Origin of the sequence: Rhodococcus tukisamuensis NBRC 100609 (genome assembly GCF_001894985.1) — a bacterium.
In the GTDB taxonomy this organism is placed as follows: domain Bacteria; phylum Actinomycetota; class Actinomycetes; order Mycobacteriales; family Mycobacteriaceae; genus Rhodococcus_G; species Rhodococcus_G tukisamuensis.
Genome location: NZ_BCXG01000001.1, coordinates 343,954 through 431,736 on the forward strand (window position 1 = coordinate 343,954; position 87,783 = coordinate 431,736).

Below are 87,783 nucleotides of genomic sequence, written 5' to 3' on the forward strand. Positions count from 1 at the left end.
CACCTCCACGGTCAGCAACACCGCCGGGGTGCAGGACCAGACCCGCCCGGTGCGACTGCGGATCACGGTGGACAAGACCGACGGACGGTTCAAGATGTCGGACCTGGAGTTCGTGGCATGAGGGGCGCCTCGACGCACCCGGTCCGTCGCCGGCCGTGGACGCGGATCCTGACGGCCGTCGCCGCCGTTCTCGCGATCCTCGCCGGCGCGCTGTACCTGGGCTGGTACCTGCCCGGTCAGCGGGTCGACGACCGGGCCAGGGCAGAGGCCGCGCAGGCCGCGGCCGACGGCGCCGCTGCCCTGCTGACCTACACCCCGGACAGCGTGGCGGCGGACCTGTCGGCCGCCACGGAGCGGCTCACGGGTGAGTACAAGGACTACTACGGCCGGATCGTGGACTCGGTGATCGTGCCGACGGCCCGGGACCAGAAGATCAGCTCCCACGCCACCGTCACCGGTACCGGGGTCGGTTCGCTCGACGCGGATTCGGCGCAGGTGCTGGTGTTCCTGTCCCAGACGTCCACCTCGGCGGACCGGCCGCAGCCGGTCGCGAACACCGCCGGGGCGGTCGTCGAGCTCAGCCGGGTCGACGGTGACTGGCTGATCTCCCGTTTCGACGTCGGCTGACGGTCTTCGGCCCGCCGTCCGTGGGGGCGATCGGAGGCGGTCTCCCGGCGCGCGCACTACTAGAACGTGTGTCAGTTTGGTTTACTGGTGCCCTCGTAGGTCGCGGGACAAGATCAGGCGTGAGAGGTTGAGCGGATGAGCAACGGACAAGTCGGTGCAGCGGGTGACGCTCGCGTCGTCGTGGTGGGTGCCGGACTGGCGGGTCTGCGGACCGCGGAGGAGCTTCGGCGGGCCGGGCACGAGGGCGAAGTGGTGCTCGTCGGCGCCGAGACGCACCTGCCGTACGACCGCCCGCCGCTGTCCAAGGAGGTCGTCCGCGGCGAACGCGACGACGTGACCCTGCGGCCGACGGAGTTCTTCGACGAGCAGGCCATCGAGCTGCGACTGGGCTCCGGCGCGGTCGCGCTGGACACCGCCACCCGCACCGTCGCGCTGGCCGACGGCACCTCCGTGGACTACGACCACCTGGTGATCGCCACCGGACTGCTGCCGCGGCGGATCCCCGGGCTGCCGGACCTCGACGGCGTGCACGTGCTGCGCACGCTCGAGGACTCGCTCGGCCTGCGTGCGGACCTCGTCCCCGGCCGGACCGCGCTCGTCGTCGGCGCCGGTTTCATCGGCTGCGAGCTCGCGGCCAGCATGCGCAAGTCCGGCCTCGAGGTGATCCTGGTCGAGCCGCAGCCGGCGCCGCTGGCGTCGGTGCTGGGGCCGGAGGTCGGCGCACTGGTCGGCCGGTTGCACACCGCCGAGGGCGTCGACGTGCGCACCGGCACCGGGCTGACCGCCCTGCTGGGCGAGGGCCGGGTGCGCGGCGCGGTGCTCTCGGACGGCACCGAGGTCGCCGCCGACCTGGTGGTCATCGGGATCGGCTCTGTTCCGGTCACCGACTGGCTGGCGGACTCCGGGGTGCGGCTCGCCGAGCGCACCGACGGCGGCGGGGTGCTCACGGACGAGACGGGACGCACCAGCGACCCGCAGGTGTGGGCCGTCGGCGACGTCGCCGCGTGGCTGCACCGCGACGGAAGCCGGCGGCGCGTCGAGCACTGGAGCAACGCGGGTGAACAGGCCAAGGCCGTCGCCCTCGCGTTGGTCGGCAGCGACAGCGCGGTTGCCGCGCAGGTGCCGTACTTCTGGAGCGACCAGTACGACCTCAAGGTGCAGGCGCTGGGTGAGCCGTCGGCGACGGACACCGTGCACGTGGTGCGCGACGACGGCCGCAAGTTCCTGGCCTACTACGAACGGGACGGCGCACTGGCCGCGGTGGTCGGCTGCGGCCTCGCCGGCCCGGTGATGAAGATGCGGGCGAAGATCGCCGCCGGGGTGCCGATCGCAGAGGTGCTCGAGCCCGCGGGCGTCTAACGTGAGGGGATGATGCGCGGCCGTCGGGCCCTGCCGGAGCTCACGGAACTCACCGCGGCGCATTGGACGTCGGGGGAGAGCGGGCGGCTGTCCGTGCAGCGGTGCGCGCACTGTCTCCGATGGTCGTTCCCGCCGGTGTCACACTGCCGGCACTGCTGGCGTGACGACTTCACCTACGAGCCGGTCACCGGCAAGGGCGCACTGCTGAGCTGGACCGAGGTGTTCGAGTCCGTCGCGTCTGCCCCGCAGCCGCCGTACCTCGTCGCGGTGGTGGAACTCGAGGAGGGGGTCCGGCTGTTGCTCGGCCTGACCGACGCCTCGCGGGATGCCCTGCGGGTCGGTGCGCCGACCCGGCTGGTCTTCGAGCCGATCGGCGAGGGGGTCTGGTTGCCGCTGGCCGAACTCGAGGAGTGGGAGCAGCCGGAGGACCGTCTCGAGGCGGTGTCGTGAGCGGCGTGGGCCGATGACGGGCGCCGTGGTCAGCGGGGTGGCCCGGGTGCCGGTCGCTGGCACCGACGGCGCGGTGGCCGCGGTGTTGGGTGCGCTGACCGACGCCGGACTTGCCGGTTCGGCGGTCGAGGGCGTGCTGGTGTGTGGAGTCCCGGCGGTGGAGGGACTCGACCTGGGCTTCGAATTGTCCTGGGCGGCAGCAGAACCGAATCGATTCGCGGTGGTCGCCGGGGTCGCGTCCGCGGCTGCGGTGGTGTCGGCGGGGTTGGCCGCGCACGTGGTGTGCGTGGACGCGGCCGCGCCGGTGCGATTTCTCGGCGCGGGGTCCGGCGGCGCCCCGGAGTACCGGATCGGTGGCCGTGGCACGGCGTCCGGGTGGGCGCAGTGGCATGCGCCCTACGGCGCGGACTCGGTGTTGGTCGAGGTGGCACTGGCCGCCCGGGCGTACGTCGAGCGGTTCGGCCTGACCCGCGCCGAGCTGGCGCAGGTGGCGCTCGCAGCCCACGCCCATGTGGGTGACCCGCTCGGGTTGGCCGAGTACCTGGCGGCGCCGATGCTGGCGGACCCGCTGTGCCGGTACGACCGCGCCACCCCGGTCGCGGGCGCCGCGGCGATCGTGCTCAGTGACGCGGACCTCGCGTCGGACCTGGCGGGCGAGGCCGTGGCGGTGGCGGGCCTCGGGTCGGCCAGGTCCTCGGTTCCGCTGTGGGAGCAGCAGTCCGAACCCGACGCGACCGCGATCCACCGGGCGGCCGAGCGGATGTGGCGCAGCACCGGACTCGCCCCCGCCGACGTCGACGTGGCGGTACTCGGCGACGAACTGTCCTTCCTGACGGTGCTCTGGCTGGAGGCGCTCGGCTTCTGCGGGACCGGTGAAGCCCGGTATCTTCTTGGGAGGAAACAAACTTCACGTGGCCTCGAGGTGGCGGTCAATCCGCACGGCGGCCAGCTCGGCGCCGGCGGGTCGGCCGGCCTGGACCTCGTGGTGGAGGCGGTGACACAGCTGCGCGGCGGGGCTCCCGCCACCGCGGGCGCCCAGGTACCCGCGGTGGCGGCGGTGGGACTCGGCGAGGGCACCGTGGCCGGCTGCCTGCTGCTGACGCGCTGACCGCGGTCCGCTTGTCTCGAGTTACGTTAATCTCGACAGTCGAGATAGTTCTTGGTCGAGAGAGTTGGGGTCGCCGGGTTGAACGAGGTCGGCGAACGAGGAGGGCGTGTGGTGGGCAGGCAGGCGACGGGACGGCGCGCCGCGGGCGAACGGGTGGCGGGCTCGGTGGAGTCGGACGGCGCCGATGCCGCGCTGGCGCTCGTCCGTCGGTTGCGCGGGCTGGCGTCGGACCTGGACCAGCTCGGTGCCACCTTTGCCGAGCGAAACTCGTTGCACGCCACGGATCTTCGTGCGCTGGTGTTGCTGCTGGACGCCGACCGTGCGCAACTGGCCGCGACCCCCGGATGGCTGGCCGCCCAGCTCGGACTGGGTTCGGCCGCGACGACGGCCCTGCTGGACCGGTTGGAGCGGGCCGGGCACCTGGTGCGGTCGGCCGACCCCGGCGACCGTCGCCGGGTGCTGCTACGGGTCCAGGAGCAGGCGCGGTACCTGGGGTGGTCGTTCTTCGCCCCGCTGGTGGGGCGGGTGGACGCGGCGATGGCGGACTTCGACGCCGACGAGCGTGCCACGGTCGCCCGCTTCCTGGGCGCGATGGACGGGGCGCTGGCGGCGGAGCCGGACCGCTCGGACCGGCGGGGCGGCCGCGGCGATAGGTTTGACGGGTGATTGTTGCGCTCATCGACTCGGGCCTGGGGATGCTGCCCACTTCGGCGTGGCTGCGGCGGCTTCGCCCCGACCTCGATCTGCTGCTCTGCCTCGACCCGGACGGGGCGCCCTGGGGTCCGAAGCCGCGGGAATGGGTGATCGAGCGGGCGGTCGGGGCGGCCGAGCGGGCGGTGGGCCTGGGCGCCGAGGTCGTCGTGGTGCCGTGCAACACCGCCAGTGTCACCGCGCTCGAGCACATCAGGGACCGACTCGGCCCCGGCGTCCCGGTGGTGGGGACCGTGCCCGCGATCAAGCCGGCGGCCGCGGTCTCGCGGTCCGTCGCGATCTGGGCGACGGCGGCGACCACCGTGAGTGACTACCAGGCTGACCTGATCGCCCGGTTCGGGAACGGTGCCGTCGTCACCGGGGTGGCCTGTCACGGGTTGGCCGACGCGATCGACCGCGGCGATGCCGGGCAGGTGAGCGCCGCGATCGCCGAGGCGGTCGCGCACACCCCCGCCGGCTGCGACGCCGTGGTCCTCGGCTGCACCCACTACCCGCTGGTCGAGGCGGAGATCGCCGCCCGGCTGCCGGCCGGTGTCACGCTGTTCGACAGCGCGGAGGCGGTGGCGGCGCAGACGGTGCGCCGGATCCAGGCCCTCGGCCGCGACAGCACTGGGGCCGGTGCCGTGTCGGTGCTGCTCAGCGGCAGGCCGGGTGAGCTGCCTGCGAGCGCACTGAACTACGACGCGGGCAGGGTGCTCGCGGACCCTACGCGCCTGCCCCGCTGAGCTGGGCCAGGCCCGCGACCACCAGGCGTGCGACGCCGCGCAGGTCCTCGGCGCGGTCCCGGGCCAGTTCGTCGAGGTCACGCAGGCGGTCGGCGCCGGCGGCGGCGAACATCGCGGCCACCCAGGCGGTGGCGCTGGAGTCGAGCGCCCGGGCAGACGCGGCGAACGGCGAGCTGGCCCGGAGCACCTCGATCGTCGCGTCGTGCAGGTAGCTGCGCAGCCGCCGGAGGTGTTCGCGCACCGCGGGGTGGGTGTCGGCCTCGCGCCAGATGATCACCCGCATCACCGAGGAGTGGTGATCGCGCAGGTTCAGCGCGGCGTCGAGGTTCACCAGCGTCGACTCGGGTTGTCCGGTGACCACCAGGTCGGCCACGTCGGCGAGCGGTTCGGCGGGCAGGCGCTCGGTGACCAGTGTCGTCAGCAGCGACTCCTTGGTGGGGAAGTAGTAGAAGACCAGTCCCTTGGGGACGCCGGCCTGTGCCGCGACGGCCGCAGTGGGGGTGGCGTCGAAGCCCCGTGCTGCGAAGAGTTCCTCGGCGGCGTCGAGGATCAGCTTCCTCGCGTCGCCGTCCGCTCTGGCCGTCCGGCGCCGACGCGGACCCGGCATCGTCAGGTACCTCCGAACGTGAGGGTGGGGCGAGCGGCGGCGCTCGCCCCACGGGATTGTCGTCCTTTCGCAGTGTCGTCGGCGGGGGTCAATGCGCCGCCAGTCCGCCCCGGTGACCGATGTGCATCGGGGAGCTGTCCGGGAGCGCGGCCATCGCCACCACCGCGGTCAGCACGCCGCCCACCCACGAGGTCCATGCGGCGCCCGTCAGGTGCGAGAAGCTGGTGACCCAGGGGGAGATGAACATCAGGACGCCGAGCACACCCATTGCCCAGACGACCATCTCGGTACCGGGGGACGCCAGGTTGGCGAGCCCGGTCACGGCCACGAGCACGCCGAGAACGATCATCGACCACCGCGCGGCGCTGTTGGTGTCAACCCAGATCGGCGAGAGCGCCACAACCGCACCGATCACCACGGCGGCCCAGTCCTGCCACCGAGACCATTCGACCTTCATTTCTGCCTCCTCGACGAGGGAACTCCTGACTCCGGTATAGACCTGATTGACCGGCCGGTCAATGGCCTGGAATCCGGCGCCGACCAGGCCTTCGTGGGACGCTGTGAGGCATGCACGACGAGGTGGTCAGGGCGCTGGGCGAGGTGGCGGACGCGGGCGACGCGCAGCACCTGCAACGGTTCTTCAAGACCGGCCCCGGCGATTACGGCGAGGGCGACCTGTTCATCGGAGTCCGGGTGCCTGCCACCCGGAAGGTCGCCGCGCGGTTCGCGGACCTGCCGCTGCCGGAGGTCGACGCGCTGCTCGACAGCCCGGTGCACGAACACCGGCTGGCCGCGCTGCTGATCCTGGTCGGGCGATTCGAACGCGCCGGCGCGGTGCGCACGCGAGACGAGGCGGAACGGGAACGGATCGCCGACTGCTACCTGGCCGCGGTGCTGCGCGGGCGGGTGAACAACTGGGACCTGGTCGACAGCTCCGCCGAGCGGGTGCTCGGTGGCTGGCTCTACGACCGGCCCCGGGACCTGGTGTTCACGCTGGGCGACGACGACGACCTGTGGCGCCGTCGGGTGGCGCTGCTGACGACCTTCGGGTTCATCCGGCGGGGCGACGCGTCGACCACGCTCGAGTTGGCGCCGCGACTGCTGGGCGACCGCCGGGACCTCACCCAGAAGGCGCTCGGCTGGATGCTCCGCGAGGTGGGCAAGCGGGTGGACCGGGTGCTGCTGACCGGGTTCCTGGACCGCTACGCCGCGGAGATGGGCGCCGTCGCGCTCAGCTACGCCACCGAGCACCTCGACGCGGACGCCCGCGCCGGATACCGGCGCGGGCGTCGACTGGGATCATCGAAAGGCGGGGCTGCGAAGAGCAGTGCCTCGAAGAGAAGTGCCCCGGAGGGCGGGTAGAGCGGGCTGTCAGAACTCGATCTTGACGTGGTCGGAGACCGGGCGGGCCTGGCAGCCGAGGATGTAGCCGGCGGCGATGTCCTCGGGGTCGAGGATCTCGCTGTTGCCCATCTCCACGTTGCCCTCGAGCACGGTGCAGGCGCAGGAGCCGCACTCGCCCTCCTGGCAGGAGTAGGGCACGTCCAGTCCCTTGGACAGCATGATGTCGACGAGCGTCTGCTTGCGCGGCCAGCTCATCTTGTGGGTCTCGCCGTCGAGCTGCACCTCCACGGTGGCGGCGTCGGCGGCCTCCTCCTCGGTGACCTCCTCGACGACGACGTCCTGGAAGGGGTCGCCGGCGAGCGAGTTGAACACCTCGGCGTGCACCTGGGTGCGCGGGACGCCGGCCTCGGCGAGCGCCTTGTGCACGGTGTCCATGAAGGGGCCGGGGCCGCACATGAACGACTCGTAGCCGCCGAACGGCGTGGCCAGGGTCGCGAACTGGTCCGGCGTCGGCAGGCCCTGCAGGCTCTCCAGCCAGTGGATGACGGTGAGGCGGGTGGGGTACTGGGCGGCGAGCCCGCGCAGTTCGTCGCGGAAGATCACCGACTTCTCGTCGCGGTTGGCGTAGACCAGGACCACCTTGCCGGAGCCCTCGGTGAGCGCCGACTTCAGGATCGACATCACCGGGGTGATGCCGCTGCCCGCGCCCCAGAGCAGGAAGTCGTGGTCGAGCGACTTCGGCGTGAAGACGCCGGACGGCGGCAGCACCTCGATGGTGTCGCCGACCTTGACGTTGTCGCAGAGCCAGTTGGAGCCGTAGCCGTCGGCGGTCCGCTTGACGGTGACCTTGGGCTCGGCGTCGGTGAACGGCGAGCTGGCCAGCGAGTAGCAGCGGGCGACGGAACCGGTCCGGTCGCTGGGGATGCGCAGGGTCAGGAACTGTCCGGGCTTGTAGTCGAACTTGCTGCGCACCTCGTCGGCGACCGCAAAGACCAGCGAGCGCGCGTCGGAGGTCTCCTCGATGACCCCGGACACGGTGAGCACAACCGACCTGGAGCTGTGCGGCACGTCAACAGTGGTCATCGGTGGATCCTCTCAGGGTGAATCTCGAACTGGGCTGAATCTGGAACGTGTTCTAGTTTCGAATCTAGCAGGAAACCATGGAACCAGCAGGATGCTAATTTGCGTCGGCCGATTCCCGATAATCGGGACAAGCTTCACTCACGCGTTCGCGGGCCGCTGTCGATCCAGCTGCACGCCGAGTCCGGAGATCAGGGTCTCGACGCCAAAGCGGTAGAAGTCCTGGGCGTGCACCCCGTCCAGGTGCCGGGCCGCCCGGGCGATGGCCTCCGGCAGGCCGGTCCGGTCCGGAATCGTCGGCTCCTGGTCGGCGATCCCGCTGCGGCCGAACAGGTAGGTGTGGATCGCGACGTACGCGAGCAGCACGTTGCGCTCCGAGAACCCCGCGTCGAACAGGATCTCCATCACGAGTTCGATCAGGTGCCGTTGCTTGCGCAGCATCTGCTCGAGCAGCACCTCGCCCAAGCCCGGGTAGCGGGCGAGGCGGTCGTCGATCTGGTCGATCAGGGTCCGCAGCCGGGCCTGCCAGTCCCCGCCGGAGTCCGGTGCGGTGATGTCGGCGAGTGCGGCGGTGGCCACCAGGTCCAGCAGTTCGCGCTTGTCGGAGACGTAGTAGTACGGGGCCATCGCCGAGACGCCCAACTCGCGGGAGAGGCGGCGCATGGAGAGCTTGTCGAGCCCGTCCTCGTGCACCACGCGCAGCGCCGCCGCGACGATCTCTTCCTCGGAGAGGTTCCCGTGTGTGGGGCCGGACACCGGTGCGCCGCCGGCTGTGTTGCGGCCGGCCGGCCGTCCCAGGATCACGGACTTGTCCGTCATCATGTCCTCAGTGATCAACGATCTTGATCATCGGCGGTAGCGAGCGGTGGCAGCGCACGCTGTGCATTGGGATCGACGGGTTGTCGGCCCCGTTCTCCCATTTTAGGGCCTGTAGACCCCGATGGGGTGGGCTCGGTGGAACTGGTTCGACATCGTGGGCATTCCGGTCACCTCGGAGGGCAGGGCGCGCCGACGGAGGTGAGGGACCCGACGCCGTGGGTCAGCGTCTCGCCGCCCGCGCGCAACAGGTCGGCCAGGTCCAGGGAGTCGTCGGTCAGCCACTGCTCGTACGCGGACAGTGCGACGCCGAGGACCATCCAGCCGACGGTGCGCGGCAGGTGGTCCGTGGCGTCACAGCCGAGCCGGACGGCCGTGTACTCCGCGATCACGTCACGCCAGCCGTTGTACATCACCATCGAGTAGGCCTGCAGCGCAGGAGCTTTCAGGATGATCTCCATCCGGCTCCGGTGCAGCGGGGCCACATCCGGCGGGAACCGGTTGAACTCCAGCAGCGCGGTGGTCAGGCCCTCGGCGAGCTGGATGTCGTCGGGCAGTGCGGCGAGCAGCGAGCGCATGTCGGCCAGGTGGTTGTCGAAGTCGCCCCATGGGATGGCGTTCTTGGACGGGAAGTAGCGGAAGAACGTCCGTCGCGCGATGCCGGCGGCCTCGGCGATCTGGTCGACGCTGGTCTCCTCGAATCCGTGTGCGGCGAACAGTTCGATGCCGACGGAGCTGATCCGCTCGCGCGTGGTCGACGGTCGCCGACCCGTGCGACCTCGCGTGGTGCTGGGACTTTCCGCCAATTTCGCCTCCGGGCTTTCATTATGCACTCGATGCCATTATTGTCGTGAGCCGAGTCACAGTGGTACTCGCTGAGACCGTCGATCACCCTGACACAGGAGGTAAGCCAGATGGCCGACCATCGCGAAAATGCCGTTGCCGAGACCGAGCTCGTCCAGGAGTCGCTCGTGGAAGAGGTCTCGATCGACGGCATGTGCGGCGTGTACTGATCGTGGATCTCGACACCGGGTGGTCTCTCCACCCGCAGGTGGCGCTTCGCCCCGAGCCATTCGGGGCGTTGCTCTACCACTTCGGCACCAGGAAGCTCTCGTTCCTGAAGAACACCGTCATCGTCGGCATCGTCACCTCGCTGGCGGAGCACCCCGATGCCCGGACCGCGATCCGGGCCGCCGGGATCGACGACGCCCAGGTGGACACCTATGCGCGCGCCCTGGCCACCCTGGCCGAGTCGCAGATGATCGTGCGGGCTCCGGCCGGCGCGACGTCCGCAGCCTGACGCTGCTCCAGCCCCGCACGTCACCGACATTCTCCCCTCGCGAGGACACCAAGCCCATGACTTCCATGCTCGATCGCCCCGCGCCGGCCCCCGTCGGCCGCCTGGTCGACCAGTTCGAACTCGGCCTCGACGCCCCGATCTGTCTGACGTGGGAACTCACCTACGCCTGCAACCTCTCGTGCGTGCACTGCCTGTCCTCCTCCGGTCGTCGCGACCCGCGTGAGCTGTCCACCGAGCAGTGCAAGTCGATCATCGACGAGCTGCAGCGGATGCAGGTGTTCTACGTCAACATCGGCGGCGGCGAGCCCACGGTCCGCTCGGACTTCTGGGAGCTGGTCGACTACGCGACCGACCACCAGGTCGGCGTCAAGTTTTCCACCAACGGCGTCAAGATCGACAAGAAGGTCGCCGCCCGCCTGGCCGCCAGCGACTACGTCGACGTGCAGATCTCCATCGACGGCGCCACCGCGGAGGTCAACGACGCGGTCCGCGGCCCCGGGTCCTTCGCGATGGCCGTCCGCGCACTGGAGAACCTCGCCGAGGCCGGGTTCAAGGACGCGAAGATCTCGGTCGTCGTCACCCGCCACAACGTGTCCCAGCTCGACGACTTCAAGGCGCTCGCCGACAAGTACGGCGCCACCCTGCGGATCACCCGGCTGCGCCCCTCCGGCCGCGGCGCCGACGTGTGGGACGACCTGCACCCCACCGCCGGCCAGCAGCGTGAGCTCTACGACTGGCTCGTCGCCAACGGTGACGGGGTGCTCACCGGCGACTCGTTCTTCCACCTGTCCGCGTACGGCGACGCCCTGCCCGGGCTCAACCTGTGTGGCGCCGGCCGGGTGGTGTGCCTGATCGACCCCGTCGGCGACGTGTACGCGTGCCCCTTCGCGATCCACGAGCAGTTCCTGGCCGGGAACATCGTGAGCGACGGCGGATTCCAGCACGTCTGGCAGCACTCGGAGCTGTTCGCGGACCTGCGCTCCCCGCAGACCGGCGGCGCCTGCACCAAGTGCAGCCACTACGACGCCTGCCGCGGCGGCTGCATGGCGGCGAAGTTCTTCACCGGCCTGCCGATGGACGGCCCCGACCCGGAGTGCGTCATCGGCAACGGCGAGGCCGCGCTGGCCGCCGACCGCGGCGAGCTGCCGAAGTCCCACGTGGACCACTCGCGCACCGGACAGCGTCGTACCCCGCGGGCACCCGTGCCGCTGCAGCTGATGGTCCGCCCCCCGGCCAAGATCTGTGACGAAAACCCGCTCGCGGGAATGGAATAGAGGATTCTCTTCATGGCTAAGAACGCCTGGTTCGAAACCGTGGCCGAGGCGCAGCGACGCGCCCAGAAGCGGCTGCCGAAGTCCGTCTACATGGCGCTGGTCGCCGGGTCCGAGAAGGGACTGACGGTCGACGACAACATCGCGGCCTTCAGCGAGCTCGGCTTCGCCCCGCACGTCGCGGGACTGCACGACAAGCGGGAGATGGCGACCGAGGTCATGGGGCAGCCCATCTCGATGCCCGTGCTGATCTCGCCGACCGGCGTGCAGGCCGTCCACCCGGAGGGCGAGGTCGCGGTGGCCCGCGCCGCCGCCGCCCGCGGGGTCGCGATGGGACTGAGCTCGTTCGCGAGCCGCTCCATCGAGGACGTCGCCGCGGCCAACCCGCAGACGTTCTTCCAGATGTACTGGGTGGGCGACCGCGACACCCTGGTCCAGCGCATGGAGCGGGCCCGCGCGGCCGGCGCCACGGGTCTGATCATGACCCTGGACTGGTCGTTCTCGATGGGGCGGGACTGGGGCAGCCCGGCCATCCCGGAGAAGATGAACCTCAAGGCGATGATGCAGAACGCGCCGGAGGCCATCATGCGTCCGCGCTGGCTGATGGACTTCGCCAAGACCGGCAAGGTCCCGGACCTGACGACGCCGAACCTGATCAAGCCCGGCCAGCCGGCGCCCACCTTCTTCGGTGCGTACGGCGAGTGGATGGGCACGCCGCTGCCCACCTGGGAGGACGTCGCCTGGCTGCGCGAGCAGTGGGGCGGGCCGTTCATGCTCAAGGGCGTCATGCGTGTCGACGACGCGAAGCGCGCCGTCGACGCCGGTTGCTCCGCGATCTCCGTGTCCAACCACGGCGGTAACAACCTCGACGGCACCCCCGCTCCGATCCGGGCGCTGCCGGCGATCTCCGAGGCCGTGGGCGACCAGCTCGAGGTGCTCCTCGACGGTGGCATCCGTCGTGGCAGCGACGTCGTCAAGGCCCTCGCGCTCGGTGCCAAGGCCGTGATGATCGGCCGCGGCTACCTCTGGGGTCTCGCGGCGAACGGTCAGGCCGGCGTCGAGAACGTCCTGGACATCCTGCGCAGCGGCATCGACTCGGCCGTGCTGGGTCTCGGGCACTCGTCGATCGCGGAGCTGTCCCCGTCCGACCTGGTGATCCCGGCCGACTTCCGCCGCGACCTCGGCGTCTAGGACGCCGCGGGCCGTGACGATGCGGCTCACCGAACCGATCACCCTGGCCGGGCGTACCGCACCGGCCAGGGTGATCTTCGGTCCGCACGAGACGAATCTCGGTGTCGGCCGGTCCCTTTCCTCCGCGCACGTCGCGTACTACGGCAGACGCGCCCGGGGCGGGGCAGGCGTCGTGGTCACCGAGGTGGCGTCCGTGCACGCCGGCGACTGGCCGTACGAGCGGGCCCCGTTGGCCGCCGACTGCGGACCGGGCTGGCGGGCCGTCGCGGACGCCTGCCGCCCGCACGGGACCCTCGTGCTCGCCGGTCTCGGCCACACCGGGGGGCAGGGCTCGAGTGCCTACTCGCAGTCGGTGTTGTGGGGTCCCTCGCCCGTCGCCGACGTGGTCACCCGCGAGCTCCCGGCCCAGTTGGAACAGGCCGAGATCGACTCGGTGGTCGCGGGATTCGCCGCCGCCGCCCGCACCGCCCGCGCCGCGGGGGTGGACGGCGTCGAGATCGACGCGGGCCCGCGGGCGCTGCTGCGCCAGTTCCACTCCGGCCTGACCAACACCCGGGCCGACGAGTACGGCACGGACCGACTGCGGCTCACCCGGGAGGTGCTCGCCGCGGTCCGCGCCGAACTCGGCCCGGACCGCGTCCTCTCGCTGCGGCTGAGCTGCGACGAGTCGGCGCCGTGGGCCGGCGTCACCCCCGAGATCGCGGCGGGACAGGCTCGGGCCCTTGCGGATTCGCTCGACCTGCTGGTGGTGGTGCGGGGCGGCCCGATGTCCGTGCCGGACTACCGTCCGGACGCCCACACGGCCCCGATGTTCAACGTGAAACTCTGCGAGCAGATCCGGTCGGCGGTCGGCGGCGCCGTCCCGATCGTCCTGCAGGGCAGCGTCGTCGACGCCGAACAGGCCGGGCAGGCGCTCGTCGCCGGGGTCGCGGACGCGGTGGAGATGACCCGCGCGCAGATCGCCGACCCGGACCTGGTGGCGACCGTCCGTGCGGGGGAGCGGCCGCGACCCTGCGTGCTCTGCAACCAGGCCTGTCTGGTCCTGGACCCGATGAACCCGCTGGTGGGTTGCATCGGCAACCCCGAGGCCGGTCAGGAGGGCGTCGAAGTCGCTGCGCCGCAAGCGGACCCCGCACCGGTGCTGGTGGTCGGCGGCGGTCCGGCGGGCCTGGAGGCGGCCCGGGTCCTGGCCGGACGCGGCCATCGCGTGCGACTGGTCGAGCGGTCCGAGCGACCGGGCGGCATGGTGTCCACGGTCGCGGTCGGCGTCGGCCGCGAACGGCTCGCCGAGCTCACCGACTGGCTCGCCGCGCGGTGCCGACAGCTCGGTGTCCGGTTCGAGACCGGCCGGGCGGCGTCGGCGGCGGACCTGGACGCGGCCGCCCGTGCGGGCGAGCGGGTGGTGCTCGCTACCGGCAGCACCACCCGGCCCTGGGACGGCGACCGTGAGGACGGCGCGGTGATCGTCCCCGCCGCGGCGGTGCTCGGCGGGTGCGGGTTGCCCGACGGGCCGGTGCTGGTGTTCGACCCGGTCGGCGGGCCGGTCGCGGTTGCGGTCGCGGAATGGCTTGCCGCGCAGGGTCGCAGCGTCGCGCTGCTGACCCGCGACCCGGTGGTCGGCACCCAGCTGGGCCGCACGGGCGACCTCGCGCCGGCCAACGTCCGGCTGCAGCGCGCCGGGGTGGCCCGGCACCTGTACTCGCGGATCTGCGCGGTCGGCGCGGCGGCCGTGGTGATCGAGGACGTGCACACCGGGGTCCGGCGGTCGGTGCCGGCGGTGGCCGTCGTCGACTGCTCGCCCGGCCTGCCCGACGACGCGCTGCACCGCCCCGGCGTCACGTTGTCGGCCGGGGACGCCGTCGCGCCGCGCACCGTCGCCGAGGCCGTGCGCGAGGGCCGTGCCGCCGCCGTCGGGATCGGTGCCCGATGACCGGGACGGGGCGGGCCGGCGACTGTCCGAGACTGCTCAGCCCGCTGTCGCTGGGGCCGGTGACCCTGCGCAACCGGGTGGTGTTCGCCGCGCACCTGACCAACAGTGCGGTCGACGGGCTGCCCACCGCCCAGCACGCCGCCTATTACGCGGCCCGGGCCCGCGGCGGCGCCGGCCTGGTCGTCACCGAGGAGCACTGCGTGCACCCGACCGACCGGCCGTACGAGAAGCTGATCGCCGGGTACCGACCGGAGGTCGTCGACGGGTACCGGCGGATCACCGACGCCGTCCACGCGCACGGCACGGTGATCCTCGCGCAGCTCAACCACAACGGGGGCCAGGGCACCGGGATGTACACCCGGCTGCCGGTGTGGGCGCCGAGCCCGATCCCGGACCCGCTGTTCCGGGAGGTGCCCAAGGCCGTCGACGAGTCCGAGATCGCGGAACTGGTCGCCGGGTACGCGCTGGTCGCGGCGCACTGCCGCAGCGGCGGCTTCGACGGCGTCGAGATCCAGTGCTCGCAGTCCTCGATCCTGCGGGCGTTCCTCTCGCCCGACGCGAACCGGCGCACCGACCGGTACGGCGGGTCGCTCGCCAACCGGGCAAGGTTCCTGCTCGCCGTGGTGGAGTCGGTGCGCGCCGCGCTCGGCCCGGACCTGGTGCTCGGCGTGCGCCTGACCGGGGAGGAGGGGATCGCCCGGGGCATTCACCTCGACGAGGCGGTGGCGGTCGCCGCGATGGTCGAGGCGACGGGGATGGTCGACTACCTCAACACGTCGATCGGGATGGCCACCGAGAGCCTGCACCTGATCGAGGCGTCGATGGCGGTGCCGCGCGGCTATTCGTTGTTCATCCCCAACGCGATTCGGCGGCGGGTGGCGCTGCCGGTGATCGGCGTCGGCCGCTTCACCGGGCCGGAGCAGGCGGAGCGGGCGCTCGAAGAGGGGCACTGCGACCTCGTCGGGGTGGTCCGCGGACAGATCGCCGACCCGGACTTCGCGGCGAAGGCGACGGGCGGTGCCGCGGCGGAGATCCGGACCTGCCTGTCCTGCAACCAGGAGTGCGTGGGCCGGGTGGGGCTGAACCGGTGGCTGGGGTGTGTCGAGAACCCGCGGGCCGGCAGGGAATCGGTGCCGCTGCCGATGCCGCGGCGACGGGGCCTGCGGGTGTGCGTGGTCGGCGGCGGCCCGGCCGGGCTGCAGGCGGCGGCGACCGCGGCCGAACGCGGCCACCGGGTGACGGTCTTCGAGCGCGGCGCGCTGCTCGGCGGTCAGGTGCGCACCGCCGCGGTGGGGGCGGGGCGGTCGGAACTGTTGGAGATGGTGCGCGGTCTCGCCGCGCAGTGCGCCCGGCACGGTGTGGAGATCCGGACCGGGTGCGAGGCGAGCGCCGAGGTGCTGCGCGAGGAAGGCCCCGACGTGGTGCTGCTGGCCACCGGCGCCCGGCCGCGGCGGCCCGTGTGGGCGGGCGACCTGGCGGCGGTCGTGGACGTGCGCGACGTGCTCGAAGGTCGCGTCGCGCCCGCCGGCCGGGTGCTGCTGATCGACGAACTGGGGTTTCACCAGGGCACCTCGACCGCGGAGCTCCTGGCGCAGCGCGGCTGCGAGGTCACCCTCGCCACCAACGCGATGGTGGTGGGGCAGGACCTGGGCCTGACGCTGGACATGGAGGGCTGGCGCGCACGGGCGCACCGGCTCGGCGTCGACACGCTGACCGACGTGGTCCCGATGGCGGCGACGGCCGAGGGCGGGGGAGTGCGGGTGAGCCTGCTGCACCACCCGACCGGCCGGACCCGCGAGCACGTCGTCGACGCGGTGGTGTGCTCGGTGCACCAGGAGCCGGTGGATGAGCTGTGGAAGACGTTGTCCGGCAGTGACTTCGAGGTGCACCGGATCGGCGACGCGCTGGCGCCGCGGCGGGCGAATGCCGCGGTGGTCGAGGGCCATCGGGTCGCCGTCGCCCTGTAGTCCCGCCGGTGGTCGTGGGGACCCGCCACTCACTCGGGCTTGGCCGAGGCCGTCTGGAGCAGGCCCCAACTGAACCGTGCCTCGCAGGCGGTGCCGTCCGCGACGGTGAACTCGGCGGTGGCGTGGCTCGGCACCGTTCCGCCCGACATCCGGAAGCGGACCGGTCCGCAGGCACGTTCGAGATCGTCGATGGTCACCAGCCACGGTCGCAGGTCCGCCGGTTCGGTGATGGTCGGCGCGACAGAGTCCGCGCCCCGGACGAGGCGTTCGTCGATCACCTCGCCGCCGGGGCCGAAGGTGATCTGGAACTGCAGGCCCGGCCACAGCGGCATGGTCCAGCCCTCCACCGCCAGGTCGCCGCCGAGGGCGGTGGGCCGGGTCCCGGTCACGTCCGGGCGGCCGAGCGCCATCCGGTAGCGGCCGGCGCCATCCGGGAAGTTGCCGCGTAGTCCACGTTGCCACTGTGCGTGCGCGGCGCGGGCGTCGGTACCGCTCTTGCCGAGGTTCTTCAACGCCGACCCGACGAGGGACGGCTGATGGTCGTCCATCCGTCGCAGCAGCATCAACTCGAAGTTGACGACACCGAAACCCGCCAGGGGCATACGTTCCAGAATCATCTGCCCTCCTGTGACATTGGGGAACAACGTAATTGGGTAACACTCTGACGTCGGGGTGCTGCGACGTCGGGGTACAGGGGGGTGAGTCAGATTCCGGTGTCGGCGTCCCCGGGCAGCACCCGCTGCGGCGTCTGCGTGAAGATCCACCCGCCGTCCGAGGCGGGGGTCAGCACCCACACGACGTCGTACCGGTCCTCGGGCCAGGGGTCGGGAACCGGATGATCCGTGCCGCCGAGTGCGTCGACGATGTCGGGGATGTACTCGCGCTGCCAGGAGATCAGGACGGGGCCGCCGGTTCGGGTGACCTCCTCGGCGAGGTCCGTCACGTCGTCACGTCCGAACCGGGTGTCCACGTCGAGGTCGAGTCGCTGTGCCAGCGGCGAGATCGTCTGCAGCGACCGCTTGCTGCCCTTCTTCTTGCTTGGCGTCGAGGCGAACAGTGCGCGCGGCCGCACGAGCGGCGATACGGGCTCACCCGCGCCGGCGGCGAACAGGTCGGCGAGTGCGGCGGCCCGCCGCCACCCGGTCGCGGTGAGGGACTCGTCGCACCGGGTGCCGTCGGCGTCGATGCCGGGCTCGGAACCGGCGTCCTCGTCGGGTCGTTCGGCGTGCCGCACGAGCATGATCGTCGTCGGGACGGTCCGGTCCTTGGCCATGGCGCCATTGTCCACCTGGGGACGGGTTTCCGGCGGTGCCGTCACCGGCCGCAGTAGCGGAATGCTGATTCCGGTTAGGCTGCTACTGTGCGGCATGCGGAATATTGGTTCCGCTTGTCCTCGATGGGAGTCAGGGTTCCGATGCGCAAGGCGACCTCCGGACGGCGTGCGGGCACGCCGTACCAGGCGACCTATCTGGTCCTCGCCGTGGCGCTCACGGCCTACTCGCTGTTGCAGTCCCTGGTCGCGCCGGTGCTGCCGATGCTGCAGGCAAGCCTGCACACCGACCAGAACACGGTGACCTGGATGCTGACCGCGTACCTGCTGTCCGCGGCGGTGGCCACCCCGATTCTCGGCCGGGTCGGCGACATGGTGGGGAAGAAGAAGGTACTCGCGGCGGTACTGCTCGTCGCGTGCCTCGGCTCCATCGTCGGTGCGCTGGCGCACTCGATTGGGGTGATGCTCGTGGCCCGGGCGGTCCAGGGCGTTGCCGGCGGCGTCATCCCGCTCGCGTTCGGCATCGTCCGTGACGAGTTCCCGCGGGAGAAGGTCGCCGGCGCCGTGGGAGTGGTCTCGGCACTGATCGGCGTCGGCGGCGGGCTCGGCCTGGTCCTGGGCGGCCCGATCGTCGACGCACTCGGGCTCAGCTGGCTGTTCTGGATCCCCGCGATCGCGATGGGAGTGGCTGCGGTCGGCACCGTGTTCGTGGTGCCCGAGTCGCCGGTTCGGACGCCGGGCCGGGTCAGCTGGCTCGCGGCCGTGCTGCTCTCCGGGTGGCTCGTCGCACTGCTCGTCGCGGTGAGCGAGGGGCCCCGGTGGGGATGGACGTCCGGCGCGGTCCTCGGTCTGCTCGCGTTGGCGGTCGTACTCGCCGCCGCCTGGGCAATGGTGGAACGGCGGGACACCAGCCCGCTGATCGACATGGAGATGATGCGCATTCCGGCGGTGTGGACGACAAATCTCGCCGGGCTGCTCATCGGTGTCGGGATGTACTCGGTCTTCGCCTTCGTGCCCGCATTCCTGCAGACCGACCCGAGTGCCGGCTACGGCTTCGGCTCCAGCATCGTCGAGTCGGGGCTGATCGTGCTGCCGCTGTCACTGACCTTCCTGGTGGCAGGCATCTGGTCGGGGCGCCTGTCGCATCGTTTCGGGGCCAAGGCCGTGTTGGTCACGGGCGCGGCCACGGCGGGCGCAGCGTTCCTGGTCCTGGTGTTCGCACAGTCCACGGTGTGGGGCGTGGTGATCGCGATGGTGTTGATGGGGACGGGATTCGGGCTCGCCTTCTCGTCGATGTCGAACATCATCGTGCAGGCGGTGCCGCCTCGCCAGACCGGTGCGGCCAGCGGCACCAACGCCAACATCCGGACGATAGGTGGCGCCCTCGGGTCTGCGCTGATGGCGAGCGTGGTCACCGGGCACGTCCAGCCGAGCGGTGTCCCCGCCGGATCCGGCTACACGGCCGGCTTCACGGTGATGGCGGTGGCGGTGCTCCTCGGGGCGCTCGCCGCCCTGCTGATACCGCCGCGCCGCGCAGTGGACGAGGTCCTCGGCGGCGCCGCCCCGGTGGCGGTGTCGGCGGCGGCCTGACCGGCCGACCTACCATGGCAACCGAGATGACAACGCACAGCGAATCGGCGCCGGGCGCAGCGGCCGCGGACAGGCCGCTCCGGAAGGACGCCGCGGAGAACCGGACGCGCATCCTCGACGCCGCGGGCCGCGTCTTCGCCAACTGTGGCATCGACGCGGGGGTGGAGGAGGTCGCCCGCGTCGCGGGCGTCGGAGTGGGCACGCTGTACCGGCGGTTCCCCAGCAAGCAGGCCCTGATCGACGAACTCGTCGGGCAGCACCGCCGCGAACTGGTGCAGATCGCCCGGGCGGCGGCCGACAACCCGGACGGGACGGGGCTCGAGGAGTTGGTGCGCGCCACCGGCGAACTACAGGTCGGGCACTCGGGCTGCCTGCCACGGCTGTGGAACCACTCGGACGCGGAGCCGGAGGCCATCGAGGAGTTCCGGACCCACCTCGCCGACCTGCTCGCGCAGGCGCAGCGGTGCGGGCGGATCCGAGAGGATGTCACCCACTCGGACATCACGACGCTGTTCTGGGCGTTGCGGGGCGTCACCGAATCATCGTTTGCCGTCGCGCCGAACGCCTGGCGCCGGCACCTGGAGATCGCGTTCGCCGGGATGCGCCCGGTGGCAGGCGGGGCCTTCAGCGCGCAGTTGCGGGAGCGGCCGCTCACCGTCGCGCAGATGCGGAAGATCAGCAAGTGACCGGGGCGCTCGTGCGGTCGAGTCCGGCGTCGTGCCGCGCCGACCTCCGGAGGCCGGACGAGGATCGGTCATTTGCGACGCGAACGACTGCCGGGTAAAGCTGTCCTCGGCCAGGAGGCCGAGATCCGACGTTCGAGTGTCGGGTCTGTCATGGAACCAGGTGACGTGAGGTCGCCGGACGAAGGATGGAGTTGGTCATGAGTTCTCCCGAGCCGATTGTCGTTGTGGACGGGGCGCGCACCCCGGTCGGTAGCTTCGGCGGTGTGTTCAAGGACGTGCCTGCGCACGAGCTGGGCGCGACCGCGGCGAAGGCCGCACTCGCGCGCGCCGGCGTGGCGCCGGAGGACATCGACGAGGTGGTCATGGGCTGCATCGGGCAGGTCGGGCCCGACGCCTACAACGCCCGACGGGTCGCGCTGGCCGCCGGACTGCCGGTCTCCACCCCGGCCTACACCGTCAACCGGCTGTGCGGTTCGGGCCTGCAGGCCGTGTGGTCCGCGGCGATGCAGATGCGCTGGGGCGGAGTCGATTTCGCGCTCGCCGGCGGCGACGAGAACATGTCGCGGATGCCGTTCTACGACTTCGGCGCCCGTAGCGGCTACAAGCTCGGCGACCGCACGCTGGTCGACGGCACGGTCGGCATGCTCACCGACCCGTTCCACAACGTGCACATGGGCGTGACCGCCGAGAACGTCGCCACCAAGTACGGGGTCAGCCGGATCGAGCAGGACGAGTTCGCCGTCGAGTCGCAGCGGCGCGCCGCCACCGAGGCCGCCAAGGCGGCCTTCGCGGAGGAGATCACCCCGGTCGAGATCGGTGGCCGCAAGCCGGTCACCGTCGACACCGACGAGCACCCCAAGCCGGGCACCACCGTCGAGACCCTCGGCAAGCTGCGTGCGGCGTTCGTGAAGGACGGCACGGTCACCGCAGGCAACGCGTCGGGCATCAACGACGGCGCCGGCGCTCTGGTGCTGGCCACCCAGTCCGCCGCGCAGGAGAAGGGGCTCACCGGCCTGGTCACCATCGAGGCGGTCGCGACCGGTGCGCTGGAGCCGGAGCTGATGGGCTACGCCCCGGTGCTGGCGCTGCGGAACCTGTTCGAGCAGACCGGCACCACCCCGGCCGACATCGGCGTCGTGGAACTGAACGAGGCCTTCGCCTCGCAGGCGATTGCGACCATCCGCGACGCGGGCCTGGACCCGGAGAAGACCAACCCGTACGGCGGCGCGATCGCGCTCGGGCATGCGGTCGGTGCCACCGGCGCAATCCTCAGCCTGCGGGTGGCCAAGGAGATGGTCCGGCGTGATCTCGAGCTGGGCATCGTCACCATGTGCATCGGTGGCGGTCAGGCTCTGGCGGCGCTCTTCCGTCGGATCTAATTGACAGCGAAGCTGTGTTGATTGCGTGAAGAAGTCCACTTCGCCAGGCTTGAGTATCGAACTTTAGTCAAATAGGCTGCCTAAAAGGTTCGTACGAAGGGTTGGCGTAATGGGCGACGGCACGACAGGTCCGGTCCCGGAGAGCACGGGTGCCCACGGCGCGGACATTCCGGTGTCCCCCGAGGTCCTTGCTCTCCGGGACGACATCACGACGTTCTTCCGGAGACTGCGCAAGGAGCGCGCCGACCACAAGCTCACCCCCTCGCAGTTGCAGGCGCTCGCGCACCTCGAACGGGAGGGCCCGATGACGGCCCGGGTGCTGGCCGACTTCGAGCAGGTGACCCCGCAGTCGATCGCCCGCACCCTGGCCCTACTCGAGGACGGCGCGATGGTGACCCGCGGTCCGGATCCCGCGGACGCCCGCGCCAGTCTGGTCTCGCTGACCGAGTCCGGCCGGCGGATGCTCATCGAGGACCGGGAACGCCGCTCGCGTTGGCTCGCGGAGGTGCTCGAGAGCGAATGCACCGCGCACGAACGCGAGCTTCTCTTCTTGGCCGGGCGGATCCTGCGCGACCTCGGCGCATCCGGCCCGGCGCCCGGCGGGCGCGGGTGAGCACGACGACCGCGACCGCCGCCACCGCCGCACCGGCCACGGGGCGGGCGGTGCCGCGGTCCATCTCGTTCGGGCTGGGCTCCGGCGCCATGCTGCAGGGACTCAACTCGTCGATGATCGCGGTGGCCATCGTGGGCATCGCGGCGCACTTCGGGTCCACCTCGGGAATCGCGTGGGTGATCTCGGGCCTCTACATCGCGACCGCGGTGACCTCGCCCGTCGCGGGCACCCTGGCGGCCCGGATCGGCCCGCGGAAGGTCTACCTCGCGGGACTGGTCCTCATCGCGGTGGGGGCCGTGCTCGGGGCGATGGCGCCCACGCTCGGGTGGCTGATCTTCGCGCGGATCCTGCTCGGGATCGGCACTTCCAGCCAGTACCCGGCCGCGATAACGATCGTCCGGATGATCGCCGACCGCCGGGGCGGTCAGACCCGGTCGGCGCTGGCGGTGCTCAACGTCTGCTCGCAGGCGATGGTCGCGTTGGGTCCGACCGTCGGCGGTGTGCTGGTCGGGCTGTTCGGGTGGCAGTCGATCATGTGGGTGAACCTGCCCCTGGTGCTGATGACCGCGGTCTGGGTCCTGTCGGTGGTGCCGAAGGATCCGGTGGGAGCGTCCGGCGCGGGCGCCGGCGGTCTACGGTCCGCGCGGGCACGTCGGGACTTCCTTCGGTCCCTGGATCCGGTCGGCATGCTCGCCTTCCTCGGGGTCATCACCGCCACGATGTTCTTCCTGCTCTCGCTGACCACCGATCCGCTATGGCCGCTGGTGCCGGTGCTCGTCGGGCTGACCGCCGCGTTCGTCCGCTGGGAGCTGCGGGTCCCGGCGCCGTTCATCGACGTCCGCACTGTCGCGCGAAATCGCGCGCTGTGCCTCACCCTCGGCCGGACGCTGCTCACCTACACGGCCTTCTACTGCGTCTTCTTCGGTCTGCCGCAGTGGCTGCAGGGCGCCCGTGGGTTCTCCTCCGGCACCGCCGGTCTGCTGATGTTGCCGATCGCCGGCGTCGGCATCGGCGCGACCATCCTCGCGACGCGACTGTACGGGGCGCGAGGTGCGCGACCCGTTCTGCTCGTCGGCACCCTCGGCCTCACCGTGGGCGGTCTGGCGCTGGTCTTCCTCGGGAGCACCTCGACCCCGGTGGTCGTGCTTGTGCTGGTCGCCTGCGTGCTCGGAATCCCCAACGGGTTCAACAACATGGGCAACCAGAACGTGATCAACGCGGTCACCGGTGTGCGCGAGGTCGGCACCGCGCTCGGGATGTACCGCACGGTCCAGTACATCGGCGCCAACCTGGCCGCCGTGGTGATCGAACTGACCACTCGCGGGGTGGTCGGGGACGAGGGCCTGCACCGCCTCGGGACGGTGATTGCGGTGATCGGCGTGGTGCTGTTGGTGGGTGTGATCGGCTCGCGCACACTGCGTATGCCTGCCCCCGTACTCGACGCCGGCGCGAGGGTGAGGGCCGGGTCGGAGGCGTAGCGGTCGGCCGCCGGGGCTGCGCACTAGCATTCGGGGCATGCCCAACCACCTCGCCGACGCCACCTGGCCGGACGTCGGGGCACGGCGGCCCGCGCTGGCGGTGCCGGTCGGGTCGCTCGAACAGCACGGCCCGCATCTGCCGTTGGACACCGACACCCGGATCGCCACCGCGGTCGCGGCCGCCCTGCCGGGGTTCGCGCTCGCGCCTGCCATCGCCTACGGGGCCAGCGGCGAGCACGAGGGGTTCGCGGGCACGGTCTCGCTCGGCACGTCGGCGCTGCAGGCGACGGTCGTCGAGTACGGCCGTTCGGCGTGTCGCTGGGCACCGCGCGTGTTGCTCGTCAACGGCCACGGCGGCAATGCGCCCGCCCTCGCCGAGGCGGTTGCGTTGCTGCGTTACGAGGGCCGGGACGTGGCCTGGGTGCCCTGTTCGGTGCCCGGCGCGGATGCCCATGCCGGACGCACCGAAACGTCACTGCTGCTGCACCTTTCGCCGGACGTCGTGCGTCCTGACCTGGCCGAACCCGGAGATCGCCGGCCGATCGGGGAGATCCTGCCCGCGCTGCGCGAGGGCGGCGTCGCGGCGGTCAGCCCCAACGGGGTGCTGGGCGACCCGACGGGATCCACGGCGGCCGAAGGGGCACTGGTGTTCGAGCGGATGGCGGCCCGTTGCCTGGCCGCCGTCGACCGCTGGAAACCCGATGCCAACGGGATGTTGCGGTGAGAGCAGATCCGAATACGATCACCTGATGCGTCAAGCCCGGCTACCCGACGGATTCGGGGTGCGGATCGACCCGAGAGTGCGTGCCTTCTCCGGGGGACAGGTCCTCATCGGCGGTACCCCCACTCGCATGCTCAAGCTCGCGCCCACCGCCGCCGCGATGATCGGCGACGGCTACCTCAAGGTGGTGGACTCGCAGTCCGCCGCGGTCGCGCGGCATCTCCTGGACTCCGGGGTGGCCAATCCGCGGCCGATGAGTTCACCGTCGATCCGGGACGTCACCGTGGTCATCCCGCTCCGTAACAATGCGGCGGGCCTGAACCGGTTGCTGCCCGCCCTGCGCGGACTCGAGGTCATCGTCGTCGACGACGGCTCCGACACCCCGGTGACGCCGCCGCCGGTCACCGACGGACGCGGTAGCGTGCGGGTGCTCCGACACGAGACCTCGCAGGGGCCTGCCGCCGCTCGGAATACCGGAATCGACGCCGTGACAACCGAATTCGTGGCGCTTCTGGACTCGGACGTGGTGCCGCGGTCGGGCTGGCTGGACGCGATGCTCGGTCACTTCAGCGACCCTGGGGTGGCAATGGTCGCCCCGCGGATCGTCGCGCTGGTGCCCGAGGGTGGCGTGATCGCCCGCTACGAGCATGCTCGGTCCTCCCTGGACCTGGGCCGCAAGGAGGCCTCGGTGCGGGCCGGCGGCGCGGTGTCCTACGTGCCCAGCGCCGCGATGGTGGTGCGGCGCTGCGCCCTCGACGACTGCGGCGGGTTCGACACCTCCATGCACGTCGGCGAGGACGTCGACCTGTGCTGGCGCCTGCACGACGCGGGCTGGCGCCTACGCTACGAGCCGATCGCCCGGGTCGCGCACGACCACCGGGTCTCGTTCCGGAACTGGTTCGGCCGCAAGGTGTTCTACGGAACCAGCGCGGCGCCGCTGGCCTCCCGGCACGCCGGGCTGGTGCCGCCGGTCGCGATGTCCTGGTGGACGCTGGCGTCCTGGGTCCTGCTGGCAACGGGCACCCGGATGGGCGTGGTCGGTGCCCTGGTCACCCAGACGGTGACGGTGGTCCGGCTGCGCCGCACCTTCCGCGAACTGGACAAGCCGACCCGGATTGCCCTGGTGCTGGCGGCGCAGGGGCTGGCCGGCGGGGCCTGGCAGTTGGCCTCGGCGATGTGCCGGCACTACTGGCCGGTGACGGTGTTCGCGGCCGTGGTGTCCCCGCGGGTGCGGCGCGCGGTGCTGGCGGTCGCGATCGCCGAGGGCGCGGCCGACTGGTGGACGCATCGAGAGCCGGGCGGGCTGGGCCCGGTCCGGCACGTGCTGTTCAAGCGGCTCGACGACATCGCCTACGGCACCGGGCTCTGGCGCGGTGCGGTGAGCGACCGCAGCCTCGCCGCGCTGACGCCCCGACTGAAGGGCTGACCCGCGTGCCGGCCCCGGCGCCGGTGGCCGACGTGATCGTCGTCGGCGGTGGGTCCGCAGGGTGCGTGGTCGCGGCCAGGCTCAGCGAGAACCCGGACCGCACAGTCGTTCTGGTGGAAGCCGGCCCACCCGCCCCGGCCCCGGGCCCGGTCGGGACGCTGCCGGTCGGCCCCGCGAGCGAACTCACCTGGACCTACCCCGCCGAGCTCGAGCCGGGGATCCCGACGACCCTCGCGCGTGGGCGGGTGCTCGGCGGGTCCGGCGCGGTCAACGGCGGGTATTTCGTGCGAGGCACGGCCGCCGACTTTTCGCGCTGGCCGGCCGGCTGGTCGTACCAGGCGGTGCTGCCGTACTTCCGGCGGCTCGAGACCGACCCGGTGGGCGAGCGGCGCTGGCACGGCGATGACGGCCCGATGCCGGTCACCCGCACACCCGCCGAGGACCTGCACCCGGTCAGTCGCGCGTTCGTCGCGGCGTGCGCCTCGGCCGGGTTCGGGTACCGGGCGGACCTCAACGAGCCCGACGCCGTCGGGGTGGGGCCGGTGCCGCGCAATGCCGCGTCGGGACTGCGGGTCAGCACCGCCGAGGCCTACCTCGGCGCCGGCCCGGCCCGGCCCAACCTGCGGGTGCACACCGGAACCACCGCGCGCAGGTTGCTGTTCGCCGGCCCCCGGGTGGTGGGGGTGGAGGTGGAAGAGCAGGGACGGCGGCGGGCGCTGCACGCGGACCGGGTGGTGGTGTGTTGCGGCGCGGTCGCCACCCCGCACCTGCTGATGCATTCGGGTATCGGTCCGGCGCAAGAGCTTTCGGCGCTCGGCCTCGACGTACTGGTGGACAGTCGGGGAGTCGGCAGGGGATTCACCGACCATCCGGAGGTCACGCTCGGCTACCGCCGGCGCCCGCTGCCGCATCGGAGCACCACGCCGCTGCTGGAGACGGTGCTCGAGGCGGACCTCGACACCGGGCCGGTGGAGTTGCGGCCGTACACCGCCACCTTCGGTGAGGCGATCCCCGGTGTGGTGGATCCGCTCGGCCGGCTCGGGGTGGCGTTGATGCGCCCGGACAGCCGCGGCGAGGTGGTCCTGCGCTCCGCCGACCCGGCCGCCGCGCCGCTGGTCCGGTACCGGTACCTGCGGACGGCCGCGGACCGCGCGGGGATGCGCGCCGGGCTCGACCTCGCCGAGCGCCTGCTGCGCTCGGATGCGTTCGACGGGTTGCTCGAGCCACCGGAATCCGGCGCGGCGGCCGCGGCCATGCGCGCCGGCGTCGGTACCTCGATGCACCTGTCGGGCAGTTGCCGGATGGGCAGCGGGGCGCACCCCGGTGACGTGGTCGACGAGCGCTGCCGGGTGCTGGGGGTACAGGGGCTCTGGCTGGCAGACACCTCGGTGATGCCGGAGCTCACCTCCCGTGGGCCGCATGCGACGGCCGTGATGATCGCGGAGCGGGTGGCCGGGTTTCTCGAGATGTGACCAGTCTGGACGCTTGACCAGCTGTTCCTCCGCCGGCCGACGTGTGATTGGCATTACAGTGGACTCTGACGTCATGGAGGAGACCGAGTGACCAGACAGCCGCACGGCAACCCCTGGGTGGCCGTTCGACCGGGTGATGATGTCGCGCAGTTGGCCCGCACGAACTCGACCGCGCACAGCTCGTTCGTGGACGGGGCGTTCGCGGACGGGGCCTTCGTGGACGGGACGGAGCGCGGCGGCGACCCGGATCGCCCCGCTGTGCGCTCGGTGGTGCTCGACTCCTGGCTGCGTAGCCGGAGCAAGGGCGTCGACCCGGACGGCCGCGAGGCCGTCGTCGACCTCGGCGCCGACGAACTCGAGCGGTACCGGTCCGCGCATCCGATGGCGTTGATCCGGCCGGTGGTGCGCAAGCTGCTGGTCGAGGACACGGCGGACACCGGCCTGCTGGTCGCGATCAGCGACGCCCGCGGCCGGCTGCTGTGGGTGGAGGGCGACTCCGCGGCGAAGGACCGTGCCCTGGCGATGAACTTCGCGGAGGGCGCGGACTGGAGCGAGGAGCGGGTCGGGACCAACGCGCCCGGCACCGCCATCGCGCTCGACCACTCCGTGCAGATCTTCGGGGCCGAGCACTTCAGCCGCACCGTGCACGACTGGAGTTGTTCGGCGGCCCCGGTGCACGACCCGATGACCGGGCAGATCATCGGCGCGATCGACATCACCGGCGGCCCCCGGGTCGCGGTGCCGGAGGTGCTGGCCCTGGTCCGCGCCACGGTGGCCGCGGCGGAGTCCGAGTTGCGACTGCACCTGCTGAACTCACCCCGACTGCTCGGCGCGGGACCCCCGCGCCTGCAGGTCCTCGGGTCGCAGCGGCCCACACTCGTCCGCGACGGCGACCGGGTGACCCTCTCGCGGCGGCACGCCGAGATCCTGCTGCTGCTCGCCGACCGGCCGGAGGGCCTGAGCACCGACCAGCTGGCGATGCTGCTCGACGAGTCGGACCTGGACTCGGTGACCGTGCGGGCCGAGATGTCCCGGCTGCGCAAGGTGTTCGGCGCGCAGGGCCTCGGGTCGAGGCCGTACCGACTGCTCACCGACCTGGTCTCGGACGTCGGGGAGGTGCGGCGCGCGCTCGGCCGGGGCGACGCGGCGGCGGCCCTGGCCGCCTACCGCGGGCCGGTGCTGCCGGGTTCGGTCGCGCCCGGCGTCGAGGACATCCGTGAGCAGCTGCGCAGCGGAATGCAGGCGGCCCTGCTGCGCGGTGGGGACGCCGCGCTGCTGGCCCGCTGGACGTCGACCCCCGAGGGCCGCGAGGACACCGCCTCCTGGACCGCCTACCTGTCCTCGATTGCGCCGGACTCGCCGATGTATGCGCAGGTCAGGGCGCGGGTCGAGATGCTCGACCGCAAGCTCGGCGGATGACTTCGCCGAACGCAACGTAGTTGCAACCATCCGACTCGTAGTGTTCTGGATCACAGCCCCCTGTTCTGGTCAAAACCCCAGGGGCCGTGGTCCGACGCACCTGCCCGGGCCTGGCCCCGAACACACACGAGGAGTCATCGATGACTGTGTACGCCCGCCCCGGTACGCCGGATGCAGCGATGTCCTTCCAGTCCCGTTACGACAACTGGATCGGCGGCCAGTGGGTAGCGCCCGTGAAGGGCCAGTACTTCGAGAACCCGACGCCGGTCACCGGCGAGAACTTCTGCGAGATCGCCCGCGGCACCGCCGAGGACATCGAGCTCGCCCTCGATGCCGCCCACGCCGCGGCGCCCGCCTGGGGCAAGACCTCGGTCGCCGAGCGCGCGGTCATCCTGAACAAGATCGCCGACCGGATGGAGCAGAACCTCGAGTCGATCGCGCTCGCCGAGTCCTGGGACAACGGCAAGCCGATCCGCGAGACCCTCAACGCCGACATCCCGTTGGCCATCGACCACTTCCGGTACTTCGCCGGCGCCATCCGCGCCCAGGAGGGCTCGCTGTCGGAGATCAACAGCGACACCGTCGCGTACCACTTCCACGAGCCGCTCGGCGTGGTCGGCCAGATCATCCCCTGGAACTTCCCGATCCTGATGGCCGTGTGGAAGCTGGCGCCCGCGCTGGCCGCCGGAAACGCGATCGTCCTCAAGCCCGCGGAGCAGACCCCGGCGTCGATCCTGCACCTGATCGGCATCATCGGTGACCTGCTGCCCGCCGGCGTGCTCAACATCGTCAACGGCTTCGGCACCGAGGCGGGCAAGCCGCTGGCGTCGAGCCCGCGGATCAAGAAGATCGCGTTCACCGGCGAGACCACCACCGGCCGGCTGATCATGCAGTACGCCTCGCAGAACCTGATCCCGGTCACCCTCGAACTCGGCGGCAAGAGCCCCAACATCTTCTTCGCCGACGTCCTCGCCGCCAACGACGACTACCAGGACAAGGCGCTCGAGGGCTTCACGATGTTCGCGCTCAACCAGGGCGAGGTCTGCACCTGCCCGTCGCGCGCCATCATCCAGGCCGACATCTTCGACGAGTTCCTCGCGATGGCCGCGATCCGGACCAAGGCCGTGCGCCAGGGGAACCCGCTCGACACCGACACCATGATCGGCGCGCAGGCCAGCAACGACCAGCTCGAGAAGATCCTCTCGTACATCGAGATCGGCAAGGCGGAGGGCGCCCAGCTGATCACCGGAGGCGAGCGGGCCGACCTCGGCGGCGACCTGGCCGGCGGCTACTACGTGCAGCCGACCGTGTTCACCGGAAACAACAAGATGCGCATCTTCCAGGAGGAGATCTTCGGACCCGTCGTCTCGGTGACCTCGTTCAAGGACTACGACGAGGCCATCGAGATCGCCAACGACACGCTCTACGGTCTCGGTGCCGGGGTGTGGTCGCGCGACGGTGGCGTCGCCTACCGGGCCGGACGCGACATCCAAGCCGGGCGGGTGTGGACCAACACGTACCACCAGTACCCCGCGCACGCGGCGTTCGGCGGCTACAAGCAGTCCGGCATCGGTCGCGAGAACCACCACATGATGCTCGACCACTACCAGCAGACCAAGAACCTCCTGGTGAGCTACGCGCCGAAGGCGCAGGGCTTCTTCTGAGCCCTGCGGCGCAGTGAACGACCGGGGTGCCCGCCGACCCTGCCCCTCGGCGGGCGCCCCGGATCCCCTACCAGTGGTGCAAGGAGGACCTGATGTCCGAGACGATGAAGGCCGCGGTGGTTCACGAGTTCGGCAAGCCCCTCACGATCGAGGACCTGCCGATCCCAGTGCCGGGCCGCAACGAGGCGCTGGTGAAGGTCGCGACCAGCGGTGTCTGCCACACCGACCTGCACGCCGCGAACGGCGACTGGCCGGTCAAGCCGAGTCTGCCGTTCGTGCCCGGTCACGAGGGGGCCGGCACCGTGGTGGCGCTCGGCGAAGGAGTCACCGAACTGGAGGTCGGGCAGCGAGTCGGCAACGCCTGGCTCTGGTCGGCGTGCCTGGAGTGCAGGTACTGCCGCACCGGATGGGAGACCCTCTGCGAGAAGCAGGTCAACGGAGGCTATTCCGTCAACGGTTCGTTCGCGGAGTACATGCTGGTCGATTCCCGCTTCGCCGCCCGCATTCCGGACGGGGCCGACCTGGTCGAGGCCGCGCCGGTGCTGTGCGCAGGCGTCACGGTCTACAAGGGGCTCAAGGTCAGTGATCTCGAACCCGGTCAGTGGGTGACCATTTCGGGTATCGGCGGCCTCGGTCACGTTGCGGTCCAGTACGCGGTGGCGATGGGACTGCGGGTGGCCGCCGTCGACGTGTCGGCCGACAAACTCGAACTCGCCCGCCAGTTCGGTGCCGAGGTGCTGGTCAACGCGGCCGAGGAGGATCCCGTCGAGGCGATCCAGGCGGCGACCGGCGGCACCGACGCGGTGCTGGTGACCGCGGTGCATCCCGAGGCATTCGGGCAGGCCATCGGCATGGCCCGCCGGGGCGGGACGATCACCTTCAACGGGCTGCCGCCCGGCGACTTCCCGGCACCGATCTTCGACACGGTGCTCAAGGGCCTGACCATCCGCGGGTCGATCGTGGGCACCCGGCAGGACATGGTCGAGGCACTCGACTTCTACGCCCGCGGCGCGATCAAGCCGACCGTGCACGTCCGTCGACTCGAGGAGATCAACGACGTGTTCGACGAGTTGCGCGCGGGCAAGGTCGACGGCCGCATCGTCCTGGACTTTGCGTGAGCGAGGTGCCCGGCCGCATCGTGGCGACCGTCGGTGCGGTCGGGCTCCTGCGCCGGCTGGCCGGCGTCCACGGGGCGCTGATGATGCACCAGTCCGGCGGATGCTGCGACGGCTCGGCGCCGATGTGTTACCCCGCAGGGGAATTCATAGTCGGCGACCGTGACGTACTGGTCGGGCTCCTCGATCTCCGGCTCGGCGCCGGGGAGGGCGCGAGCTCGCTGCCCGACGGCGTCGACGCCGTGCCCGTGTGGATCTCGGGTTCCCAGTTCGAGGTGTGGCAGCACACCCAACTTGTGCTCGACGTGGTCCCGGGCCGCGGCTCCGGGTTCAGCCTGGAGGCGCCGGAGGGCCTGCGGTTCCTCAGCCGCGCCCGAGCCTTCACCGCGGACGAGGTCGTGGCGCTCGCGGCGGACCCGCCCCTCACTGGCGAGCAGTGGGAGCAGGGCGCTCGCCCCGCCCCGCCTGCCGAGCCGCAGGTGGTGACGGAGGCGGTCGAGGCCTGCCCGGTACCTGCGGCGCGAACCCGCGGCGGCGCCGCGGAGTCGACCCACGTCGTCGGCGGCCTGCCTTAGGGCGAGGCGTCGAACCGCCCGCGACCTGGCCGGTCACCTCTTGTCCCAGCCCTCCCAGTTCCCCTCGACGCGCACCCCCGCCGGTGCCGCAGCCCCGCTGCCACTGGTGGTGCCTCCCCGTGTCGTGTGACCATCAATCCGAAGGAGGAGGTCGCCATGGCGATCACCGTCAGCAAGCCCTCGCACGAGGATTTTCACAACGAAGACAGTGAGTACCTCGCGAAACGCACGCTGAAGTCCGGTTCCGCGGGCTGGCTGCTGCTGGCCGGACTCGGTGTCAGCTACGTGATCTCGGGTGACTACGCCGGCTGGAACAACGGACTGGCGCACGGCGGATTCGGCGGGCTGCTCATCGCCGGCATCGTGATCGCCGCGATGTACCTGGCCATGGTGCTCGGCATGGCCGAGATGTCCTCCGCGCTGCCCGCGGCGGGTGGCGGCTACACCTTCGCCCGGCGAGCCCTCGGCCCGTGGGGCGGATTCGCCACCGGCACAGCGATTCTCATCGAGTACTCGATCGCGCCCGCGGCGATCGCCACCTTCATCGGCGGCTATGTGGAGTCCCTGGGCCTGTTCGGGATCACCGACGGCTGGTGGGTGTACCTGGCGGTGTACGCGATCTTCATCGGCATCCACCTCACCGGTGCCGGCGAGGCGCTCAAGGCCATGTTCGTGATCACCGCGATCGCGCTGGTCGGCCTGGTGGTCTTCGCGGTGTCCGCGTGGGGCCTGTTCGACGCGGACAACCTCACCGACATCCCCGTCGACACCTCGGCGGTCGGTGCGTCGTCCTTCCTGCCGTTCGGTGCCTTCGGTATCTGGGCCGCGGTGCCGTTCGCGATCTGGTTCTTCCTGGCCGTCGAGGGTGTCCCGCTCGCCGCCGAAGAGGCCCGCGAGCCCGAGAAGAACGTGCCCCGTGGCATCCGGATCAGCATGCTGCTGCTGATCGTGACCGGTGCCGGCGTGCTGTTCCTGGCCACCGGCGCGCTCGGGGCGGAGGCGCTGTCCACCTCCGGCAACCCGCTGGTTCAGGCGCTCGGCGACGGGGGAGCGGCCAAGGCCGTCAACTACATCGGTCTCGCCGGCCTGGTCGCCAGCTTCTTCTCCATCATGTACGCGTACTCCCGGCAGACCTTCGCGCTCTCGCGCGCCGGCTACCTGCCGACCCGGCTCTCGGTGACCAACTCGCGCAAGGCACCGGTCCTGGCACTGGTCGTGCCGGGCATCGTCGGCTTCGTGCTCTCGCTCACCGGCGAGGGCGCGATGCTGCTGAACATGGCGGTGCTCGGCGCGGCCGTCAGCTACGTGCTGATGATGGTCAGTCACATCGTGTTGCGCAGGCGTGAGCCGGACATGCCGCGGCCCTACCGCACCCCCGGCGGCATCGCCACCACCTCCTTCGCGCTGGTGATCGCGGTCGGCGCGGTGATCGCGACATTCCTGGTCGACGTGACCGCGGCGATGTGGACGGTGGCGGCGTTCGCGGCCTTCATGGCCTACTTCGGCCTCTACAGTCGACACCACCTGGTGGCGAACTCCCCGGACGAGGAGTTCGCGATGCTCGCGAAGGCCGAGGAGGAACTCGAATGACGACCTACCGTCAGCAGATCCGGGGCGTGACCCACACCTTCGACGGGCTCGTCGAGCTGATGGCGAAGGCGACGCCGCTGCGCAGCGGCGACGAGCTCGCCGGGTGCGCGGCGGCCTCGGACGCCGAGCGGGCGGCGGCGCAGTGGGCGCTCGCGGAGGTCCCGCTCGAGCGGTTCCTGCAGGAGCTGCTGGTGCCGTACGAGACCGACGAGGTAACCCGGCTGATCATCGACTCGCACGATCGTGTTGCGTACCAGGCGATCTCGCACCTGACCGTCGGTGGCCTACGGGACTGGTTGCTGGCCGTGGCCGCCACCGACGGGGCCGCGGCGATCCTGCGTGCCCTGGCGCCGGGGCTGACGCCGGAGATGGTCGCCGCGGTCAGCAAGATCATGCGGAACCAGGACCTGATCGCGGTGGCGCGGGCGGTGGAGGTCACCGCGGCGTTCCGCACCACCGTGGGCCTGCCCGGCCGGCTCAGCACCCGGCTGCAGCCGAACCACCCGACCGACAACCCGCGTGGCATCGCGGCCGCCACCCTCGACGGGCTGCTGCTCGGCTGTGGCGACGCGGTGATCGGGATCAACCCGGCGACCGACTCGCCGCACGCCACCTCGGACCTGCTGCACCTGCTCGACGACATCCGCACTCGCTTCGACATCCCCACTCAGTCCTGCGTGCTCTCGCACGTGACCACGACGATGGACCTGATCGCCGAGGGTGCACCCGTCGACCTGGTCTTCCAGTCGATCGCGGGTACCGAGGGTGCCAATTCCGGTTTCGGCGTGAACATCTCGTTGCTGCGGGAGGCGAACGCCGCGGGCCGCTCCCTCGGCCGTGGCACCGTCGGCGACAACGTGATGTACCTCGAGACGGGCCAGGGTTCGGCGCTGAGCGCGGGCGCACACCTGGGCACCGGGGGCCGGGCGGTGGACCAGCAGACCCTCGAGACCCGGGCCTACGCTGTGGCCCGCGACCTGCAGCCGCTGCTGGTGAACACGGTCGTCGGCTTCATCGGGCCGGAGTACCTCTACGACGGCAGACAGATCGTCCGGGCCGGCCTCGAGGACCACTTCTGCGGCAAGTTGCTCGGCCTGCCGATGGGCGTAGACGTCTGTTACACCAACCACGCCGAGGCCGACCAGGACGACATGGACAACCTGCTGACCCTGCTGGGTGTGGCGGGCGCGGCCTTCGTGATCGCGGTTCCGGGCGCGGACGACGTGATGCTCGGCTACCAGTCGCTGAGCTTCCATGACGTGCTCTACGTGCGCCGGGTGCTCGGGCTGCGCCCCGCCCCGGAGTTCGAGGCCTGGCTCGCCCGGCTCGGCATGACCGACGCGTCGGGGCGGGTGCTGCCGGTGGACGCGGCCGCCTCGCCGCTGCGCGCACTGACGGGGGCATAGGTGAACATCGAACAGCGGGGCCGCGAACCGCAAGACCACGAACCGGGCGACCGGGTCCAGCCCGGCGACCCGACGGGCGACTTCTGGGAACAGCTGCGGCGCAGCACCCAGTCCCGGATCGGTCTCGGCCGGACCGGTGACTCGCTGCCCACGAACCGGGTGCTCGAGCTGCGTTCGGCGCATGCGGCCGCCCGCGACGCGGTGCACCTGCCGCTGGAGGTCGACGGACTGGCCGAACGGATCGAGGCGATCGGCCTGGGACACGCGGCGCGGGTGACCAGCCGGGCATCGAGCCGGGCGGAGTACCTGCGCCGGCCCGACCTCGGGCGGCTCCCTGCCGACCTTGCGGACGTACCGCACAGCGGTGCGGATCTGGGTTTTGTCCTGGGCGACGGGCTTTCGCCACTGGCGTTGAGCGAGCACGGCGCGCCGCTGCTGGCCGCGCTGGTCGCGGAGCTGTCCGAGCACTACTCGATCGCGCCGCCGGTGATCGCGACGCAGGCCCGGGTGGCGCTCGGCGACCACATCGCCGAGGCGATGGGCGTACAGACGGTGATCGTGCTGATCGGCGAGCGCCCCGGGCTGTCGGTGGCGGACAGCCTCGGCATCTACCTGACCCACCGGCCGCGGCCGGGCCGCGCCGACGCCGACCGCAACTGCATCTCCAACATCCACCCGCCCGAGGGGCTCGGGTACACCGAGGCGGCCCGGGTGGTCGCGGGCCTGGTGTCCGGGGCACGGCGTCTCGGCCGCTCCGGCGTCGACCTGAAGGACACCTCCCGCTCCGACGCGTTGACCTCGGGTGGGGGACTCACCATCGAGTGAGCGGGTCCTCCGGACCGACCTCGCGATCGCGTCCGGCGAAACGACGTCCCCGGCCCCGCGGGCGGTGGATGATGGGGCGCGATTCAGCTTCGTCACACGTGGAGGAGAACCATGGGCAAGCTCACCGGTCAGGTCGCGTTCATCACCGGCGCGGCGCGCGGTCAGGGACGCGCACATGCCGTGAAGATGGCATCGGAGGGCGCCGACATCATCGCGGTCGACCTGTGCGCACCGGTCGCGACCGCCGGGTACGACATGGCCACGGAGGCGGACCTCGCCGAGACGGTCGCGCTGGTGGAGGCCCAGGGGCGGGGCATCGCCGCGACGGTGGCCGACACCCGCGACCTCGATGCCCTGCAGAAGGCCGTCGACGCCGGGGTGGAGCGTTTCGGACGACTCGACATCGTCGTCGCCAACGCAGGCATCGCCGCGTCCCCGAAACTGTCCTGGGACCTCACCTCCGACGAGTTCCGCGAGATGATGGACATCAACGTCACCGGGGTCTGGCAGAGCACCAAGGTCGCGATCCCGCACCTGCTGGCGGGCGGCCGCGGCGGGTCCGTCGTGCTGATCAGTTCGATGGCGGGCCTTCGCGGGGTGCCGGGGATCGTGCACTACTCCACCGCCAAGCACGCGGTCCGGGGGATGGCCAAGTCCTTGGCGAACGAACTGGCGTGGGCGAACATTCGTGTGAACTCGGTACACCCCGGCAATGTGCGGACCACCATGATCGACAACGAGGCGATGGTGCGCGGGTTCCGCCCGGACCTCGAGCACCCGGTGCTCGCGGACACCGCGGCGATCATGCAGAAGCTCAACCTGTTGCCCGAGCCCTGGGTCGAGGCCGAGGTGATCGCCGACGCCGTCCTGTTCCTGGTCGGCGACACCGGTCGCGGGATCACCGGAATCGCCCTGCCGGTGGATCTCGGCACCGCGGAGAAGTTCGCCGGCGGATAGGCGCCGCGCCGGCGGGCACCCTGCGCCGGGGTGCGGCGGACCCACCAGCGTGGGCGCCGTCCGACGCGCTTCATATGGTGTACGTCATGAGCGTGAATCGAGAGGCCGTCGAGTTCCGCGGCGGCGCAGGGTCCATCGCAGCCGACCGGTGGCTGCCGGCTGCCGGCGCCGCGGACCAGGGAGTCATGCTGATGCTGCACGGCGGCGGTCAGACCCGGCACTCCTGGAACCGCGCCGCGGCCGACCTGTCCGCGGAGGGCTGGACCGTGTACACGCTCGACGCCCGCGGGCACGGCGACAGCGACTGGTCGGCGGACGGCGACTACCGGCTCTCCGAACTGGTGGCTGACCTGCGCGGGGTGATCGACCAGCTCGACACCCGGCCGGTGCTCTTCGGCGCCTCCCTCGGCGGGATGACCGGGCTGGTGGCGGAGGGCGAGAACCCCGGCACCGTGCGCGCGCTGGTCCTGGTGGACATCACCCCCAAGGTGGAACCCGAGGGTGTGCAGCGGATCGGCGACTTCATGCGCGGGAACCCTGACGGGTTCGCCAGCCTCGAGGAGGTCGCCGACGCGGTCGCCGCTTACCAGCCGCACCGGACCCGCCCGAAGAACGTCGAGGGTTTGCGACGCAATGTCCGCGAGCGTGACGGCCGGCTGTACTGGCACTGGGACCCCGCCCTCACCAAGCCGCGCGCAGGCAGCATCACGCCGGCCGACAACTACCCGCGGATGGTGGACGCGGCCCAGGCCGTCGAGGTGCCCACCCTGCTCGTGCACGGCGGTCGGTCCGACATCGTCAGCGCGGACGGGGTGGAGGAGCTGCTCGCGCTGATCCCGCACGCGCAGGCGGTCAACGTCTCGCAGGCGGGGCACATGGTCGCGGGCGACGACAATGCGATCTTCGTGCAGCAGGTCGGGGGCTTCCTGGCCACCCTGACGCAACCGTCGGTGCCGCTCGCGGAATAGTTTGGTACCCCCGGGGACAACACAGTCGGTACCCCCGGGGACAAAACAAGGAGATACGCAATGGCATTTGCAGGAAACGTCGACGAACTCGCCCTGCTCCAGACGGTGCGGCTCAAGGGCGCGGTGACCGCCGACCTGCTCGCCGCGCAGCTCGGCGTCTCGGCTGCCTCCGCGCAGGCCGCACTCGACGCGCTGCTCGCCGCCGGCCGCGCCGCCGATTCCGGTGACGGTGCGGTCGCGCTGACCGAGTCGGGTGTCGCCGAGCTCACCGACCAGCTCGACGCGGAGCGGGTGTCCATCGACGAAGACCTGTTCGCGGAGGTCGTCGAGCGGTTCGAGCCGCTCGATGCGGAGTTCGCCGACCTCACGGACGACGCAGCCGCAATCGCCGACCTGGACCGCCGGGCATCGGACGTCTTCGACGACGTCTCGGCCTACGTGCCGCGCCTCTCGCGCTACCAGGAGCTGCTGGCCGACTCGCTCGCGGACGCCGCCGCCTACACGGTGGTGTGGTCCGAGCTGCGCCAGGAGATTCTCAGCGCCGCCGGTCGCTAGCTTGCCCTGGGGGGTGGCGTGGGTCACGGCACCCCCCTTTCGGGGGTAGTTGGGGGGTGAGCTGGGTCACTACGTTTCTCGCAGTCAGTGATGCCCGACCGGGCATCGCACACGGCGTGAGAAGAGGACCTCCATGACGGCAGTGTCGCCAGCAGTTGGACCCGGGGTCGCCCCGCCCGCGACGCGCACCAGCGTGCGACGGGTTGCGGTCGCCAGTTGTATCGGGACCACGATCGAGTTCTACGACTTCTTCATCTACGGGACCGCGGCGGCGCTGGTCTTCCCCAAGGTGTTCTTCCCGGCCCTCGGTTCCACCGCCGGCACCGTTGCCTCGTTCGCCACCTTCGCGGTCGCTTTCATCGCGCGACCGGTCGGGGCAATGTTGTTCGGGCACTACGGCGACCGGATCGGTCGCAAGAAGACCCTGATCTCGACGCTGCTGCTGATGGGCATCTCCACACTGCTCATCGGGCTGCTGCCGAGCGCCTCCACGATCGGCGTCGCGGCCCCGATCATCCTGGTGCTGCTCCGCTTCGGGCAGGGCTTCGCGGTCGGCGGCGAGTGGGCAGGCGCGACGCTGCTGACGGCCGAGTACGCACCGCCCGGCAAGCGCGGCCTGTACGCGATGTTCCCGCAGCTCGGCCCCGCCATCGCCTTCATCCTCTCCAGCAGCACCTTCCTCATCACCGGTGCGGTGCTCGGCGACTCGAACGAGACCTTCCTCAACTGGGGCTGGCGCGTTCCGTTCGTGTTCTCCATCGTGCTGGTCGGCATCGGCCTGTACATGCGCCTCGCCATCGAGGAGACCCCGGTGTTCCGCGCCAACCAGGCGCAGCGCGCACTCGACGGGCCGGACGCCGCGCCCCGCACCCTGCCGTTCCTCGACGCCTGGCGCTACCAGCGCAAGGAGATCCTGCTCTCCGCGGGCGCCCTGGCCACGCTGTTCGCGTTCTTCTACATGGGTACCGCCTTCCTCACCAGCTACGGGACCAAGACGCTCGGCTTCAGCCGGCCGTTCGTGCTGATGGTCGGCATCGCTTCGGCCGTCGTCTTCGGGATCGCGATCATCGTCTCCGCGCTCTACTCCGACCGGATCGGCCGCCGCAAGGTGATCATGGCGTCCTGCGTCGCCGCCCTGGTCTGGGCGCTGGCACTGTTCCCGGTCCTCGACACCGGATCGCCGGTGGCCTTCGCGATCGGCATGTTCGTGACGCTGGCGATCTTCGGTGTCGCCTACGGCCCGTGCGGCGCACTGCTGCCCGAGATGTTCCAGACGCGGTACCGCTACACCGGCGCCGGTCTGGGCTACAACCTGGCCGGCGTGCTCGGTGGCGCGGTCCCGCCGCTGATCGCCGCGCCGCTCGCGTCGTCGTACGGCAGTTCCGCGATCGGCGTCATGCTGGCGGTGCTCGCGGTCGTGAGCTTCTTCTGCACCAAGGCGCTGGTCGAGACCAAGGACCACGCGCTCTGAGGCGCGGTCGGTGCCGGGTGTCCGGACTTTGCACAGTTACTCCGGCCCCGGACCGTCGACTATGTCGTAGGTCACATCGAAACGAGTAGGTTCGACCACGGGAGGGCTCGCCGAGGCGGGCCCTCCCGGAGGCGCCGGAACAGGCGCCCGGAGAGGAAAACGGATGATCACGGTCCTGCCCGGTGGAACCCGTCCCGGCAATCCACCCCTGCCCAGCTACGCCTCGGGCACCTGGGACAGCCCGATGCTCGGCGACACCATCGGGGACAACTTCGACAGGACGGTCGCGGCCCACGGTGGGCGTGATGCCCTCGTCGACCACGCCTCGGGGCGGCGGTGGACCTACACCGAGCTCGCGGCGGAGGTCAACGGGGTCGCGGCCGGGCTGCTGGCGCGCGGTGTCGGCAAGGGCGACCGGGTGGGGATCTGGGCCCCGAACTGCCCGGAGTGGACCCTGATCCAGTACGCGACCGCGAAGATCGGCGCGATCCTGGTCAACATCAACCCCGCCTACCGCTCGCACGAGCTGCAGTACGTGCTCGAGCAGGCGGGCATCCGGCTGCTGGTCTCCGCGACGAGCTTCAAGACCTCCGACTACGCGGCGATGATCGAGACGGTCCGGCCGCAGTGCCCCGGCCTGGAGTCGGTGGTCCTGCTCGGTAGCGAGGACTGGCGTGCGCTCGTCGCGGACGGCCTTGCCGCGCAGGCGGCCGACCCGTCCGTGCTGGCATCGGCCCAGGCCGCGCTCTCGTCGGACGACCCCATCAACATCCAGTACACCTCGGGCACAACGGGTTTCCCGAAGGGGGCCACGCTGAGCCATCACAACATCCTCAACAACGGCTACTTCGTCGGCGAGCTGTGCCACTACACCGAAGCCGACCGGGTCTGCATCCCGGTGCCGTTCTACCACTGCTTCGGAATGGTGATGGGGAACCTCGCGTGCACCAGTCACGGTGCAACCATGGTGATCCCGGGGCCGGCGTTCGACCCGAAGGCCACCCTGGAGGCGGTGCAGGCGGAGCGGTGCACCTCGCTCTACGGCGTGCCGACGATGTTCATCGCGGAACTCGCCGAGCCCGGCTTCGACGACTACGACCTGTCGAGCCTGCGGACCGGCATCATGGCCGGCTCGCCCTGTCCGGTGGAGGTGATGAAGCAGGTCATCGAGCGGATGGGGATGACGGAGGTGTCGATCTGCTACGGCATGACCGAGACGTCCCCGGTCTCGCTGCAGACCCGCTCCGACGACACCGTCGACCAGCGGGTGTCCACGGTGGGGAGGGTCGGACCGCACCTCGAGGTGAAGATCGTCGATCCCGCAACCGGTCTGACGGTGCCCCGCGGGGAGGCCGGCGAGCTGTGCACCCGCGGCTACTCGGTGATGCTCGGCTACTGGGAGAACCCGGAGAAGTCGGCCGAGGCGATCGACGCCGCCCGGTGGATGCACACCGGCGACATCGGGGTGATGGACTCCGACGGCTACGTCGCGATCACCGGCCGGATCAAGGACATGGTGATCCGCGGCGGGGAGAACGTCTACCCACGCGAGATCGAGGAATTCCTCTACACGCACCCCGACGTACTCGACGCACAGGTGATCGGCGTGCCCGACGCGAAGTACGGGGAGGAGCTGATGGTGTGGATCCGAATGCGCGAGGGTGCGGCGCCGTTGGACGCCGCCGCCGTCCGCGCCTTCTGTGACGGAAAACTGGCGCACTACAAGATTCCGCGCTACGTCCACGTCGTCGACGAGTTCCCGATGACGGTGACCGGGAAGGTCCGCAAGATCGAGATGCGTGAGCAGTCGGTCGAACTGATCGGTCACCGATAGCGGGAGCGGGCGTGGACACAGAGGAGATGGCAGGAGGGTCTGCGGTCCGTCCGGAGATCGCGCTGTCCTGGAAGCGGTCGGCGCTCAGCGGTGTCGACCCGGAGGGCGCGTTCGACGCGGACCCGTCGCCGGACGTGGACTTCACGAGCCGGCTGATTCGGGCCGCGCAGCCGATCCTGGACGAGATCCGGGGCCAGATCGCCGGCACCGGGCTCTGCGTCCTGCTGGCCGACCGCGACTGCCAAATCGTGGCAAGGGCGTTCGACAACCAGCAGGTCGAACGGCACATGGATCGACTCGGCGCGGTGCTCGGCTCCCGGTTCGGGGAGGACATCGCGGGGACGAACGCGATCGGCACACCCCTCGAGGTGCGCCGCGGCGTCGTCATCAACGGCGGGGAGCACTACCTCGAACAGTTCAAGGGCGTGAGCTGTTACGGGCATCCCATCATCCATCCGGTCACGCATCGGGTAGAGGGTGTTCTGGACATGACCGGGTTTGCCCCACAGGCGAACTCGTTGTTCGCGCCCTTCCTGCAGCGGGCCGCGTCGGACATCGAACGGCGTCTGCTGGAGGGTTCGCGGGCGTCGGAGCAGCGGTTGGTCGACGCCTTCCACCGAGTCTCGCCGCAGCGTCACCTCGCCGTCGCCGCCATTGGCGAGGACATCCTGCTCACCAATCGAACCGCGCTGGACCTGCTCGACGTGGCCGACCACGCGGCCCTGCGCGGCCTCGCCGTGGACCTGCTTCCGGACCAGACCCGCACCATCGACATGGAACTGGCATCCGGTGAATTGGCCACGGTCCGGGCTGACCGGATCTCCGGAACCAATGGCGGCACCCTGTTTCTGGTCCAACCTGTGCACCGTACGAGTGCGCCGATCCGACGCCGGGGTGGCGCGCCGGGGTCCGCGGGCGATCGAGCGCGGGCCCAACTGCGGCGGGTACGTGGCAACCGGAGCGCCGTCGCGATCGTCGGGGAGCCCGGGTCCGGTCGGACCACCGCGATCCGCGACCTCGCGGGCACCGAGCATGTGCACTGGATGGATGCGACCCGGGTGCCGATCGTGGGAGTCGACCAATGGCTCGCCGCGTTGCTCGAACATGCGGCCTCGTCGGGTGGTGTGCTGGCGATCGAGCACGCGCAGTTGCTCCCCGCCGCGGTACTGCCGCTGGTCACCGAGCTGATCCTCGCCGAGTCGGGCCCCCGGATCGTGCTCACGAGCGGCCCGGTCGACGACCTGCCCGCGGCGGTCGCGGCCCTGGTCGCACGGTGTCCGGAACGGATCACCGTCCCGCAGTTGCGGCAACGCCTCGGTGAGCTCCCAGAGATCGCGCAGGCGATGCTCGACGAGTTGGCGCCGGGGGTCGTCCTCACGTCCAGCGCGCTGGAGGCGCTGGTCGCGGGGGAGTGGCCGGGCAACCTCACCGAGCTCAGGGTGGTGCTGACCAGGGCGGTCGAGGCGCGGTCCAGTAACAGGCTCGGACTCGCCGACCTGCCCGAGGCGTACCGGACGAGCTCGCGGGTGTCCCGGCTCGCCGGCCGCGAACGCGCGGAGCGTCAGGCGATCGTCGACGCGCTGCAGGAGTGCGGCGGCAACAAGGTGCACGCGTCGGTCCGTCTCGGAATCAGCCGCAGCACACTGTATTCCCGCATCCGGGCGCTCGACATCGCGACCTAGGGGACTGTCCGGAAGTCGCACAGTTAGCGGGACCCGTTCCGCCGGAGTATGGCGTGCATCACACGTTCACATGAGAAGGAGTAACGATGACCGCGATCGCCGAATTCCCGCTCGCCGCCCGGGTTCAGGGCTTCCTGGGCGGGCGACCGAAGCAGCTCCTGATCGACGGGGAGTGGATCGACGCGGCCTCGGGCCGCACCTTCCCGACCTACGATCCGGCCACCGGCAACGCCCTCGTCGAGGTCGCCCACGGACAGGCGGAGGACATCGACCGGGCGGTCCGGGCCGCCCGCGCGGCGTTCGACGACGGCGCATGGGCGTCGATGAAGCCCAACGAGCGTGAGCGCCTGATCTGGCGGGTCGGCGACATCCTCAGTGAGCGGGCCGAGGAGTTCGGTCAGCTCGAGGCGCTCGACAACGGCAAGTCGGTCGGCATCGCCAGTGCAGTCGACGTGGCCTGGGCCGCAGACGTTTTCCGCTACTACGCGGGCTGGGCGACGAAGATCGAGGGCAGCACGGTCAACGTGTCGATGCCGTTCGCGCCCGGTCGCGAGTTCCACGCGTACACGCTGCGCGAGCCGGTGGGCGTGTGCGGGCTGATCGTGCCGTGGAACTTCCCGCTGCTGATGGCGTCCTGGAAGCTGGCCCCGGCGTTGGCCGCCGGCAACACCGTGGTCCTCAAGCCGGCCGAGCAGACGCCGCTGACCGCGCTGCTGCTCGGTGAGGTGTTCCAGGAGGCCGGTTTCCCGCCCGGCGTGGTGAACATCGTCAGCGGGTTCGGCGACGCCGGTGCCGCGTTGTCTGCGCACGAGGACGTCGACAAGATCGCCTTCACCGGATCCACCGAGGTGGGCAAGAAGATCGTCGAGGCCGCGAAGGGGAACCTGAAGAAGGTCTCACTCGAGCTCGGTGGCAAGAGCCCGAACATCGTCTTCGCGGACGCGGACTTCGATGCGGCGGTGGAGGGTTCGCTGAACGCCTGGCTGTTCAACCACGGTCAGTGCTGCGTCGCCGGCACCCGACTGTTCGTGGAGGACAAGATCTTCGACGAGTTCACCCAGGCCGTCGCCGACGCGGCGAGCCAGGTGAAGATCGGACCGGGCCTCGACCCCACCACCCAGCTCGGCCCCCTGGTCTCCCAGGAGCAGTTCGACAAGGTCACCGGGTACCTCGCCGCCGGTCTGGCCGACGGCGCCCGGGCGCTCACCGGCGGCAAGCGCTGGGGCGAGAGCGGCTACTTCGTCGAGCCGACCGTCTTTGTCGACGTCAAGCCCGAGTTCAGCATCGTGCGCGAGGAGATCTTCGGTCCGGTGGTCGCGGCGATGCCGTTCGACGCGGAGTCCGGCGTCGCGGCCGCCGCGAACGACTCGATCTACGGCCTCGCGGCCGGCATCTGGACCCGCGACATCTCGAAGGCGCACCGCACCGCGAAGCAGATCAAGGCCGGCTCGGTCTGGATCAACCAGTACAACGGCTTCGACACCGCCATGCCCTTCGGCGGCTACAAGCAGTCGGGCTGGGGACGCGAACTGGGTGCGTCCGGCCTCGACGCCTACACCATCACCAAGTCCGTCAACGTCGCACTCTGACCGCAACATTCACGAGGGAGTCAACATGAAGACCACCGCTGCAGTGCTGCTCGAGCCCGGCAAGCCCTTCGAGCTGATGGAGCTCGACCTGGACGGCCCCGGCCCCGGGGAGGTGCTGATCAAGTACACCGCCGCCGGTCTGTGCCACTCGGACCTGCACCTGACCGACGGCGACCTGCCTCCGCGGTATCCGATCGTCGGCGGTCACGAGGGTTCCGGGATCATCGAGGAGGTCGGCCCGGGCGTCACCAAGGTCAAGCCCGGTGACCATGTGGTGTGCAGCTTCATCCCGAACTGCGGCACCTGCCGCTACTGCTCGACCGGGCGGCAGAACCTGTGCGACATGGGCGCCACCATCCTGGAAGGCTCCATGCCCGACGGGACCTTCCGGTTCCACTCCAAGGGAACCGATTTCGGTGCCATGTGCATGCTCGGCACGTTCGCCGAGCGGGCCACGATCTCGCAGCACTCGGTGGTCAAGGTCGACGACTGGCTGCCGCTCGAGACCGCCGTACTCGTCGGCTGCGGGGTGCCGTCGGGTTGGGGCACTGCGGTCAATGCCGGCAACCTGCGGGCCGGTGATACCGCCGTCGTCTACGGCATCGGCGGTCTCGGCATCAACGCCGTGCAGGGTGCGGTCAGCGCCGGCTGCAAGTACGTCGTGGTGGTCGATCCGGTCGCGATGAAGCGGGACCAGGCACTGAAGTTCGGTGCGACGCATGCCTTCGCCGACGCGGCCAGCGCGGCCGAGAAGGTCAACGAACTGACGTGGGGGCAGGGCGCGGATGCGGCGCTGATCCTGGTCGGCACGGTGGACGAGGAGGTGGTCTCGGCGGCGACCGCGGTGATCGGCAAGGGCGGCACCGTGGTGATCACCGGCCTCGCGGACCCGGCGAAGCTCACCGTGCACGTCTCGGGCTGCGACCTCACGCTGAACCAGAAGACGATCAAGGGCTCGCTGTTCGGGTCGATGAACCCGCAGTACGACATCGTCCGCCTGCTGCGCCTCTACGACGCGGGTCAGCTCAAGCTCGACGAGCTGGTGACCACGCGGTACAGCCTCGAGGACGTCAACAAGGGCTACCAGGATCTGCGGGACGGCAAGAACATCCGCGGCGTGATCATGCACAAGTGACCTACTGACCAACGTGGCCCGGGTCCCTCGCCCGGCGGCACGTTCCCTCGCCCCGCCTCTCGGCCCGCCCCGGTCGAGAGGCGGGGCGTCTCGTTTGCGTGCGGTCCGCACGCGCGCTGCGCGGCGCATGATGGCAGGAGTCGACTGCAAGGGAGGCCGCGGTGATCACCAGTCTCGGACGGACGACCGCCGCGACGGCGGTGCTCCTTGCCGCGCTCGCCGGCTTCGTGGACGCGATGGGTTACATCACCCTCGGCGGGTACTTCGTCTCGTTCATGAGTGGGAACTCGACCCGCGCCGCCGTGGCGGCCGTCGACGGCGCCGGGCATTCGGCCCTGGTGGGCGCGTCGGTGATCGGCCTGTTCGTGCTGGGGGTGGTGGCCGGTTCGCTGCTCGGCCGCCGGGCGGGCCGGCGGCGTGCGAGCGCTGTGCTGGTGTTGATGACGCTGCTGCTGGCGGTGTCCGCGGCCGGTCACGACGTGGCGCCCACCCAGGTGGTGATTGCGTCGATGGCGCTGGCGATGGGGGTGGAGAACACGGTGTTCGAGCGGCGCGACCAGGCGTCGATCAGCCTGACCTACATGACCGGAACACTGGTCAAGCTCGGCCAGCAGATCGCGGGTGCGCTCGCGGGGGGACCGAGGTGGGCCTGGGTGCGCTTCGCTGTGCTGTGGCTGGGGCTGGTCGCCGGGGTGGTCCTCGGCGCCGCGGTGCACCGGTGGGTCGGGCTGACCGGGATGTGGCTCGCGGTCGCGGTGTCGGCCCTCCTCGCGGTCGGGATGTCGCGGTCGCGTGGGGCCGTGTGAATTCTGTGGCGGTGTGAGTTCCGGGCCGTGTGGTGTGCCGGGTCAGGTCAGCGGGGCGCGTACATGATCACCGCGACCCCGACCAGGCAGAGCAGCGCGCCGGTGACGTCCCAACGGTCCGGGCGGAACCCGTCCATCGCCATGCCCCAGATCAGCGAGCCCGCGACGAACACCCCGCCGTACGCCGCGAGAATCCGCCCGAAGTTGGCGTCCGGTTGCATCGTCGCGACGAAGCCGTAAGCCCCGAGGCCTATGACGCCGAGGCCGATCCACAGCCAGCCGCGGTGCTCGCGCACGCCTTGCCAGATCAGCCAGGCGCCACCGATTTCGAGGACCGCGGCGAGGGCGAACAGGGCGACGGACTTCGCGACGGTCATCGGCGGAGGCTCTTGGGCATGCCTGGGACCCTAGCTGGAGGTGCTTCGCTGTTGACCTCCCAACCTGTTGTCAGTGGCGTGATGCGAGTGTTCGCACGTTGTGGACCGCTGTGCGTAGGCGTGCTTTCACTGTCATTCGTTGTCGGAGTTGGTATGCCACGACGAGCGCCTCGATTCGTTCCCATGGGACTACTCGGCGGAAGGCCGCACATTGGGATGACGGATTCCTGCCCGCGTCTTCGACGGCGCGAACGGCCGATTGAAGGAGATCAGTGTCCTCTCCGAGTGCTTCAGCAAGCCACAAGAGGCCGGCTACGCACCGGAAGTGTTGGTAGAACGCGCGAGCGTCGCGGTCGTGGTACTTGCGGCCGTACGCGCCTGGCCCGTTGTATTCGGCCAGCCATCCCAGGAGGTGTTGCTTTTGAGTGTCGTACCACGTCTTACGTGTACGCGGGTGTTCGTAATCGTCAGTTATCGGGCAATGGGCAGGCAGCGTGAGGACAACCTCTCTGAGCTCCGAGGGCGTCAGGTTCACAGATCTTCCTCTGCTTGATCATTCGCATGTGTCTTCGCGCTATCGGAGGGCGTGTAGGTGCCCTGCAGCTATCGGCCGACCGATTGTCGACGACTCGACTGCGGCGGGGGCGACTTGCTTGAAGGAGTGGACGATTGGGGCTGGTATTTGTCGCACCAGTCGTGGCTAATGGGTGAACACTACTGAGCCGCCGGTGCAACTCCGACAGCCTCAGGTCGTGTCGATCGCGCGCCGGTTGTGGGCCGGCCTCGGTCTTCGCAGTGGGTCTACCCAGGCGGGTGGGGTGAACCACGGGTGGCCGTCTGATTCGATCTTCACTGCCCAGTGGTTCCTGTGGATGATGGTGTGGTGCTTCTTGCAGAGCAGCACCAGGTTCGACAGTGCGGTCGGACCGCCATTGGACCAATGCCAAATATGGTGCGCGTCGGTCCAGGCGGCGGGTCGGCCGCAGCCGGGGAAGGCGCAGCCGCAGTCCCTCGCGACCAGGGCTTTCCGTAGTTTCGGGGAGATGATGCGGGTCGTGCGGCCGACGTCGAGTGGGTTTCCTTCTCGGTCGACGAAGATCGGGGTGACCTGGGCGTCGCAGGAGATGCGGGCGGCGACGGTGGCGGAGACGGGGCCGGCCCAGGGCATGCTGGCGTGGTGTTTGCGGCGGTAGCGTCGGGGTGGCCTCGATCCCGCGGGGCTGGTGCAGCCTTCGCGCCCGTCGACGGGTCCGGTTGCGTTGTCGGAGTGGTGGGCCCAGCCTGTTCCGACCCACGCCCCGGTCACGGGCACCTTCGCTGTCGCGGACACCGCATCCCGTAGTGCGTCGACGTCGATGGTCACGGTGACGTGCGGTCGTTCGCCGCCCTCCATCGGTCCGCGTGCGTTGTCGAGGTGGCCGCGGATGATGTGTTCGAGGGCGTCGGCGCGGCGTTTGGAGGCGGTGCGGGGGTCGCGGACGGGGTGACCGTCGTCGTCGGTGCTCGGGTGCGGCTTCGACAGGCCGGACAGGGCGGTCTGGAGGGCTTCGCCGGTCTCGGCGTCGAAACTGCCCTTCACGAGCACCCGACCACCGAGGGTGGCGCTGGCGTGGAACTCGTTGAGTTCCGGGTTCTCTGCGTCGGACGGCAGGTCGTTGTCGCGCTCGAACAGTATTTCCATCTCGCGGGCCCGGGCGCGCAACTGCGTGGGGTCTTCGACCTGGGCGGCGATGAGCAGGTAGGCCTCGCAGTCGTCTGGGCGTCCGGTCTCGGGGTCGGGGTGCTCCCAGTCGGTTTCGGCGGGTTCGATGTCGAAGTCGCGGGTGAGTTTCGCGAGGCGAGCGAGGAAGTTGACGATCACCTGGACGTGGGCGAGTTCGATCCGTCCGTCGTTCAGCACGTCGGCCATCTGCGGGTGCAGGGGGAGTTCGCGGGCGAGGCGGACGATCTGGGCGGCGCGGGCACGGTGCATCCGGGTGGCGCCGGCGAGCCAGGAGGTGGTGTCCGCGGCGCCGGCGTGTTCGGGCAGGCAACGCTGATCGGCCTCGTGGACCAGTCGGACGAGGAGCGCTTCCCGTCTACGCATGTCCTGAACCAGCTCGGGCACTGCCGCCAGAATCTCGGTTTCGTCGAGTCGCCATGCCTCGACCCGGGCGGGGTCGGTGAGCATGGCGTCGAGTTCCATACATCGAATTCTACTCGCACGCACATTCGATTTCTAGTGTATTTATGCTGGTCAAAAGGGGTGTGAATCGGAAATATTCCGATTCGTGACCGTCCGCGGCTTCTCCGACATATGGGTTGGCGGCAGGTGTTCGAACCGGTGGTTCGTAGCGTGCGGGGTAGGAGAGCGCGGGGGCGGCCTGGAGGCTTCCTGTCAGCAGACCGACCGGCCGGCCGCGGAGATGGATGCGGCCGGCCGAGAGGTCAAACGGCGGGCAAAGGCTGCGTTGCGCGAACCTGGCCTCGGGCGAAGAAGGCTGCGACAACACCGAACATGATGAGCGCGATCGTCACCAGCGCCGCGATCGCACCACCGCTGCTGGAGGTGCCGACGGCGGTGTCGAGCCCACCGGAGGAGAGGAAGGTTGTCGGGTCGGTGAGGGCGTGGAGAACGACTGCCGCCCAGATGGTGCCGGTGACTCGCATCGTGAGGTACATGCACATGCCGAAACCGAAGGTGTAGACGACCGTGGCGGCGACGGTGGTCAGTTTCATGCCCGAGATCAGGTTCACGGTGTGCATCAGTGCGAACATCAACGATGAGGCCACCGCGACGTACTTCTCGCTGTGGCGAGCGTCGCGCAGGATCTGGACTACCAGTCCTCGGGTGGCCAGCTCCTCGGTGAGGCCGACGCAGGCACCCATGACGAACATTGCCGCGATCTGCCCGCCGGTCCACGAGCTCCAGTCCGTCCCGGTCGCATGCGCGATGATCGCGGCCAGAACCAGCGCCGGACCGATCCACATCCAGCCGCGTCCTCGAATGGGTTGGGGCCCGAAGATCTTCCCCAGCATGCCGAGCCGGACAGTCACGATCAAAAGTGCGATCGCGCCGACCGCGATCGGCAGGGCGATACCGAAGAGGATGCTGGGCGCGGAGCCGGCGACGTTGTCCGTGTCGATCTCGCCGGAGAACATCGACGAGATCAGCCACGACACCAAGAGGTAGAACACCAAGTAGGCCACGATCAGCCCGATCGCCATCCAGATGCTGGGGCGACGCCAGCCCGTTCCTTCTCCAAGTTCATGCGTCATCGACTGATCGTAGAGACCTCGTCCGCGGCCGATCGACCAAGCCGCACTCGCTGGGGCGAGGAGCTCGTGGCGTCTCGAACGGACTCGGGCCGAGGCCTCTCTCGTTCACCCGCACCGAGCATCGGTGCGGCCAGTGGTCGAACGCTGTTCGTCCAGCCGGCACGCGCAGGAACCATCAGGGAGGAGTGGGCATCGCTGCACGGATCGGTCGAGGCGTCCGTCCGGTGGCGGCGTCGGGCCGGCCGGCCGGTCACGGCCCGGGCAGCACCGCAACCCCCGCTCCGTCGAGTTGGGTCCGGTCGGCGGGCCGACCCGCCATCGCGAGCAGCAACTGCTGCATCGGACCCTGCACCAGCGCGCCCTTGCCTGCCGACCACTCGACATCGGTGGCGACCATCCGCACGCCAGAGACCTTGTGCCGCACGCCCATCGACGAGGCAAGCGGCCGGACCAGTCCCGCCGCGCAGGCCGCGGCGACCGGCGGCATGGCGTGCGCCCTCCCGAGCGGGAGGGCGATGTCCTGGGTGTGCAGCAGGATCTCGATCAACGCGAACCGGACCGGGGTACCCGGCGGGTGGCCACGCGAGCCGTCGAGCCGGTCGAAGTCGGCAACGATCTCGGCCGTGGGACGGTCGGAGACCAGTTTGCCCTGCGCGTAGATGGTCTTGCTGTAGCTGCCGTGCGCGCGGATCAGCAGGGGGACTGCGTCACGAAAATCGCGAAGCCGGGTCTGGGGATGGGCGATCACGTGGCCGGCGACGTCCTTGACGGTCCACCCCGCGCAGAGCGAATCCGTCGCCCACTCGTCGTCGGACAGGTCGGCCAGCACGGTGGCGAGAGCCCGGCGTTCGGCGTGGACGTATGACCAGATTTCGTCTCGGGTCAGCTTCATCTCGGCCCCTCCAGCGCCAGGACATCCCGAGACGAATTCTCCCACCGCAGCGCGCCGCCCTACACCCCCGGCGCCAGCGCCGCCGCCGTCATCCGGCGCAGCACCGCGCGGGTCCGGGTGGGTGCCGACGGGTTGACGCTGTGCGGGGTGGAGTTGATCAGCCCGAACGTCGCGTGGGCCTTGATCCGGGCGTCGGCCTCGTCGAGTCCGGGATCGACCTGCCGAAGGACCCCTACCCACATCTCGACGTACCGCCGCTGGAACTGGCGCACCTGCCGCCGTGCGGCGTCGGGCAGGGACTCGAGGTCGCGGTCCTGCACGCGGATCAGATCCGGCTCGCCGATCGCGAAGTCGAGGTGGAACTCGACCAGGTCGGCGAGGGCCTGCTCCGGGGTGTCGGCGGCCGTGGCCACCTCGGTGCCGCCGTCGAAGAGGCGGCGGCTGATGTCGACCAGCAGCTCGACCAGCAGCGACTCCTTGTTGGGGAAGTGCCGGTACACCGCCGGGCCGCTGATGCCGACGGCGGCGCCGAGGTCCTCGAGCCGGACGCCCGCATATCCGCGCTCGGCGATCAGTCGGGCCGCGGCCTGCAGCAGCTGACGCCGACGGTCGGCCTTGAGTTGGCTGCGCCGGGTCGGGGCCTGTGTGGGTGCCATCCGATCGCTCCTTTTGACATTGGATCTGGACATCTCAGTTAATCAAAGTTATCTTAGATTGAGTTAGTTGGAGTTAACCGAACTTGGAGCGGACGTTTCCAGCGGTTGACGGACCTCGGAGTGGACGGGTGGTGGCATGACGGTCGACGGGGATCGGAACAGGGCCGAGCATCAGCGGCTGGTCGACGAGTTGCGCACGCGGCTCGGCGTCGCCGCGCTCGGCGGCAGTCAGGCGTCCAGGGAGCGGCACGTGAGCCGGGGCAAGTTGCTCCCGCGTGAGCGCGTCGACACGCTGCTGGATCCGGGCAGCGCCTTCCTCGAGTTCTCGCCGCTCGCCGCGAACGGCATGTACGACGACCAGTCCCCGGGCGCCGGGATGATCGCCGGGATAGGCCGGGTCTCGGGTCGCGAGTGCGTCATCGTCGCCAACGACGCCACGGTCAAGGGCGGCACCTACTACCCGATGACGGTCAAGAAGCACCTGCGTGCGCAGGAGATCGCGCTGCAGAACAACCTGCCCTGCATCTACCTGGTCGACTCGGGCGGCGCCTTCCTGCCCCGGCAGGACGAGGTGTTCCCCGACCGCGAGCACTTCGGCCGCATCTTCTACAACCAGGCCAACCTCAGCGCCAAGGGCATCGCCCAGATCGCAGCGGTGATGGGCTCGTGCACCGCCGGTGGCGCCTACGTCCCGGCGATGAGCGACGAGGCCGTGATCGTCCGCAACCAGGGCACCATCTTCCTCGGCGGCCCGCCGCTGGTGAAGGCCGCGACCGGCGAGATCGTCACCGCGGAGGAGCTCGGCGGCGGCGACCTGCACTCCAAGGTCTCCGGCGTCACCGACCACCTCGCCGAGGACGACCAGGACGCGCTGCGCATCGTCCGGCGGATCGTCGCCACCCTCGGCCCCCGCACCGACCGGCCCTGGGACGTGATCCCGGTTGTCGACGCGGTCGCACCGCAGACCGAGCTCTACGACGTGGTGCCCACCGACCCGCGCACCCCGTACGACGTGCACGAGGTGATCACCCGGCTCGTCGACGGTGGAGAGTTCCAGGAGTTCAAGGCCGAGTACGGCAAGACCCTGGTCACCGGCTTCGCCCACATCCACGGCCACCCGGTCGGCATCGTCGCCAACAACGGCGTCCTGTTCGCCGAGTCCGCGATGAAGGGCGCGCACTTCATCGAGCTGTGCGACAAGCGCAGTGTCCCGCTGCTGTTCCTGCAGAACATCGCCGGGTTCATGGTCGGCCGGGACTACGAGGCCGGCGGCATTGCCAAGCACGGCGCGAAGATGGTCACCGCGGTCGCCTGCGCCCGGGTCCCCAAGCTCACCGTGGTGATCGGCGGGTCCTACGGCGCCGGCAACTACTCGATGTGCGGACGCGCCTACTCGCCGCGGTTCCTGTGGATGTGGCCGAACGCGCGGATCTCGGTGATGGGCGGCGAGCAGGCCGCCTCGGTGCTCGGTTCTGTCGGCTCGGGCAACGATCCGGACGAGATCCGTGCCCAGTACGAGGCGCAGGGCAACCCCTACTACTCGACCGCCCGGCTGTGGGACGATGGAGTCATCGATCCCGCCGACACCAGAACTGTTCTCGGACTGGCACTTTCGGTGTGTGCGCAGGCACCGCTCGAGCCGGTTTCCTACGGCGTCTTCAGGATGTGACCGACATGACCGAATTTCACACCGTCCTGGTGGCCAATCGCGGCGAGATCGCGGTGCGCGTCATCCGAACCCTGCGCGAGATGGGGATCCGATCGGTCGCCGTCTACAGCGACGCCGACGCCGACGCGCGCCACGTCCGTGAGGCAGACACCGCGGTCCTGCTCGGTCCCGCGGCCGCCCGGGAGAGCTATCTCGACATCGACAAGGTGGTCGCGGCCGCGGTCCGCACCGGGGCGCAGGCCGTGCACCCGGGCTACGGATTCCTCTCCGAGAACTCGGCCTTCGCGGCCGCGCTCGAGGCGGCGGGCATCGCCTTCCTCGGACCGTCGGCGCGTGCCATCGAGGTGATGGGCGACAAGATCACTGCAAAGAACGCGGTGGCGGCATTCGACGTCCCGGTGGTCCCTGGTATCGCCCGGCCCGGGCTGACCGACGCGGACCTGATCGCGGCAGCCGACGACATCGGCTACCCGGTTCTGGTCAAGCCCTCGGCCGGCGGTGGCGGCAAGGGCATGCGCCTGGTCACCGAGCCCGGCGCCCTGGCGGAGGCGCTCGCCAGCGCCCGCCGCGAGGCCGCCTCGGCCTTCGGCGACGACACGCTCTTCCTCGAACGATTCGTGTTGCGTCCCAGGCACATCGAGGTCCAGGTCATTGCGGACACGCACGGCAACGTGGTGCACCTCGGCGAGCGCGAGTGCAGCCTGCAGCGCCGGCACCAGAAGGTGATCGAGGAGGCGCCCTCGCCCCTGCTCGACGAGGCGACGCGGGCGCGGATCGGCGAGGCCGCCTGCAACACCGCACGCAGCGTCGACTACACCGGCGCCGGCACAGTGGAGTTCATCGTCTCCGCGGACAGCCCCGACGAGTTCTTCTTCATGGAGATGAACACTCGGCTGCAGGTCGAGCACCCGGTCACCGAGATGGTGACCGGACTGGACCTGGTCGAGTGGCAGGTCCGGGTGGCCGCGGGCGAGAAGCTCGGCTTCGGGCAGGGCGACGTGACCATGACCGGGCACGCCATCGAGGCCCGGGTGTACGCCGAGGACCCGTCGCGGGGGTTCCTGCCCACCGGCGGGCTGGTGGTCGACGTGGTCGAGCCGACCGGGCCCGGGGTGCGCGTCGACTCCGGGCTGCGGGCGGGCACCGAGGTCGGCAGCGACTACGACCCGATGCTCGCCAAGGTGATCATGCACGGCGCCGACCGGGCCGCCGCGCTGCGGGGCCTCGACCGGGCGCTGGGGGAGACCGCGGTGCTCGGCGTGGTGACCAACATCGAGTTCGCCCGCTTCCTGCTCGCCGACCCTGACGTGGTCGCCGGTCGGCTGGACACCGGCCTGCTCGACCGCCGGGTCGAGGACTTCGTAGCGGCCCAGGCATCGGACGAGGAGTTCATCGCCGCCGGCACCTACCGATGGCTCGGCGGCTGGCCGACGCGGGCCGAGGTCGCCGACCCCTGGGCGCTGCCCTCGGGCTGGCGGGTCGGGGGGTCGGTTCCCACCAGCATCCGGCTGGTCGGCCCCGCACGCACCGATCACGTCCGGATCGCCGGACACCCCGGCGCCGCGACGGTGGCGCTCGAGGACGGCGAAAGCCGAAGCCTCACCGCGACACTCGACGGGCCGCTGCTGTCCCTCGTGCTCGACGGACTGCGGACGACCTACCGCGTCGCCGAGCACGACGGCCACATCTGGCTGGCCGGTCCCCGCGGCACCACGGTACTCCGGCAGGCAGCGGAGGTGAACGTGCGCACCGGTGACGTGCACGCCGGCGAGGCCGAGATCACCAGTCCCATGCCGGGATCCGTCATCGCGGTCGGTGCCGAGTCCGGCGCCGCCGTGGCCGCGGGCGACGTGCTGGTGGTGGTGGAGGCCATGAAGATGGAGCACGCGATGCGCTCGCCGGTCGACGGAACCGTCGAACTGCTCGTCGCCGCGGGCGACCAGGTCAAGGTGGACCAGGTGCTGGTCCGGGTGGTCCCGTACGCCACCGACACGAACGACAACAACGACATCGACACGAAGGGCGCCGCGTCATGACCGACTACCTCTCCAGCGGACAGCTTCCCGACGAGTACCAGCAGCTGGCGAAGACCGTCCGGGACTTCGCGCAGACCGTCGTCGCACCCGTCGCCGCCGAGCACGACGCCAACCACACCTTCCCGTACAAGGTGATCGACGGGATGGCCGACATGGGCCTGTTCGGCCTGCCGTTCCCGGAGCAGTACGGCGGCATGGGCGGCGACTACTTCGCACTGTGCCTCGCGCTCGAGGAACTGGGCAAGGTTGACCAGTCGGTCGCCATCACCCTCGAGGCCGGCGTCTCGCTCGGCGCGATGCCGGTGTACCGCTTCGGCAACGAGGCGCAGAAGGAGGAGTGGCTGCCGCAGCTCACCAGCGGCAAGTCGCTCGCCGCCTTCGGCCTCACCGAACCCGGTGCGGGCAGCGACGCCGGCGGCACCAAGACCACCGCCAAGCTGGACGGCACCGACTGGATCGTCAACGGCAACAAGCAGTTCATCACCAACTCCGGCACCGACATCACCAGGCTGGTCACGGTCACCGCGGTCACCGGGGTCAAGGAGAACGGCACGAAGGAGATCTCCACCATCCTGGTGCCGACCTCCACGCCCGGATTCACCGCCGAGCCGGCCTACAACAAGGTCGGCTGGAACGCCTCGGACACCCATCCGCTGACCTTCCAGGACGTCCGCGTCCCCCAGGAGAACCTGCTCGGCGAGCGCGGCCGCGGCTACGCGAACTTCCTGCGCATCCTCGACGAGGGCCGGATCGCCATCGCCGCGCTCAGCGTCGGCGCCGCGCAGGGCTGCGTGGACGAGTCCGTCAAGTACGCCAAGGAGCGGGAGGCGTTCGGCAGGCCGATCGGCGCCAACCAGGCCATCGCCTTCAAGATCGCCCGGATGGAGGTGCGCGCCCATGTCGCCCGCACCGCGTACTACGACGCGGCCGCACTGATGTTGGCGGGCAAGCCCTTCAAGAAGCAGGCCTCCATCGCCAAGCTGGTGGCCAGCGAGGCCGCGATGGACAACGCACGCGACGCCACCCAGATCTTCGGCGGCTACGGCTTCATGAACGAGTACCCGGTTGCGCGGCACTACCGGGACAGCAAGATCCTCGAGATCGGCGAGGGCACCACCGAGGTGCAGCTGATGCTGATCGCGCGGGAGGCGGGGCTGTGACCGGGGCGACGGGGGAGGCCGGCTCGGCACCCACGAAGAGAATTGTCCAGCGCGGACTCTGGTTCGAGGAGTTCGAGACCGGTGTCGTCTACGAGCACCAGCCGGGCCGCACCGTCACCGAGGCCGACAACGTCCTGTTCACCACGCTGACGATGAACACCCAGGCGCTGCACCTGGACGCCGCGTTCAGCGACGCGCTGCCGCCGTTCAACCAGCGGCTGGTGAACTCGATGTTCACGCTCTCCACGCTGGTCGGGCTGTCCGTCGCACAGCTGACCCAGGGCACCATCGTCGGCAACCTCGGGTTCTCCGAGATCGCCTTCCCCAAGCCGCTCTTCCACGGCGACACCATGTACGCGGAGACGGTGATCGTCGACAAGCGCGAGTCGAGGAGCCGGCCGGGCGAGGGCATCGTCACCCTCGCCCACACCGCGCGCAACCAGCACGGCGACATCGTCGCGACCGCGGTCCGAAAGACCATGGTGCGCAAGCGACCCACGGGGGAGGGGCGATGACGCAGACGGCAACTTCCGGTCGCTCCGACGGACCCGCTCCGTGGACCCCGCCCGGCTCGGCGTGGCTGTTCTGCCCGGCCGACCGGCCGGAGCGGTATGCGAAGGCGGCGGCCGCGGCCGATGTGGTGATCCTCGACCTCGAGGACGGCGTCGGGCCCGACGACAAGGTGGCCGCCCGGCGGGCGCTGATCGAGAATCCGCTGGACCCGGAGCACACGGTGGTCCGCGTCAACGCGGCGGGCACGCCGGACCAGGCGCTGGACCTGGCGGCGCTGTCGCAGACCCGCTACCCACGGGTGATGCTGCCCAAGTGCGAGTCCGCCGAGCAGGTCCGCTCGCTGGCACCCCGCGAGGTGGTGGTGCTGGTGGAGTCGCCACTCGGCGCGCTGGTGGTCGCGGAGGCCGCACAGGTCGCGAACGCTGTCGGGGTGATGTGGGGCGCCGAAGACCTGGTGGCCGCCCTCGGCGGCAACTCGAGCAGGTGGGCGGACGGCAGTTACCGGGACGTGGCACGGCACGTGCGCTCGGCCTCGCTGCTGGCGGCCAAGGCGCACGGGCGGTTCGCTCTGGACTCGGTGTACCTGGACCTCGAGGACCTCGGCGGCCTGCGCGAAGAGACTCTGGACGCGGTCGCGGTCGGGTTCGACGCGAAGGTGGCGATCCATCCGCGGCAGGTCGAGGTGATCCGCGATGCCTATGCGCCGACCGCGGACGAGACCGGCTGGGCCCAGAGGGTTCTCGCGGAGTCCGTGCACCAGCGCGGGGTGTTCGCCTTCGAGGGTCGGATGGTCGATGCACCGCTGCTTCGACACGCCGAACGGATCGTGCGCCGGGCCGGCAACTGACGCTGTACTGAACCGGGATTCGCCGAGGGAGTGGAGATGGACGTGACACCGACCGAGCAGGGATCGCCGGCGCCGCAGTGGGTGCCGACGGCCGCGGACGTCGCCGATGCCAGGATCACCGACTTCACGCGGTGGGTGGAGCGGCGGCATGCGGTGACGCTGCCCGACTACGGGGCGCTGTGGGAGTGGTCCGTCGACGACCTCGACGGCTTCTGGCGCGCCGTCTGGGACTACTTCGACGTGCAGTCGCAGACGCCGGTGGGCGCCGCGCTGGCCGAGGAGAAGATGCCCGGCGCGGTGTGGTTCCCCGGCACCCGGCTCAACTACGTCGACCAGGTGCTGCGGCACGAGCGGCCGGACCGGCCCGCGCTGGTCTACTCGGCGGAGCAGGCCGGGTCGGACGTCGAGGTGTCCTGGGCCGAGCTGCGTCGACAGGTCGGGGCGCTCGCCGCGACGCTGCGCGGCCACGGCGTCGGCCCCGGCGATCGCGTGGTCGGCTACCTGCCGAACGTGCCGGAGGCGGTGATCGCCTTCCTCGCGACCGCCAGCATCGGCGCGGTGTGGTCCGCCTGCGGGCAGGACTACTCGGCCAACGCGGCGCTCGACCGGCTCGGCCAGCTCGCCCCGGTCGTCCTGGTCACCGCCGACGGGTACAGCTTCGGCGGCAAGGTGCACCACCGCGGCGAGGCGGTGGAGCAGCTGCGCGAGGGTCTGCCGAGCCTGAACCTGACGGTGCAGCTGAGCCGGTTCGGCGCCGACTCCGGTCTCGGGGCGTCCGGGGCCGTGATGTCCTGGGCGGACGCCACCGCGGGCGACGCCCCGCTCGAGCCGGTGTCCGTCGACTTCGACCACCCGCTGTGGGTCGTCTTCTCAAGCGGCACAACGGGACTGCCGAAGGGCATCGTGCACGGTCACGGCGGGGTGCTGCTCGAACACCTCAAGTCGATCGCGCTGCAGAACGACGTCGGACGTGAGAGCACCCTCTTCTGGTACACCAGCCCGAGCTGGATGATGTGGAACTTCCAGGTGGCGGGGCTGCTGGTCGGGGCCACCGTGGTCTGTTACGACGGCAGCCCGTCCTACCCGGCGACCGACTCCCTCTTCGCCCTCGCCGCCCGGCACCGCGCCACGCTGCTCGGGACCAGCCCCGGCTACGTCCTGGCCGTCGCCAAGGCTGGACTGGTCCCGCGCCGCGACCACGACCTCGCGGCGCTGCGGGCGGTGGGCATCACCGGGTCCACGCTGCCGGCGTCGTCCTCGCTGTGGCTCTCGGAGAACGTCGGCGCCGCGGTGCCGGTGTACTCGATCAGCGGCGGCACCGACGTGGTGTCTGCCTTCGTCGGCGGGGTGCCGACGGTCCCGGTGTGGCCGGGCGAGCTGTCCGCGCGTTATCTCGGGGTGGCGCTGGACGCCTTCGACGAGACCGGACGTCCCGTCCGCGACCAGGTCGGCGAGCTGGTGGTGACCCGGCCGATGCCGTCGATGCCGGTGCGGTTCTGGAACGACCCCGGCGACGCGCGCTACCGCGACTCCTACTTCGACACCTTTCCCGGGGTGTGGCGCCACGGCGACTGGATCACCGTCACCGATCGCGGCAGCGTGGTGGTGCACGGCCGGTCGGACTCGACCCTCAACCGGAACGGGATCCGGATGGGCAGCGCGGACATCTACCAGGCCGTCGAGGCGCTGCCGGAGATCGCCGAGGCGTTGGTGATCGGCGCCGAGCAACCGGACGGCGGGTACTGGATGCCGCTGTTCGTGGTGCTGGCCGAGGGTGCGGTGCTCGACGACGCGCTGCGGGAGCGGATTCGGTCCGCGATCCGGGAGCAGGCCTCGCCCCGGCACGTGCCGGACCAGATCGTCGAGGCGCCGGGCATTCCGCACACCCGGACCGGCAAGAAGCTCGAGGTCCCGATCAAGCGGATCTTCCAGGGCGCCGACGCAAATCGGATCCTCGATCGGACCGCGATCGACGCGCCGGAGCTCATCGACTGGTACCTGGCTCAGCGGCACTGACCAGGGAAGATGAGATATTGCGTCTCGGCATGTAACTGAATTTTTGTGAAGTCGGCCACAATTTGCCTCGCGTTCCAATACGCTGCTGCCAAGTCGGGCGGCAGGGTGGCTCCGAGACCGGGGGCGAGCGGGTAACCGCAGCTCAACGGGAGCGGATCTGTGCATGGCGTCCGGGATGAAGCCGCCTACATGCAAAGGACGCGCCGTGAACTTGAAGAGAATCGCTCCCGCGATCGCCGCTCTCGCAACCGTGAGCCTGATTGCTGCGGGCTGTAGCAGCGACAGCGAGGCGAACTCCGAGGGAGGCGCCACCGCTGCCACCGGTGACCCGATCAAGGTCGGTCAGATCGTGCCCATCGAGGCGCCGGGCCTCGGCTCCGTCACCTACGCGGAGAGCACGGTCGCGTCGGTCAACGCGTTCAACGAGCGGGGCGGCGTGAACGGACGGCCGCTCGAACTGCTGCAGTGCGACTCCAAGGGCGATCCGAACACGGAGGTCGACTGCGCGAACAAGATGGTCTCCGAGGGGGCCGTCGCGACCCTCGCGGACTTCACGCCGGCCTCGGCCGAGGCGTCGTCGAAGATCCTGTTCGACGCCGGCATCGCCCGGGTCGGGTTGAACCCGGTGAACATGGCGGACTTCACCGCCACGAACGTCTACACCCCGTTCTCCGGCTCGTTGCTCAACCTGTACGGGATGATCGACATCCTGGTGGCGCAGGGGAAGACCAAGCTCAGTCTGATGCGCCCCGACCTCCCGGTCACCGCGCAGCTGGTCGGGCTGCTGACCCCGGCGGTACAGGCGAAGGGCGCCGAGATCGTCAACGACGTCGCGGTGGGCGCGGGCGCGACCGACTACACCCAGTTCATCGCCGCGGCCGAGCGCAACGGCGCGCAGGGCGTGATCATGGCGCTCGGCGCCACCGACGCCAACCCGATCGCGCAGGCGTTCGAGCAGCTCGGGTCGAAGCTGACCTTCGCGCTGGGGACGGCGGGCTTCACCCAGGCCGACCTGCAGGACCTCGGCACCTTCGCCACCTCCTCGACGTACACCAGCCCGACTCCCGCGCCCTCGTCCAGCACCGAGGACTTCCCCGGACTCAAGGACTTCCTCGCAGACATGGACAAGTCCGGCAAGGAGGACCTCGAGCTGAAGAACCTCACCGGCGACGCGGTGAACCCGTGGCTGTCGGTTCGTGCGTTCGGCGAGGTCGCCAAGGGCCTGCCGGAGATCAACGCGAAGACGGTCTGGGGCGGATTCGAGAATGCCAAGGACCTCGACATGGCCGGACTTATCCCGGCCTGGACGCCGGGTGCGGTCGAGCCCTTCGGGATCTTCCAGCGGGTCTCGAACTCGATGATGTACAAGATGACGTTCGACGGTGACGTGCTGGTCACCGACCCGACGCAGTACGACCTGCGTACCCCCACCGCCTAGTCCACGCCCCCACCCTGGAGATTGACGAATGACTGAGTTCTTGCAGTTCGCGATTCTCGGCCTGGGAGCTGGCTCTGCCTACGCGCTCCTGGCGCAGGGCATCGTGCTGGTCTACCGCGGATCCGGGGTGGTGAACTTCGCCCAGGGCGCGATCGCCATGGTGGGGGCCTACATATGCTTGGAAACCCTGCGGCACGACCATGACTGGGGGCTGCTGCCGGCCTTCCTGGTGGCGGTCGTGGTGGCCGGACTGATCGGCCTGGCATTTCAGCTGCTGGTGTTGCGGTGGCTCGCCAACGCCGCGCCGATCGTCCGGCTGGCCGCCACCCTCGGCCTGATGGTGATCCTGCAGGCGGGGGTGCAGCAGTACTACGGCAGTACGTCGATCCGGGTCAAGACCTTCCTGCCCGACGAGGCGTATCGCTGGGGAGGCGTTGTGGTGCAGCAGGATCGGATGATCCTGCTGGGTATCGCGATCCTGTCGACGGCTGCGCTGTGGGCGTGGACCAACTTCACCCGGGTGGGCCTGGCAATCACCGCGTCCGCCGAGAACGAGCGAGCCGCCGCCGCGCTCGGCTGGTCGCCGCAGCGGCTGGCGACACTGACCTGGACCGTCGGCGGCGCCCTTGCCGGTGCCGCCGGCATCCTGGTGGCGCCCCTGACCGGGCTCACCCCGTCGACCTTCGTGGTGATCGTGACGGTCTCGGCGCTGGCTGCGGCGCTGCTCGGCGGCTTCCGTTCCTTCCCCCTGACCCTGATCGGCGGCCTGCTGCTCGGCGTGGGTGAGAGCCTGGTCGTCCTGTACCAGGACGACCTGCGGGATCTGCTCGGGATGGAAACGCTCACCGGCGTCAACCGGGCGGTGCCGTTCTTGGTGATCCTGGTGGTGCTGGTGGTGCGGGGGAAGGGGCTGCCGTTGCGCAGCCATGTCTCAGAGCGGCTGCCCAAGCTCGGTTCCGGCGAGATCCGCTGGCCGCTCGTCGTCCTCGGGATCCTGGTGGCCGTGGGCATCATCCTGGGCGGCGGCGACTGGCTGCGGTCGTTGACCCTGACCCTGGCCGCGGCGGTGTTCCTGCTCTCGATCGTGGTGCTGACCGGCTTCGCCGGCCAACTCTCGCTCGCCCAGTACACCGTCGGCGGCCTGGGCGCGCTGTTCGCCGCGCGACTCGTCGGCGAGGCCGGCTGGCCACTGGTGCCCGCGGCCCTGGTGAGCGTGGCGGCGGTGATCGCGATCGGTGTGGTGTTCGCACTGCCGGCGTTGCGGACGCGGGGCGTGAACCTGGCGGTGGTCACCCTCGGACTCGGGTTCACCATCCAGGAGATGGTGTTCAACAACCCGACCTTCACCGGCGACAAGCTCGAGGGCTCGGTGAAGATCCATCAGCTGAGCCTGTTCGGACTCGATGTGACGCCCAGTGTCCATCCTGAGCGGTGGGCGACGGTGTGCCTCGTGGCGTTGGTCGTCTGCGGTCTGATTGTCGCGAACCTGCGGCGCTCGCGCACCGGGCGACGGCTCATCGCCGTGCGCACCAACGAGCGGGCCGCGGCCTCCCTCGGCATCAGCGTGTTCGGGGTCAAGATCTACGCCTTCGCGCTCGCGTCCGGCCTGGCCGCGGTGGCCGGCATCCTCCTGGGCCTGCGCAACACTGCCGTCACCTACCTAGAGTTCAACGTGTTCGCGTCGATCAACGCCGTGGTCCAGGCGGTGACCGGCGGCCTCGGGTTTGTCACGGGTAGCCTCATCGGCTCGCTGATGGCGCCCGGCGCCCTCTTCAGCCGGCTGCTGTCCGGCTTGGCCATCGCCGCGCTGCTCGGCGGCGTGATCCTCATCGTCACCCTGCTCACCAACCAGAACGGCATCGCCGACATGATCTCCCGCGGGGTGCGGAAGAACCCCGCACTGGCTGCGGTGCTGGCGCGCAAGACGCGCCGTGGACATGAGCTGTCAGACGAGGCGCCCACCGGGTCGGTCACCCCGACGCCACTGACGGTGCGCGGCCTGACAGTCCGGTTCGGTGGTGTGACCGCCGTCGACGGCGTCGACCTCGACATCGCGCCCGGGCAGGTGGTGGGCCTGATCGGGCCCAACGGCGCCGGCAAGACCACCGTCATCGACGCCATCACCGGATTCGTCAGCCCCGCGGCCGGCAAGCTCACGCTGGGGGACCAGGACATCACCGGCTGGTCCACCGCGCGGCGCTCCAAGGGCGGCCTGCGCCGGTCCTTCCAGTCGCTCGAGCTGTTCGAGGACGTCACGGTCGGCGAGAACATCCACGCCGGCGCCGACGAGTCCACCTGGCTCTCCCGGCTCACCGACCTCGTCAGCCCGGGCCGCCATCCCCTCTCACCGAGTGCATCGGCGGTGGTGCGGGACTTCGCGCTGGAGAACGACCTGGACGTGCTGCCGAGCGAGCTGTCGTACGGCCAGCGCCGGCTGGTGGGTATCGCCCGCGCCGTTGCCTCCGCTCCCTCCGTCATCCTGCTCGACGAGCCGGCGGCCGGACTGGACGACGCAGAGAGTCGAGAACTCGCGGTCGCCATTCGGCACCTGGCCGTGCAACGCGGGGCCGGGGTGCTCCTGATCGAACACGACATGGGTCTGGTGATGTCCACCTGTGACCGGATCGTGGTGCTCGCAGCCGGCCGGGTGCTCGCGGCCGGCACGCCCGAGGAGATCGCCGCCAGCCCGGCGGTTCGCGACGCCTACCTGGGCGCCGAGGACGAGGACGAGACCGAGGCTGCGGCCGAGACCGAGACCGAGACTGTGGCCGAGACCGAGACCGAGACCGAGACTGTGGCCGAGACCGCGGCTGGGACCGAGAAGACAACGGGAGCAGTGCGATGACCATCACCAGCGAGAAGACGGTGGCGTCCGACGTCGTGCTCGAATGCCGCGGATTGAGCGCGGGTTACGCGGGGGTCGTGGTCTGCCGCGACCTCGACATCAAGGTGAGTGCAGGAGAGGTGGTGGCACTCATCGGCGCCAACGGCGCCGGCAAGTCCACCACCATGCTCACCGTGGCCGGCGAACTGGCCCCGATCGCGGGCGAGCTCTCGGTGCTCGGCTCCGCGAAGCGTTCCTCGCTGTCGGCGCTGGCGCGCCGCGGCATGAGCTACGTGACCGAGGAACGGTCCGTGATCATGGGCCTGACGACGGCGGAGAATCTCCGCCTGGCCGGGGTCGCCGCCGACACCGCCTGCGAGATCTTCCCCGAGCTGCGCGCACTGCTCAAGCGCCCCGCCGGCCTGCTGTCGGGTGGCGAACAGCAGATGTTGACGCTGGCCAGGGCGCTGGCACGGGAGCCGCGCCTGCTGTTGGCCGACGAACTGTCGCTGGGGCTCGCGCCGCAGATCGTGCAGCGACTGCTCGCCGTGGTCCGGGAGGCAGCGGACCGCCGCAACCTCGGTGTGCTCCTCGTCGAACAGCACGTGCGGCAGGTACTCGCGGTCGCGGACCGGGTGTACGTGATGCGCCGCGGGCAGGTGATGCTCTCGGGCACCGCGGCGGAGATCGGCGCCGATCTCGACGCCGTGCAGCGGGCGTACCTGGCACCGGCGTCGGGCCCGATCGAGGGCGGATAGCCGCTGGAGCGGCACCCTCTTGTACCGTTGGGCGATCGTCGGGCCTGGTCAGGCCGCGTCAACTCGGGTGCAACAAAGGGGGCTCAGTGGTAGCGGGATCGAAGTCGTCCGTGGTTCGGGTGCCCAAGGCGGGTGAACTCGTCGCTGCCAGTCTGCGCCGCCGGATCATCACCGGAGAGCTCGAGGTGGGCGATCCGTTGCCCACCGAGGCCATCCTGATGGAGCAGTTCGGGGTGTCGCGGCCGACGCTACGCGAGGCCTTCCGGATTCTCGAGTCCGAGGCGATCATCACGGTCCTGCGCGGCGCCCACGGCGGCGCCCGGGTGCTCGCGCCCGACGCGTCCAGCGCGGCGCGGTACACCGGACTGCTGCTGCAGTACCAGGGCACGCCGCTGGTCGACGTCTACCGGGCTCGGGCATCGCTCGAGGTGTCCGCGGTCGGGATGCTGGCCGCCGGGACCCAGGGCAACGAGTTGGAGACGTTCGCCGACCTGCTCGCGGCCGGGGAGGACCTGCTCGACGACGCGGAGGCCTTCGCGCGGCACGACGTCGACGTGCACCAGGCGCTGATCGACCTGGCCGGCAACCAGACGCTCGCGGTGCTCGCGGGCATGCTCGTGCACATCATCGACGCACACAATGCGCTGTTCATCGCCGCGCACGGGGGCGGCAACGAGCGGCCCGCCGCCCGCGCCGCGCATCGGGCCTACCTCAAGCTGCTCGGCCTGATCCGCGACGGGGACGCGACCGCGGCGCAGGAGTTCTGGCGTAAGCACCTCGACGCGATCGAGAAGTACATGATCGGCGACTCGGAGACCACGCTCGTCGAGGTGCTGTCCTAGGCCAGGTCACGGGATCGGGATCACCAGCGGCGGCAGCCCCGGAATCTCCACCCGGATCTCGGGCGGTGGCGGCGGGGCTGGTGGCGGCGGAGCTGCCGGCACCACGACGGGAGCCGGTGGCGGCGGCGGGGGTTCCGGCGGCGGCGGGGGCTCCGGTGGTGGCGGAGGCATCGGTGGCGGCGGTGGCGGTGGCGCCGGAGGGCGCCGCTCGGCCTGCACCGGCACCGGCACCGGCGCCGGAGCGGCCTGCCTGGGTGGTTGTGGCGGCGCCGCCGTGGGTGGGGATGTCGGAGGGGCGACGGACGGCTGCGAAGCGGCGCCGACGGCAACCGCGGTGAGGGCGCCGGTCGTCAGGTCCACCACGGACACCTCGGTCATGGGGCTGAGCGCGGGCCGAACCTCCAGCACCCGATCCGCCTGGTAGTCCGGCCAGGGCACCGCCAGTGGATCGGGATCAGCGCCGCTGGGGGAGTCCAGCGGGTTGCCGCGCGCGCAGCGGACCCGAGGCATGCCGAGGTCGTCGATCAGGACAATCGTCCCGGCCTCGAGCACGGACTGGGCCGGGGCCGCACGCCCGTCGTCGTAGCCGTACTTGGTGACCCGGGTGTCCGCCCGCAGCAGCACCGGGGTGAGTGCTTCGACGGCGGTCCGCACGTCCTCGACTTCGAGAACCCCCAACCACGCCGCGGCCTTGGCCGGGTCGCCGGTCAGGTCGTCGGCGAGTCGCGCACGGTCGCACAGCGGCCGGTCACGGCTGCCCCCGTAGAGACCGATGCGGTCGCCGTCGACCCGGGCCGGTTCACCGGAGCCCGGCAGTTGGGTGCCTGGTGGGCCGGGGGGCACGATCGTCGGGATCTGCGGGGGCAGGAGTTGTCCGGTCCAGGGGCGCTGCTCGTCCGTGACGGCGCTGGTCATGGTGACCCGATCGATGCGTGAACCGGTCGAGCATGCCCCGACGGTCAGAATGCAGGCGACGGCAAGCCAGCGCCCCGGCGCACACCGCCTGCGTGCAGGGGAACCTTCGGCTTCGTTTCCTCGGGCCCACCACGTGGGCGGCCCGACGACGTCCGTGGCCACTCGCACATCGTAAGCACAGGCGCCGGTCGGCCGGGCGCTGTTACCGGACTGTGTCGCCGCGGCGGGCCAGGCGATGCCGAGTCCGGTGCCGACCCCCGGCCGCGGCCCTACATCGCGTCGATGCCGGTGAGCGCCCGCCCGATGATCAGCTTCTGGATCTGGCTGGTGCCCTCGTACAGGGTCAGGACGCGGGCGTCGCGCAGGTACTTGCCCATGGGGTACTCGTCGATGAAACCGTAGCCGCCGAACACCTGCAGGCAGTTGTTGCTCACCTTCACCGCGGCCTCGCTGGCCGCCAGCTTGGCCATCGACGCGGGCAGCGTCACTTCCTTGGAGGTGGCTCCGGCGTCGACCAGGCACGCCGCGCGGTGGGTCAGCAGTCGCGCGGACTCGATGGCCAGCGCCGAGTCGGCGAGCAGTTCCTGCACCAGCTGCTTCGAGGCGATCGGAACCCCGAACTGGGTGCGCTCGGTGGAGTACTTCACCGCCGCGTCCAGTGCGGCCTGGGCCACGCCGACCGCGCCGGCGGCGACGGAGATGCGGCCCTTGGCCAGCGCGGACAGCGCGATCGACAGGCCCTTGCCCACCTCGCCGAGGCGGGCCGAATCCGGCACTCGCACATCCTGGAATGCCAGCGAGGCGGTGGCTTGGCCGCGCAGGCCGAGCTTGCCGTGAATGGTGGTGGCGGTGAAGCCTTCGCTGTCGGTGGGGACCAGGAATGCGGTCAGGCCGCGGCCGCCGTCGTCGGAGGTTCTGGCGAAGACCAGCGCCACCTTGGCCCAGGTGCCGTTGGTGATGAACATCTTCTCGCCGTTGAGGATCCAGTCGTCGCCGTCACGCTTGGCCTGAGTGCGGAGCGAGCCGGCGTCGGAGCCGCTGTCGGGCTCGGTGAGCGCGAAGCATCCGAGCGCGTCGCCGGAGGTGAGCTGCGGCAGCCACCGCTGCTTCTGTTCGTCGGTGCCGTAGGCGGCGATGGTCTTGGTGACCAGCCCGAGCGAGACCGAGACGATGCCGCGCACCGAGGAGTCGCCGCGGCCGAGTTCTTCGCAGACCAGCGTGTAGCTGAGCATGTCGACCTCGGTGCCGCCGTAGCGCTCGTCGATGGTCAGGCCGAGGAAGCCGAGTTCGCCGAGCCGTCTGACAATGTCCAGGTCCACCGCTTCCTCCCGGTCCCAGTCGCGGATGTTCGGGATGATCTCGGCGTCGACGAAGTCCGCCGCCATCCGACGCACGCTCAGCTGGGTGTCGTCGAGGGTGAAGTCCATGGTGATCGGTCCTCTACAGGTCGGTGGGTCGGGTTCCGGTGGCGCACAGCGAGAGCCCGAGATCGGCGCGGGTGCGCAGCCAACCGCTGGCGCGGTACCGCGGGTCGCCGGTGTACGCGAGCAGGCCGTCCAGGATCCGTAGGACGAATGTCGCGCCGTGGGTGTCGCCGAGCGTGAGCGGACCCTGCGGGTAGCCCAGGCCCAGGCGGGCACCGAGATCGATGTCGGCGGGCGAGCCGATGCCGTGCTCGGCGATCGCACACGAGACGTTGACGATGGACGCGAGCAGGCGCTGCGCGATCGGGGCAGGGCCGTCGGCGGTGACGGTGAGTGAACGACCGGTGGCGGCAAGGACATTCAGGGCGGCGGTGCCGACGGCCGGGTCGAGAGTCGCCGGCACGGTGACCGTGAGCCGGCTCCCTGCCACGCCGAGCGGGTCGACGCCGACGGTGCGGGCCGGGTCGAGGCCGGCCGCGAGCGCCGCCCGGTACGTCGGCTCGCCGACCGGGAGTACCAGCGACACGGCGTCCGCGGCGGGGGCGTCGCACACCAGCACCCCGGCGGCCCGCAGCATGTCGGCGAACTCCGTGTCCTCGTGCACGTACACGGCGGTGGCCGCGGCGTCGGGTGTGTACCGTGGCTCGGCCGGAACCTCTTGTCTGCCTTCGAGATAGGGGTAGAACCCCTCGCCGGTCTTGCGGCCGAGCAGCCCGGCCGCGACGCGTCCCGCCGCGATCGGCGACGGCCGCAGCCGAGGGTCGCCGTAGAAGCCGGCGGACACGGTCTCCATCACCGGGTGCGAGACGTCGAGGCCGGTGAGGTCCATCAGCTCGAACGGGCCCATCTTCAGCCCGAGGGTCTCGCGGGCGACCCGGTCGATGTCGGCCGCCGACGCGGTCTGTTCGGACAGCACCGCGAGTGCCTCGGTCGGCAGGCCGCGGCCGAGGTGGTTGACCAGGAAGCCGGGTGTGTCGCGGGCGAGCACTGCGGTATGGCCGAGTCGGGCGACGAACTCGCGGCCCACGTCGACCAGCGCGGGATCGGTGCGCAGTCCGGGGATCACCTCCACCAGCTTCATCAGCGGCACCGGGTTGAAGAAGTGCAACCCGAGCAGGCGGGTCGGATCGCGCAGTACGGCGCCGATCGCGGTGATCGAGAGCGAGCTCGTGTTGCTGGCCAGGATCGCGCCGGGTGCCACCGTCTCGAGTTCGGTGAAGATCGACCGCTTGACGTCGAGTTGCTCCACCACCGCCTCGATCACCAGGTCGATGTCGCCGGCGGGGGCGGTCGGTTCCGAGCCGGCGTGCAGTCGCGCGACAGCGGCCTCCGCGTCCGCCTCGGTGCGCTGACCCTTCTCCGCGGAACGTCGCAGCATCGTGGTGACGAACTCCAGTGCGGCGGAGACGGCCTCGCTGCTGACGTCGGTGATCTCGACCTCGACGCCCGCGGTGGCGGCGACCTGGGCGATGCCGCGGCCCATGGCTCCGGCGCCGATGATCCGAATCTTCTCGATCGTCACTGGTTTCCCCCGTAGGTCGGTGTGCGCTTGTCGAGGAAGGCTGCGATTCCCTCGGCGCGATCGGCGGTGTCGAACGGCAGTTGGAAGGTGGTGCGGTCCAACTCTATTGCGGTGTCCGGTGGCGCGGCCTCGGGATGCCGGACGATCTTGCGGACTGCGCGGACGCCCGACTGTCCGGCGTCAGGTAACTCTTGACACGACTGGGCCGCAGTGTCAGGGTTTACCTGACGCAATTGGAGTGAAGGGTGAGCACGGTGGACGATCCGATCGAAAAGGCGCTCACGGCGGACGTCGCCGCGGCTGCAGTCGCCACGGTCAACGCCGGCGTGGTCGAGGCCGGGCGCCAGGCAGACGTGCTGGTGGGTACCGGTCCGCTGCCGGGAACCGGGGAGTGGCTCGCCGAGGAGGGCACCGACCTCCCCGCGCAACGGCAGCTGGCCTGGCAACTCGCGTGCTTCCGGATCCAGCTGGCCGCCGGCATCGACGCGGTGGAGACGGTGATGAGCCTGCGGCGCTTCGGCGTCACCTGGGCGACCATCGGCCGGGCCGCGGGGATGACGCGACAGTCGGCGCACGAGCGGTGGGGCCGGCCGGTCGCCGACATCCTCGACCGCTACGGCGAGGGCATGCCCGACTCCGTCCCGGACGACGACCCGGCGGCCGGCTGAGCGTGCTTGCGAAGCAACGGACCAGGCCGGGCCCACTGAATCGGTGGGGCCCGGCCTCGTCACTCGAGATCGGTCAGTTCGGGCGGAACCCGAAATCGGTGCCGGCCACGCTGTCCCAGCGCGAGGTGACGTACTTCGGGCGGGTGTAGAAGCTCCACGAAGCATTGTTCAGTCCGGTGTCGCCGTAGGCGGAGTCCTTCCAGCCCTGCACCGCGTACGCGGCAACCGGAACGGGAATGGCCACGTTGACACCGATCATGCCGGCCGAGGCGCGGCGCTCGAACTCGTTGGCGGCGGCGCCGTCCCGGGTGAAGATCGATGCGCCGTTGCCGTAGCGGTGGCTGCGGATCAGCTCGAGACCGTCGCCCAGGGAGTCGACGCGCAGTACCACCAGGATGGGACCGAAGAGCTCCTCCTGGTAGGCGGCGGAGGACACCTCGACGTCGGTGAGCACGGTCGGGCCGACGAAGTAGCCGCTCTCGAAGCCGGGTACCACCTCGGCGCTGCGGTCCACCACGGCGCGGGCACCACCGGCGATCGCCTCCTTGACCGCGGCCTGGATGCGCTCCTGTGACTGCCGGTTGACAACCGGTCCGACTTCGGTGTCGTCGCCGTCGCCCGGGCCGAGCCGGACCTCCTCGGCCCGCGTTGCCAGCTTCGCCAGCAGCGGCTCGGCGCTCTCGCCGACCACCACCGCGACCGAGATCGCCATGCAGCGCTGGCCCGCGGCCCCGAAACAGGCGGAAGTCAGCTGGTCGGCGACCACGTCGAGGTCCGCGTCGGGCATCACGATCATGTGGTTCTTGGCGCCGCCGAAGGCCTGTACCCGCTTGCCCGCCGCCGCGGCGCGGGAGTAGACGATCTGCGCGACCTGGCTCGAGCCGACGAACGCGACGGCCTCGGTCCGCGGGTCGTCGATGAGGCGCTCGACAGTGTCCTGGCGACCGTGCACCACGTTGAGCACGCCGTCGGGCAGCCCGGCCTCCTTGAACAGTTCGGCGATCCGGATGCAGACACCCGGGTCCTGCTCGCTCGGCTTCCAGATGAAGGTGTTCCCAGACGCCAGTGCGACGGAGACCATCATCATGCCCATCATCGCGGGGAAGTTGAACGGGGTGATCCCGACGCAGACGCCGAGCGGGTGCAGCACCGATTTGGTGTCGATGTCGGGTCCGGTCTGCAGCGACGTCCCGCCGCGCACGAGCGCCGGTCCACCACAGGCCAACTCAACCGAGTCAGCGGCCCGGGAGATTTCGCCCGCGGCGTCGTCGAGCGTCTTGCCGTGCTCCTGGGTGATGAGGGCGGCCAGCTCGGATCGGTTCTCCACGAGCAGGTCCCGGAAGCGGAACAGCACCTGGGCGCGCCGGGAGAGGGTGGTCTGCGACCAGTCGTCGAAGGCGTCTGAGGCCGCGGCGAGTGCCGCGGTCACGGTGTCGGTGTCGGCCATCGGCACGGTGGCGATCGGCTGATCGGTCGCGGGGTTGGTCACGTCGATGAGGTCGCTGCCGGAGACCGGGGCGCCGTTGATCCAGTGGTGGATGGTGCGCATGGCTTGGATACCTTTCGGGTCAAGTGGATTCAAGAATTGGAAGGGGGCGTCAGAGGGTGGTGCCGAAGCGCTCGCGATGCTCTTCGTCCAGCGTGGCCAGCGACGAGCCCTTGGTCTCTCGCATGAACAGCACCGCGACGATCGAGATCAGGCCCGCCACACCGACGTAGATGGCGATAGGGACCCAGCTGCCGTAGGTCCGTAGCAACAGGGTGGCGATGACGGGGGCGAGCGAGCCGGCGAAGATCGCGGTGACCTGGGCGCCCATCGAGACGCCGATGTAGCGCATGTGGGTGGGGAACATCTCGGCCATCATCGCGGGCTGCGGGGCGTACATGATCGCGTGGATGATCAGGCCGATCGTGATGGCGCACAGGATGAGTGCGTCGGACTTGGTGTCCATCAAGGGGAACGCGACGAAGCAGTAGAGGGAGGCGAGGACGGCACCGACCAGGTAGACCGGCCGGCGGCCCAGCTTGTCCGACATCCAGCCGAACAGCAGGATCATGCCGGCATGGATGACGTGCGATATCAGCATCAGGGTGAGGATCGTGGAGGTGTCCACCTTCAGCTGCACACTCAAGTACGTCAGCGAGAACGTGACCACCATGTAGTAGAGGATGTTCTCGATCACCCGGGCGCCCATCGCCGTCAGGACCTCACGCGGACGGGCTCGGAAGACGCGCTGGATCGCCTTCCACGTGTTCTCGGCCTGCGGCTGCTCCTGGGTGGCCTCCTGGAAGATCTGCGAGTCCTCGACCTTCGTGCGGATGAACCAGCCGATCAGCACGATGAACGCCGAGAAGAAGAACGCCAGTCGCCAACCCCAGGACAGGAAGTCGTCCTCGGGCATCACGAACGACAGGAACAGCAGCACGAGGGTCGCGACGACGTTGCCGAGCGGCGCGCCCGCCTGCGGGAAGCTGGACCAGAAACCGCGGCGGTTCGCCGGACTCTGCTCGGCGACCAGCAGCACCGCGCCGCCCCATTCGCCACCGATGGCGATGCCCTGGGCGAAGCGCAGGAGCACCAGGATCACCGGGGCCAGGTAGCCGATCTGGTCGAAGCTCGGGATGGCGCCGATCAGGAAGGTCGAGGCGCCGATCATCAGCAACGAGATCTGCAGGAGCTTCTTGCGGCCGAACTTGTCGCCGTAGTGGCCGAAGATGATGCCGCCGATGGGGCGGGCGATGAAACCGATGGCATAGGTCAGCAACGCCGCGATGACACCGTCGAGCGGGTTGCCGGTGGCCTTGAAGAAGACGTGGCCGAAGACCAGCGCGGCCGCCATGCCGTAGAGGAAGAATTCGTACCACTCGGCGACGGTGCCGGCCATGGATGCGGCCACGATCCGGTGGAATCCGCGCGGCGTCCCGGTCGCCGTCTCGGCCGCGGCCGGGGCTTGGTCGGCGGGCGGGCTCAGCTGGGCGGTCATCGGGCGCCGCCGACGCTCGCGGCCGGGACGGTGCCGTCGACCAGGTGGATCAGCGAGGAGAAGTCGAGCGACCCGCGGCCGTCGGCGATGAGGCCCTCGAGGCGCCGTGCCACCTCGGCGGTGGCGGCGGTGTCGACGCCGTGTGCGGCCGCCGCATCGAGGGCGAGGCCCAGGTCCTTGCGCATCAGCGCGACGGAAAACCCGCCGGTGAAGTCGCGGTTCGAGGGGGCGGAGGCGACAGGCCCGGCGACGGGGTAGTAGTTGCGCAGGGCCCAACTGTCGCCCGTGGACACCCCGGCGATGTCGATGACCGTCTGCGGCGTGATGCCCAGGCGCTCGGCCAGCACCGCGGCCTCGCAGGTGCTCTGCATGTTCATCGCGAGCATCATGTTGTTCACCATCTTGGCGCTCTGACCTGCGCCTGTCTCGCCCGCGTGGAAGATGCGGGCGCCCATCAGTTCCAGCAGCGGGCGGGCAGCGTCCAGGTCGGCGGACGCGCCGCCGACCATGAAGGTGAGGGCGGCGTTCTGGGCGCCTGCGGTGCCGCCGGAAACCGGCGCGTCCAGGAAGCGTCGACCGGTGGCGGCGACGGCCGCGCCGACCTCGCGGGCCTCGGTGGCGCTGATCGTCGAGCAGTCCAGCACCAGGGCGTCGGCGTCGGCCGCGTCCAGAGTTCCGGACTCGAGCAGTGCGGCCCGGACGTGTGCACCCTTGGGCAACATGGTGATGACCGCGTCGGCGCCGTCGGCCGCCGTCGCGGCGGAGTCTGCGGTGCGCAGGCCCGCGGCGACGGCCGCATCGCGGGCGTCGGGGGAGAGGTCGACGCCGATCACGTCGTGTCCTGCGGTGTGCAGGTGTGCGGCCATCGGCAAGCCCATGTTGCCGAGACCGATCCAACAGATCTTCACGCTGGTGCCCTTCTGTCGAGTGCCGCGTAGGGGTGACCGCCGCAGCTGCTGCCTAGAAGAGTGAGCTAGGTTACATCCTCAGGAAAGGCCCTCTTTGGTACACGTGCTGTGCAGAACTGCACAGCAGGTGGGGTCGGTGAGGAGATTCGGATGCGCGCCGACGACCTGGTGGTGCTGCTCGAGATCGCCCGCTGCGGCTCGCTCGTCGGGGCCGCGTCCGCACTCGGGCTCAACCACGCGACCGTGTCGCGCCGGATGTCGGTACTGGAGTCCGAGTTGCGGGCACCACTGCTGGTCCGCGGTGTCAGCGGCTGCACGCTCACCGACCTCGGCCACAGCCTGCTCGAGTCGTGCGAACAGATCGAGTCGGCCCTGACCGAGGTGCGCGACCTGGCCAGCACCACGCCACGCGAGCGGGAGTTGTCCGGGCTGGTGCGGATCGCCACGACCGATGCCTTCGGGGCGCTGTTCGTGGCGCCGCTCATGGCAGAACTGCACAGGATCAACCCCGACCTCCTGGTGGAGATCGTCACCCAGACGCGGCTGGGCGCCTACGGCATCGGTGCCGACATCGAGATAGGGGTCGGCGAGCCGGTGGTCGGGCGTCCGGGGGCCGAGAAACTCACGGACTACCGGTTGGGGCTCTACGCCTCGGACGAGTACGTGTCCGAACGCGGCCTGCCGCAGACCTTGGAGGAGCTGGCGGGGCACTCGCTGGTCTACTACATCGAGGGCCTGTTGCGGGTGGAGGACCTCGACGTGCTGACCCGGCTGACCGGGCGTCACCAGGTGACCTTCGGCTCGACCAACGTGCAGGTGCAGACGATGGCGACGCTGTCGGGTGCGGGGATCGGGCTGCTGCCGGCGTTCGTGGCCGAGCGCGAGCCCACGTTGCGCCGGGTGCTGGCGTCGGACGTGGCGATCAACCTCGAGTTCACCGCGTGCCTGGGGCCGCGGCGGCTGCGCCGGCCCGCGGCGGCCACCGTCATGCAGGCAATCCGGGAGATGGTCGTGGAGCGTCAGGCGGAACTGGTGCCCCAGTGGTGACGACGGACCAGTGGTGACGACGGAAAGGAATCGGATGCAGGTACGGCAGGAGGTTCGCGGGCGGGTGCTCGTGATCCGTCTCGAGCGCCCGGACAAGCGCAACGCCATCAACGAGGCAATGGCCGTGGGTATCGACGCCGCGCTCAACCGCCTCGACGACGACCCCGACCTCTGGGTCGGCGTCCTGACGGGGACGCCGACCGTGTTCTGTGCGGGCACCGACATCAAGGAGGGCTCGGGGCCACTCACCCCACGCGGCGGCGAGTACGGGGTCATCCGGCGCGAACGCAGCACCCCGCTGATCGCGGCGGTGGAGGGGCAGGCGCTCGGCGGCGGCTTCGAGATCGCGCTGGCCTGCGACCTCGTCGTCGCCGCTCGTGACGCGGTGTTCGGGCTGCCGGAGTCGCTGCGGGGTCTGGTCGCGACGTCCGGTGCGCTCTTCCGTGCGCCGCGGGCCCTGCCCGTCAATGTGGCGCGGGAGCTGCTGATCACCGGCAACACCCTCGGCGCCGACCGGGCGTACGGACTCGGGGTGGTCAACGAGGTCACCGAGCCGGGTGCGGCACTCGACGCGGCGCTGCGGATGGCCGAGCGGATCTGCCTGTCGTCGCCGGTCTCGGTCCGCGAGAGCCTGCGGGCCGTTCACGCGCTCACTGCCGACTCCGACATCACCGGGTGGGAGGTCACCGAGCGGGCAAAGGCGGTGGTGACCGCGTCGGCGGACATGCGCGAAGGGATCGATGCCTTCTTCGAGCGGCGGTCGCCGAACTGGACCGGGAAGTAGCCCGCCCCGACGGGGTCGGCGCCGGTCGCCGACCCCGGTCAGGTCAGTGCGCGGGCGCGGGCGCGGGTTCCGCGGACGCCGGGACGGGGGTGGCCGCGGCATCCAGTCGGACGCGTCGCGGGATGAACGCGGCCACCAGCAGGGCGCACAGGGCGGCGCCGGCACCGATCAGGAACGTCACGACGAAGGCCTTGTGTGTGGGCACCTCGGTGGGACCCAGCGACATCGTCATGCCGGTCAGCACGAGGATCATGACGGCGCTCGCGAACGAGGTTCCGATCATCCGCATCAGCGAGTTGAGTCCGTTGGCCGCGGCCGTCTCCTTCAGCGGTACCGAGCCCATGATCAGCGCGGGCATGGCCGCATAGGAGATGCCGATGCCGGCGCCGATGATCGTCGCGACGAGGGCGATCTGCCACATTGCGTTCATCAGCACGGCGCCGATCAGGTAGCCGGAGGCGATCACCACGGTGCCGACCATCAGGGTGGTGCGCGGACCGTACCTGTTGGTCAGGTGCGCCGAGACGGGGGAGAGCATCATCATCACGATGCCCCCGGGGGCCATGCACAGGCCCGCGACGACCATCGACTTACCGAGCCCGTATCCCGTCTCCGGCGGCAGCTGCAGCAGCAGCGGAACCGTCAACGACGTCGCGTACATGGCGAATCCGGTCAGGACCGACGCGACGTTGGTGAGCAGCACCGGCCGCGACGCCGACACCCGAAGGTCGACGAGGGGCTCCGGCGTGCGCAGCTCCGTCACGCACCAGGCGGCGAAGACGACGACCGACAGGCCGAGCAGTCCGAGGGTGGGAACACTGGTCCAGCCCCAGTCCGCGCCCTTGGTGATCGGGAGCAGCAGCGAGACCAGTCCGACGGTCAGGCCGATGGCGCCGAGGTAGTCGAAGCGTCCGGGGTTGCGGACCGACGACTCGGGAACCGCGATCGTGACCGCTGCCGCGACCAGCGTGCCGAGAACCGCGGATGCCCAGAACAGCGTGTGCCAGTCGTAGTTCTGTGCGGTGAAGGCGGCGAGCGGCATGCCGACGGCGCCGCCGACGCCCATCGTCGAGCTCATCACCGAGATCGCGCCGCCGACCTTCTCGCGCGGCAGTTCGTCGCGCAGGATCGAGATGCCGAGCGGGATCGCGCCGGTGGCCGCGCCCTGCAGTGCGCGGCCGACGATCACCGCGGTGACCGAGTCGCCCAGCGCGCACACCACGGAGCCGGCGACGAGGAACGCCATGCTGATCAGGATCATCCGGCGCTTGCCGAACATGTCCCCGAGGCGTCCCGCCACCGGTGTGACGGCGGCGGCCGCGAGCAGTGTCGAGGTGATCACCCAGGATGCGGTCGCGGTGTCGGTGTCCAGTAGCTCGGGCAGGGCGTGGATCAAGGGGACGACGAGGGTCTGCATCAACGAGACGACGATGCCGCTGAACGCGAGGATTGCCAGGACTATGCGCGGGGAGCGGGAGGTCTCCGTGCCGCTGGGTGCCGAAATGGTCACTACGGATCTCTTCTCTGGTGCTACGAAAGGCAAGTCAATGAACGCAAGGATGTGTACGATACACATCCTTCGCTCTCCGTCCGCGACGTTGCTACGACTAGCGGCGGAAGAAGTCCGCGGTCGCGGAGTCGGACGGGTAGAACGATTCGATCGCAATCTCCGCGAGCGTGACGTCGCGCGGGGTGCCGAAGACGGTGGTCGTGCTGAACATGGACAGTTCGGCGCCGTCGGTCCGGATCCGCAGCGGAACCAGTAGCGCCGAGGTGTCGGTCTCGCCGATCTCCTCCTCTCCCGGGTAGCCGCGCAACTCGTCGACGAGCTGTGCCAACTCCGGGTCCGCGGTGGCGTCGGCTTCCCGGTGCAGTCGAGCCAGCAGGTGGCCGCGCCACTGCCCGAGATTCGCGATCCGGGGCGCCATGCCGTCCGGGTGCAGGCTGAGCCGCAGCACGTTGACGGGGGGTTCGAGCAGATGCGGTGCCGAGCCGGCTGTGAGCACCTCGACGGCAGGGTTGCCCGCGACCAGGTCCCAATGGCGGTCGACGACGACTGCCGGGTAGGGGGTGTGCGCGTCGAGGATCCGGTTGATCGCGTCGTTGACGGCCGACATCGGCGCGTCGGGTAGCCGGTTCTGCGGGTAGGCAGGTGCGTGACCGCCGGCCAGGAGCATCGTGTTGCGCTGGCGCAGTGGTACTTCCAGGCATTCCGACAGTCGAATGATCATTGCCCTGGTCGGCCGCGCCCGGCCCGTCTCGATGAAGCTGAGATGACGCGCGGACACACCGGACTGTGACGAGAGGCCCAGCTGAGTGAGCCTGCGCCGTTCCCGCCAGTCCCTGAGTATCGAGCCGACCGGTCGCGAGGTTCCCGTGTCTGTCACACGGCTCAACTTAGCGAGGTCCGGTCGCCCTCACGATTACCTCCGAGGTAATCGACTGGCGTCGGTGGGCGCCGCAGAGTGGAGGCAGCCGACGGGCGAACCAGAGCCGCCGGATCACACCCTCGGAAGGAATCATCATGAGCGACTTCACCGAACAGGCAACCGCGTACATCGACATGTGGAACGAAACAGATCCAGCGGCCCGGCGCGACCGGGTCGAGCAGGTCTTCGCGGCCGGGTCCAGGTACGTGGACCCGCTCGGCGTTGCGGTGGGACACGACCAGATCGACTCGATGGTCGGTGCGGTGCAGCAACAGTTCCCGGGCCTGCGGTTCGCCCTGGCCGGCCCGATCGACACCCACCACGAGCAGGCTCGATTCGCGTGGCGACTGGGCGTTCCGGGCGAGGACTCGCTGATCGACGGATTCGACGTCGCCGAACTCGACGGCAGCGGCCGAGTGGCGCTGGTCCTCGGTTTCCTGGACAAGGTGCCGACGGCATGAGCCTCCGGGGCGGGCGCACCTGCCCGCCCCGGATCGCCGTCGCCCTCGCTGCGGCCCCCGACGGCCCGGATGCAGATGCTGCTCAGTCTCTTTCGAGCAGGAAATACAAATGCCGGCCGTTGTCGAGCACGGCCTCGGGCTTGCCGTTCATGATTCCCATGAGGGTGTTCTCGTCGACCCTCTTGAAGTGGTCGAAGATCGGCTTGCCGTCGTAGACCATGGTCGCGGTCACCTCGCCCCGGAACTCGATGTTCCACAGGCTGGCCTCGCCCCTGCCGAGCTTGACGTTGGAGTAGAGGTTGCCCTCGTCGTCCCGGCACATCAGGGGCTTGGCGTCGAGGACCGAGTGGAAGGTCTTCCCGTGCCAGCCGCTGGCGGGGAGAATCGTGCAGAGCTGATGTCCGGTCTGGAACACGGCTCCCTTCCAGGTGCCCAGGATGTCGGCTGCGGCCACGACGTCCAATGCCGCCCAGACGGCATCGAGATCGGTGGGAGAGACGCCCTCGGACTGTGCGCGGAGTTCCTGAAACTTGTTGCGGGCCTGCTCGACATCCATCGACGACTCCTCTGGTTGGGTCTGTGGAGGCTACGCCTCGTCGGGGGCGTGGCGGCAAGGACACGAACCCGGCGAATCCACCTGCCCGACCGGTGGGACCGGGATGCGAAGATGGACGTGATGGATCCAGATTCGATCGACGCGGGCCGCGGGCTCGAGCGTGAGCTGACGCTGATGGCGCGGCACACGGCCCTCGTGTCCCAGTGGCGGATGCCGGATCGCGCCCTGGACCGGTCCGCGTACCTGTTGCTCTCCCGCCTCGAGATAGGCGAGCCGATGACGCTGCGGGAGCTGTCCGAGGCCTTCGGCCTCGACGTGTCCACCGTCAACCGTCAGACCGCCGCGCTGGTGCGTCAGGGACTGGCCGAGCGCATCGTCGACGCGGAGGGCGGCACAGCCCGCAGGTTGCGTCCGACCGAGCGCGGGCTGGCGGCATTGCGCTCGGACCGCGACCAGAACGTGGAGGGCGTGACCTCCCTTGTCGCGGACTGGGACGACCAGGATCGCCGGGATCTGGTTACCTTGCTGCGGAAGTTGAACGAGAAGATCGAGGAGCGCCAGGGGCTGAACTGGCCCCGGGACTGACCGAAGCACCGAGGAGAGCACGAATGGGTATCAACGAGGGACGCGTCGTCGTGGTGACCGGGGCGGCGGGCGGTATCGGCCGTGAGCACGCACTCGAATTCGCGAGGCAGGGCGCCAAGGTCGTGGTCAACGACCTCGGTCCCGCCGAGGCCGTCGTCGAGGAGATCAAGGCGCTCGGTGGCGAGGCCATTGCGAACAAGGACGACATCTCCGACTTCGACGGTGCGGGACGGCTGATCCGCAGCGCGATCGACACCTTCGGCACCATTCACGTCCTGGTGAACAACGCGGGCATCCTGCGCGACAAGATGTTCGTGAACATGACCGTCGACCAGTGGGACGATGTCATGCGCGTGCACCTGCGCGGCACCTTCGCGCCGTCGCAGCACGCGGCGTCGTACTGGCGCGAGCAGTCCAAGGCCGGGACGCCGGTCGCGCACCCGCGGATCATCAACACCTCGTCGCCGTCGGGTCTCTACGGAAACCTCGGCCAGGCCAACTACGGCGCGGCGAAGGCCGGCATCGCGGCGTTCACCGTGATCCTCGCCGACGAACTGGCCCGGCTCGGGGTCACCGTCAACGCCATCGCCCCGACCGCGCTGACCCAGATGACCGCCGGCCTGGAGGCGTTCGTCGCCGCGGCGGAGGCGGAGAAGGAGCGCACCGGTTTCGACGCGGCCGCGCCCGAGAACATCTCGCCGACGGTGGTCTGGCTGGGGTCCCCGGAGTCGGACGGCATCACCGGACGGATCTTCAACGTGCACGGTGGCTCCATCAGCGTCGCCGAGACCTGGGTCGCCGGTCCCGGGGTGTCGAAGGACGCACGCTGGGACCCGGCCGAGCTCGGCGAGGTCATCCCGGCGCTGGTCGCGGAGGCCCGGCCGAACTCCGACATGGCCGGAAACCCGCGTCACGCGAACTCGCGTCTGGGTCTCTGAGCCCAACCCCGAAGCAGCCGGAGCGGCCCACCACAGCACGTGTGGTGGGCCGCTCCGGTCGTCGGGGGGGGGTTACCCGAGTGCGCGTGCCGGGGCGGGCACTCGTTCGATCCCGTGGTTCTTGACGGGCGGGGTGGTTCGCAACCACGTGCCGTCGGCCCGGCACAGCTGGTAGGTGCCGTCCGGGTGGTAGATCTTGGAACCGACGCTGTAGTCCTTGCCGTCGTAGACGCACACGGTGGTCGTGGTGCCGTCCGGGTTCGTGCGGATTGCCGCATTCGCGACGGCGGCCTGGGCTCCGATCAGTCCCGCGGCGACGAGGATCGAGGCGGCGAGCGTCTTGACGGTTCGAGAGATCATGGGGTGGCCCTTCGGTTGTGGTGTCTGCCCAGGTGGACTCCAACAAATATGGGCGACACGGGCCCGGTCGGACAGGGACCCAAGGGGTGGGGTTCGCCCCCCCTCGTCAGCGCATTCCGAGCAGCGTGAGGGCAAATTTCGCGTACTCGGCGGCGATCTGCTCGGGCGTGGACGGGCCGCCGATCCGGAACCACTGGGGCAGTGACGTGCACATCGTCACGATGGCCTTCCCGGCGTCGCGCGGGTGCGCGGTGGTGAAGTCCCCCGCCGCCACCCCGAGCCCGATCTCGGCGTCGAGGAGGTGCTGAACCGCGTTTCGGGAGGCGCGGATCCGGTCCCGGTTCGGCGGTTCCAGGCTGCGCATCTCGCTGGCCCCGATGAAGGCCAGCTCCCGCCGGTGGGTGTGGTAGAGCGCGAGCGCCTCCACCGCGAGGCCGACCCGGGCCACGGTGGTGTCGCCCTCGGCGAGGGCCGCGCGCACCCGCCAGTGGATCTCGTCCATCGTCAGGTCGAGCGCGCGGACGAGAAGTTCCTGCTTGTCGCGGTAGTGGTGGTACACGCCGGGCGCGCTCACCCCGGCCCGGGCGGCCAGCGCGCGCATGGTGGCGCCGTGGTACCCGGTCTCGACGAATGCCTCGATCGCGGCGGCCAGTACCGGGTCGAGTTCGAGCGCGGGAAACTCGCGCCAGTCGGCCGCAGAGTGTGCAGTTGTCGTCGGCGTTCCAGTGGGTTTGGTCCGGGAAGTGCGCATTCGGCGGGCGGGGGCGGCGGGGCGCTCGGTTGAGGCGGCGCCGCCCAGCAGCAGCTCGGTCGGTACCTCCAGTGCGTCGGCCAGTTCCACGAGCCGGTCGACGGACACCCCGGTCCGGCCGTTCTCGATGGCGCTGAGCGTGGCGGGGCTGACCGCGATCCGGGCCGCCAACTCGCGCAGTGAGAGCCCGCGCTCGGTGCGGGCCGCCCTGATGGCTTCGGGCAGCGGCGGTCGTCCGGGCATGCGCCCTCCTCTCGGCGTTCGGATCTGCAATGTATCAGGAATCCTGAACACTTGGTTGCGGGCATTGTCGTGCATAGAACGAAAGTTGCGTGTTGACAGGGCTGATCTCGGATGAGAACGTGGTCGGGAAGACATGGAAGTGGAACGAGCGTTCGGCGTTTCCGGAGTAAGGAGAGAACGTGGCAATCGACCTGGCGTATTCCGGCGAGACCGCGGACCTGATCAAGCGGACCCGGGAGTTCACCCGCGACGTGGTGCTGCCGATCGAGGACGAGTTCGGCGGCAACATCACCGAGGCCGGCGGCGACGAGCTGCGGGTCCGGATGCAGGACGCGGCGAAGGCCGCCGGGGTCTTCGCGCCGCACGCGCCCGTCGAGTTCGGCGGCCACGGCCTGAACATGTCCGACCGCGCCCCGGTGTTCGAGGAGGCCGGCTACTCGCTGTTCGGTCCTGTCGCGCTGAACATCGCCGCACCGGACGAGGGCAACGTGCACATGCTCGCGCACATCGCCAACCCCGAGCAGCGCGAGCAGTATCTCGCGCCGCTGGCCCGCGGCGAGGTCCGGTCGGCCTTCGCGATGACCGAGCCCTCTCCCGGCGCCGGCTCCGACCCGTCGGCACTGAACACCCGGGCCGTCCGGGCCGACGGCGGCTGGCGGATCAACGGCCGCAAGTTCTTCATCACCGGCGCGGACGGCGCCGGGTTCTTCATCATCATGGCCCGCACCTCAGGGGAGCCCGGTCAGCGCGGCGGGGCCACGATGTTCCTTGCGCCCGCGGACACGCCCGGTATCCGGGTCGGCCGTCACATCGACACCCTGGACCGCTCGATGATCGGCGGGCACTGCGAGGTGTTCTTCGAGGACCTGCTGGTGCCGGACAGTGCCGTGCTCGGCGAGGTGGACCGCGGCTTCGAGTACGCCCAGGTGCGGCTCGGGCCGGCGCGGATGACGCACGTGATGCGCTGGCTGGGTGCCGCCCGCCGCGGCCACGACGTCGCTGTCGACTACGTCGCCAAGCGCGAGGGCTTCGGTTCGAAGCTCGGAGACCTCGGCATGATCCAGAAGATGGTCGCGGACAACGAGATCGACATCGCCGCGACGCGCGCGCTGCTGGTGCGTGCCTGCTGGGAGCTCGACCGCGGCGAGCACGCGTCGAACTCCACGTCCATCGCCAAGACCTATGCGGCCGAGGCGATCTTCCGGATCGTGGACCGCAGCGTCCAGATGTGCGGTGGGATGGGCGTTTCCGGCGACCTGCCGCTGGCCCGGCTCTCCCGTGAGGTGCGGCCGTTCCGGGTCTACGACGGCCCCTCCGAGGTGCACCGTTGGGCGATCGCCAAGCGCGTCGTCGGTGCGGCCAAGCGCGCACAGGCGGATGCACGATGAACCTGCCGGGGATGGATGTCGCCGCCTTGCAGCGGTACCTGGTTGCCGAGGGCATCGAACTGCATGGCGACCTGCGGGTGGAACTGATCAGCGGCGGACGCTCGAACCTGACCTTCAAGGCCTTTGACGACCGCTCCTCGTGGGTGGTCCGCCGACCGCCGGTCAGCGGACTGACGCCCTCCGCGCACGACATGGCACGCGAGTACACGGTGACCAACGGTCTGCAGGGCACCGGGATCCCGGTGGCGCGAACGGTGGCGTTCGACGCCGACGGGAAGGCCCTGGGCGCGCCGACCACCGTCGTCGAGTTCGTCGACGGTCTGGTGGTGCGGGACCAGGACGACCTCGCCGCGCTCACCGACGAGCAGGTCGCGGGCAATGCCGGCGAACTGGTCCGGGTGCTGGCAGCACTGCACGAGGTGGACTACCGGGATGCCGGTCTCGGCGAGTTCGGCCGTCCCGAGGGCTTCCTCGCTCGTCAGGTGGCGCTGTGGGCGAAGCAGTGGGAGCGGGTCAAGACGCGTGAGCTGCCCGACGTCGCGAAGCTGCATGCGCGCCTGGCCGAGTCGATCCCGCAGCACTCGGAGGCGTCCATCGTGCACGGGGACTACCGGATCGACAACACCATCCTCGACGCCGCCGACCCCACCGCGGTCCGCGCACTGGTGGACTGGGAGCTCTCGACCCTCGGGGACCCGCTCACCGACGTGGCTCTGATGTGCGTGTACCGGAACCCTGCCTTCGACCTGCTGCTCGGTACGAAGGCCGCCTGGACCAGTGATCGGCTGCCATCGGCCGACGAGCTCGCGCAGACCTACGCCGTGGCGTCGGGCCGCGATCTCGGCAACTGGAGCTTCTACATGGCGCTGGCGAACTTCAAGCTCGCCGTGGTCGGCGAGGGCATCACCCACCGCGCGCTGCAGGGCTCCGATTCCGGCAGTGGCGCAGAGAAGGCGGCGGACGCGACGCCGGAGTTCATCACCGCTGGGCTGCGTGCCCTGGAAGGAGTATCGGCATGAGCGAGTCCCGGATCGTCCACACCGCGCTGGTCACCGGCGCCTCCCGCGGGATCGGGCTGGGCATCGCCCACCGGCTCGCGAGTCTCGGCTACTCGCTGACCGTCACGGCGCGCGACGCCGAGCGGCTCGACGTGGTGGCTGCCGAACTCCGTGCGGCGGGTGCACCCGAGGTGGTCCCGGTGGCCGGTGACATGGCCGACGAGGACGCTGTCCGACGGCTCACTCAGGTGCACGAGGACCGGCTCGGCCCGATGAAGGCGCTGATCCTCAACGCTGGCGTCGGTACCGCGGGGACCGTCGCCGAATACCCGATGAAGCGGTTCGACAAGACCCTCGACGTGAACCTGCGCGCCCCGTTCCAGCTGCTGCAGCAGTGCCTGCCGCTGCTGCGCAAGGGCGCTGAGGCGGACCCGGGACGCGGCGCAAAGGTGATCGCGCTGGCCTCGATCGCGGGGGTCTACGCCGAGCACGGCCTGGCGGTGTACGGCGCGACCAAGGCTGCGCTGATCTCGTTGGTCCAGACGCTCAACGCGGAGGAGTCGGGCAACGGCGTCAGCGCCACCACGATTGCGCCCGGGTACGTCGACACCGACATGAGCGCGTGGATCCACGACCGAATCCCGGCCGAGCAGATGCTCGAGGTGAACGACATCGTGGAGGTTGCCGAGTCGTTGCTCCGCCTCTCTTCGCGGGCTGTCGTCCCGAACATCGTGATGACTCGGGCGGGCACAGACGGGCTTCACGCCTGACCCTCTAGTACACCGTCAGTAAATCACCGGCATCCGGAGAAGGTTTGAGGCGAGGCCGTGGGCCTGTGACATAATCACAATCAAATTGTGATGTTCACCCAACTCGCTGGTAGTCCCCTCGACGCCGTCCTGACCTGCGCGAATCGCCATTCACTTGGCGGCAGGTCGGGACGGCGTTCGTGTTCTTCTCGGCGTTGTCGGCGGACACCTGGACGCATGCCCGAGATACTTTCAAAAGCCCTCGAAAAGCTCGGCTAACGCGGTAAGTTGCCACGTGCGGTCGGTGGCGTCCTGCCCTCGTCGTGATCGGGTTGCCGTCCTGTTGACGGTTGGATTGTTCTTCGGGAGGGCGATCTGTGAGAACACAATGGATCGACGTGCGTCAGATACAGGGGACCGCGGCGGTTGCCGCGGTAGTGGTGGCTGCGCACAGTCACGGACAGACCGGAGTCGGCGTAGGCACGTGATGTGCCACTGACCTGCCGATGGATTGCGCGCCCAGGGCGCGTACGTATCCCGCTGTGAAGCGGATTCAATCTCTACGAAATCTGACTTCGGCCCGTCGTGTCTGCCGTAGCCCTCGGCCTTGTTGGCAAGGCCAACCTTCTGGCCTGGGCATTTGCAGGGACGACCGGGTTGTTCCGAAAAAAGGGGAATCAGTTGAAGCCGACCGCGTTCGACGGAATCGACGGCACCGATCACGCCACCGACGTTGACGCGATGGAGGTATTCCCGCTCTCGCATGCCCAGCTCGGGATGTGGTACGCCCAGCATCTCGATCCCGACGTGCCGATCAACATCGCGCAGTACGTCGACATGCGGGGTGACCTCGACATCGACACTCTCGAACGGGCCAGCATCGTCGGGTCGTCCGAGTTCGGATCGGGCTTCCTGCGGATTCTCGAACGTGACGGCCAGCCCTGCCAGATGGTGGATCTCGGCATCGACGACTCGCTCCTGGTCCGTGACTTCCGGGGCGAAGAGGATCCTGAGCGGGCCGCTCACGAGTGGATGCAGGCCGACTACAGCGCCCCCGTCAACCTCCTCGAAGACCGACTGATCGTCGCCGCAGTGCTACGGATCGAGGACAGCCGGTACTTCTGGTACTCGCGCTGCCACCACATCATCCTCGACGGATTCGGCGCCATGAACTTCATGACGCGCGTCGCCGAGTTGTACTCGGCCGCGGTCGAGGGCCGCGAGCCGGCGCCCTTGAAGGCGGTGGACCTGAGCGAGCTGTACAAGTCGGACACGGCCTACCGGGAGAGCGAGAGGTTCACCGCCGACGGCGAGTACTGGGCCGAGCGGATCGCCGGCCTGGAGGAAGGCACCAGCCTCAGCGGTCGGACCGCGGCTCCGTCGGCGGTCAACGGGGTGTCCAGCGCGGCGCTTTCCGACGAGTTTGCCGCGCAGCTCTCCGCCGCGGTCTCGGAGCAGAATTCATCGCCCGCGGGGATGCTGATCGCCGCGTTCGCGAGCTATCTGGCACAGATCTCGGGCAACGAGGATGTCATCCTGAGCCTGCCTGTCACCGCACGTACGACGGCCGCCGCCCGGCGGTCCGGCGGCATGATGTCCAACGTGGTGCCGCTCAGGCTGCACGTTGGCGCCGACACCACCATCGCGGAGCTCCTCACCCAGGTCCAGGTCGCCGTCTCGGGTGCGCTGCGGCGCCAGCGCTACCGGCACGAGGACATGCGCAGAGGCTCGTCCGCCAGTGCGGTCCAGCGGGACCTGCTCGGTCCGCTGGTGAACATCATGCTCTTCCACAACGAGGTGGCCCTCGGACCTGTGTTGGGCGAGTTCAACATCCTCTCGACCGGCACCATCGAAGACCTGGGCGTCAACTTCTACCAGAGCGTCGGTGGTACCCGCACTCACGTCGACTTCGAGACCAACCCGAACCTCTACACTGATGACGAAGCGCGCGAACATCATTCGAGGTTCCTGAACTTCTTCGAGCGGTTTGTCGGCGTGGACGCCGAAACGCCCGTCTGGGCGCTGAACGTGGCGACCGACATGGAACTCGAGTTGGTCCTGGATCGGTGGAACGA

81 protein-coding genes (1 of these 81 only partly in view) are annotated in these 87,783 nt (G+C 70.1%); 58 read left to right on the top strand and 23 right to left on the bottom strand.

What is annotated here, in order from left to right; genetic code table 11:
• From RT2_RS01595 to RT2_RS01625, 7 genes are all read left to right on the top strand, one after another.
• Positions 1 to 121, top strand: partial view of an Rv1363c family protein gene (locus tag RT2_RS01595; RefSeq protein ID WP_072842742.1) — the end only. Its footprint begins 422 nt before the window's first position; the window shows 121 of its 543 coding nt (coding positions 423-543); the start codon falls outside the window, past its left edge; the stop codon is at positions 119 to 121.
• Positions 118 to 627 (top strand): hypothetical protein, encoded by a 510-nt coding sequence (locus RT2_RS25240; protein ID WP_072842743.1) that lies wholly within the window; start codon positions 118 to 120, stop codon positions 625 to 627. Before RT2_RS01595 ends, RT2_RS25240 begins: the two co-directional genes overlap by 4 nt.
• Before the next feature lie 135 nt (positions 628 to 762).
• Positions 763 to 1,986: an NAD(P)/FAD-dependent oxidoreductase gene (locus RT2_RS01605; protein WP_072842744.1), complete on the top strand. Its 1,224-nt coding sequence runs from the start codon at positions 763 to 765 to the stop codon at positions 1,984 to 1,986.
• Positions 1,987 to 1,995: 9 nt separating this feature from the next.
• A complete protein-coding gene (locus RT2_RS01610) occupies positions 1,996 to 2,436 on the top strand; it encodes a Zn-ribbon domain-containing OB-fold protein (protein ID WP_072842745.1) in 441 nt (146 codons plus the stop codon).
• Positions 2,437 to 2,449: 13 nt separating this feature from the next.
• The gene (locus tag RT2_RS01615) at positions 2,450 to 3,544 is read left to right on the top strand and encodes a thiolase family protein (RefSeq protein ID WP_072842746.1); all 1,095 of its coding nucleotides are present in this window, start codon (positions 2,450 to 2,452) and stop codon (positions 3,542 to 3,544) included.
• A gap of 111 nt (positions 3,545 to 3,655) precedes the next feature.
• On the top strand, positions 3,656 to 4,210 hold the full coding sequence (locus tag RT2_RS01620) for a MarR family winged helix-turn-helix transcriptional regulator (RefSeq protein WP_245709449.1): 555 nt from the start codon (positions 3,656 to 3,658) through the stop codon (positions 4,208 to 4,210).
• Complete coding sequence (locus RT2_RS01625; RefSeq protein WP_072842747.1) at positions 4,207 to 4,980, top strand: glutamate racemase; 774 nt, start codon at positions 4,207 to 4,209, stop codon at positions 4,978 to 4,980. Before RT2_RS01620 ends, RT2_RS01625 begins: the two co-directional genes overlap by 4 nt.
• On the opposite strand, the gene RT2_RS01630 is transcribed toward RT2_RS01625, so the two are convergent.
• Together RT2_RS01630 and RT2_RS01635 are read right to left on the bottom strand one after the other, a co-directional pair.
• Positions 4,961 to 5,587, bottom strand: a complete 627-nt coding sequence (locus RT2_RS01630; protein WP_072842748.1) for a TetR/AcrR family transcriptional regulator — start codon at positions 5,585 to 5,587, stop codon at positions 4,961 to 4,963. The two genes, RT2_RS01625 and RT2_RS01630, sit on opposite strands and share 20 nt — an antisense overlap.
• Before the next feature lie 88 nt (positions 5,588 to 5,675).
• Positions 5,676 to 6,044, bottom strand: coding sequence for an SPW repeat protein (locus RT2_RS01635; protein WP_072842749.1), 369 nt, complete (start codon positions 6,042 to 6,044; stop codon positions 5,676 to 5,678).
• 110 nt (positions 6,045 to 6,154) lie between these two features.
• On the opposite strand from RT2_RS01635, the gene RT2_RS01640 reads away from it, so the two are divergent.
• Positions 6,155 to 6,949, top strand: a complete 795-nt coding sequence (locus tag RT2_RS01640; protein WP_083576999.1) for a DNA alkylation repair protein — start codon at positions 6,155 to 6,157, stop codon at positions 6,947 to 6,949.
• A gap of 9 nt (positions 6,950 to 6,958) precedes the next feature.
• Here RT2_RS01640 and RT2_RS01645 read toward each other — a convergent pair whose 3' ends face one another.
• From RT2_RS01645 to mftR, 3 genes are all read right to left on the bottom strand, one after another.
• Entirely contained in the window at positions 6,959 to 8,014 is a 1,056-nt protein-coding gene (locus RT2_RS01645; RefSeq protein WP_072842750.1) for a ferredoxin--NADP reductase, read from the bottom strand.
• A gap of 138 nt (positions 8,015 to 8,152) precedes the next feature.
• Positions 8,153 to 8,848, bottom strand: a complete 696-nt coding sequence (gene mftR2 / locus RT2_RS01650; RefSeq protein WP_245709448.1) for a mycofactocin system transcriptional regulator MftR2 — start codon at positions 8,846 to 8,848, stop codon at positions 8,153 to 8,155.
• A 149-nt stretch (positions 8,849 to 8,997) separates the two neighbouring features.
• Positions 8,998 to 9,633, bottom strand: a complete 636-nt coding sequence (mftR, locus tag RT2_RS01655; RefSeq protein ID WP_072842751.1) for a mycofactocin system transcriptional regulator MftR — start codon at positions 9,631 to 9,633, stop codon at positions 8,998 to 9,000.
• Positions 9,634 to 9,741: 108 nt separating this feature from the next.
• On the opposite strand from mftR, the gene mftA reads away from it, so the two are divergent.
• From mftA to RT2_RS01685, 6 genes are read left to right on the top strand one after another with little or no spacing between them, the layout of a single operon-like run.
• Positions 9,742 to 9,840: a mycofactocin precursor MftA gene (gene mftA / locus RT2_RS01660; protein ID WP_072842752.1), complete on the top strand. Its 99-nt coding sequence runs from the start codon at positions 9,742 to 9,744 to the stop codon at positions 9,838 to 9,840.
• Positions 9,825 to 10,127, top strand: coding sequence for a mycofactocin biosynthesis chaperone MftB (mftB, locus tag RT2_RS01665; RefSeq protein ID WP_072842753.1), 303 nt, complete (start codon positions 9,825 to 9,827; stop codon positions 10,125 to 10,127). Before mftA ends, mftB begins: the two co-directional genes overlap by 16 nt.
• A gap of 56 nt (positions 10,128 to 10,183) precedes the next feature.
• Positions 10,184 to 11,401: a mycofactocin radical SAM maturase gene (gene mftC / locus RT2_RS01670; protein ID WP_072842754.1), complete on the top strand. Its 1,218-nt coding sequence runs from the start codon at positions 10,184 to 10,186 to the stop codon at positions 11,399 to 11,401.
• 12 nt (positions 11,402 to 11,413) lie between these two features.
• Positions 11,414 to 12,589 carry a pre-mycofactocin synthase MftD gene (mftD, locus tag RT2_RS01675; protein ID WP_072842755.1) on the top strand — a complete coding sequence of 392 codons (1,176 nt, stop codon included), beginning with the start codon at positions 11,414 to 11,416 and terminating at the stop codon, positions 12,587 to 12,589.
• Positions 12,590 to 12,608: 19 nt separating this feature from the next.
• Entirely contained in the window at positions 12,609 to 14,519 is a 1,911-nt protein-coding gene (locus RT2_RS01680) for a mycofactocin system FadH/OYE family oxidoreductase 1 (protein WP_072842847.1), read from the top strand.
• Positions 14,516 to 16,486 carry a mycofactocin system FadH/OYE family oxidoreductase 2 gene (locus tag RT2_RS01685; protein ID WP_072842756.1) on the top strand — a complete coding sequence of 657 codons (1,971 nt, stop codon included), beginning with the start codon at positions 14,516 to 14,518 and terminating at the stop codon, positions 16,484 to 16,486. Before RT2_RS01680 ends, RT2_RS01685 begins: the two co-directional genes overlap by 4 nt.
• A gap of 29 nt (positions 16,487 to 16,515) precedes the next feature.
• Here the strand turns inward: RT2_RS01685 and RT2_RS01690 are convergent, their stop codons facing one another.
• Entirely contained in the window at positions 16,516 to 17,103 is a 588-nt protein-coding gene (locus RT2_RS01690; protein WP_072842757.1) for a hypothetical protein, read from the bottom strand.
• 86 nt (positions 17,104 to 17,189) lie between these two features.
• A complete protein-coding gene (locus tag RT2_RS01695; protein WP_072842758.1) occupies positions 17,190 to 17,759 on the bottom strand; it encodes a hypothetical protein in 570 nt (189 codons plus the stop codon).
• 141 nt (positions 17,760 to 17,900) lie between these two features.
• Here RT2_RS01695 and RT2_RS01700 point away from each other — a divergent pair, with 141 nt between their 5' ends.
• The 24 genes from RT2_RS01700 (at position 17,901) to RT2_RS01815 (ending at position 46,712) form a co-directional block, all read left to right on the top strand.
• Positions 17,901 to 19,346 (top strand): MFS transporter, encoded by a 1,446-nt coding sequence (locus tag RT2_RS01700; protein WP_072842759.1) that lies wholly within the window; start codon positions 17,901 to 17,903, stop codon positions 19,344 to 19,346.
• 26 nt (positions 19,347 to 19,372) lie between these two features.
• Positions 19,373 to 20,032 (top strand): TetR/AcrR family transcriptional regulator, encoded by a 660-nt coding sequence (locus RT2_RS01705; RefSeq protein ID WP_169888110.1) that lies wholly within the window; start codon positions 19,373 to 19,375, stop codon positions 20,030 to 20,032.
• A 197-nt stretch (positions 20,033 to 20,229) separates the two neighbouring features.
• Positions 20,230 to 21,411, top strand: coding sequence for a thiolase family protein (locus RT2_RS01710; protein WP_072842848.1), 1,182 nt, complete (start codon positions 20,230 to 20,232; stop codon positions 21,409 to 21,411).
• A 172-nt stretch (positions 21,412 to 21,583) separates the two neighbouring features.
• Positions 21,584 to 22,024, top strand: a complete 441-nt coding sequence (locus tag RT2_RS01715; RefSeq protein ID WP_072842849.1) for a MarR family winged helix-turn-helix transcriptional regulator — start codon at positions 21,584 to 21,586, stop codon at positions 22,022 to 22,024.
• On the top strand, positions 22,021 to 23,502 hold the full coding sequence (locus tag RT2_RS01720) for an MFS transporter (RefSeq protein WP_072842761.1): 1,482 nt from the start codon (positions 22,021 to 22,023) through the stop codon (positions 23,500 to 23,502). The genes RT2_RS01715 and RT2_RS01720 overlap by 4 nt, the downstream gene beginning before the upstream one ends.
• Positions 23,503 to 23,539: 37 nt before the next feature.
• Entirely contained in the window at positions 23,540 to 24,226 is a 687-nt protein-coding gene (gene mftE / locus RT2_RS01725; RefSeq protein ID WP_072842762.1) for a mycofactocin biosynthesis peptidyl-dipeptidase MftE, read from the top strand.
• A 25-nt stretch (positions 24,227 to 24,251) separates the two neighbouring features.
• Positions 24,252 to 25,649: a mycofactocin biosynthesis glycosyltransferase MftF gene (gene mftF / locus RT2_RS01730; RefSeq protein ID WP_072842763.1), complete on the top strand. Its 1,398-nt coding sequence runs from the start codon at positions 24,252 to 24,254 to the stop codon at positions 25,647 to 25,649.
• Positions 25,650 to 25,654: 5 nt separating this feature from the next.
• Positions 25,655 to 27,121 (top strand): mycofactocin dehydrogenase MftG, encoded by a 1,467-nt coding sequence (gene mftG, locus RT2_RS01735; protein ID WP_174556647.1) that lies wholly within the window; start codon positions 25,655 to 25,657, stop codon positions 27,119 to 27,121.
• 87 nt (positions 27,122 to 27,208) lie between these two features.
• A complete protein-coding gene (locus RT2_RS01740) occupies positions 27,209 to 28,540 on the top strand; it encodes a sigma-54-dependent transcriptional regulator family protein (RefSeq protein ID WP_072842764.1) in 1,332 nt (443 codons plus the stop codon).
• Between the two features lie 140 nt (positions 28,541 to 28,680).
• Positions 28,681 to 30,204 (top strand): aldehyde dehydrogenase, encoded by a 1,524-nt coding sequence (gene adh, locus RT2_RS01745; RefSeq protein WP_072842765.1) that lies wholly within the window; start codon positions 28,681 to 28,683, stop codon positions 30,202 to 30,204.
• Positions 30,205 to 30,296: 92 nt separating this feature from the next.
• Positions 30,297 to 31,322, top strand: a complete 1,026-nt coding sequence (gene adhP, locus RT2_RS01750) for an alcohol dehydrogenase AdhP (protein ID WP_174556648.1) — start codon at positions 30,297 to 30,299, stop codon at positions 31,320 to 31,322.
• Positions 31,319 to 31,894, top strand: a complete 576-nt coding sequence (locus tag RT2_RS01755; RefSeq protein WP_072842766.1) for a DUF779 domain-containing protein — start codon at positions 31,319 to 31,321, stop codon at positions 31,892 to 31,894. Before adhP ends, RT2_RS01755 begins: the two co-directional genes overlap by 4 nt.
• Positions 31,895 to 32,050: 156 nt before the next feature.
• The gene (gene eat, locus RT2_RS01760) at positions 32,051 to 33,484 is read left to right on the top strand and encodes an ethanolamine permease (RefSeq protein WP_072842852.1); all 1,434 of its coding nucleotides are present in this window, start codon (positions 32,051 to 32,053) and stop codon (positions 33,482 to 33,484) included.
• Positions 33,481 to 34,890, top strand: coding sequence for an ethanolamine ammonia-lyase subunit EutB (locus RT2_RS01765; RefSeq protein ID WP_072842767.1), 1,410 nt, complete (start codon positions 33,481 to 33,483; stop codon positions 34,888 to 34,890). Before eat ends, RT2_RS01765 begins: the two co-directional genes overlap by 4 nt.
• Before the next feature lie 6 nt (positions 34,891 to 34,896).
• Entirely contained in the window at positions 34,897 to 35,715 is an 819-nt protein-coding gene (gene eutC, locus RT2_RS01770) for an ethanolamine ammonia-lyase subunit EutC (RefSeq protein ID WP_072842853.1), read from the top strand.
• A gap of 111 nt (positions 35,716 to 35,826) precedes the next feature.
• On the top strand, positions 35,827 to 36,672 hold the full coding sequence (locus tag RT2_RS01775; RefSeq protein ID WP_072842768.1) for a mycofactocin-coupled SDR family oxidoreductase: 846 nt from the start codon (positions 35,827 to 35,829) through the stop codon (positions 36,670 to 36,672).
• An 86-nt stretch (positions 36,673 to 36,758) separates the two neighbouring features.
• Entirely contained in the window at positions 36,759 to 37,640 is an 882-nt protein-coding gene (locus RT2_RS01780) for an alpha/beta fold hydrolase (protein ID WP_072842854.1), read from the top strand.
• 60 nt (positions 37,641 to 37,700) lie between these two features.
• Positions 37,701 to 38,195 (top strand): hypothetical protein, encoded by a 495-nt coding sequence (locus RT2_RS01785; protein ID WP_072842769.1) that lies wholly within the window; start codon positions 37,701 to 37,703, stop codon positions 38,193 to 38,195.
• 133 nt (positions 38,196 to 38,328) lie between these two features.
• Positions 38,329 to 39,666: an MFS transporter gene (locus tag RT2_RS01790; protein ID WP_072842770.1), complete on the top strand. Its 1,338-nt coding sequence runs from the start codon at positions 38,329 to 38,331 to the stop codon at positions 39,664 to 39,666.
• 244 nt (positions 39,667 to 39,910) lie between these two features.
• Positions 39,911 to 41,500, top strand: a complete 1,590-nt coding sequence (locus RT2_RS01795) for an AMP-binding protein (protein ID WP_083577012.1) — start codon at positions 39,911 to 39,913, stop codon at positions 41,498 to 41,500.
• A gap of 26 nt (positions 41,501 to 41,526) precedes the next feature.
• On the top strand, positions 41,527 to 43,182 hold the full coding sequence (locus tag RT2_RS01800; protein WP_072842855.1) for a sigma-54-dependent Fis family transcriptional regulator: 1,656 nt from the start codon (positions 41,527 to 41,529) through the stop codon (positions 43,180 to 43,182).
• A gap of 86 nt (positions 43,183 to 43,268) precedes the next feature.
• Entirely contained in the window at positions 43,269 to 44,771 is a 1,503-nt protein-coding gene (locus RT2_RS01805; RefSeq protein ID WP_072842772.1) for an aldehyde dehydrogenase family protein, read from the top strand.
• A gap of 25 nt (positions 44,772 to 44,796) precedes the next feature.
• Positions 44,797 to 45,906 carry an NDMA-dependent alcohol dehydrogenase gene (locus tag RT2_RS01810; protein ID WP_072842773.1) on the top strand — a complete coding sequence of 370 codons (1,110 nt, stop codon included), beginning with the start codon at positions 44,797 to 44,799 and terminating at the stop codon, positions 45,904 to 45,906.
• A 161-nt stretch (positions 45,907 to 46,067) separates the two neighbouring features.
• A complete protein-coding gene (locus RT2_RS01815) occupies positions 46,068 to 46,712 on the top strand; it encodes a YoaK family protein (protein WP_072842774.1) in 645 nt (214 codons plus the stop codon).
• Positions 46,713 to 46,759: 47 nt separating this feature from the next.
• Here RT2_RS01815 and RT2_RS01820 read toward each other — a convergent pair whose 3' ends face one another.
• The 5 genes from RT2_RS01820 to RT2_RS01840 form a co-directional block, all read right to left on the bottom strand.
• Positions 46,760 to 47,089, bottom strand: coding sequence for a YnfA family protein (locus RT2_RS01820; RefSeq protein WP_072842775.1), 330 nt, complete (start codon positions 47,087 to 47,089; stop codon positions 46,760 to 46,762).
• A 745-nt stretch (positions 47,090 to 47,834) separates the two neighbouring features.
• A complete protein-coding gene (locus tag RT2_RS01825; RefSeq protein WP_072842776.1) occupies positions 47,835 to 49,274 on the bottom strand; it encodes an HNH endonuclease signature motif containing protein in 1,440 nt (479 codons plus the stop codon).
• A 242-nt stretch (positions 49,275 to 49,516) separates the two neighbouring features.
• Positions 49,517 to 50,347, bottom strand: a complete 831-nt coding sequence (locus tag RT2_RS01830; protein WP_072842777.1) for a CPBP family intramembrane glutamic endopeptidase — start codon at positions 50,345 to 50,347, stop codon at positions 49,517 to 49,519.
• 250 nt (positions 50,348 to 50,597) lie between these two features.
• Positions 50,598 to 51,239 carry a maleylpyruvate isomerase family mycothiol-dependent enzyme gene (locus RT2_RS01835; RefSeq protein WP_072842778.1) on the bottom strand — a complete coding sequence of 214 codons (642 nt, stop codon included), beginning with the start codon at positions 51,237 to 51,239 and terminating at the stop codon, positions 50,598 to 50,600.
• A gap of 59 nt (positions 51,240 to 51,298) precedes the next feature.
• Positions 51,299 to 51,895 (bottom strand): SACE_7040 family transcriptional regulator, encoded by a 597-nt coding sequence (locus tag RT2_RS01840; protein WP_245709447.1) that lies wholly within the window; start codon positions 51,893 to 51,895, stop codon positions 51,299 to 51,301.
• A 136-nt stretch (positions 51,896 to 52,031) separates the two neighbouring features.
• Between RT2_RS01840 and RT2_RS01845 the strand changes: the two genes are divergently transcribed.
• The 10 genes from RT2_RS01845 (at position 52,032) to RT2_RS01890 (ending at position 65,998) form a co-directional block, all read left to right on the top strand.
• The gene (locus tag RT2_RS01845; protein ID WP_072842780.1) at positions 52,032 to 53,564 is read left to right on the top strand and encodes a carboxyl transferase domain-containing protein; all 1,533 of its coding nucleotides are present in this window, start codon (positions 52,032 to 52,034) and stop codon (positions 53,562 to 53,564) included.
• A gap of 5 nt (positions 53,565 to 53,569) precedes the next feature.
• On the top strand, positions 53,570 to 55,600 hold the full coding sequence (locus tag RT2_RS01850) for an acetyl/propionyl/methylcrotonyl-CoA carboxylase subunit alpha (protein WP_072842856.1): 2,031 nt from the start codon (positions 53,570 to 53,572) through the stop codon (positions 55,598 to 55,600).
• A complete protein-coding gene (locus tag RT2_RS01855; RefSeq protein ID WP_072842781.1) occupies positions 55,597 to 56,760 on the top strand; it encodes an acyl-CoA dehydrogenase family protein in 1,164 nt (387 codons plus the stop codon). The genes RT2_RS01850 and RT2_RS01855 overlap by 4 nt, the downstream gene beginning before the upstream one ends.
• Complete coding sequence (locus tag RT2_RS01860) at positions 56,757 to 57,275, top strand: MaoC family dehydratase (protein WP_072842782.1); 519 nt, start codon at positions 56,757 to 56,759, stop codon at positions 57,273 to 57,275. The genes RT2_RS01855 and RT2_RS01860 overlap by 4 nt, the downstream gene beginning before the upstream one ends.
• Positions 57,272 to 58,120, top strand: a complete 849-nt coding sequence (locus RT2_RS01865; protein ID WP_072842783.1) for an HpcH/HpaI aldolase/citrate lyase family protein — start codon at positions 57,272 to 57,274, stop codon at positions 58,118 to 58,120. The genes RT2_RS01860 and RT2_RS01865 overlap by 4 nt, the downstream gene beginning before the upstream one ends.
• Positions 58,121 to 58,156: 36 nt before the next feature.
• On the top strand, positions 58,157 to 60,136 hold the full coding sequence (locus RT2_RS01870; protein ID WP_072842857.1) for an acetoacetate--CoA ligase: 1,980 nt from the start codon (positions 58,157 to 58,159) through the stop codon (positions 60,134 to 60,136).
• Positions 60,137 to 60,341: 205 nt separating this feature from the next.
• Positions 60,342 to 61,574 carry an ABC transporter substrate-binding protein gene (locus RT2_RS01875; RefSeq protein ID WP_169888113.1) on the top strand — a complete coding sequence of 411 codons (1,233 nt, stop codon included), beginning with the start codon at positions 60,342 to 60,344 and terminating at the stop codon, positions 61,572 to 61,574.
• Positions 61,575 to 61,602: 28 nt separating this feature from the next.
• Entirely contained in the window at positions 61,603 to 64,419 is a 2,817-nt protein-coding gene (locus RT2_RS01880; RefSeq protein WP_072842785.1) for an ABC transporter permease subunit, read from the top strand.
• Positions 64,416 to 65,156 (top strand): ABC transporter ATP-binding protein, encoded by a 741-nt coding sequence (locus RT2_RS01885; protein ID WP_072842786.1) that lies wholly within the window; start codon positions 64,416 to 64,418, stop codon positions 65,154 to 65,156. Before RT2_RS01880 ends, RT2_RS01885 begins: the two co-directional genes overlap by 4 nt.
• A gap of 86 nt (positions 65,157 to 65,242) precedes the next feature.
• Entirely contained in the window at positions 65,243 to 65,998 is a 756-nt protein-coding gene (locus RT2_RS01890; RefSeq protein ID WP_092776268.1) for a FadR/GntR family transcriptional regulator, read from the top strand.
• A 6-nt stretch (positions 65,999 to 66,004) separates the two neighbouring features.
• Here the strand turns inward: RT2_RS01890 and RT2_RS01895 are convergent, their stop codons facing one another.
• The 3 genes from RT2_RS01895 to RT2_RS01905 form a co-directional block, all read right to left on the bottom strand.
• Positions 66,005 to 66,913 carry a DUF6777 domain-containing protein gene (locus RT2_RS01895; protein ID WP_139191231.1) on the bottom strand — a complete coding sequence of 303 codons (909 nt, stop codon included), beginning with the start codon at positions 66,911 to 66,913 and terminating at the stop codon, positions 66,005 to 66,007.
• 269 nt (positions 66,914 to 67,182) lie between these two features.
• Complete coding sequence (locus RT2_RS01900) at positions 67,183 to 68,340, bottom strand: acyl-CoA dehydrogenase family protein (protein ID WP_072842788.1); 1,158 nt, start codon at positions 68,338 to 68,340, stop codon at positions 67,183 to 67,185.
• Positions 68,341 to 68,353: 13 nt separating this feature from the next.
• Positions 68,354 to 69,859, bottom strand: coding sequence for a 3-hydroxyacyl-CoA dehydrogenase (locus RT2_RS01905; protein ID WP_217635615.1), 1,506 nt, complete (start codon positions 69,857 to 69,859; stop codon positions 68,354 to 68,356).
• A gap of 254 nt (positions 69,860 to 70,113) precedes the next feature.
• Here RT2_RS01905 and RT2_RS01910 point away from each other — a divergent pair, with 254 nt between their 5' ends.
• Positions 70,114 to 70,527, top strand: a complete 414-nt coding sequence (locus RT2_RS01910; RefSeq protein WP_072842860.1) for a hypothetical protein — start codon at positions 70,114 to 70,116, stop codon at positions 70,525 to 70,527.
• A gap of 73 nt (positions 70,528 to 70,600) precedes the next feature.
• Here RT2_RS01910 and mmsA read toward each other — a convergent pair whose 3' ends face one another.
• From mmsA to mmsB, 3 genes are read right to left on the bottom strand one after another with little or no spacing between them, the layout of a single operon-like run.
• The gene (gene mmsA / locus RT2_RS01915; protein ID WP_072842789.1) at positions 70,601 to 72,076 is read right to left on the bottom strand and encodes a CoA-acylating methylmalonate-semialdehyde dehydrogenase; all 1,476 of its coding nucleotides are present in this window, start codon (positions 72,074 to 72,076) and stop codon (positions 70,601 to 70,603) included.
• 49 nt (positions 72,077 to 72,125) lie between these two features.
• The gene (locus RT2_RS01920; RefSeq protein WP_072842790.1) at positions 72,126 to 73,511 is read right to left on the bottom strand and encodes an MFS transporter; all 1,386 of its coding nucleotides are present in this window, start codon (positions 73,509 to 73,511) and stop codon (positions 72,126 to 72,128) included.
• Positions 73,508 to 74,419: a 3-hydroxyisobutyrate dehydrogenase gene (mmsB, locus tag RT2_RS01925; protein ID WP_072842791.1), complete on the bottom strand. Its 912-nt coding sequence runs from the start codon at positions 74,417 to 74,419 to the stop codon at positions 73,508 to 73,510. The genes RT2_RS01920 and mmsB overlap by 4 nt, the downstream gene beginning before the upstream one ends.
• Before the next feature lie 150 nt (positions 74,420 to 74,569).
• Here mmsB and RT2_RS01930 point away from each other — a divergent pair, with 150 nt between their 5' ends.
• Together RT2_RS01930 and RT2_RS01935 are read left to right on the top strand one after the other, a co-directional pair.
• The gene (locus RT2_RS01930; protein ID WP_072842792.1) at positions 74,570 to 75,466 is read left to right on the top strand and encodes a LysR family transcriptional regulator; all 897 of its coding nucleotides are present in this window, start codon (positions 74,570 to 74,572) and stop codon (positions 75,464 to 75,466) included.
• 34 nt (positions 75,467 to 75,500) lie between these two features.
• The gene (locus tag RT2_RS01935) at positions 75,501 to 76,250 is read left to right on the top strand and encodes an enoyl-CoA hydratase-related protein (protein WP_072842793.1); all 750 of its coding nucleotides are present in this window, start codon (positions 75,501 to 75,503) and stop codon (positions 76,248 to 76,250) included.
• A 43-nt stretch (positions 76,251 to 76,293) separates the two neighbouring features.
• Here RT2_RS01935 and RT2_RS01940 read toward each other — a convergent pair whose 3' ends face one another.
• Entirely contained in the window at positions 76,294 to 77,826 is a 1,533-nt protein-coding gene (locus RT2_RS01940) for an MFS transporter (protein WP_083577003.1), read from the bottom strand.
• Positions 77,827 to 77,857: 31 nt separating this feature from the next.
• Positions 77,858 to 78,637 (bottom strand): helix-turn-helix domain-containing protein, encoded by a 780-nt coding sequence (locus tag RT2_RS01945; RefSeq protein ID WP_092776265.1) that lies wholly within the window; start codon positions 78,635 to 78,637, stop codon positions 77,858 to 77,860.
• Between the two features lie 137 nt (positions 78,638 to 78,774).
• Between RT2_RS01945 and RT2_RS01950 the strand changes: the two genes are divergently transcribed.
• Positions 78,775 to 79,140 carry a nuclear transport factor 2 family protein gene (locus tag RT2_RS01950; RefSeq protein WP_072842795.1) on the top strand — a complete coding sequence of 122 codons (366 nt, stop codon included), beginning with the start codon at positions 78,775 to 78,777 and terminating at the stop codon, positions 79,138 to 79,140.
• 82 nt (positions 79,141 to 79,222) lie between these two features.
• Here the strand turns inward: RT2_RS01950 and RT2_RS01955 are convergent, their stop codons facing one another.
• Positions 79,223 to 79,696, bottom strand: a complete 474-nt coding sequence (locus RT2_RS01955; RefSeq protein WP_072842796.1) for a DUF4334 domain-containing protein — start codon at positions 79,694 to 79,696, stop codon at positions 79,223 to 79,225.
• Between the two features lie 120 nt (positions 79,697 to 79,816).
• Between RT2_RS01955 and RT2_RS01960 the strand changes: the two genes are divergently transcribed.
• Both RT2_RS01960 and RT2_RS01965 read left to right on the top strand, forming a co-directional pair.
• Complete coding sequence (locus tag RT2_RS01960; protein ID WP_245709446.1) at positions 79,817 to 80,281, top strand: MarR family winged helix-turn-helix transcriptional regulator; 465 nt, start codon at positions 79,817 to 79,819, stop codon at positions 80,279 to 80,281.
• 23 nt (positions 80,282 to 80,304) lie between these two features.
• Positions 80,305 to 81,219 (top strand): SDR family oxidoreductase, encoded by a 915-nt coding sequence (locus RT2_RS01965; RefSeq protein WP_072842798.1) that lies wholly within the window; start codon positions 80,305 to 80,307, stop codon positions 81,217 to 81,219.
• A gap of 72 nt (positions 81,220 to 81,291) precedes the next feature.
• On the opposite strand, the gene RT2_RS01970 is transcribed toward RT2_RS01965, so the two are convergent.
• Positions 81,292 to 81,579: a hypothetical protein gene (locus RT2_RS01970; RefSeq protein WP_072842799.1), complete on the bottom strand. Its 288-nt coding sequence runs from the start codon at positions 81,577 to 81,579 to the stop codon at positions 81,292 to 81,294.
• A gap of 106 nt (positions 81,580 to 81,685) precedes the next feature.
• Entirely contained in the window at positions 81,686 to 82,573 is an 888-nt protein-coding gene (locus tag RT2_RS01975; protein WP_072842800.1) for a TetR-type transcription factor C-terminal domain-containing protein, read from the bottom strand.
• A 179-nt stretch (positions 82,574 to 82,752) separates the two neighbouring features.
• On the opposite strand from RT2_RS01975, the gene RT2_RS01980 reads away from it, so the two are divergent.
• The 4 genes from RT2_RS01980 to RT2_RS01995 form a co-directional block, all read left to right on the top strand.
• Entirely contained in the window at positions 82,753 to 83,961 is a 1,209-nt protein-coding gene (locus tag RT2_RS01980) for an acyl-CoA dehydrogenase family protein (protein WP_072842801.1), read from the top strand.
• Positions 83,958 to 84,980, top strand: a complete 1,023-nt coding sequence (locus RT2_RS01985; protein ID WP_072842802.1) for a phosphotransferase family protein — start codon at positions 83,958 to 83,960, stop codon at positions 84,978 to 84,980. The genes RT2_RS01980 and RT2_RS01985 overlap by 4 nt, the downstream gene beginning before the upstream one ends.
• An 11-nt stretch (positions 84,981 to 84,991) precedes the next feature.
• Entirely contained in the window at positions 84,992 to 85,729 is a 738-nt protein-coding gene (locus RT2_RS01990) for an SDR family NAD(P)-dependent oxidoreductase (protein ID WP_174556653.1), read from the top strand.
• 660 nt (positions 85,730 to 86,389) lie between these two features.
• On the top strand, positions 86,390 to 87,783 hold a 1,394-nt coding region (locus RT2_RS01995), incomplete at its 3' end, for a condensation domain-containing protein (RefSeq protein WP_255312490.1).

Excerpts from the sequence above, each read along its gene's own strand:
- RT2_RS25240 (WP_072842743.1), top strand. The coding sequence starts at position 118 with ATGAGGGGCGCCTCGACGCACCCGGTCCGTCGCCGGCCGTGGACGCGG.
- RT2_RS01605 (WP_072842744.1), top strand. The coding sequence starts at position 763 with ATGAGCAACGGACAAGTCGGTGCAGCGGGTGACGCTCGCGTCGTCGTG.
- RT2_RS01610 (WP_072842745.1), top strand. The coding sequence starts at position 1,996 with ATGATGCGCGGCCGTCGGGCCCTGCCGGAGCTCACGGAACTCACCGCG.
- RT2_RS01615 (WP_072842746.1), top strand. The coding sequence starts at position 2,450 with ATGACGGGCGCCGTGGTCAGCGGGGTGGCCCGGGTGCCGGTCGCTGGC.
- RT2_RS01630 (WP_072842748.1), bottom strand. The coding sequence starts at position 5,587 with ATGCCGGGTCCGCGTCGGCGCCGGACGGCCAGAGCGGACGGCGACGCG.
- RT2_RS01635 (WP_072842749.1), bottom strand. The coding sequence starts at position 6,044 with ATGAAGGTCGAATGGTCTCGGTGGCAGGACTGGGCCGCCGTGGTGATC.
- RT2_RS01640 (WP_083576999.1), top strand. The coding sequence starts at position 6,155 with ATGCACGACGAGGTGGTCAGGGCGCTGGGCGAGGTGGCGGACGCGGGC.
- RT2_RS01645 (WP_072842750.1), bottom strand. The coding sequence starts at position 8,014 with ATGACCACTGTTGACGTGCCGCACAGCTCCAGGTCGGTTGTGCTCACC.
- mftA (WP_072842752.1), top strand. The coding sequence starts at position 9,742 with ATGGCCGACCATCGCGAAAATGCCGTTGCCGAGACCGAGCTCGTCCAG.
- mftC (WP_072842754.1), top strand. The coding sequence starts at position 10,184 with ATGACTTCCATGCTCGATCGCCCCGCGCCGGCCCCCGTCGGCCGCCTG.
- mftD (WP_072842755.1), top strand. The coding sequence starts at position 11,414 with ATGGCTAAGAACGCCTGGTTCGAAACCGTGGCCGAGGCGCAGCGACGC.
- RT2_RS01680 (WP_072842847.1), top strand. The coding sequence starts at position 12,609 with ATGCGGCTCACCGAACCGATCACCCTGGCCGGGCGTACCGCACCGGCC.
- RT2_RS01685 (WP_072842756.1), top strand. The coding sequence starts at position 14,516 with ATGACCGGGACGGGGCGGGCCGGCGACTGTCCGAGACTGCTCAGCCCG.
- RT2_RS01690 (WP_072842757.1), bottom strand. The coding sequence starts at position 17,103 with ATGATTCTGGAACGTATGCCCCTGGCGGGTTTCGGTGTCGTCAACTTC.
- RT2_RS01695 (WP_072842758.1), bottom strand. The coding sequence starts at position 17,759 with ATGGCCAAGGACCGGACCGTCCCGACGACGATCATGCTCGTGCGGCAC.
- RT2_RS01700 (WP_072842759.1), top strand. The coding sequence starts at position 17,901 with ATGCGCAAGGCGACCTCCGGACGGCGTGCGGGCACGCCGTACCAGGCG.
- RT2_RS01705 (WP_169888110.1), top strand. The coding sequence starts at position 19,373 with ATGACAACGCACAGCGAATCGGCGCCGGGCGCAGCGGCCGCGGACAGG.
- RT2_RS01710 (WP_072842848.1), top strand. The coding sequence starts at position 20,230 with ATGAGTTCTCCCGAGCCGATTGTCGTTGTGGACGGGGCGCGCACCCCG.
- mftE (WP_072842762.1), top strand. The coding sequence starts at position 23,540 with ATGCCCAACCACCTCGCCGACGCCACCTGGCCGGACGTCGGGGCACGG.
- mftF (WP_072842763.1), top strand. The coding sequence starts at position 24,252 with ATGCGTCAAGCCCGGCTACCCGACGGATTCGGGGTGCGGATCGACCCG.
- adh (WP_072842765.1), top strand. The coding sequence starts at position 28,681 with ATGACTGTGTACGCCCGCCCCGGTACGCCGGATGCAGCGATGTCCTTC.
- adhP (WP_174556648.1), top strand. The coding sequence starts at position 30,297 with ATGTCCGAGACGATGAAGGCCGCGGTGGTTCACGAGTTCGGCAAGCCC.
- eat (WP_072842852.1), top strand. The coding sequence starts at position 32,051 with ATGGCGATCACCGTCAGCAAGCCCTCGCACGAGGATTTTCACAACGAA.
- RT2_RS01765 (WP_072842767.1), top strand. The coding sequence starts at position 33,481 with ATGACGACCTACCGTCAGCAGATCCGGGGCGTGACCCACACCTTCGAC.
- RT2_RS01775 (WP_072842768.1), top strand. The coding sequence starts at position 35,827 with ATGGGCAAGCTCACCGGTCAGGTCGCGTTCATCACCGGCGCGGCGCGC.
- RT2_RS01780 (WP_072842854.1), top strand. The coding sequence starts at position 36,759 with ATGAGCGTGAATCGAGAGGCCGTCGAGTTCCGCGGCGGCGCAGGGTCC.
- RT2_RS01785 (WP_072842769.1), top strand. The coding sequence starts at position 37,701 with ATGGCATTTGCAGGAAACGTCGACGAACTCGCCCTGCTCCAGACGGTG.
- RT2_RS01790 (WP_072842770.1), top strand. The coding sequence starts at position 38,329 with ATGACGGCAGTGTCGCCAGCAGTTGGACCCGGGGTCGCCCCGCCCGCG.
- RT2_RS01795 (WP_083577012.1), top strand. The coding sequence starts at position 39,911 with ATGCTCGGCGACACCATCGGGGACAACTTCGACAGGACGGTCGCGGCC.
- RT2_RS01800 (WP_072842855.1), top strand. The coding sequence starts at position 41,527 with ATGGCAGGAGGGTCTGCGGTCCGTCCGGAGATCGCGCTGTCCTGGAAG.
- RT2_RS01805 (WP_072842772.1), top strand. The coding sequence starts at position 43,269 with ATGACCGCGATCGCCGAATTCCCGCTCGCCGCCCGGGTTCAGGGCTTC.
- RT2_RS01810 (WP_072842773.1), top strand. The coding sequence starts at position 44,797 with ATGAAGACCACCGCTGCAGTGCTGCTCGAGCCCGGCAAGCCCTTCGAG.
- RT2_RS01820 (WP_072842775.1), bottom strand. The coding sequence starts at position 47,089 with ATGACCGTCGCGAAGTCCGTCGCCCTGTTCGCCCTCGCCGCGGTCCTC.
- RT2_RS01825 (WP_072842776.1), bottom strand. The coding sequence starts at position 49,274 with ATGGAACTCGACGCCATGCTCACCGACCCCGCCCGGGTCGAGGCATGG.
- RT2_RS01830 (WP_072842777.1), bottom strand. The coding sequence starts at position 50,347 with ATGACGCATGAACTTGGAGAAGGAACGGGCTGGCGTCGCCCCAGCATC.
- RT2_RS01835 (WP_072842778.1), bottom strand. The coding sequence starts at position 51,239 with ATGAAGCTGACCCGAGACGAAATCTGGTCATACGTCCACGCCGAACGC.
- RT2_RS01840 (WP_245709447.1), bottom strand. The coding sequence starts at position 51,895 with ATGGCACCCACACAGGCCCCGACCCGGCGCAGCCAACTCAAGGCCGAC.
- RT2_RS01845 (WP_072842780.1), top strand. The coding sequence starts at position 52,032 with ATGACGGTCGACGGGGATCGGAACAGGGCCGAGCATCAGCGGCTGGTC.
- RT2_RS01850 (WP_072842856.1), top strand. The coding sequence starts at position 53,570 with ATGACCGAATTTCACACCGTCCTGGTGGCCAATCGCGGCGAGATCGCG.
- RT2_RS01855 (WP_072842781.1), top strand. The coding sequence starts at position 55,597 with ATGACCGACTACCTCTCCAGCGGACAGCTTCCCGACGAGTACCAGCAG.
- RT2_RS01865 (WP_072842783.1), top strand. The coding sequence starts at position 57,272 with ATGACGCAGACGGCAACTTCCGGTCGCTCCGACGGACCCGCTCCGTGG.
- RT2_RS01870 (WP_072842857.1), top strand. The coding sequence starts at position 58,157 with ATGGACGTGACACCGACCGAGCAGGGATCGCCGGCGCCGCAGTGGGTG.
- RT2_RS01880 (WP_072842785.1), top strand. The coding sequence starts at position 61,603 with ATGACTGAGTTCTTGCAGTTCGCGATTCTCGGCCTGGGAGCTGGCTCT.
- RT2_RS01885 (WP_072842786.1), top strand. The coding sequence starts at position 64,416 with ATGACCATCACCAGCGAGAAGACGGTGGCGTCCGACGTCGTGCTCGAA.
- RT2_RS01895 (WP_139191231.1), bottom strand. The coding sequence starts at position 66,913 with ATGACCAGCGCCGTCACGGACGAGCAGCGCCCCTGGACCGGACAACTC.
- RT2_RS01900 (WP_072842788.1), bottom strand. The coding sequence starts at position 68,340 with ATGGACTTCACCCTCGACGACACCCAGCTGAGCGTGCGTCGGATGGCG.
- mmsA (WP_072842789.1), bottom strand. The coding sequence starts at position 72,076 with ATGCGCACCATCCACCACTGGATCAACGGCGCCCCGGTCTCCGGCAGC.
- RT2_RS01920 (WP_072842790.1), bottom strand. The coding sequence starts at position 73,511 with ATGACCGCCCAGCTGAGCCCGCCCGCCGACCAAGCCCCGGCCGCGGCC.
- RT2_RS01930 (WP_072842792.1), top strand. The coding sequence starts at position 74,570 with ATGCGCGCCGACGACCTGGTGGTGCTGCTCGAGATCGCCCGCTGCGGC.
- RT2_RS01935 (WP_072842793.1), top strand. The coding sequence starts at position 75,501 with ATGCAGGTACGGCAGGAGGTTCGCGGGCGGGTGCTCGTGATCCGTCTC.
- RT2_RS01940 (WP_083577003.1), bottom strand. The coding sequence starts at position 77,826 with ATGTGTATCGTACACATCCTTGCGTTCATTGACTTGCCTTTCGTAGCA.
- RT2_RS01950 (WP_072842795.1), top strand. The coding sequence starts at position 78,775 with ATGAGCGACTTCACCGAACAGGCAACCGCGTACATCGACATGTGGAAC.
- RT2_RS01955 (WP_072842796.1), bottom strand. The coding sequence starts at position 79,696 with ATGGATGTCGAGCAGGCCCGCAACAAGTTTCAGGAACTCCGCGCACAG.
- RT2_RS01960 (WP_245709446.1), top strand. The coding sequence starts at position 79,817 with ATGGATCCAGATTCGATCGACGCGGGCCGCGGGCTCGAGCGTGAGCTG.
- RT2_RS01965 (WP_072842798.1), top strand. The coding sequence starts at position 80,305 with ATGGGTATCAACGAGGGACGCGTCGTCGTGGTGACCGGGGCGGCGGGC.
- RT2_RS01970 (WP_072842799.1), bottom strand. The coding sequence starts at position 81,579 with ATGATCTCTCGAACCGTCAAGACGCTCGCCGCCTCGATCCTCGTCGCC.
- RT2_RS01975 (WP_072842800.1), bottom strand. The coding sequence starts at position 82,573 with ATGCCCGGACGACCGCCGCTGCCCGAAGCCATCAGGGCGGCCCGCACC.
- RT2_RS01985 (WP_072842802.1), top strand. The coding sequence starts at position 83,958 with ATGAACCTGCCGGGGATGGATGTCGCCGCCTTGCAGCGGTACCTGGTT.